A 105769-nucleotide genomic window follows, 5' to 3' on the forward strand; every position below is an offset into this window, starting at 1 on the left:
TAAGCCCTCCAGCGCCGATGGTACTGCACTCGGGAGGGTGTGGGAGAGTAGGACACCGCCGGACAACCATTCAATCAGGGCCACCCCTTTCAAGGGGTGGCCCTGATTGGTATATCCACCCCCGGAATCTGTCGCTGTTGGACCGGACTGCCCCGGATATGATCTCCGCATGGCCACATTCGACAGTGCTGACGGCACCCGGCTGGCGTACCACCGGGTCAGCGCGGGCGATCCGCTGATCTGTCTGCCCGGCGGTCCGATGCTGGCCTCGGCGTACCTCGGTGACCTGGGTGGACTGTCCGCGCATCGCTCGCTGGTCCGCCTCGACCTGCGGGGGACCGGGGAGTCGGCGGTGCCGGCGGACCCGGCGACCTACCGGTACGACCGGCTGGTCGACGACGTCGACGCGCTGCGCGTGCACCTGGGCCGGGACCGGATCGACCTGCTCGGGCACTCGGCCGGCGGCAGCCTCGCGGTGCTGTACGCTGCCCGCCACCCGGACCGGGTGGCCCGGCTCGCGCTGGTCAACCCGAGCCCCCGGCCGGTCGGTCTGGACATCACCGACCTGGATCGCCGTGAGGTCGCCGAGCTGCGCCGCGGAGAGCCCTGGTTCCCGGCGGCCTTTGCCGCCTTCGAACGGATCTGGTCGGGTGCGCCCACCGCCGAGGACTGGGCCGCGATCACCCCGTTCATGCACGGACGGTGGGATGCCGCCCGGCAGGCCCAGCTGGCCCGGGAGGAGGCCGGCAGGAGCCCGGAAGCGGCGGCCGGGTACTACGCCGCCGGCGGGCCCGACCCGGCTGCCACCAGGTCCGCCCTGACCCGCCTCGAGGCGCCGGTCCTCCTGCTCACCGGCGAGTACGACGTGGCGCTTCCCCCGAAGCGCGCCGCCGAGTACGCCGGCCTGTTCCCGCAGGGCGAACTGGCCGTGCAACCCGGCGGCGGACACTACCCCTGGCTCGACGACCCGGAGTCGTTCGGGCAGACCCTGGCCGCGTTCCTGCGCTGACGGATCACCGGCTCGGCGCCACCCGTGCCAACGGACGGTATCCGGCATCGGCGGCCCGAAGACAGGTGACGGCCACACCTCGGCACCGCGCGACATGTCGGCCCCGCTCATATCCAGTGAGGTCTATGTCACGTTAGCGTCTGCGCACGCCGACACCACCGCCGGCGCTCCCGGACAGGAGAGCGTTGTGAAGACATCGCTGAAGGCCACCACTACCGTCCTCGCCGCCGTCCTGCTGCTGGTCCTGACCACCGCCGCCCCCGCCCAGGCCACCACCCCGTCCACCAAGGCCCCGGTCTCCGGGTCGCTGCGGGCCTACAACGTCTCCGGCGTCTACGTCGCCGGCGTCTCCTCCGGTGGCTACCTGGCCACCCAGCTGCACGTCGCCTACTCGTCCCGGATCCGGGGCGCGGCGATCTTCGCCGCCGGGCCGTACTACTGCGCGCAGAACAACGTCTCCCAGGCGATCTACGGCTGCGGCGACAACCAGTACCCGACCAACCTGTCCGCCCTCCAGACGTACACCCGGACCTGGGCGTCCTACGGCTGGGTCGACCCGGTGAGCAACCTCTCCGGCGATCCCGTGTACGTCTTCCACGGCAACAACGACAACACGGTGAAGAAGTCGGTCACCGACGACCTGGTCCGCTTCTACCAGCACTTCGACGCCAGCGTGCAGTACGACAGCGCCTCGTCGGCCGGGCACGCCTGGGTGTCGCCGTACGGGACGGCTGCGTGCACCGCGACCGCGTCGCCGTTCCTCAACAACTGTGGGACCGACCCGCAGAACAGCCTGCTGCGCACGCTGCTGGGCAGCGTCTCCGCACCGAACACCGGCGCGCTCGGGGGCACGCTCATCCGGTTCAGCCAGAACACCCACGCGGTCAACGGCTGGGCTCCCGGCCTGAGCATGGACGACAACGGCTTCGCCTACGTGCCGTCGTCGTGCGCGGCCGGGCAGTCGTGCCGGCTGCTGGTCGCCCTGCACGGCTGTCTCCAGGGGTACGGCAAGGTCGGCACCGCGTTCGTGGACCGGGCCAACCTGAACCAGTACGCCGACACCAACAACCTGATCGTGCTCTACCCGCAGGCGAGCACCAGTTCCAGCAACCCGAACGGCTGTTGGGACTGGTGGGGCTACCTCGGCGCGACCAACTACCCGATCAAGGGTGGCGCGCAGGTGGAGACCATCATGAACATGGTCCGCCGCCTGGACGGCTGAGCCGCCGCGCCACCGACGGTGCCGCGGGTGCGCGCCGGACGGCACACCCTAGCCGCGGGCGCGCCGCCCGTCGAAGGGCGCCACCGGGTCGGCGACCTGGCCGAGTTCCGCCGGGAGCTGGGATACGACGTCGTCGTAGTCGCCGGGTGGGATGGTCTCGCGGAGGGTGTCGAACACCGCCCGCATGCCGATCTCGGCCAGTGCCGGCTTCACCTCGGCGCGTCCACTGACCCGTTGCACGAAGACGTCGAGCCCGAACCGCTCGCCGGTCTCGCTGGAGGCGAACGCGTACGCCTTGAGGTCCTCGGGAAGCTGGGTGGCGAGGTCACGGGCCTCGCCCCCGTCTATCCGTTCCGCCAAGGTCCGCAGCGTGGCCTGGGTGAGAGCGGTTGCTCGCGCCGACGACGTGTTCGCCCGCTTCGCCACCATGCCGATGAAGTCGTTGCTGTCCACGGTCGGAGCCCTCCTCTTGGCCGATGGCGGCATCTACCCGTGCACCACCACGGCAAACGGCGGTGCGCGCCCGGACACCCCCGGCGGGCCCGCGCCGCCCGGTCGCGAGGTGAGCTTCCGGACTCAGGCCGGCATATCGGTGGTTACCGGATGGCGACCCGGTTTCCTGGCTACCGTAGGTGCGGAGCCGGTCAGCGGCGAGCGGCCCGGTCGATCGGCCGGACGGCCCGGCACCGAGGGCTGGCCGAAGGGCCGATCGCTGGAGGCGATACCGGTGACGATGGAAGCAGAGCGGACTCTCGACGAGGAGCAGCTCACCCAACTGGGTGAGGTCGCCGCCCAGCTGCGGGTGGACTCGATCCGGTGCAGCACCAGGGCCGCGTCCGGGCATCCGACGTCGAGCCTCTCCGCCGCCGACCTGCTGGCGGTGCTGATCTCCCGGCACGTCCGCTACGACTGGGCGGAGCCGGGCAACCGCGCCAACGACCACCTGATCTTCTCCAAGGGCCACGCCTCGCCGCTGCTGTACGCGGTCTTCAAGGCGGTGGGTGCGATCAGCGACCAGGAGCTGGTCGACACCTACCGCCGGTTCGGGTCGCGTCTGCAGGGGCATCCCACCCCGGCGTTGCCCTGGGTCGACGTCGCCACCGGTTCGCTCGGTCAGGGACTGCCGGTCGGCGTCGGTATCGCGCTGGCCGGCCGGTACCTCGATCAGCTGCCGTACCACGTGTGGGTGCTCTGCGGCGACAGCGAGACGGCCGAGGGCTCCGTCTGGGAGGCGCTGGACAAGGCCGGCCACTACGGGCTGCGCAACCTCACCGTGCTGGTCGACGTGAACCGGTTGGGGCAGCGGGGGCCGACCGAGCTGGAGTGGGACCTCGACACCTACCGGCGGCGGGTCGAGGCGTTCGGCTGCCAGGCGATCGTCATCGACGGCCACGACCTGGCCGCGATCGACGACGCGCTCGGCCGGGCCCGGCAGGCGACCGGTCCCACCGTCGTGCTCGCCCGCACGGTGAAGGGCAAGGGCGTACCCGAGATCGAGAACAAGCCGGACTGGCACGGCAAGCCGCTGAAACCCGATCTTGCCGAGCGGGCCGTCGACGCTCTCGGCGGGGTACGCCAGATCCGGGTCACCGGGCCGCAGCCCGAGCCCGCCCCGCCCACCGGCGCCCCCGCAGCTCAGCCGCTTGAGTTGCCGCGGTACGACCGGGGCGCGAAGGTCGCCACCCGCAACGCGTACGGGGACGCGCTGCGCGCGGTGGGCGTCCGGCCGGACGTGGTCGTCCTCGACGGTGAGGTCAGCGACTCCACCCGCGCCGACCGGTTCACCGACGCCCACCCCGACCGCTACTTCGAGATGTTCATCTCGGAGCAGCAGATGGTCGCCGCGGCGGTCGGGCTGCAGGTGCGCGGGTACCGGCCCTTCGCCTCGACGTTCGCGGCGTTCTTCTCCCGCGCCTACGACTTCGTCCGGATGGCCGGCGTCTCCCGGGCCGACATCGCCCTGTCCGGGTCCCACGCGGGCGTGGAGATCGGGGCGGACGGTCCCTCCCAGATGGGGCTGGAGGACCTGGCCGCCATGCGCGCCGTCCAGGGGTCGACGGTGCTCTATCCCAGCGACGCCGTCTCCTGCGCCGCTCTCGTCGCCCAGATGGTCGACCGCAAGGGCGTCAACTACCTGCGCACCACCCGCGGCGGGCACCCTGTGCTCTACGACAACGACGAACCCTTCCCGGTGGGCGGCAGCAAGCTGCTGCGCGGCGGCGACGACGACCGGGTCGCGCTGATCGGGGCCGGGGTGACCGTGCACAACTGCCTGGCCGCCGCCGACGAGCTGGCCTCCGCCGGGATCAACGCCCGGGTCATCGACCTCTACTCGGTCAAGCCGCTGGACCGGGAGCGGTTGCTCGCCGCCGTCCGGGACACCGGCGGCCGGCTGGTGGTCGTCGAGGACCACTACCCCGAGGGTGGCCTGGGGTCGGCCGTTCTCGAATCGCTGGCCGACCTCGCCGAGCCGTTCCGGCTGACCCACCTGGCGGTACGCGGGCTGCCCACCTCCGGGACGCCCACCGAGCTGATGGACCAGGCGGGGATCGGGGTCAGCGCCATCGTGGCTGCGGCGCGCGCCTCGGTCTGAGCTTCCCGGCCCCGCATCACGGCGCTGCCAGGGGTGCGGCCTCCGCGCGGGACCGACCCCGTTTCGGCCATCCGCTCGCGGGTACCCGCACGGTCCGGTGCGAGAGGGGGTCCGAGTGAACCACGCGGAGTTCATCCAGGCGGTGGCGTCACGACCTGGGGTGTTGCCGTCGCAGGCCGAGCCCGTCACCCGTGCCACGCTGGAGGCGTTGGCGGAACGGATCAGTGGTGGTCAGGCCCGGGACCTCGCCGCGCAGCTTCCCGAGGAACTGCGGGTCTACATGTCCGCAGCCGACGAAGGTTCCGTACCGTTCGGGCTCGCCGAATTCTTCGAGCGGATCCAGGCCCGGGCCGCGGTCAATCTTCAGACGGCGACCGACGGTGCGCGCGCGGTGCTGGACACGCTGCGTGCGGCGGTCAGCGAGAAGGAGTACGGGGACTTCGTCGCCCAACTGCCGAAGGAGTTCTGGCAGCTCACCGGGCCGGCGGCCACCCGGCTCGAACCACGCCGGATCGGCACGTAGGCGCGGGTTCCGCCCCGCTTGCATCGCCTGGGCGAACGCCGGTCCGCCGCGATCCGTAAAGGACGCATGGGTGGGTGGCCCCGGGGGCACAGTGACCCGGTGGACGACGTACTGGACGAGACAGCGCCCCGGCCGGCGGACGTCGGGGAGCGGGCGACGGTCCGGGTCGTGGTGGTCGGGGAGCCCGGGCTGCTGCGTACCGCCGTGGCCGCGGTCCTCGCCGGCGCACCGGGTTTCGAGGTGGCGGGGGAGTGCGACCCGGCCGAGGGCGTCGCGGAGCCGGTCGCCGCCACGCGGCCCGACCTGGCCCTGGTCGACCTCGACGCGGTGCGCGATCCGTCGGCCCTGACCGGACGCCTGCACGCCCGGTTGCCGGAATGTGCCGTGGTCGTGCTGACCGCCCGGCGCACCGCGCGGGTGCTGCGCCGGGCGCTCGGTGCCCGGGTGCGCGGGGTCATCGCCAAGGACGTGCCGCCGGACGAACTGATCGACCAGCTCCGGGCGATCGCCGACGGGCAGCTGATGATCGATCCGTTGACCGCGCTGGCCGCGCTCGACGCGGCGGTGAACCCGCTCAGCGAGCGGGAACGGGAGGTCGCTGCCGCCGCCGCCCGGGGACTGCGCACGAAGGAGATCGCCGCCCGGCTCCATCTGGCCCCGGGCACCGTCCGGAACCACGTGTCGACCCTGTTGCGCAAGACGGGCGGGCGGAGCCGGTGGGACGCGATCCAGCGCGCCCAGGACGCCGGCTGGATCTGACGACACGCGGACCGGGGTGTCGCGCCGGAGCCGATTTCAATAGGATTCCTGACCGTGCGTCATCGCTCGCGCACGTGACGTCAACAACGGGGGTTGATGACGGGGAGTCTGCATGGTCCGCACTCTGCTCGCGCTCCAGGGCGCACTCGTCCGCGGCGCGCTCGCCCAGCTGCTCGACGCCGAGGACGACATCGACGTCGTCGGCGAGGCGGACACGCCGGACGAGCTGCGGTCCGCCCTGCGGGCCGAGCGTCCCGACGTCGCCGTCGTCGACGGGGACCGGGGCACGGTGGCGTCCGCAGCCACGACGGGGCCCCCGGGCGGATCGTCGAGGGCGTCCGGCAGCTCGCCGATGGTCAGGTGGTGCTCGATCCCGACCTGGTGGTCGCGGCGCTGGCGGTCGCCGGCAGCCCGCTGACCCCGCGCGAGCGGGAGGTGCTCGACGTGGCGGCCGAGGGCCATCCGGTGCGGGACATCGCGGAGCGCCTGGTCCTGTCCGCCGGGACGGTGCGCAACCACCTGTCCCGGATCATGGCGAAGACCGGCGCGCGTACCCGGCTGGAAGCGGTGCGGATCGCCCGGGAGTCGGGCTGGATCTGAGCAGGTCCGCCTCCCCGTAGCCGACCAGTTCCCGGTACGCGGTCGAGCGGTCCAGCAGGCCCCGGTGGCTGTCGAGCAGCGCGGCCCGCCCGTCGAGCAGCAGCACCCGGCGGGCGCGCAGCGCCGAGCTCACCCGGTGCGCGATCACCACCAGCGTGCCGGGCCGGTCGGCGAAGGCCTCCTCCAGCCGCGCCTCGGTCGCCGGGTCCAGGTGGCAGGTCGCCTCGTCGAGGATCATCAGGGGCGCGGGGGAGAGCCAGGCCCGCAGCAGGGCCAGCTGCTGACGTTCCCCGGCGGAGAGGTCCGCCGGGCGCAGCGTCGCGTCGTAGCCGCCGAGCCGGTCCACCAACCCGGTCAGCCCCAGCCGGGTCGCCGCCCGGGTGATCGCCGGATCCGGCAGGTCGGGCCGGAGGTACGTCAGGTTCTCCCGCAGGGTGCCGGTGAAGACGTACGCCTCCTGCGGGATCAGGACGCGCCGGCCGGCCAGTTCCGCCGGCGTGGCGCCGGCCACCGGCACCCCACCGACGCGCACCGTGCCGGCCTGCGGCGACAGCACCCCGGCCATCAGCCCGGCCAGGGTCGACTTGCCGATCCCGCTCGCGCCCACGATCACCAGGTGGTCCCCGGCCGGCACGTCGAGGTTGAGTCCGTCGAGCACCGGGTCGGCGTGCGGGCCGTACCGGAAGGTCACCCCGCGCAGGGACAGCGCCGGCGCGGTCTGCCGCGGGACCCGGGCGGTGGCCGGCGCCGGGGTGCGCACCGGGACGTCCGTGCGCAGCAGCCGGTCGAGGGTGACGGCGAAGCGCAGCCCGCCGGCGGCCACGCCCTGGACGAGGGTGTGCAGGGCGGGTTGCACGCCACCCACGACGTAGACCAGGGCGCCGAGCACCGCGCCCGGCCCGAGCCCCTGCCGGACCAGCCACGGGGTGGCCAGGAGCACCACCGGCACCGGCACCCAGCCGCCCACGGCCAGGGTCAACCCCCGGGTGGCGGCCATGGTGGCCAACCGTCGCTCCACCCGCGCCTGGTCGTCGACGTACCGGCCGACCCACCGGGTGGTCCGGTCCCGCGCGCCGCTGACCGTGACGTCGCGGTGGCCGGCCACGGCGGTGACGGCGACCCGGCCCAGCCGCTCGTCGGCCAGCACGTACTGCCGTTGCCGGGCGATCATCGCCGGCAGGGCCGCCGCGAACAGCCCCAGGCCGGCCAGCACCGGCACCGTGACCAGCAACGCGACCGGCGCTGACAGGGAGAACAGGCCGACGACGGCGGCGCCGGCGGCGAACAGGAAGCCGCGTACCACCATCAACAGCCCGGCGTAGGTGTCCCGCACCATCTCCACCTGGTGGGTCAGCCGGGCCACCGCCGCGTCGTCGCCGCGACCACCCGTCGCACCTTCCAGCGCGCCAGCGACCACCCGGCGCAGCAGGTCGTCGCGGAACGGCTCCACCACGTCCCCGAGCAGCGCGTACGCCCGGTTGGTGCCGACCGCGCCGATGAGCACGGCGGCCGCGAGCAGGCCCAACCAGAGCAGCCCGGTCGCCGGGCGCCCGGCCAGGAAGCCGTCGTCGACGGCCCGTGCGGTGAGCAGCCCGGCCAGCCCCGCCGGCAACGCCTCGGCCACCGACCAGCCCGCCAACCGGCACAGCTCGGCGCGGCGCGCCCGCAGCGCCGCCCGGGTCACCTCGCCGACCGCGCTCACGCCCGGAACACCGCTCGGTAGTCGGGGTCGTCCCACAGCACCCGGTGCGGGCCGACCGCGCGGAGCCGCCCACCGTCCACCCAGGCCACCAGGTCCGCCCGCGCGGCCATGCCGACTCGGTGGCTGACCACGATCCGGGTACGCCGGTCGCCCGGCCCGGTCAGCGTCCGGGTCACCCGGTACTCGGTGACGGTGTCCAGGCTGGACGTGGCGTCGTCGAGGACCAGCAGCCGTCCGGCGCGCAGCGCGCGGGCCAGCCCGAGCCGCTGCCGTTCCCCGCCCGACATGGCGACCTCGGCCAGCGGCGTGCGGTAGCGCCCGGGCAGCCGCTCGACGAAGTCGTGGATGGCCGCCGCCCTGCTCACCGGCACCGGGTCGGCGCCGCACCCGACCGCCTCGCCGACCGTGTCACCGACCAGCACCGGCCGTTCGAACCCGTAGCCCACCGCCGCGTGCAGCGCCGCCGGGGCCAGCTCGGGCAGCGGCACGCCGTTCAGGCGTACCTCGCCGGAGTCCGGGTCCCGCAGTCGTCCGGCGACGGCGGCGAGCAGCGACTTGCCCGCCCCGGACGGCCCGACGACGACTAGCAGCGTCCCGCCGGGGACCCGCAGGTCGACCCGGTCGAGCAGCAGCCGCCCGTCGTCGCCCCGCACGCTCACCTCCCGCAGCTCCAGCTCGCCCGGTCCGGGGGGCAGCGTCCGGGTGCCGTACCGGCGGACCGGCTCGCCCAGCACCTCGGCCGCGCGCCGGCAGCCGGCCCGGACCCGGACCGCCTTGTTCAGGGCGCCGACCACGGTGCCCAGGCCGGCGCCGAGCGCCGCGTACTGCAGGGCGGCCAGCAGCTCGCCGGGGGTCATCCGCCCGGCGGCCAGCGACAGCCCGCCGACGGCGACGACGGCCAGTTGCAGCAGCGGGTTGACCACCGCGCCGCGGGTCGCCGCGCCGGCCAGCACGGTCCACGTCCGCGCGCCGTGCGCGCGCAGCGCGGCGACCGGCGTCAGCACCCGCGCGACCTCCCGTTCGGCGGTGCCGGCGGCGGCGATGGTCCGCGCCCCGGCGAGCGCCTCCACCATCCGGCCGGCGAGTTCCCCCTGGGCCTGCTGGTAGCCGGCGACCGCGGTCGAGGCGTCGGCGACGAAGTTGCGCAGCAGCACGCCGAGCAGCAGGAGCCCCACCACGAAGGTGAGGCCGAGCCACGGGTCGATCAGGGTGAGCGCCACCAGACTGCCCAGCGGCGGCAGCAGCACCGTGCCGGCCAGTACGACGGTCGGGGCGGCCTGCCCGGCGTCGGCCACCTGGCCCACCAGCCGGCCCACCAGGTCGCCCACCGGACGGCGGGCCGCGATCCGTGGATCGAGGGCGAAGATGTGTCGGGCCAGCGTGTGCCGAAGCCCGGCCACCGAACGGGCGGTGGCCGCGCCCGTGCCGTAGTCCCGTACCGCGTCGGTGGCGACCAGCACGGCGATCAGCGCGACCACCGCGGCGAGCCAGTGGCCGGACGAGGCGCCCGGCGCCGTACCGACGGCGGCGTCGACGGCGCGGCCCAGGGTCACGGGCAACGCCAGTTCGGCCGCCACGCCGACCACCGCGACCACGGCCAGCACCGGGGTCCACCAGCCGGCGGACCCGACGGCGCGCAGCAGGAGCCGGTTGGCCGGGGTCATCACACCTCTTTCACGCCGCGGCCCCGGACCGGCGTGAACCGGCCCGGGGCCAGGCGAACTGATCGTCAGTGGCAGGTGGTGACGCTCAGCGAGCTGTCGCCGCAGAGCAGCAGGCTGGCCTGGCTGCCGCCACCGGTGCGCTCGGCGGCCGGCAGTTCCATTCCCTGGAGGTCGAGCAGAGCCATGTCGGTTCCTCTTTCTCTCGTGGTGCGGAGTTGGGCTTCTCGGGTGATCGTCGGATCGACGACCGCCACCTCAGTTGCAGGTGGTGACGCTCAGCGAGCTGTCGCCGCAGAGCAGCAGGCTGGCGCGGCTGCCGCCACCGGTACGCTCGGCGGCCGGCAGTTCCATCCCCTGGAGGTCGAGCAGAGCCATGTCGTTGCACCTCCTTCCACATGAGTCGGGTCGGTCGGCCCCGGGGTGACCCGGGGAGCTTCGGTGGCCGGTCAGCCGGCCGACCCCGCCGGCGTCGCGGCCGGCAGCGGCCTCAGGGCCGGACGCGGCCCCGCCTTTGACGGCGGATTCGCGTCCGACGGCGGCCTCGCGTTCGGCAGCGGCGTCAGGAACGGCAGCCGGGCTGCCGCCGGTCGGGTCGCGGCAAGGGCGGTGAGCACGCCGGCGGTGCCGGTGGCCAGGTCCATGGAGAGCCGCAGCAACTGGTCACCGGGGAAGGCGGTCAGCCCCCGGTACGGCAGGGCGTGCCAGCTCAGCAACCGGGCCTGCTGCCGTGCCGGGTCGTACTCGCCCCGCCCGGCCAGGTAGGTGACGATCCCCGCCCGGCCGGCGAAGAGGCCGGACTGGGCGTAGAACGGGGAGTCGGCGCAGCGCCGGATCGCCGCCGCCGCGGTGTCGAACCGCTGATCCGGGCGGTGGCGCAGGTACTGGTCGAGCACGAGGCCGATGCCGACGCTGCCCTCGGCGAGGTACGGCATGGTCCGCCAGCCCTCGTTGACCTCCAGGTGGCCGGCGTCGCGCTGCACGCATCGGCGCAGGTCCTGGCGCAGCGCGGTGGCGGCGTGGTCGAGCAGCACCGGGTCGCGGTCGAGCTCGTACCGGCGCAGCAGCATCAGCGCCACCCCGGCCCCGCCGCGGGTCAGTCCCGCGTACGGGTGCCGCCCGCCGCTGACCTCGGCCACCGAGTCGACGTCGCCCAGCCGCTCGACGACCAGGTCGACCGCCTGCCGGGCGGCGTCGGCGTACCGCCGCTCGCCGGTGACCCCGGCGAAGTGGGTCAGGTTCAGCGCGACGCCCGAGAGGCCGCCGATCAGGTCGTTGCCCAGGTCCGTCCACGGCTGGTCCAGGCAGAGGTCGAGCAGGCGCAGGGCCTCGTCGCGGTGCCCGAGCCGGTCCAGCACGTACGCGATGCCGTGCAGCCCGTCGTAGAGGCCGAGCCGGCTGCCGGAGGCGGGTTCGCGTACCCGGTCGATCAGCCACCGCTCGTGCTCCGCTTCGGTGGGCGCGCCGCTCGTGTGCAACGCCCAGAGCACCCCGGCCGCGCCGTGGGCGAGGTTCAGCCCGCCGTCGCTGCCCGCGAACTGCCGGATGTCGCCGGGGAAGAGCCGGTCGTCGCGGTGCGGGGTGGCGCTGGCGGCGATCGCGGCGGCGAGGCGGTCGCGCAGTCCCGGCCAGTCGTCCGGGTCCACCCGGACGGCGCCGCTGGTGTCCGCCGGCACCGCGGCCCGTTCGTCCGGCGTCCCACCGTGGCCGTCCGGCACCCCGGCCCGGCCGCCGATGATCACGGCGACCGTCTCGTCGAGCAGGTCCCGGGGCACGGGGAAGTTCTCGGCCACCACGTCGGCCAGGTGCGCCGCCTTCTCCGGGGCGAGCCGCAGCATGGCCGTCAGCGGCAGGAAGAGCGCCAGCCGCAGGCAGGCCAGGGCGTACCGGTCGACGTCGAAGCCGGTGCGGTCGCGCGGGGCGGCGAAGGCCTGGTTGCGCAGCGCCGGCCGGCCCGCCGCGTCGGCGCGCGCGGCGACCTCGAAGTCGACCAGCGTGGCGGTCCCGTCGTCGCCGACCAGGATGTTGAACATGTGCAGGTCGCCGTAGACGATCCCGTGGGCGTGGATGGCGTCCACCGCCTCGGTCACCTGCCCGTGCACGTCCAACGCCCAGCGGGTGTACGCGGCCCGGTCGGCGTCGGCGTGGACCAGCGGGTAGCGCTCCACCACCAGCTGGTTGAGCGGCCGGCCCTCGACGAACGCCAGGGCCAGGAACTCGTGCCCGCCGAAGCTGAACTCGTCGTGCACCCGCGCCAGGTGCGGCACGTCCGCGAGCTGCCGCAGCACCTCGGCCTCCCGCCGCAGCCGGGTCACCGCGTCCGCGCCGGTGGCGTCCAGTCCCGCGTACGGCCGGGCCTCCTTCAACACCACCCGGTCCCCGGTGCGGGTGTCCCGGGCCTCGTACAGGCCGCCGCCGTTGGAGAAGTGGATCACCTTCTCGATCCGGTACGGCAGCGCGGTGGTGCTCGCCGCGTTGCGGGCGGCCAGGTGCGGGGCGAGGAAGTCAGGCAGGGTGACCCACTCCGGCACGTGGAAGACCGGGTCGCGGCGGTCCGGCACCAGGCTGCCGCTCGCGTCCTCGATGGCCGGCACCACCTGCCCGTCGGGGGAGAGGCAGTACCGGGCGGCGAAGCCGCCGTAGCGCAGGTGGACCGGGCCGTCGCCGTAGCGCAGGTCGCTGAGGATGTACGGCCCCCGCTCGCCGTCGAGCAGCGCCGCCAGTTCCTTGGCGGTCAGCTCCAGCTCGGCGTCGTCGCGGGGGTAGACCGTGATGAACTTGCCGCTGGCGGCCCGGCGGGCGTACTTGCTGTTGCGCATGAGCAGCATCCGCGGCCCGCGCAGGTGCTTGAACGGGATGCCGCGCGGCTGGCAGTAGTCCATCACCCGGGTCAGCACCCGTTCGGCGTTGTCCAGCCGGGCCGACACGTGGATCTTCCAACCCTGCTGGGGGAGCGAGCCGTCGACCGGGCCGTGGATCAGCCAGTCGTCCTTGACCTCGCACTCCCAGCCGTCCGGCACCGGGCGGTCCGTCGCGTAGCCGGCGACCACGGTGCTCGCGCTGGCCAACGAGTCGTAGAAGAGCGGATCGACCGCGCAGTACGAGTCGTACCGTTCATCCATGTCGCCTGCCTCCGCCGCCTGGTCGGTTGGGGTCCATCCTGCGGACGGCCGAGAGGCGTGCGAAGTGCGATGAGTCATCGATCGGCGGTGAGTTTCCCACCCCGAAGTCGTGACAACGGCGGAGTTTGAACTCGCGAATACCGCGTGACCAGTGCGGAGGCGCGCCGGCACCGGTGGGCGGCCGGACTGCCGGCGGACATGGAACGGGGGCGGGCCGACCGGCCCGCCCCCGTCACCGTCCTACCGCTCAGTGCACCGGCACCTGCGCGGCCGCCTCCTCCTGGGCGCGTCGCTCGTCGCCGCTGAGGGTGTGCAGCGGCTTCTCCTTGATGAACAGCACGACGACCAGCGCGAGCGCCGCGACCGGCGCGGCGACCAGGAACAGGTCGGCGGTGGCGATGCCGTACACGTCCTGCACGATGCGCAGCACCGGCTCGGGCAGGGTGGACAGGTCCGGCACCTCCGCGGAGCCGCCGCCGGTCGCCGCGGCCGGGCCGAGCTTCTCGGTCATCAGCGAGGTCACCCGGTTGGCCAGGACGGCGCCGAGCGCGCTGACCCCGATGGCCCCGCCCATGCTGCGGAAGAAGGTCAGCACGGAGGTGGCGGCGCCGAGTTCGTGGGCCGGCACGTCGTTCTGGGCGGCGAGCACGAGGTTCTGCATGAGCATGCCGACGCCGATGCCCAGCACGGCCATGTAGGTCGACAGCACGACCACGCTGGTGCGGGCGTCGATGGTGCCCAGGAGCAGCATCCCGACGGTCATCACCGCGGCGCCGGCCACCAGGTAGGCCTTCCACCGGCCGAACTTCGTGATGAGCTGGCCGGCGATCGTCGACGAAACCAGCAGACCGAAGATCATCGGGAGGCTCATCAGGCCCGCGACGGTCGGCGACTTGCCCAGCGAGATCTGGAAGTACTGGGACAGGAAGACGGTGCCGCCGAACATCGCGACGCCCACCAGCACGCTGGCGACGGTGGCCAGCGAGACCGTGCGGTTGCGGAAGATGCCCAGCGGGACGATCGGCTCCGCCGCCCGCGACTCGACGAGGACCGCCAGCGCCAGCAGGACCACACCGGCGGTGACCATCGCGGCCGTCCAGCCCGAGGCCCAGGCGAACTTGTTGCCCGCCAGCGACGACCAGATCAGCAGCGTGGAGACGCCCGAGGTGATCAGCACCGCGCCCCACCAGTCGATCTTCACCGTGCGGCGGACGACCGGCAGGTGCAGGGTGCGCTGCAGCAGGACGATGGACAGGATGGTGAACGGCACCCCGATCAGGAAGCACCACCGCCAGCCCAGCCACGACGTGTCGACGAGGAGGCCGCCGATCAGCGGACCGGCGATGGTGCCGACACCGAAGACCGCGCCGAAGATGCCGGCGTAGCGGCCCAGCTCACGCGGCGGGATCATCGCCGCCATGACGATCGTGGCCAGCGCCGTCATGCCACCGGCGCCGATGCCCTGCACGACCCGGCTGACCAGCAGCACCTCCACGTTCGGCGTGAAGCCCGCGATCAGCGAACCCACCACGAACAGCCCCAGCGAGAGCTGGATCAGCAGCTTCTTGCTGTACAGGTCGGCCATCTTGCCCCACAGCGGCACGGTCGCCGTCATGGCGAGCAGTTCGCTGGTGACGATCCAGGTGTAGACGGTCTGGCTGCCCCGCAGATCGGCGATGATCCGCGGCAGCGCGTTCGCCACCACCGTGGAGGCGAGGATGGACACGAACATGCCCACCATCAGGCCGGAGAGGGCCTGGAGAACCTCCCGACGCGACATGCGCGTGCCGACGACCTCGGCCGGGTCGGCGGGCGGGACGGTTGTGGTCATTGACGCTCCCTTTCGGGGTGGATCCGGATTGGCTGGCCCCGGAACGGATGCGCCGGGGCGGAGGACTGGTGGATCAGGAGGTGGGCGAGGGATCCGGCAGGCCGGCGGCGATTGCCGCGAACGCCTCGTCCACGAAGTCGCGCAGTGTGCGGCCGTCGGTGTCGGCGGCCCAGCGCAGCATCGCGGTGCGGAATGCCGCGCCGGCCACCGCGGTGACCAGCGCCGGGTGGCCGTGGTCCGGATCGACAGCGAGGCGCGCGGCGATCGCCTGGATCATGGCCTGCTCGGTCTCGAGGTTGCCGGCCATCAGGCGGGGCAGCAGCGCGGGATTCTGGGCGATGACCGCCAGGCGCAGCCGCCACAGCTCGCGCTCGGACTCCATCGTGTCGATCGCCTCGTCGAGGGCGATCCGGACGGCCGACAGCGCCGGCACCTGCGGTGGGGCGGCCACCAGCCGGGCCACGACGCGGTCGCGGTCGACCGCCAGGTCGGCGATGAGCGCGTCGTCCTTGCAGGTGAAGTAGTTGAAGAAGGTGCGCGAGGAGACGTCCGCCGCCTCGCTGATCTCCTCCACCGTCACGTGCTCCAGGCCGCGTTCGGCGACCAGTCGCAGCGCGGCGGCGGTCAGCGCCGCCCGCGTCAGCCGCTTCTTGCGGTCCCGTCGCCCGCTGGCGGCCTGTTCGGTTACGGTCACTCCGGCGACGCTACGAGGAAACTTGCGGAGCCTGCAAGTTTTTATTCTGTGAAGTGATGTTCCCGACCGGCGCGCTACGCGCCCGAGATCGGAGCGAGGCATGGGCAGTTGTCGTCGGTCGCCGACGGTCGTCGTTCCATGACCGCCGTCGACGTGCTCGTGGTCGGGGCCGGGCCCACCGGGCTGGCCATGGCGGCGCAGCTGGCCGCCTTCGGGGTACCGGTCCGCGTGGTCGACCGCGCGGTCGACCGGGCCCACGAGTCGCGGGCCTTGGCGATTCAACCGCGCACCCTGGAGGTCCTCGCCGGCCTGGGGGTGACGGACGAGCTGCTGGCCGGCGGCAACCCCGCGGTCCGGCTGTGCCTGCACGCCCACGGCCGGGTGCGGGCGGTGCCGATGTTCGACCTGGGCCTGGGGGACACGGCGTACCCCCATCTGCTGTTCCTGTCCCAGGCGGAGACCGAACGCATCCTGGGCGAGCACCTGGCGGCGGCGGGGCTCGGCGTCGAGCGGGGCGTCGAGCTGGTGGGGATGAACCAGACCGGGGACGGCGTGGCGGTCACCCTGCGGCACGCCGCCGGCCGCGAGGAACCGGTGTCGGCACGGTACGTGGTGGGCTGCGACGGCGCGCACAGCACCGTGCGCCACCTCGCCGGGATCGGCTTCGAGGGCGGCGCGTACCCGCAGACGTTCGTCCTGGCCGACCTGGAGGCCGACGGCGTCGCCGGCGGCGCGGCGCACGCGTTCGTGTCCGGACAGGGGCCGTTGTTCCTCTTCCCGCTGGGGCACCCGGCCAGCTGGCGGCTGCTGGTGATGCGTCCGCCCGCCGACGCGCCCCCGCCCGAGTCGCCGGTCACCCTCGACGAGGTGCAGGCGCTCGCCGACACCTACACCGGCGCGACGGTGCGGCTGCACGACCCGGTCTGGATGACCAACTTCCGGTTGCACCACCGCGCCGCCACCCGCTACCGCGCCGGGCGGGTGTTCCTGGCCGGCGACGCGGCGCACATCCACAGCCCGGCCGGCGCGCAGGGCATGAACACCGGCATCCAGGACGCGGTCAACCTCGGGTGGAAACTCGCCCACGCACTGCACGGCGGCGCCGATCCGACCCTGCTGGACACCTATGACGCCGAGCGGGCGCCGGTCGGCCGGATGGTGCTGCGCTTCACCGACCGCGCCTTCACCGCGGCCACCTCCACCAGCCCGGTCGTCCGCTTCATCCGCGGCCGCCTCGCCCCGGCGCTGCTCCCCGCGGTGCTCGCCCCCCGGTTCGTGCGGGCCGCCGCCTTCCGCACGGTGTCGCAGCTGGGGATCGGCTACCGGCGGAGCCCGCTGTCGACCGACGGCCCCCGCCCGCCGCGCAAGGGTCCGCGGGCCGGGGACCGGTTGCCCGACGCGCCGGTTTCCGGCGCCGGCGGTGGCACGCTGCACCGGCTCACCGCGGCGCCCGGGTGGCACCTGCTGCTCTGCGGACCCCCGGCCGCCTGGCCGACGGGCGATCCGGCCGGACTGGCGCAGCGGTACCCGGGCCGGCTCACCGTGCACCGGCTGACCGAATCCGACAGCACGGGGGGAGCGGTACCCGCCGCCCGCGCGTTGCGCCGGCTCGGCCTCGCGCCCGGTGTCAGCGCTACGTACCTGGTCCGCCCCGACGGCCATGTCGGCTACCGGTCCGGCGGCACGGACCTGGCGGGGTTGACGGCCTACCTGGACCGCTGGCTTCCCTCGTGACGCCGCGGCGACGCCGGTGCCCGCTGAAAGGCCTGGCGCAGCCCACCCGCCGCGCCACTACGGACGCGGGCCCGCCCCGGCCAGCAGCTCCGCCAGCTGGCCCAGGTCATCGAGGCGAAGGTCACCGTCCAGCCCCTTCAGCGCGGCGGTCATCGCGCCGGCGGCCCGTCCGGCCCGCAGGCCGACGTCGGCATCCTCCACCACCAGGCACCGCGCCGGCGGGACGTCGAGCAGCTCGGCGGCGCGCAGGTAGCCCTGCGGGTCCGGCTTTCCCACCGTGACGTCCTCGACCGTGACCAGCACCGGTGCGTCGATTCCCGCCGCGCCGAGCCGGGCCTTCGCCAGCCGGCTGTCGGCGCTGGTCACCACCGCCCACGGCAGCCCGAGCCGCGCCAGCGTCTCCAGCAGCGCGGGCGCACCACGGGTGGCGGTCACGTCGGACAGATCGTCGTACTGCAACGCCAGCTGCCAGTCCGCTGCCGCGGCCACCGCGGCGTCGTCCAGGCCCGGCAGCAGTCGCCGCACCGTGCGGTCGGCGGGACTGCCGTGCGCGATCGCCAGCACCGCCTCCGGGTCGACGTCGTACTCTGCCGCCCACACCCGCCACGCCCGCTCCACCGCGGCGTCGGAGTCCACCAGAGTGCCGTCCATGTCCAACAGCACCGCACCGACCGACGACACGTCCATGATCACCTCCCGTAATATACTCGCACCGCGAGGATAAGGTGGTGAGACCCGCTCATGGCAAGTCCTTCCCGGCACCGCGCCGAGACGGCCCGGTGGCTCACCGCGTCGCAGGTGCTGGCCACGCTGCACCGGCGTCCGGGCATCACCCGCGCCGCCATGGCCGCCGAGTTGCAGCTGACCAGCGGCTTCGCCACCGAGATCACCGCCCGGCTGCGGGACCTGCGCCTGCTCACCGAGACACCCGCGCCGGCACGGGGGCGGGGCCGGCCCACGACCGTCCTGCGACCGCATCCCGAGGGGCCGGTGGTACTCGCCGTCGACCTGCGGCAGGAGGACTGGCGACACGCCGTCGCGACCATCGACGGGCAGTTGCACGAGGTGCGGGCCCGTTCCCACCGCACCCGTGAACCGGCCACCGTGCTGGCCGCCGTACGGCACAGCGTCGAGGCGACCCGCAACCGGTACGGCACGCGGCTTCGCGCGGTCTCGCTGGCGGTCGCCGGCACCATCCATGACGGCCACCTCGTACAGGCCGCCACCCTCGGCTGGCGCTCGGTCGACCTCACCACCATCACCGCCGGCACGGACCTGCCGCTGCTGCTCGGCAACGACGCGACCCTCGCCGGCGTCGCCGAGGCCCGCACCGGCGCCGCCGTCGCGGCCGGCACCGCCCTGCACCTGATCGTGGGGGTCGGCATCGGCGGCACGCTCACCATCGCCGGGGCGCCGGTGACGGGCGCGCACGGCGCCGCCGGCGAGTACGGCCACCTGCCCTTCGGCGACCGGGAACAGCGCTGCCCCTGTGGCGCCCGCGGCTGCTGGGACCTCGACGTCGACGGCCGTGGCCTGGCCCGCCACCTCGGCGAATCCCCACCCGCCGACCCGCGGCGCTACGCCGGGCAGGTCCTCGACCGTTGCGCTGTGGACCCGCGCGCCCGGCAGGCGGTCCGGGCCGTCGCGACCTCCCTCGGCATCGGCATCGCGGGTCTGGCCAACATCCACGACCCCGACCTGATCACGCTCGGCGGACTCGGCCCCGCCCTGCGGCACGCCGCCGCCGAAGCCTTCGACACCGCCTACACCGACGGTCTGATGACCCTGCACCGCGCCCGCCCACCGTCCGTCATGGACGCCGCACACGGGGACGAGGGTTCGCTGCGCGGCGCCGCCATCGTCGGGCTCGACCACGTCACCGGCCAGCGCGCCCTCGCCGAGTGGGTGCGCACCCTCGCCACACCACCCGGGGATGTGGCCCCGACGGTTTCCGGCTGATTCCCCGAGTACCACCACACTCTCCCGGCCTCGTTGAAAAGGCGATCCACCAGGCGTATGACGGAGTGGCCGGCCACGCCGGTCGATTTTCGTGTCGTACGGCTGCCGTTCAATCGGCCTGCACGCGGTCGGCCGGTTCCGCGGGTCTTCAGCACGGTGACGGTGCCGCACCGCGTCCCGGCGTGCGGCCCCGCTGGTCAGCTCCGCGCGGTGCGACAGGAGGCGCTGTCCGGAATGGGTGAGAGAGGGTTGAGATCATGAGTAGACGCACCACCGGCCCGGCCGTCGAGGCCGAGGGCCTGACCAAAGCGTTCGGGGAGACCCGGGCGCTCAACGGCATCGACCTCCAGGTCCCCGCCGGTACGGTCTACGGCCTGCTCGGCCCGAACGGTGCCGGCAAGACCACGGCGGTACGGGTGCTGGCGACGCTGCTGCGCCCCGATGGCGGCACGGCGAGGGTCTTCGGTCACGACGTGGTCGCCGACGCCGACGCGGTCCGCTCCCGGGTCAGCCTGACCGGGCAGTACGCCTCGGTGGACGAGGATCTGACCGGCACGGAGAACCTCGTGCTGCTCGGTCGCCTGCTGGGCCTGAAGAAGCCGGCGGCCCGCGAACGTGCCGAGAGCCTGCTCGCCGCGTTCGGCCTGACCGAGGCGGGCGACCGCCAGGTGAAGAAGTACTCGGGCGGCATGCGGCGGCGCATCGACATCGCGGCGAGCATCCTGAACACTCCCGACCTGCTGTTCCTGGACGAGCCGACGACCGGGCTGGACCCGCGCAGCCGCAACCAGGTCTGGGAGATCATCCGGGCCGTCGTGGCGCACGGCACGACGGTGCTGCTGACCACCCAGTACCTGGACGAGGCGGACCATCTCGCCGGCCGGATCGCGGTGATCGACCACGGCCGGGTGATCGCGGAGGGCACCCCGGGTGAGCTGAAGTCGTCGGTCGGCTCCGGCACCGTCCACCTGCGGCTGCGCGACCCGGGGCAGCGGCCCGAGGCCGAGAAGGTGCTGCAGGCGGCGCTGGGCGTGCCGGTGCAGCTCGACGCCGACCCGGTCGCGTTGACGGCCCGGGTCGGTGAGGGTGGCAGTGACCTCGACGCGAGCCGGCACGCGGCCCGCGCGCTCGGTGACCTGGCCAGCGCCGGCATCGTCGTGGACGACTTCTCCGTCGGCCAGCCGAGCCTGGACGAGGTCTTCCTGGCCCTGACCGACCATTCCGCCGCCACCGTGGACGAGCAGAACAACGAGCTGGAGGCAGCCCGATGAGCGAGACCGCCACCACGACCGGGCCCGCCCCGGCCGTCTACGTACCGTCCGCCGACGCGCTGGGCACCGTGCTCGCGCCGGGCGCGCGACCGCCCCGGCCGACGGCGCTGTCGGCGTCGCTCACGTTCGGCTGGCGCGCCATGTTGAAGATCAAGCACGTGCCGGAGCAGCTGTTCGACGTGACGGCGTTCCCGATCATCATGGTGCTGATGTTCACCTACCTGTTCGGCGGCGCCCTCGCCGACAGCCCGCGGGACTACCTGCAGTTCTTCCTGCCCGGGATCATGGTGACCAGCGTCGTGATGATCACCATGTACACCGGCGTCGGCCTCAACACCGACATCGAGAAGGGCGTCTTCGACCGCTTCCGTACGCTGCCCGTCTGGCGGCCGGCCGCGCTGGTCGGCATGATCTTCGGCGACGTGCTGCGCTACGTCCTGGCGGCCCTGGTCATCCTCGGTGTGGGGCTGGCGCTGGGGTTCCGGCCCGGCGGCGGGTTGCTCGGGGTGCTGGCCGGGATCGGCCTGCTGGTGGTCTTCTCGTTCGCGTTCTCCTGGGTGTGGACGTTCTTCGGCCTGATCCTGCGCAGCGAGAAGTCCGTGATGGGAGTCAGCATGATGGTGCTGTTCCCGCTGACGTTCCTGAGCAACGTCTTCGTCGAGCCGGCCACGATGCCCGGCTGGCTTCAGGCGTTCGTCAAGGTCAACCCGGTCACGCAGCTGGTGGCCTCGGTGCGTGCGGCGATGTCGGGGTCCTCCGACGCGTCGAGCATGATGTGGACGCTGCTGTGGAGCGCCGGGTTCGTCGTGGTGTTCGGCACCCTGACCATGTACCGGTACAACCGCCGCTGATCCTGACGCGACGACCGACCCCGCGCCGGGCCCAACCCGGTGAAGGTTTCTTTCATGCATCGTGATTAACAGGAAGGCTATTGACAGCGGCCGTTTCCCGGGGCGAGGGTGAGCGTGCAGTGGCCCCCGCCCCACCTGGAGGTTCGATGCGCCCCATCGCCGTGCCACGCAGACGTGTCCTGCTGGCTGCCGCCGTCGCCGCAGCCACCGCCCTGCTCACCACCGGGCCGGTCGCCGCCGATCCGCTCCCCGCGGGGACCTCCGCAGCCGACGACCGGCAGCAGCAGTACGCCGCCGCGGCCGCCGAGTACGGCGTGCCGGAGAGCGTGCTGCTCGCCGTGTCCTACCTGGAGTCCCGTTGGGACACCCACGCCGGGCAGCCGAGCACCAGCGGCGGCTACGGGCCGATGCACCTGACCGACGCCGCGCAGGTCGCGTCGACGCCCGCCAGCGGTCACGTCGACGAGGACGAGGACCCCCGGGGCGACGAGTCCCGCCCGCTGGCCGTCGACCCGGCGCTGGGGGCCGCGCCCAGCGGCGACACCCTGCCGCAGGCGTCCCTGCAGACGCTCGACGCGGCGGCCGCCCTCACCGGCGTACCCGAGGAGGTGCTGCGCACCGACGCCGCCGCCAACATCCGTGGTGGCGCGGCGCTGCTGGCGTCGTACCAGCAGGAGCTCGGCGGGCCCGACGGTGCCGGCAGCGACCCGGCGGCCTGGTACGGCGCGGTGGCCCGGTACTCCGGCGCGGACACCGCGGACGCGGCGGCGGCCTTCGCCGACGAGGTGTACGACCAGCTCGGCCTCGGCGCCAGCCGGACGACCGACGACGGCCACCGGGTGACCCTCGCCGCCCGGGCGGTGACGCCGGACGAGTCCGGGCTGCACCGGCTCGGGCTGCGCCGCGCCGAGCGGCCGGACGGCCTGGAGTGCCCGGTCCGCCTCGCCTGCGAGTGGCTCCCCGCCCCCTACGAGAAGTACGGCCCGAACCCGGGCGACTACGGCAACCACGACCTCGGTGACCGGCCGGCCCAGCAGAAGATCGAGTACATCGTCATCCACGACACCGAGGGCTACTTCGGCCCGAGCGTGAAGCTGGTCCAGACGAAGACCTACCTGGGCTGGCACTACACGCTGCGTTCGGTGGACGGCTACGTCGCCCAGCACATCAAGGCCGAGAACGTCGGCTGGCACGCGGGTAACTGGTACGTCAACGCCAAGTCCATCGGCGTCGAGCACGAGGGCTTCGCCGGCCACGGCACCTGGTACACCGAGGCGATGTACCGGACCTCGGCCAAGCTGGTGCGGCACCTGGCGCTGCGGTTCGGCATCCCGCTGGACCGCCAGCACATCCTGGGCCACGACAACGTCCCCGGCACCACCGCCGGGACCGTGGCCGGGATGCACTGGGATCCGGGCCCCTACTGGGACTGGTCGCACTACTTCGAGCTGATGAAGGCGCCGTTCCAGGCCACCGGCACCCCGCACACCGGCCTGGTCACCATCGACCCGGACTACGCCACCAACCAGCCGGCCTTCCTCGGCTGCAACCGGCAGCCGCCGGGCGTGCCGACGCCGGTGCCGCCGGCCGTGCCGTGCCCGCTGCGCGGGTCCTCCTCGGTCATCCTGCGCACCGCGCCCAGCCTCGACGCGCCGCTGGTCAACGACCGAGGACTGCGACCGAACGGCACGCCGGACACGATGTACATCTCCGACCACGGCGCCCGCGCCTCGGCCGGCCAGACCTACGCCCTCGCCGGCGTCCAGGGCGACTGGACCGCCATCTGGTACCTCGGCCAGAAGGCGTGGTTCCTCAACCCGCCGTCGGCGCCCACGGCGAAGTGGGCGGCGGGCTTCGTGGTGACGCCCCGACCGGGCCGGGCCACCATCCCGGTGTACGGGCGGGCCTACCCCGAGCGGGCGGCCTACCCGGCCACCATCCCGTACCAGCCGATCTCGCCGTTGCAGTACACCTTAGCGGCGGGCCAGCGGTACGCCCTCGGCGGGGTCCTGCCGGGCGAGTACTACCGCGCCGTCTCCTTCGACGGCTCGGCGCCGGGCGACCGGACGGTGGTCCGCGGCGCGAACAGGTACGTGCAGATCCAGTTCGGCCACCGGGTGATGTACGCGAACCTGGACGACGTCCTCGTCCTGCCCGCCGCGGTGGGCGCGTCCGGGTAGCCGTTCCCGGCGCACTTCGCGATCAGGGCCGTTACCCGCGCGGATGCGGGTAACGGCCCTGATCTGGTGGGGTATCCGGACCGACCTACCCGAGCTACGGGACAGGTGCTCCGGTGCTCGCGAGGCCGAGCCGGGCGACCGCCGCCGTGACGAGCTCGTCCGGAGGCAGCGAGACGTCGAGGACCACGCCGGACTCGTCCGGGCGCAGCGGCTCCAGGATCGCCGTCTGGGAATCCAGCAGGCTCGCCGGCATGTAGTGCCCGGCACGCCGGGACATCCGGTCCCGGATCACCTGCGCCGGCCCGTCCAGGTGGACGAAGTCCAGGTCCGGCGGCCCCTGCCGCAGCAGATCCCGGTAGGACCGCTTCAGCGCGGAGCAGGCCAGCACCGTCGACACGCCTTCGGCGTGGCGGGCGGCCATCCACGCGGCGAGGTCGCGCAGCCAGGGCCAGCGGGCCGCATCGTCCAGCGGTACGCCCGAGCGCATCCGCGCCACGTTGGCCTCGGAGTGGAACTCGTCCGCCTCGGCGAACGTCAGCCCGGTCAGCTCGCTGATTCCCCTGGCCACGGTCGTCTTGCCGGCACCGGACACGCCCATCACGACGACGTGCCGGGTCGGCCGCGGGTCACCGTGGGCGCGACGCCCGTCACCAGTCATGGACGGTGCCGTCCTTGAGCCGGTTGAACGGCAGGTACGCCGCCGTGTACGGGAACCGTGCGGCGGCCTGCTCGTCGAGTTCCACGCCGAGACCCGGCTGTTCCCCGGGGTGGAGGTAGCCGTCGGCGAAGGTGAACGACTGCCGGAACACCTCGTTGGTCAGCGGTCCGTGCTGCATGTACTCCTGGATGCCGAAGTTGTGGATGGCGAGGTCGAGGTGGAGCGCGGCCGCCATGCCGACCGGTGAGATGTCCGTCGGACCGTGGATACCGGACTTGATCTGGTACTGCGCGGCGAAGTCGAGGAGCTTGCGCATGGCCGTGATGCCCCCGGTGTGGGTGACGGCGGACCGTACGTAGTCGATGAGCTGTTCCCGGATGAGCGTCTGGTAGTCCCAGACCGTGTTGAAGACCTCGCCGATGGCCAGCGGCGTGACGGTGTGCTGGCGGACCAGCCGCAGCGCCTCCTGGTTCTCCGCCGGGGTGCAGTCCTCCAGCCAGAACAGGTCGTACGGTTCGAGGTCCTTGCCGAGCCGGGCGGCCTGGATCGGGGTCATCCGGTGATGGCCGTCGTGCAGCAGCGGCAGTTCGGGGCCGAACTCGTTGCGTACCGCCTCGAAGACGCCGGGGAGGTGGCGCAGGTAGGACCGGGTGTCCCAGTCCTCCTCGGCCGGCAGCGGGGTGCGCTGCGCCGGTTCGTAGTCGTAGCGCTTGCCGTCGGGGCCGGGCTGCGCGGCGACCCCGTAGACGGCGTTGATCCCCGGCACGGAGGTCTGCACCCGGATCGACCGGTAGCCGAGCTCGAGGTGGTTGCGGATCGAGTCGAACAGCTCGGGGAGGTCCCGCCCGGAGGCGTGCCCGTACGCCATGACGCCGGTCCGCGACGCGCCGCCGAGCAACTGGTAGAGGGGCATTCCGGCGGCCTTCGCCTTGATGTCCCAGAGCGCGACGTCGACGGCCGCGATCGCCGCCATGGTCACCGGTCCGCGCCGCCAGTACGCCGAGCGGTACAGGAACTGCCAGGTGTCCTCGATGCGGTGCGGGTCCCGCCCGATCAGCAGCGGGACGACGTGGTCGGCCAGGTACGAGGCGACCGCCAGTTCCCGCCCGTTGAGGGTGGCGTCGCCCAGGCCGGTGAGCCCGTCGGCTGTGGTGATCTTCAGGGTGACGAAGTTGCGGTCGGGGCTGGTGACGATGACGTCCGCTGCGACAATCTTCACGGGGTGCCTTTCTCAGGTGGTGCTCAGCGAAGGGTGTTTCCGGTTTCGTGGCCGTCGAGAAGGGACAGTTCGTCGCGGCGGGGCAGCCCCTCCCAGTCGCCGTGACCGGCGACCGCGAAGGCGCCGAGGGTCACCGCGCGGCGCAGGCGGCCGGCCAGGTCGAGTCCGTCGAGGTGCCCGGAGAGGTAGCCGGCGGTGAACGCGTCGCCCGCGCCGACGGTGTCCACCGCGGTCACGCGCACCGCCGCGACCTGCCGCACGCCGTCGCGGGTGTACGCCCGGGCGCCGTCGGCGCCCAGCTTGACCAGTACGGTCTGCACTCCGCGCGCCAGTAGGCCCGCCACCACCGTGGACTCGTCCCACCCCGGTTCGCCGACGAGGTCCAGCTCGTCGGTGGAGGCGATGACGACCGACGCGTGGGCGGCCAGCGGGGCCAGCGCGGCGCGGGCCGCTTCCCGCGTCCAGAGCCGGCTCCGGTGGTTGACGTCGAGGCTGACGAGCATTCCGGACCGGGAGCCGGTCTCGGCCGCCCACCGGGTGGCCTCGCGGGCGCTGTCGGACAGGGCCGGGGTGATCCCGGTCAGGTGCAGCACCCGGGCGCCGTCGGCGATCGGCTTGCGCAGGTCCGCCACGCGCAGGGCCGATCCGGCCGAGCCCGCCCGGTGGTACCGCACCCGGGTCAGGTCGGCGGTACGCCGTTCCAGGAACAGCAGACCGGCGGGCCGGTCGGCATCCCTGGTCACGTCGTCCACGCCGACGCCCTCGGCGCGCAACTGCCGCAGCAGGTACTCGCCCAGCTCGTCGTCGCTGACCCGGCCCACCCAGGCGACCCGGTGCCCGAGCCGGGCCAGACCGATCGCGACGTTGGACTCCGCCCCGGCCAGGTGCATGGTCAGCGCGTCCCCGGCCGCCAGCGGGCCGGGCGCCCGCAGCGACACCAGCGCCTCGCCGAAGGTGAGCAGGTCGACCGCGGTCATGAGGCCGGCGGGCGGGCAGCCGCCGCCAGGTAGGCCCGCGCCCGGTGGCGCAGCCCGTCGAGGTCACCGCCGGAGGCGGCGTCCCCGACCAGCGGGCCGCCGACGCCGACGGCGATCGCCCCGGCGCTCAGATAGGCGGGCAGCTCGGCCAGGCCCACCCCGCCGACCGCGACGAAGGGAATGTCCGGGAACGGGTCGCGCAGCGCCTTCAGGTACGCCGGGCCGCCGAGGGCCGCCGGGAAGAGCTTCACGGCGGACGCCCCCATCCGCACGGCCGTGTACGCCTCGGTCGCGGTGAGCGCCCCGGCGGCGACCGGGAGTCCGCGGCGCACCGCCTCGGGGATAGACTCGACGACGGCCGGGGTGACGACGAACTGCGCGCCGGCGGCGAGCACGTCGGCGACGTCGCCGACGGTCAGCACCGTTCCCGCGCCGACCAGCGCTCCGGCGGGCGCGGCCGATCGGATGGCCTCGATGGCGTGCAGTGCGCCGGGCGTCGTGAGGGCCACCTCGAGGACGCGGACGCCCTCTGCCAGCAGGGCGATGCCGGTGGCGACCGCGGCGGCGGTGTCGGTGCCGCGGATGACCGCCAGGATGCGGGCCGCGGCGAGTTCGGTGGTCAGGTCGAGGGTCATGGTCACCATTCCGCGTAGGAGCCGTCGCGGTGCCGCCACATCGGGCTGCGCCAGGCGTGGCCGCGCTTGTCGGCCGCGCGTACCGCCTGCTCGTCGATCTCGATGCCCAGCCCCGGCGCGGTGAGCCGCTCGACGTGCCCGTCGACGAAGGTCAGCGGCGTCCTGTCCAGGCAGTAGTCGAGCACCTCGGCGCCGAGGTTGTAGTGGATGCCGATGCTCTGTTCCTGGATCAGGTAGTTGGGCGTGGCGAAGCCGACCTGCAGGCAGGCCGCCAGGGCGATCGGCCCGAGCGGGCAGTGCGGGGCGAGCTGCACGTCGTAGACCTCGGCGAGCGCGGCGATCTTGCGTACCTCGGTGATGCCGCCGGCGTGCGAGAGGTCCGGCTGGGCGACCGCGATGCCGGCCTGGAGGACGGGCAGGAACTCCTGCCGGCTGTAGAGCCGCTCGCCGGTCGACACCGGGGTGGTGGTGGACCGGACGAAGTCGCCGATGAGGTGGGAGTTCTCCGGCACGACCGGCTCCTCGAGGAACAGCGGCCGGTACGGCTCCAGCAGCGGTGCGAGGCGGCGGGCGTTGGCGAGGGTGAACCGGCCGTGGAAGTCGACGGCGACGTCACGCTCGTCGCCGAGCACCTCGCGGGCGGCGGCCACCCGCTGGACCACCGCGTCCAGTTCGGCGACCGACGCGATCGGGCTCATCCGCCCGGAGGCGTTCATCTTGACGGCGGTCAGGCCCGCCGCCACCTGCGCGGCGATGTGGTCGCGGACCTCGTTCGGCTCGTCGCCGCCGACCCAGCCGTAGACCCGGATCCGATCGCGGACGGGCCCACCGAGCAGTTGGTGCACCGGTGCCCCGTACCGCTTGCCCGCGATGTCCCAGAGCGCCTGGTCGAGGCCGGCCACGGCGCTGGCCAGGATCGGGCCGCCCCGGTAGAACGAGCCCTTGGTCATGACCTGCCAGTGGTCCTCGATCCGCAGCGCGTCCCGGCCGATCAGGAGTTCGCCGAGCTGCTCGACGGCGGTCCGGACGGTTTCGGAGCGCCCCTCGCAGGTCGCCTCGCCCCAGCCGACGATCCCGGATTCGGTCTCGACGCGGACGAAGAGCCAGCGGGGGGCGACGAGGAACGTCTCGATGCGGGCGATTGTCGTCATGGTGTCCTCAGCCCTTCGTCGCGCCGGCGGTGAGCCCGGAGACGACGTACTTCTGCACGAACAGGGCGATCAGCATGATCGGCAGGGTGACGACGGTGGCCGCCGCCATCAGGCCGCCCCAGTCGATGCTGGCGTAGCCGACGAAGTCGAAGATCGCGACGGGCAGGGTCTTGGTGTCGGCGCCGGAGAGCACCAGGGCGAACATGAAGTTGTTCCAGGAGAAGATGAAGGACAGGATGCCGGCGGTGGCCACGCCGGGCACCGAGAGCGGCAGCGTGATCCGGCGGAACGCGCCGATGTGGGTCAGCCCGTCCACGAGCGCCGCCTCCTCGAGTTCGAGGGGGAGGCCGTCGAAGTAGCCCATCATGATGTAGACCACCAGCGGCAGCGACACGAACATGTGGCTGAGGACGAGCACGCCGAACCCGCCGACCATCTGCAGGTTGGAGAAGACGTAGTACCAGGGCACCAGGAGCGAGACACCGGGGATGACCCGCGCCATGAGCACCACCAGCGCCGACTTGCGCATGTTGAAGCGGCTCATCGAGTAGGCCGCCGGCACGCCGAGCAGCAGGGAGAGCGCGGTGGCCGCGAAGGCCACCCAGAGGCTGTTGCCGATGAACTGGACGTAGTTCGCCTGCTTCAGGACGTTGGCGTAGTTGTCCACGGTGGGCGAGAAGACGACCGCCTTGCCCGTGTCGTAGATGTCGACGTTGGTCTTGAACGACGCGGCGATCATCCAGAACAGCGGTGCGAGCAGCGCGATCACCACGACGGCGAGCGCCACGAAGCGGAAGATCCGGTAGGCGGAGCGGGCCTTCATCGCTGCGCCTCCTTCCTGCGGGACGTCAGGGCCCACATCGACCCGATGATGATCAGGAAGAAGATGATGAGGACCGTCGATGAGATGCCGTACTCGTTGTAGTCGAAGCTCAGGCCGTAGGCGTACACGTTGAGCGTCTCGACCTCGTGGAACGAGCCGCCGCCGCGGCCCTTGGTGGCGTAGAGGATGTCGAAGGTCTTCAGCGCGTCGATGCCGCGCAGCAGGATCGCGACGATCACGGTGGGCATCACCAGCGGCAGGGTGACGTGCCGGAACCGCTGCCAGCTGCTGGCGCCGTCGATCCGCGCCGCCTCCTGGGGCTCGTCGGAGAGCGAGGTCAGGCCCGCGAGCAGGATCAGCACGACCATCGGCGTCCACTGCCACACGTCGATGAAGATCGTCGTGGGCAGCGCCGAGTGCTGGCCGGCGAGCCACGGCTGGGGTCCGATGCCGAACCAGCCGAGCAGCTGGTTGGCCATACCGATGTTCGGGTCGAAGATGAGCCGCCACATCATGCCGACCGCGACCGGGGTGGCGACCAGCGGCATCAGGATGGCGACCCGGACCCACTTCTGACCCCGGAACGGACGCCACAGCAGCAGCGCGACGGCCATGCCGAGGACGACCTCGAACAGCAGCGCGACGACGGTGAACGCGGCGGTCCGCCCGACGGCGGGCCAGAACCGGTCGGTGTCCGAGAGCACCTCGACGTAGTTCTGGAAGCCCACGAACTCCGACTCGGCCCGCACCGAACCCTCGGCGTCGGTCAGGCTCAGATAGCCGGTCCAGGCCAGCGGGAAGACGATCAGCGCGGCGACGAACACCATGGCGGGCGCCGCGAAGAGCCACTTGCGATGCTCGTTGGCCCAGCGGGCCCAGCCGGGCGTGTCGGGTGTGACGGAGGCGTCGTGGGGTCTGGTGCGGGTGGTGACTGTTGCCATGAGATCTCCGGGGTGGGCGGGCCGGACGGGGGAGTGGGGGTGGGGGTGGCGGAGCCTGACGGCGCCGCCACCCCCCGCTCGGCTTACTTGGCCTCGTCGTCCAGGAACTTCTGGAACGCCGTGTTGGCGGTCTCGGCCGCGGCCGCCGCGTCCTTGCCGGCGATGGCGTCGACGATCGGCTGGCCGACGATCTCCCGGGCCTGGGCGACCTTGTTGACCAGCGGGCGGTCGTGACCGATGCCGTCCTTGGTGCTGGCCGCGATGGCCTCGACGAGGTCCTTCGGGTAGGACGCGGTGCCCTCCGGGTTGGCCCAGACCGAGGTACGCGCGCTCGGCACGCCGGCCTTCTGCTGCGCGAGCGTCTGCTCCTTGCCGGTCGCCCACTCGACGAACTTCCAGGCGTTGCTCTGGTTCTTCGAGCTTTCGTTGACGCCCAGCGCCCAGGAGGGGATGTTGTAGGGCTTCGAACCGGCCGGGCCGGCCGGGAACGGCGCGAAGCCGACGGTGTCGGCGACCTTCGACTTGGTCGGGTCGGTGGCGTTCTTGTAGAGCGAGTTGGCCTCGGTGTAGAAGGCGGCCTTGCCCTGGGTGAAGATGGCCATCGCCTCCGGCCAGCTCATGTCGGTGCTGACGTTCGCCGGGCCCTGGTCCTTGATGAGCCCGCCGTAGTACGCGTACGCCTGCTTGGCCTGCTCGGTGTTGACGGTGGCCTTGCCGCTGCTGTCGACGAAGTCACCGCCGAAGCTGTAGAGGAAGCTGGAGAACTGGGTGACCGCCGGCGACTTGCCGGTACGGGCGACGAAGCCGGCGACGCTCGGATCGGCCGCCTTGATCTTCGTGGCCGCCGCCTTGAGCTCGTCGAGCGTCTTCGGCGGGGCGGTCAGCCCGGCCTTGGCCAGCAGGTCCTTGCGGTAGTACAGGACCTCCTGCTCGGTGATGATCGGAACGCCGACCGCCTTGCCCTCGTACGAGGTGGCCTGCACCGGGCCGGCCTGGAAGTCGCTGAAGTCCCAGTCCTTGTTGGACTTGACCTCGTCGGACAGGTCGGCGAGGTACTTGTTCTTGGCGAACAGCTTCCCCTCCTGCAGGGGGCGGTACATCATCACGTCGATGTCGCTGGAGCCCGCGTTCAGCTTGACGTTGTACTGGTCGGAGAGCTGGTCCTCGCCGAGCTGGGTGAGCTCGACCTTGAGCCCGGTCTGCTTCTCGAACTCGGGCAGGGCCTTCTTGATGTTCTCCGTCCACACGTGGTTGGCCAGCGTCACGCGGACGGTCTTGGAGGCGCCGCTGTCCTCACCGCCACCGCCGCACGCGCTGAGGCCCATGGCGGCAACCACGGCCAGAGAAGTTCCGATTATCGATCGACGCCGCACGTCCATCTCTCCTTCTGTCGTGGCCGCCGCCCGGGGGGAGGAGCGCCACATCGTTGTAACGTCCGCTTAACGACCGGATGCTAGGCCGAAAAAGCTGACTTATTCAAGAGGTGATCTCCAACTGATATGCTCCGAACCGTGGATCAGTCCTCCCCAGGGGTCGCACCCGTCCAGCACGCCCCTGCCGACGCCGGGCTGCACGCCCGGGTTCTCGACCACCTCGGCACCGCCATCTGCGGCGGCGAGGTGGCCGCCGGATCCGTCCTCAACATCGACGACCTCGTCGAGCGGTACGCCGTGTCCCGCTCGGTGATCCGCGAGGTCCTGCGGGTGCTCGCGTCCATGGGATTCGTCGAGACCCGGCGCCGGGTCGGGGTCATGATCCGACCGGCCGAGGCGTGGAACGTCTTCGATCCGCAGGTGATCCGCTGGCGGCTCGCCTCGGCCGGCCGCATGGCGCAGATGCGCTCGATCACCGAACTGCGGACCGCCGTCGAGCCACACGCCGCGTGGCTGGCCGCCGGCCGCGTCGACCACGACGAGGCGAGCGACCTGGTCGGGCTCGCCGCCAAGATGTGGGCCGCCGGGAAGGCCGGCGACGAGGGGCGCTTCCTCAGCCTGGACATCGAGTTCCACCGGCGGGTGCTGGTCGCCTCCGGCAACGAGATGTTCGTGAAGCTCCAGGAACTGGTCGCCGAGGTGCTCACCGGCCGGCACCACTACCACCTGATGCCGCACTACCCGGACGAGCAGGCGCTGCAACTGCACGCCGACGTCGCCCAGGCGATCCAGCGACGCGACGGCGAACGGGCCCGGGACGCCATGGTGCGGATCATGGAGCAGGCGTTCGACGAGATGAAGTCGATGTGGGAGCAGACGGGCGAGCCCGGCCAGGGCTGACTCCGCTGAGCCGTGGCGTCCATATCGCCGGGGGTATGACCCAGCGGATAGGGTAGGCCGATCGACTCACATCAATATGATGGCCGCATCCCTGAATCAGGTGCGCTCCTCACGAGGCGTGCCGGTCGGAATGCGGAGGACCACATGCTTCGTTGGCGCACCCTCACCGGCCTGCTGGCCGCCGCGTTGGCCGCGGTGACCGCGGGCAGCCTCACCCTCGCCGCGCCCGCCGCCGCGGCCGAGCCCACGCCGACCCCGTACGTCGTCGGCGGCACCCGTGCCGCCCAGGGGGAGTTCCCGTTCATGGTGCGGCTCTCGATGGGCTGCGGCGGGGCCCTGTACAGCCCGCGACTGGTGCTCACGGCCGCGCACTGCGTGGGCGGCACGGGCACCAACACCAGCATCACCGCGACGTTGGGCGTGGTCGACCTGCGGTCGTCCAGCCGGATCACCGTCCGGTCGAACTACGTCTACCGCGCGCCCGGCTACAACGGCAACGGCAAGGACTGGGCACTGATCCGGTTGGCCACCCCGGTCACCGGGCTGAGCACCCTGCCGATCGCCAGGACGACCGCCTACGACAACGGCACGTTCACCGTCGCCGGCTGGGGCGCGGCCCGAGAGGGCGGCTCCCAGCAGCGGTACCTGCTCAAGGCGACCGTGCCGTTCGTGAGCGACTCCACCTGCGACGCCAACTACGGCGGCCAGGTCATCGTCGCCGAGGAGATCTGCGCCGGGTACGCCAGCGGCGGCACGGACACCTGCCAGGGCGACTCGGGCGGCCCGATGTTCCGCCGCGACGCCACCAACGCCTGGATCCAGGTCGGCATCGTCAGCTGGGGCAACGGCTGCGCCCGGCCCAACTACCCCGGCGTCTACACCCAGGTGAGCTACTTCTCGTCGTCCATCGCCTCGGCCGCCGCCAGTCTCGGCGGCTGACCGTACGCCGCCGGTCCCGGCGGCTGACCGTACGACCCCGCGCGGCCCGGCTGACGACCAGCCGGGCCGCCGGCGTGCCTGCGTAGGTGTCACCGGGCTGTCACAGGAAACGCACAGATTCTGGCGCGCGGTGACGCTGGGGTGACGCCGAATGCGCAGACTTTCAGCTGAGGCGAGCGATCCACGGGCCACCCGAGGCCCCCTTCACCGGTCCAGCCGGCGGTCGGTCGGCTCCGACACAGCCTTCGTCGCCCATGGTCCCCCGGTGCAGGGAGTCGATCGTGAACTGTGACAAGAACACCCGGTTGTCCGCGGCAGGGGGCAGCACACCACAGCCGGTGTCCGACGCCGAGCCGACGGTCCGCCTCCTGCTGCTCGGCGGCTTCCGGCTGCTGCACGGCAGGCGGCCGATGGTGGTGCCGCGCGGCCTGCAACGCACCATCGCGCTGATCGGCCTGCGCCCGGGCGCGACCCGCGCCCAACTGGCCGGCCCGCTCTGGCCGGAGGTGCCGGAGGAGCGCGCCCTGTCCTCGTTGCGGACCGCGCTGTGGCGGCTGCGCCGGGACCCGTCCTGCCCGGTGATCACCGACGGCGACACGGTCCGGCTGCACCCGACGGTCGACGTGGACGTCGACGAGCTGGCCCGGGCCGACGCCCGGGTGAGCCAGGGCGGCGATCCCCGGCCGGCGGCGGCGGTCCTCGCCGCCGGGCGCCACGACCTGCTGCCCGGCTGGTACGACGACTGGGTCCTGCTGGAGCGGGAACGGCTCAGACAGTTGCGGCTGCACCTGCTCGACGAGATGGCCCGGGCCCACCTGCGCGCCGGCGAGCACGGGGAGGCGTTGCAGGCCGCGCTCGAGGCGATGGCGGCCGAACCGTTGCGGGAGACCCCGCACCGGCTGGTGGTCCAGACGCACCTGGCGGAGGGCAACGCGTACGAGGCGCTGCACGCCTACTTCGTCTACCGCGACCTGCTGCGCCGCGAGTTGCAGCTGGAACCGTCCGCGGCGATGCGCGCGCTGATCAGCGAGGTGCTCGCGTCGCACGACCGGCCGAGGCAGGCCCCCGCCCAGCCGGCGCGCGGTGTCCCGCGACTCGTCCCCGGCCCGGCCGGCGACCGCGCCAGCGTGCGCGCCAACCCCGGCCCGGCGAACCGCCTCCCCGCGCCCACGGCGGGCCACCCGCCGGCGTGGGCGCCACTGCTCCGCGGGCCCGTCCCCGCGCCGTCAACGCGGCCGGACCCGGCGACGGTCAACGGTGACGGCGGGGTGACGCGAGGTCCGGCAAGGTCGCAGGACGACGGCGTCGCGGTCCGGGCGCCGCTGGCCGGGACCTGCCACCCGGCCCAGCCGGGAGTGCCGCCGTTCGGTCCGGGCGACCGGTCGAGAAAGGACGGACGCCGGCCGTCGTCCCGACCGTGAGGCCGGCGGACCGGTCGAGGAACCACCTCCGCGGGGCCCAGGAAGGAATCCGTGATGATCCGCAGAACGCTCACCGCTCGCGACTCCCGCCCGGCAACGGCCGACGTGCGCCGTCGAAGAAGGTGCCACCGCCGCACCATCGCGCGCAGGCCGTCGAAGGAGCTTCCATGATCAGAACCATGTGCCGCATACGCGCGCGGCCGGGCTGCGAGGACGCCGTGGCAGCCGCGTGGCGAGCGGTCGCCGGGCAGGTCGGAGAACTGCCCGGCAACCTCCTGCAGGCCCTGCTCCTCGACCCCGACGATCCGCGCTCGTTCGTCGTCGTCACCGAGTGGACCGACGAGTCCGCGCTGCGCGGCTACGAGAACGGCCCCGTCGCCGCGCGCTTCTCCGCCGCCGTCCGCCCGCTGCGGGAGCCGCCCTCGGCCGACAGCTACCAGGTGATGCGCGACCCCGGCGGGCCGGGGCGGAGCATCTTCGTGGACGTCGAGGTCACCGTGCCGGCCGCCCGGCTCGCCGAGTTCACCCGCGGCTACGCCGAGGTGAAGGCACGGATGGCGGGAGTGCCCGGCTACCTGCGCGAGGACCTGCTGCGCGAGCCCGACTCGGACGTCCACCACATCTTCGCCGAATGGCGCAGCGAAGCGGAGTTCTTCCGCTGGATCGGCAACCCCGCACACGCACAGGAGGAGGCCGGGCCGATCGCGCCGTTCCTCCTCGACTTCCGGCGCCGCCTGTTCCACAGCGCGGCTCATTCCGACACCAGGCGAGAACCGAGTACGGGCAAGGAGATCGACGTGCACACGACAACGGACGTACTCATCGTCGGAGCGGGGCCCACCGGGCTGACCGCCGCCGTCGAGCTGGCTAGGCGCGGCATCGAGTGCCGGGTGGTCGAGAAGCGGGCGACCCCGCCGGGGCAGGCCGACAAGGCGATCGGCGTGCACTGTCGCACGATGGAGATCTGGGAGAGCCAGGGCATCGTGCGCGACGCGATGGACGCCGGGATCTGGTTGACCGGCAACATGGTGTTCGTCAACGGGGTGCAGACCCACCAGATGAGCTGGGAGCTGCCCGAGCTGCCCTACGCGCACCTCGGCCTGCCCCAGTACGAGACCGAGCGCATCCTCACCGAACGGCTGGCCACCCTCGGCGTCCGCCCGCAGCGCGGTGCCGAGCTGGTCGCGTTCACCCAGGACGACGACGGCGTGCTGGCCACGCTCGCGACCGCCACCGGCGAGGAGACGGTACGCGCGAAGTACCTCGTCGGCTGCGACGGCGCGCACAGCAAGGTCCGCGAGCTGCTCGGGTTGACGTTCTCCGGCGGGCTGGGCCGGTTCCCGCAGCTGTTCATGCTCTGCGACGTGGACGTGGACTGGGACATGCCGGAGGGCCACCTGCTCCGGTTCATGCACGAGACCGACGGCCAGATGGACGGGATGCTGGTCTGCGTGCCGCTGCGCGGCGAGTCCCGGTACCGGATCGCCACCCTCGCGCCGCCCCGGTTCTTCGCGCAGACCGGCGGGCAGGACGCCCCGCCGGGATTCAGCGAGGAACTCGCCGAACCCACCCTCGCCGACCTCCAGGTAGCGCTGGACCGGCTGGCCCCGCCAAGCACCCGCGCGTCGAACCTGCGCTGGTCGTCGGTGTTCCGGATCAGCCACGGGATCGTGGACCGGTACGGCGACGGCCGGGTGTTCGTGGCCGGCGACGCGGCCCACCTGCACCCGCCCGCGGGCGGCCAGGGCATGAACACCGGCATCCAGGACGCCTGGAACCTGGCGTGGAAACTGGCCCTGGCGGTACGCGGGATCGCCGCACCCGGGCTGCTCGACAGCTACGAGACCGAACGGCGCCCGGAGGGCGAGGAGATCGTCGGGCGGGCGGTGCGGATGGCCTTCACCGACGAGCTGGACCGCGACGACCTCAAGCGGCAGTTCCTCCAGGAGATGTCCATGTTGCTCAGCTACGCGGACAGCCCGCTGGTCGGCGAGTCGCTGTCCGCTCCCGACGCCCTGCGCGCCGGCCCCGGGCCCGGCGACCGCGCTCCCGACGTCGGCGGCCTGCACCGGCGGGGCGTCGGGCACCCGCTGCGCCTGCACGAGCTGACCCACGGCACCCGGCACACGCTGCTGCTCTACGCCGACAAATTCGCCGACCCGGCGGCGTCGACCGCCCTGGGGAAGCTGTGCGCCGACGTCCGCCGGCAGACCTCCGGGCAGGTCGACAGCTACCTGCTGCTCAGCCCGGACGCCCCGGTGCCGGCGCTGCTCGATCCGCCGGTGGTGCACGACGCCGAAGGCGCCTTCCGCGCCACCTACGGCGTCGACGGCAGCGGCCTCTACCTGATCCGCCCGGACGGGCACGTCGGGTTCCGCAGCCAGCCGATCGACGCCGACGCGCTCGGCAAGCACCTGCAACTGGTCTTCGGGGGCGCGCGATGACGACGGTACGCACCGTGCTCGCCATGCGTACCAAGGAGGGCTGCGAGGAACGGTTCGAGGCGGAGTGGCGCTCGGCGGCGGAGGAGATCCGCGCGCTGGACGGCTGCCTGAACCAGGACCTGGTCCGCGACGCCGACGACCCGCGCAGCTACCTGATCATCAGCGACTGGGCGGACCGCGAACGGCTGGACGCCTTCGGCCGCAGCGAGCACCGGGACCGGCTGTTGCAGATGATCCGCGAGCTTCGCGAATCCGCGCAGCGGCACACCTACCAGGTTCTGCACAGCGTACGCAGCGAGCCCGAGGAGTCGCGATGACCGAGGATGCCGTACCCGCGTCGGAGCTTTACACCCCCGAGTTCGCCGCCAATCCCTATCCCGCCTTTGCCCGGCTGCGGGCGGAGAAACCGGTGTGCCCGATCAGCTCACCGCGGTTCGACTCGTACCTGATCACCCGGTTCGACGACGCCAAGGCCGCGCTGATCGACCCCCGGCTGTCCAAGGACCTCTACGGCCCGGGCCAGGAGTACCTGCGGATCTTCGGGCCGAACTCCGAGGCATTGAACAAGAACATGCTCAACGCGGACCCGCCCGAGCACACCCGGCTGCGCCGCATCGTGTCCCAGGCGTTCGCGCCGCGTCGGGTCGAGGCCCTGCGGCCCCGGGTGGCGGAGATCGTGGACAACCTGCTCGACAAGATCATCCCTCAGGGCCAGGCCGAGCTGATGCACGACTTCGCGATCCCGCTGCCGATGATGGTGATCAGCCACCTGCTCGGCATCCCGGAGACCGACCACGAGCGGGTCCTCGACTGGACCCAGGTGATCAGGACGTCCGGGTCGTCCGGCCGCAGTCCCGCGGAGGACCGGGCGGCCGTGCAGGAGGCCCAACTCCGGCTGCACCACTATCTCGCCGACCTGGTCCAGGCCAAACGCGCGCACCCCGGCGACGACATGATCAGCGCGCTGATCGACGCCTGCGAACACGGCCGACAGCTGTCCGAACCCGAACTGGTCACCACCACGTTCCTGCTGCTGTTCGCCGGGCACCAGACCACCGCGGACTTCCTCGGCAACGCCACCGTGGCGCTGCTGACCAATCCCGACCAGCTCGACCTGCTGCGCGCCAAGCCGGAACTGCTGCCCTCGGCGATCGAGGAACTGCTGAGGTTCGACGGCCCGCTGCCGGTCGCCAGTCCCCGGATCGCCACCGAGGACGTCGAGTACCAGGGCGTCCGCATCCCGCGCGGGTCGATCGTCGGCGTGGTGATCAACGCGGCGAACCACGACCCGGCCCACTTCGCCGACCCGGACCGGCTGGACCTGCGCCGGGTGCGGGGACCGCACATCGGCTTCGGCCACGGCGTCCACTACTGCCTCGGTGTCTCGCTGGCCCGGATGGAGGCACAGATCGCCATCGAGGCGCTGCTGCGCCGGCTACCGGACCTGCGGCTCGGGGTGCCGGTCTCCCAACTGCGCCGGCTGCCGGCGGGGTCACCGTTCCGTGGCCTGCTGGAGCTTCCGGTCGAGTTCACCGCCGGGGGCGAAGGGGCGCCGCCCCCGATCGACGGGGGCGCGGGAGCACCGCCCCCGATCGGCAGCCAGAGATCACCGTCCACGCAAGCACCCGTCCACACACCCGAGGAGCGGTAATGGTCTTCCGAAACGTGATCGTCTGCCACATGGTTCCGGGCAGTGACGACATCGTCGGTAATGTCTTCGGCTACTACGACAAGTCGACCCGCCCGCAGGACCTCGGCGTGATCGGGCGCCGGCTGCTGTCCTTCCACGACCTCTACATCCACGTGATCGAACGCAGGGAGGACCCGCGGATCTCCGGCCAGACCCGGGGACTGCCGGCGTTCCAGAAGATCGCCGAGGCCATCGCCCCGTACGTGACGCCATACCCGAAATACTGGAAGAACCCCTCCGACTCCGTCGCCAAGGAGTTCTACAGCTGGGTCCCCGACGAGGACCCGGCGCCGGAGTCGGCCGGCCGGAACCTCACCGTCATCATCGGACGGATCAAGCCCGGCGCGGAGCCCGATGTCGCGCGCATCTTCGGTGAGTCCGACGCCGGGTCGCTGCCGGTCCAGCTCGGCGTCACCGGGCGCTGGCTGTACTCGATCGACGACGTCTACGTGCACCTGTTGGAACGCACCGACGCGGCGGTGGCCGAGGCTGCGGGGCAGGACCATGAGCAGCCGGTGTTCGCCAAGATCATGGCGGAGTTGAGCCCGTACATCAGCCCGTACAACCCGGAGACCTGGCGTGGGCCGGAGGACTCGGTGGCCAAGGAGTTCTACCGCTGGCAGGCCGAGGACTGACCCTCTCGGTGGCGGTCGCCGTGGCGTCACGGCGACCGCCACCGGGCCGGGGGGTTGCTCAGCCCCGGTGCGGATTGATTGACCCAACTTTCCAGGTCGTAGAAGGCCTCATCCACCCCGCGATTCCTTCCGCAGGCGGGCTGCGCACAGTTATGATCTCCGATCGTTAGCCATGCGTGCCTCGTCGAGGACGCATACCGCCAAATTGGCGCAATCCTGAGGGGGGTTCCGAGCGTGCGGCGTGGCGCGGTGGCGTTGTTACTGGTCGCGATGGTGGCGGGGTGCGACTCAGCCAAGCCCGAAGACGCACCGTCGTGGCACGCCCCAGGTATCTCGCCCCCCGCCGCCTCGGCCCCGGCAGCCGACGGGTCGCCGGACAGAGCAGCCTCCGTTCCGTCCGGCCTCCTGACCACGAGCGTGGGCACCGATCCCCAAATGACTACCACGAAACTGACCGTCCATGACATCAGGACTGGCCGGCCCACATTCACCGCAATCATGCCGGGCTGGCCCCTTCGCACGCGCCTGGGCAGGCGGTCCTTCAGCCCCGACTGGTCCACCCTGGTGTGGGACAACAACTGTGAAGTCCGATTGGCGAAGCGGGCAGGCGACGGCACTTACCGGCAGGTAGGTGCCTGGCAGCCGCCCGGCTGGACTTCGCGCGGCGATGGGCCGCTCTGCTACTGGGCGCCCACGTTCTCAGGTGGACGGGTCTGGCTGGTCGTCGGCCCCACCGGCGGCGGAGCTGGCAAGGTTGCGTCCTTCGACCCTGCCGCCCTGGGATCCCAGCCGCGCGAGGAACAAGCCGAGGCGGTCACGTTGGACGCCGAAGGGCACGGCGCCACCCGCATCGACGTTGTCCTCAACGGCAGGGAAGGGGAAGGCTCCAGTGGCACGCTTGTGGCGAGCGAGCATGCTTTGGTTAGCGCCGAGGTCCGACTCACTACGGACACGAATGCCACGTCCGTCCTCTACGACTGCCGCGAGCGCGTGGATCACCGGACCCTACTGTGCTTCGCACTGGGCAGTGGACAGGTATACGGGGCAGTGGCGCTGCTGACCGCAGACCGAGGCGCGAGAACCATCGCGCTACGGCAGGGCGTTCCCAACGTCAAGGGCGGGCTTCGGGGCGCGTACCTTGCGCCGGACCACAAGAGGGTTGCCCTCCACACCGACGACGGGTGGTACCTCGCGGACCTCGGCACTGGTCGGCAGCCGCGAAAGGCCTTTCCCCAACTGGACACCGAGGGTGCAGAAGTACTGTTCTGGGCTTGAGAACGGGCCCCACAACCACCGCGGCGGTGCCGGCGAAGAAGGCGGACGCCGAGATCCTGAACCTCGGCTAAGGCCGAGCGGCCGACCGGGCCACCGAGTCACCCAATCGCGGGCGAGGTAGGGCGTGCTGCAGCGGCGACCGCCTCGCTGTCGGCGGCATGACCGGATGTTCAATGCCGACCTTGGACTGCATCCTCGCGCCGAGCGGGTCGGCGCCGCGCAGCAGCTGATCGGCGGCCGCCAGGCAGCGGCGGGGCGTCGGCGCGCTCACGCCAGCACCTTCGCCAGGGCGCGGGCGTCCGTGACCAGGCCGGGCAGGTCCGCCAGGTACGCCCCGTGCACGCCCTCCCGGCAGGCCCGGTACGCGCCGACCGCCCAGCCGCCGTGGCGCCCCAGCCAGCCGAGCACGTCGCCACCACGGTCCGCGTCGTCGAAGACGGCCAACGCGACGATCGTGGTCAGCCGGCGGGACGCGTCAACGATCGCCGCCTCGACCTCGTCATGCGGCACGCCCCGGGTCACCCGGACCCGCCACACCCGCAGGTGGCAGGCCGCCTCGACCGCCGACCGGCACAGCTCCGCCACCACCGGCCCGCGTACGTCGGCGGGCAGCTCGTCGTTGCGGGCCAGGGCCCGCGCGTCGTCCAGGTAACGAGTGACCGGGTCGGAGCCGGGCCGCAGGGTCACCACGGACCGCTCGGCGCGCTGCACCTCCACAATCCGCGCACGCCCCAGGTCGAGCCGGCCCACGGCGTCGGGCAGCCGGGTGTCGTGGGTGAAGACCACCACCTGCCGGTCCTCGGCCAGCTCGGCGAGCACCCGGGCCAGCCCGTCCACCTTCGACGGGTCCATGCTCTGCACCGGGTCGTCGACGACGATGAACCGGAACGGGCTCTCCGGGGCGCAACTGCGCGGCAGGAACGTCGCCAGCCCGAGGGCCTGCATCTCACCCTGACTCATCACGCCCAGCGCGGTGCCGTTGTCGGCGCCGTCCACGCTCACCGGGAAGACCACCCGCCGCCGGGTGTTCGTCCCGGCCAGGGTCATCGCGCCCAACTCGACGTTGCTCTCCTGCCGCAGCTGCTCCCAGATCCGCTGCGAGTGCGCGGCGAACGGCGCGATCCGCTCGTCGCGAACCGCCGCGCCGGTCTCCTTCAACCAGGCCCGCGCGGCCTTCACCCGGGCCAGCGTCGCCTCCCGCGCCGCCAACCCGCCCACGGCGGCAACCCAGTCGCGCAACTCGGCCGCCGCCGCCCGCCACCCGGTGTCGCGCTGCCGCAGGAAGCCTTCGGCGTACGCGCGGGCCGCGTCCGCCGCGGCCACCACCGCCGGGTACCGCGCGGCCAGGTGGTCGGCCAGGTCGGCCGGTTCCCCGGGTACGCCCCGCAGCACGGCCACGGCCTCCCGCAGCGCCCCGAGCAGCGCCTCCGCTCCGTCGCCTTCGCGCAGCATCGCCACTCCGTCACCCTCGCTCGGTGCCGCCATGCCGGCGTTTCCGGTGAGGGCTCCCGCTCCGGCGTTTCCACTCAGGGCTGCCCCGCCGGCGTCTCCGCTCGGTGCACCCATGCCGGCGCGTCCGTTCACGGCTTCCGCGCCAGCGTTCCCGCTCGACGCCCCCGTGGCGACGCCCTCGGGGAGGACCTTCGCGCTGACCCCTTGGCGCGGCATTGTTGTGCCGACGCTCCTGACCGGCGACCCAGTCGGCGGCTGCGATGCGGGCCCACCGGGCACGGTCAGGTCGTCGATCAGGTGGTGCGTCTGGCGCAGCAGCGCGGTGAGCCGGGTCGCTGCGGTCTGGGCGGCGACGCTGCGCTGCCGCAACTCGGTCAGGGTCACGGCGGCGGAGGCCCGCCACCCACCGTCGAGGGCGCCGCTGGCGCAGACGGGACAGGGCCCGTCGCCCCGATCATCGTGGTGTTCGATCGCGAGACGCAGGAGTTCGGCGCTGCGCAGCGCCGCCCGGGACCGACCGCCGTCGTACCGGAGGGTCTCGGTCGCCGCCTCCCGCAGCTGCCCGGCCAGCCGCGTCACCTCGTCCACCGGCGGCGGGTCGAGGGCGGTGAGCTCCCGGCAGAGCAGCACGGCCTCGTCGGCGGTCACCTCGTCCGGCTCGTCGAGGATCGCCGTCAACGCCGGCAGGTCGACCGCGCCCCGTCCGCGCAGCATTACGGCGGCCCGCCGGGCCCGATCGTCGGCGACCCCGGCGAGCAGGTCGGCCAGGGCGGCGCGCTGTGCGCGTACCTCCTTGACGGCCGTGCCGTGCGGCCGGGCGGCGCGCATCAGACGCTGGTCGGCGTCGGTCAGCGCGTCCAGGCCGAGGATGGCGAAGAGCGCGTCGAAGAGCTGGCTCTGGGTGCCGGCGGCGAGCCGGCCCAGCTCGGCGGCGGTGAGGAACGGCCGGTACAGCTCCAGCGGGCGGGCCAGGCCCAGCTCGGCGAGGCCGTCGCGCCGCCCCCGCGCGCTGGTCACGGTCACCTTCGCGTCGGCCAGCTCACCGCCGGCGGGCCAGGCCCGCGCCACCCGGGTCGGTGTGGCCTCGCCGTCGACCCGCAGCTCCACACCGATCCGGCACGGATCCGGGGCGTGCAGGTTGCGCCACCCGGTACGCCACACACTGGTCTTGTCGGCCCAGCGGGCGCTGTCGCCGGTGAGGGCGAGTTCGACGGCCTCGGCGAAGCTCGACTTGCCGGAGCCGTTGCGGCCGACGACCAGGGTGAGGCCCGGCCCGGGCGCGATGTCGAGGGTGCGCTCCGGGCCGACGCCGCGGAACCCGGCGACGGTCACCGACTTCAGCCAGATTCGCTCCGACGGCTCGTCATTCGCGGGGGAGCGCGGGTCGAGCCGGGTGGGGCTGCCGGCGAGGGCGGCGGTCAGGTCGTCGTCGCCGGTGAGCACGGCGAGGACCAGCTCGGCGGTGTCGGTCGGTACGTCGTCGGCGGTCAGCCGGTCGAAGATCAGCTCGATCAGCGGCGCGGTGGCCTGTTCGGGGAGGGTCATGGTGGTCTCCAGGCGCGTGGTGTCCGCGGACCGACGGGTCGTCGGCCCGCCCGGGCTGAGCGGTGGAAGTGGGAGGCTGCTGTCGGCCCGGCTGGGGCGAGCAGTGGAGTCGGGAGGCGGTGGTGGCCATCGGGCGCTGTGGAGCTGATGTCGCAAACGAATCAGCGGCTCAACGTCGGCCGCCTCCGCTTCGGGCGCTGTGGACGAGCGGTCAGAGCGTGGCGTTCGCGTGCCAGTCGCGCAGGAACGCGTCGACCAGGGCGTGCGCCCGAGGACGCAGGTCGAAGAACTCCTCCCGCCGGCGGCGAGCCATGTGCGACAGGCCGTCGGCGGCCTCGTTGAGGGCGTGGCCGCTGTGCCCCTTGACGTGCGCGAACGTCAGGTCGGGGCGGCGGGCCACCTGCTCGGCGAGCCGGACCAGGGTCGGCTGATCCGACCAGCGGCGCTCCCGCAGGCTGTAGCCGGCCGGCATCGCATTGGTCTCGCCGGCCTGCCAGCGGTGCAGGTAGCGCAAGGCGGCGAGGCAGTCCAGCAGCACCGTCATGCCCACCGGTGCCTCGTCGTACCCGGTCAGCAGGTAGTCGACCGCGCGCAGCTCGTTGATCAGCACCCGGGAGGCGCCGGTCGGGTCGAGCCGGCCGGTGCCCCGGCCGAGCAGGCCGTAGTGGCCGTCGCTGACGACGTACCCGATGCCGCCGACGCGGCCCTTCCAGCTGGCGTCGGTCGCGGCGACCAGCGGCGCGGACGTCGCCGCCCAGCGGGCGACCCGGCCGCGGCCGCGTTGCTGGTCGTCGCCGGACCGGCGGTGGATGCCGTGCTCGGCGGCCAGCCGCTCGGCGGTGCCGAGCAGCTCGCCGGCGGAGGCCAGCTCGTCGTAGTGGGCGGCGGTGAGGGCCAGGCGGACGGCGTCGCCGATGCGCTGGCAGTCGTCGCAGCGGGTGGGGCGGGTGAAGGCACGCAGGGTGAGGGCGCGGTCGTGCAGGGGAGGGGGGAGCAGGGCCAGGGTGCGGAGGAACTCATCGGGACGCACGACGCCTCCTGACGTCTTGTGATGGGGACGCGCTCATTGAGTTCTCACAGCTCCGACACGTCGGTCACGACGGCGGTCAGCTTGTCGCCGGAGCGCTTGGTACTGGCCATCTCCTCCTGCTGAACAGAGGCGGAGTCTCCGGTCACCTCGAACGTGTTGATGATCGGATCCTCGGCGCCCTTGACCTGGTAGGTCACCTCGTACGTCTTGGACGGGTCGAGCCCATGACCGGTGTAGGTGACGTTGATCCGGTAGGTGATGTTGCAGCCGGCGCTGCCGAAGCACTTCTTGCTCAGGACCTTGACCTTGAGCTTGAAGTCGTTCTTGGTCGGGGTTTCGTAGGTGGGGAGAGGCGGTTCGGTCGTGACCGGCGCAGCGGCGGCGGTGGTCGGGGCCGAGGTGGTCACCGACGACGTCGGAGCAGTCGAAGCAGCGGCCTTGCCCTGGTGGGACTTGTCCCCGCTGTTGGTGGTGGCCAGCAGCGCGCCGCAGCCGCCGAAGCAGAGGAGCAGCACCAGGACCACCCCGCCGACGATCCACCCGACCAAGGGCTTCCTCTTACGAGCGACGGGCTGCGGGCTGCCGGTGTCAGGTGTGCCGGGCTGGGGCTGGGGGTCCGACTCCGGCTGGAACTCGGGCTGGGCCATGGTTCTCTCTCCTCTGTGGTGAGCGGTCAGGGGTGATCGGCCCAGCAACCAGTGGCGCAGCCGGGCGGCTTGGGTTCGGACGGCTCTGAATTGGCGGGGCGGGAGTGGAGCTGCTGTCGTTAGACGGGTCAGGTGGACGGGATGCCGATGACCTCAACCTCGACGCCCTCGTTGCGAAGAGACTTCATCGCTCGGTAGAGCGCGACCTGGGCGAAGGTGAAGAGTGAGTCGACGGTGAGGGTCTTGCCGGAGCCGAGGGCAATCGCGTAGATGACCTTGCTCGGGCGGAAGTCCAGGCCGATGGCGTGGGCCGAGCCGTGCTGGCGGGCCATCTTGACCAGCGCGGACCGCGCGTCGGCCTCGTACCGCAGCGCGTCGACCGACACCTCGCCCTGAGCAAAGAGGTGGCTCAGCGGCGAGCTGCCCTTCGCCCTTTTCACGTGGATCAGCTCGCCGTCCGGCCCGAGCAGGTCGCAGGCCTCGATGCCGCGGTGGTGCTGGCCTGTCCGCAGCAGGCGCCGATCCAGCAGCGTCAGGCCACAAACCGTGGCGGCGTGGGCGTTGTAGTCCGCCTCGTCCGGCAGGTCGGCGGTCCACGCCGGCAGAGCGATGCTCGCCGGTCCAGCCAGGATCTGCTCGATCTCGTGCCGGAGGAACTCGCGGTGCCTGTCGCCGATCTCGTACCAGCCGCCCTCGTGCAGCAGAAGCTGGCTCGAGCCGTGCGCGAGCTGGGCGGTGATCCATCGCGACGCGGCCGTCGAACCGATCTCCTCCGCGCCGGCCGTGTCGGAGCAGAGGGTGATCCGCCCGTTGCAAAGGGAAGCCCACCGCTCGGCGTCGGGCACGCCACTGGTCTGCGTGAGGATGTCGGCCAGCGCCAGCTCCGACAGGCGTGCCGCGGGAAGGCCGGACTTGGGCACCCGCAGCTTGTACGACTGGATCCGCTCGACTTCGTTGAGAACCCGGCCCGGCACGGCCAAACCGATCTCGTCCGGGCCGGGTGAGGCGAGCAGTCGGTCCAGTTGCTCCTCCAACTCCGACAGCCGCGGGTCTCGGGCGGGCACGGGACGGATCTGGGTGATGAACTCCAGGTCCTCGAAGGGAGCTTCCTGCTTGCAGACGCGGTTGATTTCCCGCAGGTCGGCGAGCAGATTCTCCGGCTCGACGCCGAGGTGGATGCGCAGGGCATCGCTGCCTTCGACCGGGGTGGCCTTGCTGGTGGACCGGCAGACCGTCAGGTTCCGGTTGAACGCTCGACCGCAGACCTGCCCGACGATCTCGCCCCACTTGTCGATCCCGTACATCCGGATGTGCTGACCGCCCGGCACCAGGTTGCGATCGACCCGGCCGGTCGTGCCGAACACCCGCCGGCGAACCTGCTTGATCTCGTCTGGCGCGAGCGAACGCACCGCGAAGCCGATCCCGAAGCCTGCGTTGGCCAGGTCGAGGTCGATCATGTGGCGACCGACGGTGCCGTAGGCGAGCGCATAGATGTGGTCGTCGACCGCGACAAGCAGGGCTGCGCCGCCACTGCTGAACCCGAGGTCGATCGTCTGCCCGGTCAGCGACGCCAGCACGTCGCACCAGTCGGCGCGCTCGCGCGGCACCGTTCCGTGCACCAGCAGGGCCGGTGCGCCGGCGACCATGCGCTCCTCGACCGTGAAGTCGTGCTTGCGCAGGTAGCGGTGGTCCAGCGCGTCGTGGAGCCCCTCGACCGTCGGCGGCACCCGCTCCAACTGGTAGAGCGAGGTCGGGTAGGTGCCGGACGGTGGCTCGGGCAGGTCCAGGTCGAAGAGGGTCGGCGGATCGTTCGGCGGCCGGGTGGCGTCCTTGCGAGCGGCACGGCGTCTGGCCGGTCTGGGCGTGGTCGGCTGGTTCGCACGGCGCATGTCGATCTCCTCGCGGCGAGAATCGGGATGGCGGTTGTGCGGGGGAGGGGTGAGCCGGGGGCGGGCTTCGCGGGACCCGCCCCTGGCGCGAGAGGTCAGCTGAGGGCGACGTCGACGCCGCCGGAGAAGGCGGAGTCGTGCAGCTCGAGCTTGGTGAGCTTGACGTTCTTCGGGATGTCGAAGACCAGGACGCCGGTCACCTGGTTGCCGGGGTTGATCTCGTTGAAGAAGGTGCTCTGCTCCTGGTTGGCGTAGAGGCCCGCCTCGGTGTCGGTGGAGTACTCGGTGCCGTCGGCGGTGTAGGCCTTCTGGCTGCTGCCGTCGAGCAACTGCGCCTCCTTGCCGATGTTCTTCACGTTGACCGTGATCAGGCAGAACTGGCCCTGGGCCTTGTCGCCGAGCATCGAGCTGCCGACCTTGGCCACGCCGCACTTCGACGACTTGACCGTGAACTCGAACTTCCCGTCCCGGGCGGGCTGGCCGACCTTCGCGGTCTTGGCGGGCTTGTCGTCGCCCTTGGCGCCTTCACCGCCGCCGGAGCTGCCGGCGTTGTCGGTGTTGCCGGAGCCGCAACCCAACGCGACGAGGCCGGTGGCGATCAGGGCGAGGGTAGTGGTCTTGCGCATGCTGTTCTCCTTGACGGGTCTGATGGCGTCGGCCGAGGCTGGCGCTGGTGGCCACTCTGGTGCCGCATCTCATAAGAGCGGCAGGCGAGCAGACAGGCGACAACGCGTCGTGAGAACCCTGGCTATCAACGCCGTAGGTGCAAAGTCAGATAACCCCCCTTATCACCGAGCGCAGCTTGCTCTGGTTCGTCCTCTGTCGGTAGTGTCGCGGCGCGGACAACCGGACGGGTGGGAGGAGGTGGGGACAAATGTCGCCGACCGTCACGCTGGGGCAGATCGCCAGGTTTGCCCAGGTGCGCCGCCCTAGCGTCAGCAACTGGAGGCGCCGGCATCCTGACTTTCCTGACCCGGTGGGTGGTTCACCTGGGCAGCCACTCTTTGATTCGGATGAAGTAGCCCGGTGGCTGGACCATCGGCCGGTGCCGACTCCGCGTGAGGGTGGCTCAGCGGCCAGCACCTACGGAGACAGATTCCGGGCAAGCATGGACCGTGGTGGCAGTCTCGGTGAGACCCAGCTCGATCCCGACACATTTGCCGACGTCGCGCTCGAGTTGACCGCGCTGCGAGTGGCCCATCAACGCCCACTGCCCGCCGACCTCGCCGCTCTCGCGGAGCTGTGCGATAAAGCCGAGGCTGAGCACCCCGATCTCGTCGGCCTGCTCAGCCATGTCGGCGCTCGAAGCCGGACCGCGTTGTCGATGCTTGATGATGTCGAGCATCTGGTGTCAGAGCTTGGTGCGGCGGCCGCGGCCGAGGAGGTGCTCTCCGCAGCTGGTCGTCGTGGCTGGTCCGGTGGCCCGGTTGAGACGCCCGCCGAGATCTGCGACCTGATCCTGCGCTTGGCGAACGAGATGCTGGGAGACCTCACCGAGCTTGCCGTAGCTGATCTCGCGGCCGGCCCAGGGAAGATGCTCACCGCCATGATGGCCGCCGGTCGCCCACGCGAGATCCGGTGCGCCGAGGCAGACCCGGTGGCGGCAAGGTGGCTGCGTCTGAGGTCCTTCTGCCACGGCCACCAGATGGTCACGGTCCTCACCGACGGACAGGACACGGGCAGTCTCTCGGGCTCGGACCTTGTCTTTGTCGACCCGCCATTCCAACCCGGCGAGCGGGAACACCATGAGGAACACCCGCTGTCCTGGGCCTCTCGAGTGGTGGAGTGCCTCAATGACGAGGGCATTGGGTTCGCCGTCGTGCCGGAATGGACACTGACGCGCACGGGGACGTCGCGTCGGCTTCCGGTGACGTGGGTACGCGAGCAACTCGTGCGTCGAGGCTGCGTCCGCGCGATCATCCAACTGCCCCGCCACATTCACCGCTTCATCGGCGGCACGGACCTCGTGCTGCTGGTGCTGGCCCCCGACGAGGGCGACACGACCGGAGACGTCATTGTCTGCGACGCCGACCAGATCCGGTCCCGGTACGGCGGGTCATGGATCGAACAGACAACGCGGCTCGTGTGCGGGTCGCGGGAGTCGCGCGACGCTGAGCCATGCACGGCGATTCCCGTGGCCGAGCTAATGGGCAGGCGGTCGCTCCTGCCGTCACATCTGTTGGCACCCAAGGCGGCACCTGAGGACCATGTGGTGGAGGCGGTGCGGGCACGTGAGTCCGCGGCGGCAACCTTCAAAATGGGCGCGGATGACGCGCTCACCACGCTGGGACGCATCGGGGTGACCACCCGCACGCAGGGCGTCGCCTACCGCACGGTCGGCGAGCTGCTACGCGGCCGGCAGCTCATCCGACTGCCGGGCCATCGCATACCCGATGCTGATCTGGGTCGCAGCGGACAACGGGTTCTGGGTCGCGAAGAGCTGCTCGGAGAGGTGCGAGTCGGCGAGCGTCGCATCGACGTTCTGACACTCGGGCAGTACGCCGCAGCCGCGATCACCGAACCGGGCGATGTGGTCGTCATGGCCGGCGACCAGCTTCGCGTCATGGTGGACGCTATCGGCGGCAGCGTCCTGCTCACCCCCGTACAGGGCTTGCGTATCCCCGGCTACGTCAAACACTCGTCGCTGTACCGCGACGAGCCTCAGCAGGCATGGATCGGGCCGTACGCGCTGGCGGCCCTGCTCGGCGCGGCGCGTAACGCGGCACGCACCGGTCCACGCGTGCGCAGCGTGACCCTGCACCAGCTGGAGATCCCCGTGCTGGCCGCCGTCGATTACGGCCACCTCGATCAGGCGTCCATGATGCTCAACGACCTGGCAGAGCAAGCCCGCAACCAGGCCGCGGCGTTGGATCTGGTCCGTCAGCGGATCGCCGCCGGCGTCGCCGACGGGGCGATGAACCTGCGCTTCAAGCCCAACACGTCGAACACGAATATCTGAGGAGACGAGATAGTGCCCCCACGCGCGCGCAAGCCGGTAGAGCCGCAATCGGCCGACCTGAAAGACACCCTGTGGAAGTCGGCCGACAAGCTGCGCGGCAGCATGGACGCTGCCGAGTACAAGCACTTCGTCCTCGGTCTCATCTTCCTCAAGTACACCTCCGACGCGTTCGACGAGCGGCGGGCGCAAATCGAAGCCGAGCTGGAGGCAGAGGGCATCCCCGAGGAGAACCGGCCCGCACTGCTAGAGGACCAGGACGAGTACGCGGGCCGGGGCGTCTTCTGGGTGCCGCAGGCCGCCCGATGGGAGTCCCTGGCGCACCGGGCCAAGACCGCCGCTGGCCAGACCAGCATCGGCCAGCTCCTCGACGGCGCGATGAAGGCCGTCGGCGACGCCAACCCCGACCTCAAAGGTGCCCTGCCGCAGGGCCTCTACAACGGCCGAGGTGTTGACGAGCGGCGCCTAGGCGAACTCGTCGACCTGATCCACAAGCTCCGCTTCCGCGACCAGTTCGACGCCGACGGCCAGCGCCGCAGCGCGCGCGATGTCCTCGGTGAGGTCTACGAATACTGCCTGGAGAAGTTCGCGCTGGCCGAGGGCCGACGCGGTGGCGAATACTTCACCCCGAAGAGCATCGTCAAGCTCATTGTCGAGATCCTCGAACCGCAACCAGGTGAACGGGTCTACGACCCGGCGTGCGGCTCCGGCGGCATGTTCGTCCAAGCCGAGAAGTTCATCGAAACCCACGGCGGCAAGGCGTTCGACATCTCGGTGTTCGGCCAGGAGCTCAATCAAAACACCTGGCGGCTAGCGAAGATGAACCTCGCCATCCACGGCATCGAAGCCAACCTCAGCACCAGGTGGGCCGACAGCTTCCACGAAGACCAGCACCCCGATTTGCGCGCTGACGTCGTCATGGCCAACCCACCGTTCAACATCTCCGACTGGGGCGGCGACCGGCTTGTCATGGACCCCCGCTGGGAGTACGGCATCCCGCCGGTCGGCAACGCCAACTACGCATGGTTGCAGCACATGGCCCACAAGCTCTCGCCGAAGGGGCGAGCGGGCATCGTGCTCGCCAACGGTTCCATGTCGAGCAAGCAGTCTGGCGAGGGCGACATTCGCCGAGCCATGGTCGAAGGCGACCTCGTCGCCTGCATGGTGGCCCTGCCTGGCCAACTCTTCCGCTCCACCCAAATCCCGGCCTGCCTCTGGTTCCTATCTCGAGACAAGAGCCCACAGGGATCGAAGCGGCTCGCCAACCGTACCAACGAGGTCCTCTTCATCGACGCCCGCAACATGGGCGTAATGGTGAACCGCACGGAGCGCGAACTCACCGGCGACGACCTTCGCCGTGTCGCGGGCACCTATCACGCCTGGCGCGGAACCGACAAAGCCCTTGAGTACGTCGATGTGCCGGGCTTCTGCAGGTCAGCGACGCTGGACGAAATCCGGGAACACGACTTCATCCTTACGCCCGGCCGGTACGTCGGCGCAGCCGAAGTCGACACCAGTGGCGACGAACCGATCGAGGAGAAGATCGCCCGATTGACGAAGGAACTTTTCGCCCACTTCGACGAATCGGCTCGCCTCGAGGCTGTCGTCCGCGACGAGCTCGGGAGGATTTGATGGCAAGGGTCGCAACCGCAACCGGTGGACGCCCTGCTACCACCGGCGTAATTCCCGGACGTTGGGCACTAAGCGTCGGGAACCCTGGAACGCCGACGGCTCCGGGATTCGAATGGGTGCGCCTATCTGATCTTGCTCGATTGGAAAGTGGCCACACTCCGAGTCGCAATAAGCCGGAGTATTGGGACGGCGAGATCCCCTGGGTGGGAATTCGCGATGCCACAGCTAACCATGGACGGACGATCCACTCAACAAAACAAGCGATCAGCGAATTGGGGCTCGCCAACTCGTCGGCCCGCCTTCTTCCCGCCGGCACCGTTTGCCTGTCACGAACTGCTTCCGTTGGCTACGTCGTCACCATGGGAGTTCCTATGGCGACAAGTCAGGACTTCGTGAACTGGATCTGTGGGCCGGAATTGTCACCGCGACTCCTGCACTACATCCTGATGTGTGAGCAGGAGAGCGTTCGACGATTTGCTCATGGCACGACGCATCAGACGGTCTACTATCCAGAGGCCAAGGCGTTCCACGTCTGTATCCCGGGCCGTCCGGAACAGGACGCGATTGCCGCGTTGCTCGGGGCGCTAGACGAGAAGATCGTGGTCAACGAACGGATCGCAACCGCAGCAGATGAGCTCCGGATGATCCAGATGGAGGCCGCAGCCCGAGAAGATCCCGCGCTCGTTCCTCTTTCCAGCTTGGCGAGCTTCGTCAACGGTCGGAACTTCACAAAGGATGCATCGGGTTCGGGGCGCATGGTGATCCGAATTGCGGAAGTTGGCTCAGGCCCGGGAGCGTCCACTGTCTACAACGACGTCGAAACCTCCGAGCAACATCTGGCGAGGCCGGGTGACGTTCTGTTTTCATGGTCTGGGACGCTCAAGGTGGCGCGATGGTGTCGACCTGAAGCGTTGATTAATCAGCATATCTTCAAGGTTGTCCCGAATGGCGGAGTGCCAGCATGGATGATGTTCGACCTTATCGCAGGCGAGCTCCCAGCCTTCCGCGCGATCGCAGCGGACAAGGCCACCACAATGGGACACATCCAACGGAAGCATCTTGACAAATCGGTCGCTGTGCCAAAACGCGAGCTCTGGGGGTCACTGGACCGCTCACTCGGGGTTCTTTGGAATCGGGCGCTGGTGGCTGATCGGGAGGCGCTCGCTCTTGCGGATCTGCGCGACACGCTGTTGCCGAAGCTGATTTCCGGTGAGTTGCGGGTTAAGGACGCGGAGCGGTTGGTGTCCGGCGCGGTCTGACACTCGATCCGAATTGCACTGAAGAACTTCGTCGCGTCGCACCCGCTCTTTTGGAGAAGGCATGCCACTGTCAGACGATCCGGCTTTCCCGCACGACGAGTCCGAGGCCGAGTGGGAGCACCACGTCAAGGATCAGCTTGGCGAGTGGTGGCAGCCCATGACCGGCGCCGAGTTGGCCCCGTCGCGCAAGGGTGATGGCGCGCGGAAGTCTTGGGGCGACCTGATCCTGCACGGCCGTCTTCGCGAGGCGGTGGCGCGGATCAACCCGCAGTTGCCCCTGGACGCCGTGGACGAGGTAGTGGTTGAGTTCGAGAAGCGGACTTCGGCGGATGCGTTCACGGAGCGGCACCGCCTCCACGCACTGCTCACGCGCGGAGTCAAGGTCGGTTACGTCGATCCGGCGTCGGGGGAGAACCGCACCGACACCGCTTGGGTGATCGACTTTCTCGACCCATACAGCAATGATTTGATCGCGGCCAACCAGGTGACGATCAAGGATGCTCGCCGCAAGCGCCGGCTGGATGTGGTGGCCTATGTGAACGGTTTGCCGCTGGCGATGTTCGAGCTCAAAAAGGCCGGCGCGACCGACGGCACGCGCGAGGCGTACGACCAGCTCATGACTTATCGGCGTGAGTTCGGTGCGTCCGCCCTCGCAGTGCCGGTCTTCGCGGTAGCTAGTGACGGCATCACCGCGCGAATCGGGACGTTGTTTACCCCATGGGAGCACATGGCTCCGTGGGACGTCGACGGACGGGGCGAGCCGGTCGACGTCAGCGACGGCCGAGCACTGGAGACTCTGATCGGTGGAGCATTTGACCCCAAAGTCTTCCTCGACCTGCTGGTCAACTTCACCGCCTTCTCGCGAGAGCGGGGTGGTGCGATCGACACGGTACGTCTGGCGAAAGCCCACCAGATGTTCGCGGTTAATACCGCAGTCGACAAGACGATCACTGCGGTGGGTGGCGACGGCAAGATCGGGGTCGTGTGGCACACCCAAGGCTCCGGCAAGAGCATGGAGATGGCGTACTACACCGCGAAGGTGATGAAGGAGCCGGCGCTACGAAACCCGACGATCGTGGTGCTCACCGATCGGATCGACCTGGACAGCCAGCTCTTCCTCACCTTCGCGGCCAGTGACCTGCTGCCGGAGACGCCCGTGCAGGCGGACACGAAAGAGCAGTTGATGCGCCTGCTGGATCGGCCGTCCGGCGGGATCATCTTCACCACCCTGCAGAAGTTCAACCGCTCCAAGGCGGACAAGGAAGCGAACATTGACTTCCCGCTGCTGTCGAAGCGGCGCAACGTGCTCGTGGTCGTGGACGAGGCGCACCGAAGCCACTACGACTTCCTCGACGGCTATGCCAAGAACCTGCACGACGCGCTTCCCAACGCGGCGTTCATCGCCTTCACCGGCACGCCGATCTCCAGAGCCGAGGCGAACACCCGGGCGGTCTTCGGCGACTACATCGACGTGTACGACCTGACCCGCGCCGTCCGCGACGGCGCCACGGTGAGGGTCTACTACGAGAACCGACACATCCCGGTGCACCTCCCCGAGGGCGTGAACCCAGTGGAGTTGGACGAGGAGGCCGAGGACCTGACGGTCGACCTCGACGAAGAGGAGATCAAGCGCGTCCGGCGGGCGTTCGCGCAGTATGAGGATGTCGTAGGCCACGCCGACCGGGTACGGACGCTCGCCGTGGACATCGTCGAGCACTGGGAACAGCGCCGGACCGAGATGGTCAAGCTGACCGGCAAACCCGGCAAGAGCATGATCGTCTGTTACTCCCGGAAGGTCGCAGCTGACCTTTACAAGGAGATCACCGCGATCCGCTCGGAGTGGCACCACGAAGACGACGACGAAGGCCTGATCAAGGCGGTATACACCGGCAGCGCCAAGGACCAGGAGCCGATTGCCACCCATGTCCGCTCGACCGGCGCGATCAAGAAGATCCAGCGCCGGGCCACGGATGCTGACGACCCGCTGGAGCTGGTGATCGTCCAGTCGCTGTGGCTGACTGGGTTCGATTCGCCGCCGCTGCACACGATGTACCTCGACAAGCCGATGCGCGGGGCGGCGTTGATGCAGGCCCTCGCCCGAGTCAACCGTCGATGGGGCGAGAAGCCCAGCGGTCTGGTGGTGGATTTCCTTGGCATCGCCGACGACCTCACCAAGGCGCTCGCCGAGTACACCCGAACCGACATCGATGAGAAGCCGATCGGAAAGGACATCAGCGCGGCCGTCGACATGGTGGTTGAGCTGCACGGCGTAATCGGCAGCCAGCTTCACGGCATCAACTGGAAAGCCAAGCGCGACTCGGGCAGGCCGCGTGCCTTCTACCACGCTGCGCTCGATGTCGTGGATTACCTCCGCAGCCCGGAACCAGATCTGGAGGAGGGCAAGCCCACCCTCGCCGATCGCTACGCCGACACCGCTCGCAAGATCGCCCGCGCCTACAGCAACTGCCCGCGTGAGGACAAGCTTCGGCCACTGCGGACGGACCTGGAGTTCATCGAAGCTGTACGTCTGTATCTGGCCAAGTTGAAGGCCGAGGAGCGGGCGGAGCGGGGGCTCGCCACAGCGGCGGACGTAGAACTGGCGATCCGGCAACTTACGGCGAGCGCGATCGCGGTGGACGAGGTGGTCGACATCTATGAGGCGGCTGGCATCCAGCGGCCCGACCTGTCGCACTTGGACGAGGACTTCATGCGCCGCCTGCGCGAGAGCCAGCGCCCCAACCTCGCCATCGAGGCGCTGCGTCGTGCGATCGAGCGCGAGGTCCGGTCGGCCCACCCCCACAACGTTGTCGCGCAGGAAGGGTTCACCGCGAAACTGCTGAAGACGATGCAGCGCTACACCTCGGGCGGACTGACAGCTGCCGAGATCATCGCGGAGCTGGTAGCGCTGGCCAAGGAGGTCTCGGCCGACCGCGGCAAGGCTGCCGAGATGGGCCTGACCGAGGACGAGTACGCCTTCTACACCGCGGTCGCGCAGAACGAGTCGGCAACGGAGCTGCTCGGCGACGTCGTACTTGGACAGATCGCCAAGGATCTCGTCCGCGAGCTTCAGGACCTTCCGGTCGACTGGTGGATCCGGGAGCAGGCCCAAGCCTTGGTGCGCAGCAAGGTCAAGCGTCTGCTGGCCCGGTACGGCTACCCACCGGACGCCCGTCCTGAGGCCGTCGAGCTGGTACTCAAGCAGACCCGTACGTATGTAGAAGATCAGGCGTAGCGGTCATGAAAGATCGTGCTACAGGCTGTGTACCCGTTGGTGCACCGGGAGATACGGTCGGCGGCATGCTCGCCCGAACCTGTCGTGATGAGGTGCTCGAGGCCGCCCATGAACTGGCTGCTCGAAGCGTCGACGGCAGCTTCACGGCTGAGGAAGTCGTACGCCTGCTGATCGGCCGAGGAAGCACCTTCGTAGAAAGCACGATACGGACTCACGTCGTCTCGCGTATGTGCGTGGATGCTCCAGCCCACCACGCTGTCCGCTACCCTGACCTGACCCGCGACGGCGGCGGGCGTTACCGCCTTGTCGACGCGGCTCAGCGGATTGGGACGTCAGTGGCCCCGCTCACTGTGGGAACCAGTGACACCTCTCGTGGTGACGAAGAGTTACTCCCGGAGGTTCCCGCCGGAAGCAGCACGGTGCAGCGGCAGGCAGAGACGGCGATCCTGGACGGGCTCGCCGATCTGTTGGGCTACGAGGTCATCCCGACGCGACTTCACCTCGCTGGTGGCGAATACGTGGACGTAGATGGCGTCAACCATGCCCCACCGACTCTTGTGGAGGCATGGGCGCACCAGGGGCCACCCAAGGGCGGGCAGAAGCAGAAGGTCCTGGCGGACGCGCTCAAGCTCATTCACGTCGGTAGGGAGTTGGGCGGCCATCACCGATTGATTCTCTGCTTCAGTGATGAGCAGGCGGCACGGTCCTTCCGGCCCGAGGCGCGGACCTGGTACGCGGCTGCGCTAAAGGCTCACCACGTTGACGTTCTAGTCGTCGATCTATCGGCCGAATGGCGCGAGCGGATCCGAATCGCCCAGCAGCGGCAGTTCCGGTAGCGCGGGGAGGACCGGAGTGGTTGACCGCAGGTTGACCGGAGCGAGTGGCGAGCACTACGTCTGCTATGCCTTGGCTCGTCAGGGCTGGGTCGCAACCCTCACCCGGGAAGGGCTTGAGCGCACGGACATCCTCGCCGTGAGTACCGTCTCCCGCCGTATGGTCGAACTTCAAGTAAAGGCTGCCGCGCCTGCCGGCAAGGTGTCGTGGATGCCTGGAGCGAAGGCCTTCACGCCAGCATTCGACCACGAGTGGTACGTCTTCATCGCTCTCACGCGCGACTTGACGCACGCCCCCACCTGCTACATAGTTCCGCGGTTCCACGTGGCAGCAGCAACGTGGATTGTTCACCGCAACTGGCTTACCCATCCAAACGCGCAGCCCGGGACCCGAAACACGACGCTTGCGCAGGCCCGGATCACCGCAGACGTCTGGAGCGGCTACGAGGGCCGTTGGGATCTGCTGGAACACTCAACCAACTCCGTTCCGGTGCTACTTCCCCATTGGGTCCGGGAGCGTGCAGGAGAGCCTCGGGTCGGTTTGCCGCCAGGCCATCCCTGGGCCTCGGCGCTGCCTCCGGACTGGGAAGGGCCGTAGCTTGGGCAACTTCCAGTGGTTCCTCTTGTCGTCTCGCGTCGGCCGTAGCCGGCGTATCCCCTGATTACGGAGGTTTCCATGGCACTGACGCCACAATCGCAGCTTCGCCTTTGGCTCATCCAAACGCTAGGCGATCTGGGTGGATCGGCGGAGCGGCGATCGGCTTTGCGAGCGATGGCGAAGGCGTTTCAAGGCCAGTTCAGCGACGACGACTGGCGCTCGCCGCCCAAGCGACCTTTCGAGGCCAACTGGGAAAACCGCACGTCGTTCGAGCGCGGCGAGATGGTTCGGGAGGGGTTACTGCTGCCGATGCAGAAGGCGGGACGGGGACGGTGGGCCCTCACTGAGCGAGGTTGGACGCTGCACCGGCAGCTTTCTCGGTAGTGGCGATGCCTGAGACGCAGAGCTACTCGTAGGGCATTCGTCGATCAGGGTGTGACAATGCGGATCTTGACGGCTGAGACAAAGGCGGCCCAAGCCGGCGGGGGGAAGGCCAGCGTCGGACCCGTGGGGTCCTTGCTGTCGCGCACGCCGACTACACCCATGAGGTTGTCGGCGACCTCGACGCAGTTGCCGCCGTTGCCGCCGCTGCGGGTGCTCTTGCGCCAGACGGCGCCGGTCAGGTCAGTCATACCGCAGCTCCCCGATGATCGTCTTGATCATGTCGGTCGATTGTGCCTCATCGAGCGCGAGCGCATCCAGGCTCTTCCAGGCGGCCCGGTACGCGGCCAGCTCGTCGGGCTTGTCGAGGTACAGCGCCCCGGTCAGAGATTCGCTGTAGGCAACCGGTGGCTCAGGCGCTGCCCGGCCGCCCTTTGTCGCCGGGAAGTCGAGGATCACGAAGGAGCCGGCGACCGCGCCGGAGTGTGGACCGGTGGCGAAGGGCAGCACCCGCACGGCGACGTTGGGCAGCTCGGCAGCCTCCAGTAGTCGAGTGAGCTGCCCGATCATCACGCCTCGGCCACCGACACTACGTCGGAGTACCGCCTCCGACAGGATCGCGTCGAGCTGCGGCGGCTGGGGGAGCCGTCGAGTGAGCAGCCCTTGGCGTTGCAGCCGCACCGCGACCGCCCGCTCGCGCTCGTCCTCGCTCACCGAGGGACGGTCGAGTCGGGCAAGCCCGAGTGCGTACTGGCGAGTCTGGAGCAGCCCGGGGATCAGGGACTCCTCGTATTGGCGGAGATGCGCGGCGGCGGATTCCAGGCCGACGTACAGCTCGAACCAGTTCGGCACCGCGTCCCCGTACGCGTGCCACCACCCCTTCGACTTCGTCTCCGCCGCCAGCCCCCGCATCGCCTCGGTCATCTCTGGCGACACGTGGTACAGCTCGCACATCGCCTTCACGTCGAGCACCCGCACCGGCCCCAGGCCGCTCTCGATGCGCCAGATCTTCTGCCGGCTGTACTCAAGCGCTTCCGCGGCGGCGTCCAGGGTCACCCCGGCCTCGGTGCGGAACTGGCGCAGCAGCCGCCCGAGCTGCCGACGCGGCACGGTCGATCCGACGTCCTCTGTCACCCGAACACTCCCTGATTCCACTCCGCAACAGTGTGTAACGCGACCACGTAACTCATATCGGTTGCAGTAAAAGAAGTCAATGCTTGAGCCAAAAATTCTGCTGTGGAACGTTGCGCCTCCACTGCGCACTGTCACACGATGACTACAAGGCCCTGGTGCCGTACCGCTGATCGCAAGCTGCGGCGGCAGGGCGGGGTGGGTCCGCGCGTGCGGGGAGGACGAGTGGCCCCACCCCTTCCATCCGACACGAGAGGCAGGCAGCAGATGAGCGTCCGCAATCAACGGTCGAGCTACGGCGCGATGCCGTACACCCCGCTGCTGCCGTGGCAGGTGCGCGAGCGCCGATTCAAGGTGGTCGGTCTCGGACGCCGCGGCCTTGAGCCCGACCACGTGTACGCCTTCCTCGATCGGGTCGCCGTGGACATGGCCGCGGTCTACGCGGCGCTGGCCGCGAGCCGGCGGGAAGCCGCCTGTGCCATGGACGCGCTGCGTCGCCAGCAGAGCGACCACCCCGATCGGGGATCCGAGGCATGACCCAGCGGTACGTCATCCACCTGCCGGTGGCCGCCGCCGACCTGCCCGCCGCGCAGCGCCTGGCGCGGGTGATCGGCCGGTGGCTACTGGTACTGCCGCAGACCGACCCGGGGGAGACCACCGTCTCCGCCGAGGACCACCAGAACGTACGCCATCGGGTCTTCTGTGACCTGCTGATGCCCGGCGGCCGGCGCTGCCTGCTCCGCGCCGACCACGACGGCGCCTGCTCCCGCCGCTTGCGCCGCTGAGCAAGGGCGGCTCAGCCGAGCGGGCGCGGGCGGAGTCGTGGACGCGTGGGGAGTTCCTCGCCGCGTGTCTGCACACCGAGGTAGCCGCCGATCAGCGGGTTTCCCGTGGACCAAACCGCGCGAGTTTGGTCGGGTTGAGGGTGATCAGCACTCGGGTGATCCCCTCGGTAGAGGCATCGATCGCGCACAGTGCGACGACGGATCCTGCCCGGCGGACGAGGACGGCTTCCTGCCCGTTGGACTCGACGAGGTCCAGCGAGACGACCGCGCCGAACTTTCTCATGAGGCCGGCGATGTAGCGGGCGACGTCGGCCCGGCCGGTGACCGGTACCCGCGCCGCGCTGACCATGCCGCCGCCGTCGGCGTAGGAGACGACGTCGTTCGCGAGCAGTTCTTCCAGCTGACCGAGATCACCGGAGCGTGCGGCGGCGAGGAAGGCGTGGAGCAGCCGGCCGTGCTCGGCGGGGGCGACCGGCGCGTGCCGTTCTTCGGCGAGGTGCGTGCGCGCCCGGCGCCCGAGCTGCCGCGCGTTCGCCTCGGTGATGTCGAGGACCTCGGCGATCTGCCGGAAGGGGTAGTCGAAGGCCTCGTGCAGCACGTACACGGCGCGCTCGTGCGGAGTCAGTCGTTGCAGGAGGAGGAGCAACGCAAGTCCGAGAGCTTCGCCCTGCTCGGCTCGGGTTGCCGGGTCGACCGACGTCTGGACCGGCTCGGGCAGCCATGGGCCGACGTAGGTCTCTCGCCGGGCGCGTGCCGATGTCGCCGCGTTCAGGGCGAGCCTGGTCGTTGCGGTGACGAGGAATGCTGTCGGGTCCCGTACCGCGCTGCGGTCCGTGCGCTGCCACCGTAGCCACGTGTCCTGGACGATGTCCTCGGCGTCGTGAATGCTGCCCAGCATCCGGTAGGCGATGCCGAACAGCCGGGGCCGTACCGCGTCGAAGGTCCGCACGGCATCCATCGGGACCTCGCGGTGGGACATGCCGTCTCTTTCCTCCCGTTGGTAGCCGCCTGTCGCTGTTGCCGAGGTCTTTGTCCCCCTGATTTCAGCTTGCCGGTTGCCGCGTCTGGTGCCGGCATACCCGTTCCGTGATTCGAATCGCTGACCGGGCCAGCGCGGGCGCCCGGCCGCGCACGGCCCGGGCGAGGCGGGTCACGGCCTCAGCCTGCCGGTTCAGTGCGGTCGTAGGTCGGCCCCCTACCGGGCGAGGGCAGCCGGAGAGACGACGGGGCGCTGGTCGCGGGTCGGTTGTCACGAATCCCTGCCTCACCTGGTCCTTGGTGGTGAATCGGCGAGGCGGCTCGCCGACGAAACCGGAAGGCGCGGGACGAAGCATCCGTTCCGTGCCGATTCCTCGAGGTGTGGTGAAACGGAGGGTGTCGTGAGTTCATCGTTCAGCCGGTTCGCCGTCTCGCGGGCGCCTGACTCGCCGAGCGAGCCGCCGAGGAGATGCTGCCGGCACTGACTGCATTCGCTGGTAGCTGCGGCCGGAGCATCCCCGGCAGGCAGCTTTCCTGTCTCACCGTGTCGACCTCCCGCCCTGCGGACGAGAGGTCCGGAACCGTCGGAAGGCGGCCACCATGACTGACATCGGGCGAAACAACCCAAGCGCACTCGACCAGATCCCGGACCGCGATCCCGAGGAGACCGCCGAGTGGGCGGCCTCTCTCGACGCCGTCACCGCCGCGGCCGGGCCGCAGCGCGCCTCGTACCTCCTGCGCCGCACTCTCGAACACGCTGAGGGCGTCGGCCTTGCGCTGCCGAAGCTGCTCGAGACCGAATACCTCAACACCATCCCGACCGCCGCCGAGCCGGAGTTCCCCGGTGATGAGGAGATGGAACGGCGCATCACGGCGTGGAACCGCTGGAACGCCGCGGCGATGGTGACCCGCGGCAGCCGCTATGGCCTGGGCGGTCACATCGCTACCTACGCCTCCGCCGCCTGGCTCTACGAGACCGGCTTCCAGCACTTCTTCCGCGGTAAGGAGGCCGACGGCTCCGGCGACCAGCTCTACCTCCAGGGCCATGCCGCCCCCGGCATCTACGCCCGCGCCTTCCTCGACGGTCGGCTCACCGAGGGCCACCTCGATCGGTTCCGGCAGGAGGCGGGCGGCGACGGCCTGCCCTCCTACCCGCACCCGCGCCGGCTGCCGTGGCTGTGGGAGTTCCCCACCGTGTCGATGGGCCTGGGCCCGCTGTCGGCGATCTACCAGGCGCGGTTCAACCGCTACCTGCAGCACCGTGGCATCAAGGACACCTCAGCCTCGCGGGTGTGGGCGTTCCTCGGCGACGGCGAGATGGACGAGCCCGAGTCGACCGCCGCGCTCGCTCTTGCCGGTCGCGAAGGCCTCGACAATCTCACCTTCGTGGTCAACTGCAACCTGCAGCGGCTCGACGGGCCGGTGCGCTCCAACTTCAAGATCGTTCAGGAGTTGGAGGCGCGGTTCCGCGCGGCGGGCTGGAACGTCGTCAAGTCGCTCTGGGGCTCGGCCTGGGACGACCTGTTCGCGCTCGACACCACCGGCGCGCTCGTCCGCCGGCTGCGCGAGGTCCCCGACGGGCAGTTCCAGACGTACGCGGCCCGGGATGTCGGCTACATCCGCGAGCACTTCTTCGGCGCCGACCCGGCGCTCGTCGAGATGGCGAAGGTGCTGACCGACGCGACGATCGCCGAGTGCTTCCACGCCTCGCGGGCGGGCCACGAACCCCGCAAGGTGTACGCCGCCTATCGGGCCGCCGTCGCGCACCGGGGCGCGCCGACCGTGATCCTCGCCCAGACGGTCAAGGGCTACACGCTCGGCCCCGCCTTCGAGTCGCGCAATGCCAACCACCAGATGAAGAAGCTGACCGGCGACGAGTTTCGCGCGCTGCGCGACCTCCTCGACCTTCCCATCCCCGACAGCAAGCTCACCGGTGAGGTGGTGCCGTACGTCCACCCCGGCGCCGATTCGCCGGAGGTCCGTTACCTCCACGAGCGCCGGGCCGCGCTGGGCGGGCTCGCCCCGGCTCGCCGGGTCTACCCGGTGGTGCTGCCCGCGCCGTCCGCCAAGCCCTTCGAAGCGTTGGCCAAGGGGTCCGGTAGTCAGGAGATCGCGACGACCATGGCCTTCGTCCGCCTGGTCAAGGACCTGATGCGGGACCCGGAGACCGGCCGGCGTTGGGTGCCGATCGTTCCGGACGAGGCGCGTACCTTCGGCATGGAGTCGCTCTTCCCCACCGCCGGGATCTACTCGCCGCACGGCCAGACCTACGACCCGGTCGACCGCGACACGCTCCTGTACTACAAGGAGGCCACGAACGGCCAGATCCTCAACGAGGGCATCACCGAGGCCGGTTCGATGGCCGACTTCACGGCCGCCGCAACGTCGTACGCCACGCACGGCGAGCCGATGATCCCCTTCTACATCTTCTACTCGATGTTCGGCTGGCAGCGGACGGCCGACCAGATGTGGGCGCTCGCCGACCAGCTCGGCCGTGGCTTCCTCATCGGTGCCACCGCCGGCCGTACGACGATGACCGGCGAGGGCCTGCAACACGCGGACGGCCACTCCCACCTGATCGCCTCGACCAACCCGGCGGCGATCGCCTACGACCCGGCCTTCGCGTACGAGGTCGCCGTGATCGTCCGCGACGGGCTGCGCCGGATGTACGGCCCGGACGCCGAGGACGTCTTCTACTACCTCACGGTCTACAACGAGGCGAAGGTCCAGCCGCCCATGCCGTCCGGCGCGGACGTCGAGGAGGGCATCCGCAAGGGCCTCTACCGGTACCAGGAAGCCCATGCCGTGGAGTTGGCGGCGGATGCCCCGCGCCTGCAGCTTCTCGCCTCCGGCACCGCGATTCACTGGGCCCTGGAGGCCCAGCGGCTCCTCGCCGGCGACTGGGGTGTGGCGGCCGACGTGTGGTCGGCCACCTCCTGGAGCGAGCTGCGCCGCGACGCTCTGGACTGTGACGCGGCGCGCCTCGAGGGTGAGGACCGGATCCCTTACGTGACCCGGGTGCTGAACGGCGCTCCCGGCCCGGTGCTCGCCGTCAGCGACTGGATGCGGGCGGTTCCGGACCAGATCAGCCAGTGGGTGCCGCAGGACTGGCACTCGATCGGCACGGACGGCTTCGGCCTCTCCGACACCCGTGCGGCCGTCCGTCGCCACTTCGGGGTCGACGCGCAGTCGGTCGTGGTCGCGGCGCTGGCAGCCCTGGCCCGGCGCGGCGAGGTCAAGCCCGAGACCGTTCAGGAGGCCCGCAAGCGCTACGGGATCGCCTGAAGGCACTCCTGCCCTGTCGGGTTCTGTGGCGACTGGGATGCAGCGGCCGGTGCCGTCGGGCACCGGCCGCTGCACCAGCAGGCAAGGCTGACCTCTGAGTGGTCGCCCGGCTGCATGGTCCTGGTCCCGCTCAGTGCCGGTCGCTGATCTGCGCGCGCGGCGACGGTGCGCCCTCGCTGGTCTTCACCAGCGACTTCACGCTGAGCAGGTACGAGGCCCACCTGCTGCTGCAGTGCTAGTACGGCAGCCGCCGTTCGAGATTCCGCTGGTGGTAGTGGGTAGAAGTGGCGCAGCTACCGCGTGCTCGTCTGTACGTTGTGGACGATACTTCACACCTGGCGGTGGCCGCGTGCCACAGCGCGGCCTGGTTGACTGCGATCCAGGTGGGCGCTGTTCGAACCGCCCACGCCGCAGACGTCTCAATCAACGAACTCGCCGGCCAGTACGGCGTCCACCGTTCAGACGATCTGGCGCAAGATCCGCTCGCCTGGTCGAATGGGAGACTCAGCTTGGGCGTGACGAACGAAGGAGTTCAACGCATGGCAACAGGTGCCCACGACGGACCGGTTCCGGAAGCAGCCGTACGTGGGCAGCGAGTCCTCGACCTCCTGGATAAGGCAATCGCCATCCAGACCCCACTGGTGCGCAAGAACATCGCCCGGGCCCGCCAGCGGAACCCAGAGGCGACACCAGCACAGGTAATCCGCAATCTGGAGCGGATGTACGTCAGCGCCTTGACCGGGACGGGTGCTGCAGTTGGAGGAGCTGCAGCGGCGCCCGGCGTCGGCACGGGCATCGCACTGGCACTGTCGGCCGGCGAGGCTCTCTCATCTCTTGAGCTGAGCGCCCTCTTCGCGCTCTCGATCGCCGAAGTCCACGGAGTCCGCATCGACGAGATCGAGCGCCGCCGAACGATCGTGATGGGAATCATGCTCGGCGGGTCCGGCTCCGCCACCATTACCAAGGTCGCCGAGCGTACGGGGCAACACTGGGGACGTCAGGTTGTCGCCAAGGTGCCTGCCGAGACGTTGCGTCAGATCAACGGGATCTTGGGGAAACACTTCGTCACGAAGTACGGGACCAAGCAGGGAATCATCGTTCTCGGTCGAGTGGCACCGTTCGGTATCGGCGCTGTGATTGGTGGTGGTGCCAACGCTGCCCTCGCCACTCTGGCTGTGAGAGCCGGTCGTCGCGCATTTGGCCCACCCCCGACGTCGTGGCCATGACTGACGCGCAGCACCCCGCCAATCCGAGAACTCGCATGGCTGACCCTCGGTGCACTGAAGGGCGTCCAGCACCCCGCCTACGCCACCGGAGTCGACTACGGCTGCTGCATGCCGGTAACGGCAAAAGCACGGGAGTCCTTGGCATCCGATCGCCGGCGCCACGGGTGCCAGGCGTTCCCGCTCGCGGTCGGTCATAGGTCGTATCAACGGCCTCCATGCAGTCGCTCGCTGATGATCAGATGGCATCCCAACCTCCCTTCCGGTCGTCCATCACCGAGTGCGCTCTCCACGGCGACGATGGCCAGGAGGAGGAACGCGTCACGGGCCCTGTGGGGTGGGACGCGACTATGAACGCTCGACTCTCAGAGAAGATCAAGTCGTTCTGACACGACCCGCTCACGGCGTGGGCAGTTCCTCACCGAGCCGAAGGACCATGCCGTCGAGACCCGGCGCTACCTCCGGGACCTGAACGGCCACCTGATCGAGCTTGGTCAGGCCACCGGGATCTTCGCTGAGGTGGGTCGAGCAGCCTCCGCCTGAGCCTGACGGTCCGCGCCGCCGGCAGCCCTGGTCATGGCCAGACCAGCCATCGTGATCGGGCCCATGGTGATCAGGCGGCGGGTACGGTGAACGTCGTGGAGGATCTCGGCGCGAAGGTCTCGTATCTCGCGCTCCCCGTCGGCACCCGGGTCTACGACGTCGACTCGGCACCCGTCGGCGTGGTCGAGCACGTGCTGACCGACGAACCGAAGGACATCTTCCACGGCATCATCGTGGCAGCGCCGGGGCCGGATCAGTCCCACCGCTTCGCCCACCGGGAGCAGATCGCCGACCTGTACGAGCGGGGGGTCGTGCTGTCGGTACCCGGTGCCGAGATGCACGAGCCGGGCGAGGACCCGCCGGCTGGAGTTGTCGAGGAAGCGGCTCACAAACCGGTGCAGGCGGACCTGCGCCGCGCCTGGCAGCGGCTGAGTCGACCCCGCTGAACCCGCCGGCAGGCCCGATGCCAGGGGACCAGATCGGCGCTGCTCAGTGGCAGTCGAGGCCGGCATCCCGTAGCGCGCCCTGGTGATTCGCCCGATGGGGATGAGGCAGGGTCACCCCCCGTCCCAGGAGGCTGTCGAGGTACCAGGTCGCTCGCCACCCCGAGAGGTGAAGTGTGCGATCGCGGCGCATTGAGGTCAGGGGCTCGTAACGGGCGGTTCGACGGCGATCGGGCCGGAGAGGAGAACCAGGTGGAATACCAGGATTTCATCAACGCAGTGGCCACGCGGGCAAAGGTGTCGACCGATCAGGCGGCGACACTCACCAGCGCGACGTTGGAGACATTGGCAGATCGGATCAGCGCCGGCCAGGCCGAGGACCTTGCCTATCAGCTTCCGGAAGGCCTTGACGATCACCTGCGCAAACCCCCACCGCTCAGCGGGAGAGGGGAACATGCCAAGTCGTTCGGGCTCGAAGAGTTCGTGCGGCGGGTGGCGGACCGCCCGGCCGTCGACCGTGCGCTCGCCGGTGCCGGGGTCAGCGCGGTGCTCACCACGCTCCGTGAGGCTGTTTCCCGTGACGAGTTCGACAACGCGGTGGCTCAGCTTCCGAACGAGTTCCGGCAGGTGATCGAACCGGTGGGTGCCGGTGGCCGGCAGCGCCGCGGCTCGTAGCACGCGCGGTTGAGGCAGGAGCAGGTGCGCCCGCAGCCGGTCGGGGCGCGCGCCGGCGCGGAACGGCGCCCGCAGGTGGACGCACGAGACAGGACCACTCTCGACGCCGGTCACGGACGCCGCGACGCACCCCGACTGGTCCGGAAGGAGTACGCGTGAACTACGCCGAGTTTCTCGAAGCGGTGGGGAAGCGGGCCGGAATGCCGGCGGCGGAGGCGACGAACGTCGTCGGAGCCACCCTGACGACACTGGCGGAACGGGTCAGTGGCGGCGAGGCGCGGCACCTGGCCACCCGGCTCCCCGAGGAGTTGCGCGGGTACCTGCACAAGAACGTGGACTTCGCCGAACAGCTCGACCTCGTGGAGTTCCTCAACGAGGTGGGGGTCCGCGCGGGAACGGATGGCGACCGGTCCGCTGAGGTTGCCCGCGCCGTGTTGACGACCCTGCGCGAGGCGGTGAACGCCGAAGACCTCAAGGGCCTGGAATCCGAGCTGCCGAAGGACATCCGGCGGCTGCTTCATCCGTTGGACCGCGGCATCGGGGGCTGAACCGAGCCACGTCCTGGCCCGATCCGGGTACGGTGCGCGGGTGGAGGTTGGATTCGCCCCGCCCGTCTCCGGCTCGTGGGCCACACCGGAGAACATGGTCCACGTCGCCCGCCGCGCCGAGCAGCTCGGATACCACTCGCTCTGGACGTTCCAGCGGCTCCTGGTCCCCGCCGACCTCGGCTGGAGCGAGACCTACCACAGCGTCCAGGACCCGCTGACCACGCTGGCGTTCCTGGCGGCCCACACCACGCGGGTCCGGCTCGGCGTGGCGGTGCTCAACATGCCGTTCATCTCTCCGGTGCTGCTGGCCAAGCAGACCGCGACTCTCGACATCCTCGCCGGCGGACGGCTCGACGTGGGACTCGGCCTCGGCTGGGCGGACGAGGAGTACCAGGCGACGGGGGTGAGCAAGCATCGGCGGGGCCACCGGGCCGAGGAGTTCCTCGCCGTTCTCCGTACCCTCTGGCAGGACGACGTCGCCGCGCATCGCGGCGAGTTCTACCAGGTCCCGCCGACGCGTCTGGAGCCGAAGCCGGTGCAGCGGCCACACCCGCCGATTCTGCTCGGCGGCCAGGCGCCCGCCGCGCTGCGCCGGGCCGGCCGACTCGCCGACGGCTGGGTCAGTGGCAGCCAGGCGGATTTGACGGGCATCGGCGCGGCGGTCGCGACCGTCCAGGGCGCCGCTGCGGAGGCCGGCCGCGATCCCCACGCACTGCGATTCGTCTGCCGCGGCGCGGTCCGGGTACGCCCGACGGGCCCGTCCGAGCGCGAGCCGCTCACCGGCACGCTCGAGCAGATCCGCTCGGATCTCGGCAGACTCGCCGAAGCCGGCATCACCGAACTGTTCGTCGACCTCAACTTCGATCCGGAGATCGGCTCGCCCCGCGCCGACGCGCAGGCGTCGCTGCGCCGGGCCGACGAGGTGCTCGACGCCCTCGCACCGGCCGGCTGACACCCCGACCGGCGCTCACCCGGCCGGGTCGGCTGCCGCGTCCGTCGCGGACCACGCCGACCAGCCGGTCACCGCTACCGCGATCACCGGCCCGGCTGGTGGCCGCTGGACGTACTGCGGGTACTTGTCGGCCAGCGCCGCGCGGGCCGCGGCCTCCTCCGCGCGGTCCTCCACCAGCCGGCCGTGCCCGTCCAGCCGGACCCACCACAGCCGGGACCAGTCCTCGTCGTACTCGTCGACCAGCAGGCAGGCATGCCCCGTCGCCTGAATGTTCTCCAGCCGGCGCAGCCGCCGGTGGCGCTTGGGCTTCTCGTCCACCGCGTGGTAGACGACGTCGTCGAGCAGCACGAAGCACACGGGTATCAGGTGGGGACGCCCATCCGCGCGGACGGTGGTCAGCCGGGCCACCCGGGCCGACCCGACCCGATGCCGGAGTTCGTCGGCGGGCACGGGCCCGACGCTAACAGCCGACACCGGTCGTGGGACGACGACAAGCCGGGTGTACAGGCGCAGGCGCCGCCGGATCTTCAACCGCCACCGGACCGGCCTGGCGGGGGCGGGTTCTCAGGCTGATCGGGCAGTGTCGGTGATGTGCGCGAGTACGGCCGAGTAGTCCCGGTCGCCGAGGCCGGCTTCCTGGGCCGCCACGACCCACTGCCGGGCGGCCGCCGCGACCGGCAGATCGACACCTGCCGACTCGGCGGCCGACACGACCAGCTCGGTGTCCTTACGGGCGAGTGACAGCGCGAACCGGAGCGGGAGCTGACCCGACTCGATCGCTGGTCGGCGCCGATCCGCTTGCGAGCCGACGGGAGTCGCGGACAGGACCTCGAACGCGATGTCACGCGGCAGGCCAAGCCCGTCCGCGAGAGCGAGTGCCTCACCGAGAACAGCGAGCACCCCGAAGAGGGCCGAATTGGCGACCAGCTTGGCGGCCGCGCCGGCACCGAGGGGCCCGACATGCATCGGCGAGCCAAGCGCGCCCAACACCGGCATCCACCGTTGGACAAGCGGCTCGGGCCCTCCGACGAATATCCGTAGCGACCCCGACTCGGCCTCCGAGACGCTGCCCAGCACCGGCGCATCGAGGAGGTCAACGCCATCCGGCAGCATCCCTGCGAACCGTCGTACGGCAGCTGGCCCGACCGTGGACATCTCAGCGAGCGTCGTCGACGCGGTGGCGCCGGCGAGGATGCCCCGCGGGCCCTCGGCCACCGATTGGAGCGCCGCCGGGTCGGACAACATGGTGATGACCAGGTCGGCCTGGCGGGCAGCATCTGCCGGGCTGTCGGCAGCGACCGCGCCACGCGCCACAAGGTCGCTGGCCCGGTGTGGTGTGCGGTTCCAGACAACGAGGTCATGGCCGGCATCGAGCAGCCGCCCCGCAATCCGGCTGCCCATCCCACCCAGACCGATCACAGCGACCGTGGCCATGGCCCCATCCTGCCAACTTCCCCTAACGGTTGGCGCGGTTCAACCGAGTTGTCACCAACCGCGTCCCCGGTCCGCTGGCCGGGTAGCTGCCCGGCTCTGGCGTCATCAGCCGTGTGCCGGTCTTGTCGTACCCGGTGGCGACAGGGCAGACGCGCTTCGTCGACAGCTGGCTGTGGGATCGTTCGTCACGTCAGTTCCAGCGAATCTGGATCTGTGATCGCCACTGGTCGACGACGTCGGATCGGCCCTCCGTTGTGATCTCGTCCGCCCGGTTCCAGAGGCTCAGGTAGACCTGCACTGCGGTGCCGGAAAACACCACGTCCGCCCGCTTGGCCTCGATTGGGGTCGTCACGATTGGGCCTTCGCTGATCCGTACCGTCCAGGCATGACCGGTGTCGTCGGTCCTCACCATCACGGTGTACGGCTCGACCGAGTGGAGCCGGCCCTTCCCTCGAGTGATGAAGCCTGTCAGAAGCTCATCGATCCCGTCGGCAGCCAGCACCGGATCGAGGTCGACGTCCGACGCTGTCGGCCACCGTCCACGGACGGCCGAGATCGCGTCTACGCTGTGAATGGTCGTCTCGTGGGCCTGGCGCCGCGCCCAGAATCGGCGCGGCGGTGGGGCGTCCTTGAGGAACACCGGTGCATGGGCGTCCTCCGCTGTCGCGTGCAAGGTATCGACCAGCGCGGAGAGGCCGTCCGAGTACCAGCGGAGCACATCGGCGGCGCTTCTGCCCTCGGCCTGTGCCGCTGAGGTGTCGTGGTCGGTCTCGCCGCGCAGGTTCGCCGCCGCCCATCTGTGCACCATGCTCTGATGGGTCACGAGTTCGGTGACGTCCCAGCCGGGACACGTGGGTACCGTTGCGTCAAACCCGGCCGCGGCAGCCGCCTCGCGCAGTGCGGCGCCGTTGCGGACAAGAGCCTCGAGGTGATCTTCCAAGCTCAGGTGTGTCGGCATGGCGGCATGTTAGAGCCGATGTACCCCGAGTTCCACGGTCGCGCAGGTGCGGCCGGCAGGGCTGTCGCTGCACGCGGCCGAGCCCCGGGTCGCGTAGCGGCCTCGTCGACCTGCTTCCCACGAACCAGTGCTGGGCGCCGATGGCTGGCTGGCGGCCCATGAGCGGCGGCCGCGGTCACTGCTGTCGCAGTCTCGGCCTGGTCACCGTGCGGCGGAATGGCGGCGCCCGTACGACCGCACGCTCCGGCAGCCGTGGAGCCCCGCGCCGCCGGCGCTGTCTGCTGACCGCGACGGCCCGCGCCCGCCGCCTGTGCCGCCGGCCCGGCCTCGCGGCGCCCTCAGCATCTCGGCAGGTATGCCGGTGCCGCAAGCGGGTACGCGCCCTGCCGATCGGGACCCGGGGAGGCGTGAATGACGATCGAGGCGCCGGACTACTTCCAGCCCGAGACTGGGCTGGTGCTGACGCACCTTTTGATCGTGCGGGATGTGGACCGTTCCCGGGAGTTCTACCAGCGGGTGCTGGGAGCGACGGTGGTGCGGGAACGCCAGCCGGCGATCCTGCGGTTCCACAACAGCTACATCGTGATCAACAGCGAGGGTGGTCCGACCGACGACAAGCCGGATGTGCAGGCGAAGGCGCCGGCGGATTCGCGGACGCTCAGCAGCGCGATGAACGTCCGGGTCACCGACGTCCGGGCGGTCTACGAGCAGTGGCGGTCACGGGGTGGGGAGTTCCTGACCGAGCCCAAGGATCATGGCGTCGAGATCCGGTGCTACCTGCGCGACCCGGACGGCTATCTGATCGAGCTCGGTCAGGGCACCGGAATCCTCGCCGAGATGGGTCGCGCCACCGCCTGAGCGACCGACACCCCGCATGCGGGGAACCCAGCCCGGGGCAGCCACGTCGTAGGGGGCATGACGGGTAGCAGCACCCACGTACCCCAGCCAACGGCCGCCACCGGCGTCCCCCGAGTCATGACTCCGGCTCGCGTCATGGGACTGGCCCTGGTCGCCGGCCTGGCGCTGGTCACCGGCTGTACGGCGGAGCCGGCCCCCGTGCCGCCACGGGACCGGGGAGTGCCGGCCGGCGGGTTCCAGCTCGTCGCGTTCGACTCCTGCCCGGAGGCGCTGCGGCAGCTGAAGACGGCTGCCAGGGCGTACGTCGGGCCCTGGGGGTTCGGGTCGAACGGGGACATCCGTACCTTCGGCCGCGCCGAACAGGCTGAGGCGCCCGCTGCGGCGGGACGGGCGGACGCGGCGGCCAAGGCTGCCTCCCCCGGCTACTCGGGCACCAATACGCACGAGGCCGGCGCCGATGAACCGGACCTGGTCAAGACCGACGGCAAGCGGATTGTCACCGTGAGCCGCGGCAAGCTGTACGTGGTCGACCCGGCCACCCGCCGGCTGACCGGCGAGCTGGACCTGGCACCGGGTGCCGATGGGTACGGCGGGGGCGAAGACGGCCTGCTGCTGCAGGGCGACCGGGCGCTGGTGCTGCGCCGCGACGGGTGGGCCGGGATGGCGAAACCGGCCGTCCCCGGGGGAGGCGCGCCGGCCGACTCCCCGATGCCCGACGGGATCGTCGGGCCCCAGCTGATCATGGTCGACCTGTCCGGCGCGCCGAAGATCATCGGCGAGTACCGGATCGACGGCAATCTGGTGGACGCCCGCCAGGTGGGCACGACGGTCCGGGTCGTGGTCCGCTCCGCGCCCCGGCTGAACTTCCCGTACCGGGAACGGGCCACCGACGAGCAGCGCACCGCCGCCAACCGCGAGATCATCGACAACGCCACCGCCGACGACTGGCTGCCCCGGTACGAGGTCACCTCCGGCGGGCGAACCAGCGTGGGACGGGTCGGCTGCGAACGGGTGAGCCGGCCGGCCGCCTACTCCGGCACGTCGCTGGTGACCGTGCTCAGCTTCGACCTCGGTGCGGCCACGCTCGGCGCCGGCGACCCGGTCACCGTGATCGCCGACGGCGACACCGTCTACAGCAACGGACCCCGGCTGTACGTCGCCAACGACCAGCGCTGGCGGGTGCTGCCGATGCTGACCGCGCGGAACATCGCCCCCGATCCCAAAGACGAGACCACCGAGATCTACCAGTTCGACATCTCAGGCGCGGGTGCCCCGCGGTACGTCGCCGCCGCGTCCGTACCGGGCTGGCTCATCAACCAGTACGCCATGTCGGAGTGGGACGGGCAGCTGAGAGTGGCCACCACCAGTGGCCGCACCTGGGGCGACAAGCCGAACTCGACGTCCGGCGTATACGTCCTGCGCGCCGACGGCACGGCGCTGACCCAGGTCGGCAAGGTCACCGGACTAGGCAAGGGGGAACGGATCTACGCGGTACGGTTCGTCGGCGGCACCGGGTACGTCGTCACCTTCCGGCAGACCGACCCGCTCTACACCGTCGATCTGCGTGATCCGGGGGCGCCGAAGGTGAGCGGCGAGCTGAAGATCAACGGGTATTCGGCGTACCTGCACCCGGCCGGCGACGGACGGCTGCTCGGGGTCGGGCAGGAGGCGTCCGACCAGGGCCGGGTCCAGGGCACCCAGCTCTCGCTCTTCGACGTCGCCGATCCGGCCGAGCCGACCCGGATCGCCCAGTATCACGTCAAGCAGGGGCACTCCGAGGCGGAGTTCGACCCGCACGCGTTCCTCTACTGGCCGGCCGAACGCCTGGTCGTGGTCCCACTGACCGTCCACGGCACGGGCCTGCCGACCAACGTGGCGCTGGCTCTGCGAGTTGGCGACGGCGGGTTCACCGAGGCCGGCACGGTCGACCACACGCTGGGCACGCGCCGTCCCGACGATCTGACGCCGATCCGCCGGTCACTGGTCGTCGACGGAGTCCTCTGGACCGTTTCCGACGCCGGCCTCAAGGCGACCAGCCTCGCCACCATGAAGACCCTCGGCTGGCTGCGTACGGCGTGACCGGCATGGCGGGTCCGTTTCCCGCCCGGCCTGCGCAAGAAGGCACGGCCCGCACGACGCGCCAGGTTTGTTCGTCCTGATTCGGGTCATTCGTGGGCAACATCAGGTCGGGGAGACGGTGAGGTGACTGGTGGTGAGCCTCTTGCGCAGGAAGTCCGTCGAGCAGTCGATGCGCGACACGGAGCAGCCGGAGCACCGGCTGCGCAAGGACCTGTCCGGCCTGGATCTCACCGTGTTCGGCATCGGGGTCATCATCGGTACGGGTATCTTCGTGCTGACCGGGGTGGCCGCGAACCAGACAGCCGGGCCGGCGGTCGCGCTGTCCTTCGTCGTGGCCGGTGTCGCCTGCGCGCTGGCGGCGCTGTGCTACGCGGAGTTCGCGTCCACCGTGCCGGTCGCCGGCAGCGCCTACACCTATTCGTACGCGGCGCTCGGCGAGCTGATCGCGTGGATCATCGGCTGGGACCTCATCCTGGAGTTCGTCCTCGCCGCCGCGGTGGTGGCCGTGGGCTGGTCGCAGTACTTCGCGGTGCTCCTGGAGACGCTCGGGGTGACGCTGCCGTCCGCCATTACCGGGGGCGAGGGCGGCGCGTTCAACCTGCCCGCCGCGTTGATCGTGTTGATCCTCACCGCGGTCCTGGTCGCCGGCATCAAGATCTCGTCGCGGCTGAACGCCGTGGTGGTCACCATCAAGGTGGCGGTGGTCCTCTTCGTGATCGTCGCCGGACTGTTCTTCGTCAAGCGCGACAACTACACGCCGTTCGTCCCGCCGGCCGAGCCGGCGGCGGGCGGGGCCGGCGCCGAGGCGACCCTGCTGGAGGCCGTCTTCGGGCAGGCCCCCGCCAACTTCGGGATCAGCGGCATCTTCGCCGCGGGTGCGCTGGTGTTCTTCGCGTTCATCGGCTTCGACATCGTGGCCACCGCGGCCGAGGAGACCCGGGTGCCGCATCGCGACGTGCCGCGCGGGATCCTCGGTTCGCTGGCTGTCTGCACCACGCTCTACGTCGCCGTCTCACTGGTGGTGGTGGGCATGCAGAACTACGCCGAGCTGGACACGGCGGCACCGCTGGCTGCGGCGTTCCAGGCCGTCGGGCAGCCGTTCATCGCCAACCTGATCACCGTCGGCGCTCTCGCCGGGCTGACCACCGTGGTCATGATCCTGATGCTGGGGCAGAGCCGGGTCGCGTTCGCCATGAGTCGTGACGGGTTGCTGCCGCGCTGGTTGGCGCGGGTGCATCCGCGCTTCCGCACCCCGCACCGCATCACCCTCATCGTGGGCGTGGTGGTGGCCGTGCTCGCCGGGTTCATCCCGCTGGAGGAACTCGCGGAACTGGTCAACATCGGCACCCTGTTCGCGTTCGTCCTCGTCGCGGCGGCGGTCATCCTGTTGCGCCGTACCCGGCCGGACCTGCCTCGCGGCTTCCGCGTCCCCTGGGGACCGGTGATTCCGACTCTCGCGATGGTGGCCTGCGCCGTGCTGATGCTGTTCCTCACCGTCGAGACCTGGCTGCGGTTCTTCGCCTGGATGGCGCTGGGGATCGTCGTCTACTTCCTCTACGGCCGTCGTCGCAGTCGCCTCGCCCACGACGGGCAGGAAGGCCCACCGATGCCTGGCCAGCCGGACCTCGACACCGGTTTCGGCTCCTCGTCGCCCCCGCCGCGCTGACCGGCTGATCGTCCCGGCCGAGGACTCCCGGCCCGTACGCAATCGGCGGCACGGCCGGCGGGTCAGACCTGCGTGATCACGTTCTTGCCGTACGAGGAGAGGGTCTTCTCCTTGTCGTCGTGCATGAGGTAGAGGGCGAAGTTGTGCACCCCGATCTCCTTGAGCTCCTGCAGCCGGTCGACATGGGCTGACTCGGGGCCGACGAGGCAGAACCGGTCGACGATCTCATCGGGCACGAAGTCGGTGGACGGATTGCCGGCGCGGCCGTGGTGTGCGTAGTCGTAGCCCTCGCGGCCCCTGATGTAGTCGGTGAGCGCCTTCGGCACGACCCCGGAGTCACCGTAGCGGGCGACCAGGTCGGCCACGTGGTTGCCGACCATGCCGCCGAACCAGCGCAGCTGATCCCGTTGGTGCGCCAGGTTCGTGCCCACATAGGCCGGCGCGGCCACGCACATCGTGATCGAGTCAGGATCTCGACCTGCTGCGGTGGCCGCATCGCGTACCGAGCCGATCGTCCAGCGGGCGATGTCGGGATCGGCCGTCTGCAGGATGAAGCCGTCGGCCTGCTCGCCGACCAGCCGCAGCGCCTTCGGGCCGTAGGCGGCCATCCAGATCTCCAGCCGGCCGTCCCGCACCCACGGGATGCGCACCGGCGTGCCGTGGTGTTCGACCAAGTTGCCTTCGGCCAGCTCCTTGATCACGCGCATCGCTGCCTTCAGCGTGGCCAGGCTCGCCGGCGGCTGGCCGATGACCCGCCGGGCCGAGTCGCCGCGGCCGATCCCGCACACCGTGCGATTGCCGAACATGTCGTTGAGCGTGGCGAAGAGCGACGCGGTGACCGACCAGTCGCGGGTGCTCGGGTTGGTCACCATCGGCCCGACGATCAGGTGCTTGGTGGCGGCGAGGACCTGCGAGTAGATGACGAACGGCTCCTGCCACAGCACGCAGGAGTCGAACGTCCACCCGTAGCGGAACCCGTTGTCCTCGGCGGCGGTGAGGCCGGCCACGACGTCGCGAGCCGGCGGGTCGGTCTGCAGTACGACACCGAAGTCCACGGCTTCTCCTTTTCAAACCAGGTATTGACTGAGATCGCGCTTCAGGAACCTGCCGTGCCCGGCCGCGCCGTGGAAGGCGTTGTCGTCGACCACGACCCGACCACGGGACAGCACGGTCGAGACCTTGCCGGTCAGCTCCATCCCCTCGTACGCGGAATAGTCCACGTTCATGTGGTGCGTGCTGGCCGAGATGGTCTGCCGGGCCGTGGGGTCGTACAGCGTGATGTCCGCGTCGGCGCCCGGCGCGATGACGCCCTTGCGCGGGTAGAGGCCGAACATCCGGGCCGGCGTGGTCGAGCTGATCTCCACCCAGCGCGCCAGGGTGATCTCGCCTTTGACGACGCCCTGATAGAGCAGGTCCATCCGGTGCTCGACGCCGGGCATCCCGTTCGGGATCTTGGAGAAGTCTCCCCGGCCCAGCTCCTTCTGGTCCTTGAAGCAGAAGGGGCAGTGGTCGGTGGAGACCAGCGACAGGTCGTTGGTGCGCAGGCCCCGCCAGAGTTCCGCCTGGTGCTCCCTGGGGCGCAGCGGGGGAGAGGCGACGTACTTCGCGCCCTCGAAGTCGGGCCTGCCCAGATCCTCCAGCGACAGGAACAGGTACTGCGGGCAGGTCTCGGCGAACACGTTCTGCCCGGTGTCGCGGGCCTGGGTGACCGCGTCCAGGGCGTGCGCGGCGGACAGGTGCACGATGTACAGCGGCGCGCCGGTGACCTTGGCCAGCGCGATCGCCCGCGAGGTGGCCTCGCCCTCCAGCTCGGGCGGCCGGGTCAGGCCGTGCTGCACCGGGTCCGTCTGACCGTTGGCCAGCGCCTGAAGGACGAGCTGGTCGATCGCGATGCCGTTCTCCGCGTGCATCATGATCATCGACCCGGTGTCCCGGGCCTTCTGCATCGCCCGCAGGATCTCTCCGTCCGTGGCGTAGAAGACCCCCGGATAGGCCATGAACATCTTGAACGTGTTGACGCCCGCGTCTATGCAGGCCTCCATCTCCTTCAGCGACGTGTCGTTGACGTCCGAGACGATCATGTGGAACCCGTAGTCGATCGCGCAGTTGCCGTCGGCCTTGCTGTGCCACTTGTCCAGCGCGGACAGCACGGACGTGCCCTTGCCCTGTACGGCGAAGTCGACGATGGTCGTCGTGCCGCCCCAGGCCGCCGCGATCGTCCCGGTCTCGAAATTGTCCGCCGAGAACGTGCCGCCGAACGGCATCTCCATGTGGGTGTGGCCGTCGATGCCGCCCGGCACCACGTACTTCCCGGCGGCGTCGATCACGCGCTCGGCACCAGCCGCCCACTGCTCGGCCAGACCCGAGTCGGGCGCGGCGAGCGCCGCGATCCGCTCGCCCTCGACCAGCACGTCCGCCGGGTACGCCCCGGTGGCGTTGACGATTGTTCCGTTGCGGATGACGATGCTCACGGCTTCACCAGCGATTCGTACGTGTCGGGACGGCGGTCGCGGTAGAAGGCCCACAGGTCGCGGACCTCGGCCAGCTTGTCCATGTCGAGGTCGCGGACGACGACCTCCTCCTCGGTGTCCGAGGCGGCGTCGCCGACCAACTGGCCGCGCGGGTCGACGAAGTAGGACTGGCCGTAGAAGTCGTTGTCGCCCAGCGGCTCCACCCCGACCCGGTTGATGGCGCCGACGTAGTACTCGTTCGCCACCGCCGCCGCCGGCTGCTCCAGCCGCCACAGGTACTGCGACAGGCCGCGGCTGGTCGCCGACGGGTTGAAAACGATCTTCGCGCCGGCCAGGCCGAGTGCCCGCCAGCCCTCCGGGAAGTGCCGCTCGTAGCAGATGTAGACGCCGATGCGCCCCACGGCGGTGTCGAACACCGGATAGCCGAGGTTTCCCGGCCGGAAGTAGAACTTCTCCCAGAACCCCTTCACCTGCGGAATGTGGTTCTTCCGGTGCTTGCCGAGGTAGGTGCCGTCGGCGTCGATCACCGCGGCGGTGTTGTAGTAGACACCGGGCTGCTCCTGCTCGTACATCGGCACGATCAGCACCACGCCGTGCTGCTCGGCGACCTCGCGCATCAGCGCGGTCGTCGGCCCGTCCGGGATGGCCTCCGTGTACGAGTAGTAGTCCGCGTCCTGGATCTGGCAGAAGTACGGGCCGTAGAACAACTCCTGCAGGCAGACCACCTGTGCGCCCTGCGAGGCGGCGCTGCGGATGGCCTCGACCGCGTTGGCGATCATCGACTCCTTGTCGCCGGTCCACTTCTGCTGCACCAGCCCGGCTCGGATGATGGTGCTCATATCTCCCCCTTCGCGTGCGCGGTGCGCGGCATCGAGAGCGCCAGGTAGACGAGGAACCCGGCGACCAGCCCGACCACCCAGCTGTAGTCGTAGAGCGGCTTGAGCAACGGGATGAGCCCGTCGGACGGGAACGGCCCCTTGCCGGGTGCGGAGTAGGCGCCACCCACCGCGAGGACCGCGCCGACGACGGTGGCGACGATGGCGGCCCAGTTCCACCCGCCGGAGAACCAGTACCTGCCCTCGGGGCGGTAGAGGGCCGGCAGTTGGAGGCTGGTGCGGTAGCGGACCCAGTAACCGGCGATGAGTACGCCGGCGACCGCGCCGAGCAGGCCGCCGTAGAACCCGAGCCAGACGAAGATGTAGATGTTGGGGTCCTGCACCAGGCGCCACGGCTGGATCAGGATGCCGAGCACGCCGGTGATCAGGCCCCCGGTCCGGAAGCTCACCAGTCGGGGCGCGGCGTTGGAGAAGTCGTACGCCGGGCTGACCGTGTTCGCCGCGACGTTCACCGACAGCGTGGCGACCACGACGGTGAACAGGCCGAGCGCGACGACCAGTGGGTTCTCGAACTTGGCCGCGAGCTGGATGGGGTCCCAGATCGCCTCGCCGTAGATCACGGCCGTGCCCGAGGTGATCAGGATCGACAGGATGGCGAAGAACGACATCGTGGTCGGCAGGCCGAGGATCTGGCCGTACGCCTGCTGCCGCTGACTGCCGCCGAACCGGGTGAAGTCGGGGATGTTCAGCGACAGCGTCGCCCAGAAGGCGATCATCCCCATCAGTGACGGCGCGAACAGCTTCCAGAAGTCGGCGCCCCAGCCCAGCTTCGACGGCTCGGACAGGATCGGGCCGAGCCCGCCCGCCTCGACCAGCACCCAGATCAGCAGGGCGACGGCGACCACGATGACGAACGGGGCGGCCCAGTTCTCGAAGCGCCGCAGGGTGTCCATGCCCCGCCAGATGATCGCCATCTCGATCGCCCAGAACAGGAAGAACGAGGCCCACAGCGTCCACGGGTAGTCCATCACCGTCGCCGCGTCGACCCACCAGGAGCCGAGCAGCTTGCCGGCGATCGCGTAGATCGCCTCGCCGCCGATCCAGGTCTGGATGCCGAACCAGCCGCACGCGATGAAGGCGCGGAGCAGGGCCGGGAGGTTCGCGCCGCGGACCCCGTAGAACGCGCGGGCGAAGACCGGGAACGGGATCCCGTACTTCGTGCCCGCGTGGCTGTTCAACAGCATCGGGATCAGGACGAGCAGGTTGCCCAGCGTGATCGTGAGAAATGCCTGCACCCAGTTCATGCCGAGCTGGATGAGCCCGGCGGCGAGCAGATAGGTGGGGATGTTGTGCGCCATGCCGATCCACAGCGCCGCGAAGTTGTACGTGTTCCAGGTGCGCTTCTCGATGGGGACCGGGGCGAGTTCCTCGTTGAAGTAGCGGCTGTCGGCGATCGTCGAGAAGTCACGCAACTCGACTCGGCCATCCGGATGGGTGATCTGTGTGCCCGGCTCGGCCGCGGTGGTTTCGGCCTGGGGCAGGGGTTCAACGGCCATCGGTCACCTCCCTGTCACGCTGCCGCAACGACGGCCGGCCAACCGGCGCGTGCTGCGGGTGGGGGCGGATCAGCACGATCTTTATCTCGGAATGGTGGGTGCCCCGGACCCGCCACGGGCAGCGGCAAAGTGTCCACGCTTGCCATGATCGGGGCACACTCTGTCCACGGGCATGCCCGCACGGAGCTGTCAATCGCCGCGGTGGATGGATTCGGGCCTCCTGCCGGACCCTTGACCCGTCACGCGTCGTCGAGTTCGTGCACCAGCAGGGCCACGTACAACGACAACATCGACTCCGGGTCCTCCAGCGACACCCCGAGCACCTGTGCGATCCGCGACAACTGCTGGTAGTAGGCCGTCCGGGACAGGTGCGCGACGCCGGCCGCCGCCGACTTGTTCCCGCCCTGCTCACAGAAGCAGCGCAGCAGCTCCACCAGCCGGCTGCCCTGGCTGTCATCGCGCGCCAACAGGGGCCCCAGCTCCCGGTGGGCGAAGGCCCGGACCCGCTCGTCCTCGCGCAGCAGGTGCAGCAGGCCGCGCAGTCGCACGTCATCCAGGCGGTGGTAGAGCTGGGTGCCGGGGGAGCGCAGCGCGGCACCGGCGACGTGCGCAGCCTCCCCCAGACTGCGCCGCACGTCCGACACGTGCGACACCGTCGTCCCGACGGCCACCACCACCGCACCGGCGGCCGAGCGGTGCACCTCTCGGGCCAGGCGGCGCAGGACCGCGTCGACCGCCGCCTGCGCGGGCAACGACAACAACGCGCGCACGCTCGTCTCGTCCACGACGCCCACCAACGCCGGCACGCTCACCCGCCGCGCGGCCAACGCGGTGGCCTCCGCGAGGTCCCGCAACACCTCCTGCGTGGCCAGTGCGGGGGCGCGCGGCGTCATGCTCCCCGGCCGGATCGCCACCCCGACCAGTTGCCGCCGCTCCAGCGCGACGCCCAACGCGGCCGCCCGTGCCGCCAGGTCAGGAGGAGGCAGGGCCTGGCCGAGCAACTGCGCGAGCAACATCCGGTGCGTCTGCCGCTCCAGGCTCTCCCGGTCCCGCGCCACGAGCCGGTGCACCGCCAGTGCCGACGCGGCCCGCTCCGCGACCACCACGTGGCGGTGCGGGGGAGGGGCCGGCGAGAGCAGCACCAGTCGTCCCCAGTCGGCGCCCTGCGCGCCGACGGCGGTGATCAGCCAGCCGGCTTCCTCGTCGTAGGCGGTCCGTTGGGACACCGCCACGGACCGGGATCGCTGCCCCCAGTCGGTCAGCAGCTCGATCGGGTCCTGCCCGGCCGCGTCGTACGCCAGCACGTCGTGCCCCAGCGTCTCCAGGACGACCGGCAGCCCGGAGATCCTCGCGACCTCGCGCAACACCTCGGCCGGCTCCGCCCCGGCGACCGTGAGCGCGGTGAACGTCTCGTGCACCTGCTCAGCCGCCCGCAGCTCGGCGAGCTGCGCGTCCACGATCAACGCCACGACCGCCTCCGTGACGGACACGAACTGCGTCTCCCGCCCCAGCGTGATCAACGGCAACCGGTGTCGTTCCGCAGCCGCCACCAGCGCGTCCGGCACGTGGTCGCTCCAGCGCCGGACCAGCTCCACCACGAGCCCCGCCGCGCCGACCGCGGCCAGGTCGTCCACGTACGTCGTCAGCGCCGTCTCCTCGTCCGGCAGCGCGATGCCGGTGGTCAGCACGAGCTCGCCGCCGCGCAGCAGATGGGCGATGTCGGCGACCTCCGCCGCATGGACCCAGCGCACGGGCCCCGGCAAGCCGGCGGACCCGGCGACGACGTGGGGCCGGGCGCGCCGGATCACGGGCAGCGCCAGGGCTTCGGCGACCGTGGGGTACATGCGGCCTCCCGTGCGAGGGATGCACACAACGTAGTGCCATCGACGCCGACCCGTACAGGTTGTCGGTGGCGGCGAGCACCGAAGTCTCGCGACACTCGGCTCAGTCACGAGATACGGAGGACGCGATGGCGCATCGGGAGCTGCTGCATCGACACCGGTCCGTGCTGCCGAAGTGGCTGGCCCTCTACTACGAGGAGCCGATCGAGATCGCCAGCGCGCACGGTCGCCGGGTGACCGATCGCGAGGGCCGCACGTACCTCGACTTCTTCGGCGGCATTCTCACCAACTCGGTCGGCTACGACGTGGCCGAGATCAGCGACGCGGTCCGCGCGCAGATCGACACCGGCGTGCTGCACTCCTCGACGCTGTACCTGATCGAGTCGCAGGTCGCGCTCGCCGAGAAGATCGCGCACCGCTCCGGGATCCCGGACGCGAAGGTGTTCTTCACGAACTCGGGTACGGAGGCCAACGAGACCGCGTTGATGCTCGCCACGCAGTACCGCCGCAGCGGGCAGGTGCTCGCGCTGCGCAACTCGTACCACGGGCGCGCGTTCGCCACCGTCGCGATCACCGGCATCCGCGGCTGGTCGGCCAGCGAGCTCAGCCCGATCAGGGTGAGCTGGGTGCACGGCGGCTACCGGTACCGCAGCCCCTTCAAGGACCTGTCGGACGCCGATTACGTCAAGGCGTGCGTCGCCGACCTGCGCGAGGTGATCGAGACCGGGACCGCCGGCGACGTGGCGTGCATGATCGTCGAGCCGATCCAGGGCGTGGGCGGGTTCGCCTCCCCGCCCGACGGCCTGTTCCGCGAGTTCAAGAAGGTGCTCGACGAGTACGGCATCCTGCTCGTCTCCGACGAGGTCCAGACCGGCTGGGGCCGGACCGGCGAGCACTTCTGGGGCATCCAGGCGCACGACGTCGTGCCGGACGCGATGACCTTCGCCAAAGGACTCGGCAATGGCCTGGCGATCGGCGGTGTCGTCGCGCGCGCGGAACTCATGGACTGCCTGCGGGCCAACTCGATCTCCACCTTCGGTGGCAACCCGATCTCCACCGCGGGGGCCCTCGCCACCCTCGACTACCTCCTCGACCACGACCTGCAGGCGAACGCCGCAAAGCTGGGAAACCGCCTGATCCAGGGTCTTCGCTCGGTCGCCGCGACGCATCCGGTGGTCGGCGACGTACGCGGCAAGGGTCTGATGCTCGCCCTCGAACTCGTCGGCCCGGCCGGCGAACCCCACCCCGCGGCCGCGACCGCCCTGTTGGAGGAGGCGCGCGGTCGCGGACTGCTGGTCGGCAAGGGCGGCCTGCACGGCAACGTGATCCGGCTGGCGCCGCCGATGACGCTCACCGAGGACGAGGCGGACGAGGCGCTGGGCATCCTCGCCGAGGCGATCGAGGCGGTGTCGGCATGAGGATCACCCACTGGATCGGCGGCAAGGCATGGACCGGCATCGCCCAGCGCACGGGTGACGTGTACGACCCCGCGACGGGTCAGGTCGGCGGGCAGGTCGACTTCGCCAGCGCCTCGGACGTCGACGAGGCGGTCACCGCCGCCCGCGAAGCCTTCTCCCGGTGGCGCCACGCCTCCCTGACCCAACGCGCGAACGTGATGTTCGCGTTCCGCGAACTGCTCAACGCCCGGAAGTCCGACCTCGCCGAGATCATCACCGCCGAGCACGGCAAGGTGCTCTCCGACGCGGCGGGCGAGATACAGCGTGCGCTGGAGGCGGTGGAGTTCGCCTGCGGCATCCCGCAGCTGCTCAAGGGCGGGTTCAGCGAGAACGCCTCGACCAAGGTGGACGTGTACTCGATCCAGCAGCCGCTCGGCGTGGTCGGGGTGATCTCCCCGTTCAACTTCCCGGCGATGGTGCCGCTGTGGTTCGTGCCCAACGCCATCGCCTGCGGCAACACCGTGGTGCTGAAGCCGAGCGAGAAGGACCCCTCCGCGGCGAACTTCCTGGCGGAGCTCTTCGCCGAGGCCGGGCTGCCGGATGGCGTGTTCAACGTCGTGCACGGCGACAAGGAGGCGGTCGACCGGATCCTCGAGCATCCGGAGGTCAAGGCGGTCTCGTTCGTCGGGTCGACGCCGATCGCCCGGTACGTCTACGAGACCGGAACGCGGAACGGCAAGCGGGTGCAGGCGCTCGGCGGCGCGAAGAACCACATGGTCGTGCTGCCCGACGCCGACCTCGACCTCGCCGCGGACGCCGCCGTCTCGGCCGGTTTCGGCTCGGCCGGTGAGCGCTGCATGGCGATCTCCGTCGTCGTGGCGGTGGATCCGGTGGGCGACGAACTGGTCGGCAAGATCAGCGAGCGGATCGCCGGACTGCATGTCGGCGACGGTCGCCGCCCGGGCTGCGAGATGGGACCGTTGGTCACCGGGGCGCACCGCGACCGGGTGCGGTCATATCTGGACGCCGGCCGGTCCGCGGGCGCGAAGCTGGTGGTCGACGGACGCGGTCATTCGATCGACGGTGACGACGCCGGCTTCTGGCTGGGGCCGACCCTCTTCGACCACGTCGACGTGGACATGTCCATCTACACGGACGAGATCTTCGGTCCGGTGCTCTCGGTGGTCCGGGTCCCCAGCTACGACGCGGCGGTCGACGTGGTGAACGCCAACCCGTACGGGAACGGCACCGCCATCTTCACCAACGACGGCGGCGCCGCGCGGCGGTACCAGAACGAGATCGAGGTCGGCATGGTCGGCGTCAACGTGGCGATCCCGGTTCCGGTCGCGTACTACTCGTTCGGGGGTTGGAAGGACTCCCTGTTCGGTGACTCGCACGCGTACGGGCCGCACGGCGTGCACTTCTTCACCAGGGCCAAGGTGGTCACCAGCAGGTGGCTCGACCCGTCCCACGGCGGCGTGAACCTCGGCTTCCCACAGAACACCTGAGCAGCTCGACAGCCCCGCCGGGCCTCCTACCGGAGGCTCGACGCCGGCGGTGAGTCGGCGAGTTCCGCGATCACCTCGGCGTGACAGCGCTCCGGCACACACCAGCAGCCGAGCCGGCGCCCGCGCAGTTCCGGGAGGAGGGCGAGCAGTTCGGGGCTGTCGAGCAGGTACGCGCGGTACTTCTCGACGACCTCGTCCCGGGTGCCGTCCGGGCCGGGGCGGTACGGGCTGGACAACGCGGAGCGGGGGAGCTGCCAGCCGCCGCGATACATGGCGCGCCCGACGTAGACCACGTCGGCGTACGCCGGGTCGTCGCGGTGGCCCTTCAGGTTGACGACTGTGGTTGCCCGCATGGCTCGACTCCTCGCTTCTCCCCCGGCGAAACGGTAGTGGGCCGATCCCCGCCCGGCCAGCTTGCCGGTAGGCCAGACTGCACGGGTGAGAGTCACCGCGCTCACCATCAGGTGGACGCCGTGGCGGTTCGTGACCGCCTTCGGTGTGGTCAGCCTGCTGTCGGACGTGGTGTACGAGGGCGCCCGGTCGGTCATCGGCCCCTATCTGGCCACCTTCGGCGCCTCCGCGACCGTCGTCGGGCTGGTCACCGGCGCCGGCGAGGCGACCGCCCTGGCCGGGCGGCTGGCCACCGGGCCCCTCGCGGACCGGACCCGCGCCTACTGGCCGCTCGTCCTGGTCGGCTATGCCGTGACCATGGTCGCCGTGCCCACTCTCGGGCTGACCACGGCGCTGTGGCTGGCTGCGGCGCTGTTCGTCGCGGAGCGCGCCGGCAAGGCGATCCGCGGCCCGGCGAGGGATGTGATGCTCTCGAACGCCGCTGCGGCGGTCGGCCGCGGCAAGGGCTTCGCCGTCCATGAGGCGCTCGACCAGGCCGGCGGCGTGGCGGGGCCGCTGCTGGTCGCCGCCGTACTGGCCGCCACCGCCCACAACTACCGGCCCGCGTTCCTCGCCCTGGCCGTACCCGCCGTGGCGGCGATGCTCCTGCTGCTGTGGCTGCGCGCCGGCGTGCCCGACCCGCGCCGCTTCGAACCGGGCCCTCGACCCGGCGCGGCGCCCGCTGCGCCGGGCGGCCGGCTGCCCCGCGTGTTCTGGACCTATCTGGCGTTCACGGCGGCGACCACGGCCGGCTTCGCCACCTTCGGGGTGCTCAGCTTCCACCTCGCCACGCGGCACGTCGTACCCGTGGCGGTGGTCCCGGTCGTGTACGCCGCCGCGATGGGCGTCGACGCGCTCGCCGCGCTGGCCTCCGGGTGGCTGTACGACCGGGCCGGCGTCCGGGTGCTGGCCGCGGTGCCTGTGCTGACCGCCCTGATCCCGCTGGCTGCCTTCACCACGACCCCGGCGATCGCGGTCGCCGGTGTCCTGGCCTGGGGCGCGGTGCTCGGGATCCAGGAATCCACCATGCGCGCGACCATCGCCGACATCGTCCCCGCCGCGCGGCGGGGCACCGCCTACGGCATCTTCGCCGCCGGGTTGGGCGCGGCGACGCTGGTCGGTGGGCTGCTCACCGGCGCCCTCTACGACTACTCGATCACCGCAGTGATCGTCACCGTGGCCGGCATCCAGGCCGTCGCCCTGGCCCTGTTCCTCGCCATCGTTCGACCGGCGACCTGACGAGGAACCTCCGGTCAGCTCACCTTCGGGGTGGCGCGGGAGATGATCGCGGCGAAGTCGACGCCGGTCGGCAGGGTGCCGTACGCCAGGCCGTGATCGCCGCCGAGCCGGGACGCGCAGAAGGCGTCGGCGACGGCGGGGTGGCCGTGCCGCACCAGCAGCGAGCCCTGCAGCACCAGGGCGAGCCGCTCGACGACGCGCCGGGCCCGCAGTTCGAGGTCGTCGACATTCGACAGGTCGGCCTGCACCTGGCGGACGGCGGCGTCGAGCCGTGCGTCGGTGCCGGCAGCGGCGCTCACCTCGGCCTGGAACGCCTCCATGACCTGCTGTTCCTTGACGAGAGCGCGCAGTACGTCCAGTGCGGCGACGTTGCCGGAGCCCTCCCAGATCGAGTTCAGCGGCGACTCGCGGAACAGCCGCGGCATGCCTGACTCCTCGACGTAGCCGTTGCCGCCCAGGCACTCGAGGGCCTCGGCGGCGTGGGCCGGCCAGCGCTTGCAGACCCAGTACTTGCCGACCGCGAGGGCGAGCCGCTTGAACGCGGTCTCGCCGGCGTCGCCGCGCGCGGATCGGTCGGTCGCTCCGGCGAGGCGCATCATCAGGATGGTGGCGGCCTCGGACTCGATCGCGAGGTCCGCCAGCACGTTGCGCATCAGTGGCTGGTCAACGAGGTACCGGCCGAAGGCCTGCCGGTGGGTGACGTGATGGGCGGCGGTGATCACCCCCTGGCGCATCCCGGCCGCCGCGCCGATGACGCAGTCGAGGCGGGTCAGGTTGACCATGTCGATGATTGTGCGCACGCCACGCCCCTCGTCGCCGACGCGCCAGGCGACCGCGTGCTCGTATTCGACCTCGGACGAGGCGTTGGATCGGTTGCCGAGCTTGTCCTTCAGGCGCATCAGGCGCATCGGGTTGCGGGTGCCGTCCGGCAGGACGCGGGGGACCAGGAAGCAGGTGAGCCCGCCCGGCGCCTGGGCGAGGGTGAGGAAGACGTCGCACATCGGTGCGGAGGTGAACCACTTGTGCCCGATGAGCCGGTAGCTGCCGTCCGGCGCCGGGCGGGCGGTGGTGGTGTTGGCGCGTACGTCCGAGCCGCCCTGCTTCTCCGTCATCGACATGCCTGCCAGCAGCCCGCGCTTCGTCAGCGGCGAGCGCAGCCCGAAGTCGTACGTCGTGGCGGTGAGCAGCGGCTCGTACTGCGCGGCCAGCTCCGGGTTGTGCCGCAGCGCCGGCACGGCCGCGTAGGTCATCGAGATCGGGCAGCCGTGGCCGGCGTCGGGGCGCCACGTGTAGAACTTGGCGGCCCGGGCCACGTGTGCCCCGGGCCGGTCGTCCGCCCACGGCGCGGCGTGCAGGCCGTGCGTGACCGCGGTGCGCATCAGCTCGTGCCAGGCGGGGTGGAACTCGACCTCGTCGATCCGGTGGCCGGAGCGGTCGTGGGTGCGCAGGGTCGGCGGATGCTCGTTGGCCAGCCGCCCGTACTCGATGGCCTGCTCGCTGCCGCCCAGCCGGCCGAGCTCGTGCAGCTCGACGGCGGCCCAGCCGGCGCCCTCCCGCTCGAGCCCGTCGAGCAGTGCCGGGTCGTCCGCCGCGTCGTAGCCGGCCAGCGGTGGAACCTGGTTGAACACCTCGTGTGTCGTCACGGCGATACTCCCAGCGCGCGGTGGATGAAGGCGATCAGGGCGGGGATGGTGTCCGGGCCGGCGACCCCGGCGGCCAGCGGACCGACCATGGCTTCGGCCAGGGCGCCGACCAGCGCGGTCGCGGTCAGGTCGGGGTTCTGTGGGGGCAGCTCACCGTTCGCCACACCGGCCGCGACGTGGCCGGCGATCAGTTCGGCGTACGCCCGACGGAAGACGAGCCGCTCGGCGTCGACCGCCGGGTCGACCGGCTCGGCGAGCAGGGCGTACGCCAGCCGCGGGGACTGCAGCGCGCGCCCGGCGAACGTCTCCACGACGGCGGACATCTGCTCGGCGGCGGTGGCCTCCAGCGCCGCGGCGCGCGCGACCGCGTCGACCTCACGCTGCGAGGCGGTGCGGAACACCTCGGCGAACAGGTCGGCCTTGGTCGGGAAGTGGCGGTAGACGCTGCCCGTCGCCAGGCCGGCCCGCTCGGCGACGGCGGCGACGGAGCAGCCGGCATACCCGTGCTCGGCCATGATGCCCAGGGCCGCGGCGATGATCCGCTCCCGGGAAGCGTTCAGCCGAGCCTTCACGCGGTCGGTGCTGCGGTAGGCCACGCAAGGATTGAACCACCATTCAATCCTTGACGGCAAGGTGGCAACCAAGTGACGGGTATGCATAGTCAGCCGCGAGTGCGGGTAGAAGGACGTCACCGCATTGCCGCGGATCAGGGGCGGCGCTGCCCCGAGCGGTTTCACGCGTCGATCCGCGCCGGCTGGTACCCCGGCCCCTCGACGAATGCCGCTGAGGTGCCGCCTGACCCCGTCGGCGGTGCGAGATGACCCCATCATCGCGTTCCAAGGAAGGCGGCCCACCATGTCGTTCCAGAATGGATCCGTTCGTCGATCGCAGCCGCTGGCCGGTTTTCGCACGTGGCGCGGACGTGTCGTCCGCCGGGTCGGGTGATCGCCGTGTCCACTGTGTCCGTGCCCCGGCCGGTGCGCACCGCCCTGTCGGTGCCTCGCGGTTACGTGGAGTACCTGCAGGCCAAGCTGCTGGAGGCCGAAGCCAGCCTGACCGCGATGAGCGAGAAGTACGACCGGACGAAGGCCCGCTTCGATCGCTGCTACGCCCGCCACGGCATCACCCCTGAGGAAGACATCGTCAACTACATCAACGCGAAGGGGATGAACCCGGAGCTGAAGTTCTGGTACGCCAAGGTCGAGCACTTCCAGCGGGAGGTGACCGCCTACGGGGCGGCGCTGACCGGACTCGACGCCGCGCGCCGGATGCTCGGCGACGACGGTCACCGCGTCCCCGAGCACGGGCGCGCGCGCAACAACAGGCGCTCCTTGAACCGCGCCGGCTGACGACCGGACGACGTGCGCTGAGTCGGACCGGACCGGGTGACCACACCTACATCCGCACTGTCAGAGGTGTCCGGCCAGACCGCGCACGCCGACGAGGCGGGGGACGACGACGCGACCCAGTTCGGTGCCGGTGCCGGGATCGTGCCAGCTCACCCCATCGTTCTGGCCCACGTAGAGGCGCCTGCCGTCGCGGCTCAGCACGAGGCCGCACACGGGTTCGCGGACCCGCCAGTCAGCCGCGCGGCCGGGGCGGGTGAGATCCGTCGTCCGTACCACCGTGCCGGCGCCGATGAACAGGCGGTCGCGGTCGGCGGCGGCGTGGGCGGTCCCGACGCCCCTGGGCTGCGTGCCTGTCCGGCGTACGCGCAGCTCCTCGGTGTCGATCTCGGCGATGGTGCCCGACGTGACGTCGGCGACGAAGAGCCGACGGCCGTCGGGGCTGATCGTCATGGCGTGGCCGGTCGCGGCCGCCGCACCGAACGGATGTGGCAGGTCGATGCAGTACGCCCATCGCTCGTAAAGGTGCAGCGTGTGGACGAACGCGTGCACGTTGCCCGGCCGCCCGCTGACGAGGTCGCGGGTGTGCTGGTGGTCGGGCTGGTGGGTGTAGAGCGTGTAGAGGGTGGTGCGATCCGGCGAGAGCACCGCCTGGCGTCCGTCGCCGCGCATCTCCTCCTCGGCGCCGGGCGGCACCGGCGCCTTGGCACGGGTGTGCAGCGGACCGGGTGTCCCGGTGGCGAGATCGACGACGCGGACCCGGTAGCGGTCCGGCGCCGTCGCCGGGAGCCACTCGAGGACGAAGAGCCCGGCGAGATCCGCGGTGAACGTCTCCGGTACGAAGTTGCCCCGCAACTCCAGCCGGTGTCGGACGCCGGTGACGTCGGCGATCAGCACGGGGGTCACGTCCCGCCCCTCCGGGCGCCCCTTGGTGGCACTCACCTCGTTCGACGTGAGCGCCACCGTACCGTTGGCCGAGACGGCCTGCGGCACCCAGCGTCCGGGCAGCTCGACCCGAGTGGAGGTGCCGCCCGTGGCGGTGTCGACCCGCCACAGGGCGGTGTCGGCGCCCTCGGGTGCGGTCGCGTAGACCGCCCGCCCGTCGGCGGTGGCGAGAGAACGCGGGAACGTCCGCCGGTCCGCACCACGCAGTAGGCCGAGCCCGTCGTCGACCTCGACGAGCAGTGGATCAGGGATCGTGACGGCACGGGCCTGACTCGGGTGCCGCGCTCGATCGCAGCCGACCAACGCCGTGGTGCCCGCACCGGCGAGCACGGTCAGCAGTGTGCGACGCGAGATCCTTGTCGTTGCCAGCATGCTCCGGTGACACCGCCACACCCGCCGAGGTTCCACCTCCGTCCCTGGAACCCATCCGGTGCGGACGGTGTCATGAGTGTGATCCAACTGGAGGTTTCCACTGGACGACGAAGAGCTCGTCACCGGCGCTCGGGCAGGTGACCTGGGGGCGTACGACCTCCTGGTCGCCCGGCACACCGCGTCCGCCTACCGGACGGCGGTGCTGCTCGGCGCGGGTTCGGACGCGGAGGACGTCATCCAGGAGGCGTTCGTGAAGGCATACCGCAAGCTGTCCCGCTATCGGGGAGAGTCGTCCTTTCGCGTCTGGCTGCTCGCGATCGTCGCCAACGAGACCCGCAACCTGCACCGCTCACGCAGCCGGCGGGACGGCCTCATCCTGCGGGCCGCCGCGGCGAACCCGGAGTCGCAGATCGCCGAGGACGGCGCGGTGGGCGGCGTCCTCGCCGCCGAGCGCCGGGCCACGCTGGTGCGGGCCCTGCGGCTGCTGCCGGTGAAGGACCGTGAGGTGATCGTGTGCCGGTTCCTCCTTGATCTCAGCGAGGAGGAGACCGTGACGATGCTGGGCTGGCCCAGAGGCACGGTGAAGTCGCGGACGTCCCGAGCGCTGGCGAAGCTCCGCGCCCTGCTCGACCGCGAGGAGGTGCGCCGTGGATGACCTCGAACACCAGTTGCGTGACCTCGCCGAGTGGCTGGACACACCCGCCGCGCCCGACGTGGCCGACCGCGTACGTGCCCGACTGGCCGCGCCCGCGCGGAGGCGACGCCGGTGGCGCTACTGCCTCGCCGTGGCGCTCGTCGCCCTGCTCGTCGCGGTGCTGCCGCCGGGGCGGGCCGCCCTCGCCGACGCCGTGGCGGGGCTGCTGCGCTTCTCCGGAATCATCATCGACACGTCGTCGGCGCCGATCTCGCCCACCGGCAGTCCGTCGCCGCTGCCGTCGCAGCGGCCCGCCTCCCTGCACGAGGCGCAGGGGAAGCTCCGCTTCCCGATCCGCCTGCCGACGAAGCTGGGTCCGCCCGAGCAGGTGCTGGTCGCCGACGTCGACGGCACCGGCTCCTACCGGGTGGTCACCCTGCTCTACCGCGGGGGTGCGTTGCGCGTCGACGCCTTCGACGGTCGCCTCGACCCGGTCTTCCAGAAGCAGGCCGCCGGGCCGGGAGTGGACTGGGTCCAGGTCGACGCAGGCTTCGCGGTCTGGGTCGGCGGCCCACACGCGCTGGCCTACGTGGACCGTGCGGGCACGGTCCATCTGGAGAGCGCGCGGCTCGCCGCCTCGACCCTGATCTGGGAGCAGGCCGGCGTGAGCTACCGGCTCGAAGGCGACCTGACCAAGGGCGAGGCGACCGAGATCGCCAACTCGCTGAATTGAGGGAGGGACGGCGGTGACAGCCGAGCCGGCTGATCGGGTGGGGAACCCCGAGGGCCCCAGCGGTGTCCTGAGTGGTGCCAGGCACGAACGGGGTCAGCGGGTACGACGGAGGGCGCGAGATGGGTTCCTGGGGCAGGGTGTTGCTGGGGTCGGCGGTCCTGCTGGCGGCATGCACGACCACGGGGCGGTCCGCCACGCCGGTCGGCGCTCCGGCCACCACGGCCCCGGCGAATCCCCCGCCGAGCGCCGCGTCAGGCTGCGGCTCACGGGTCGAGACGGGTGTCCTGCCGGACTGGGCGGACGCCGGGTTCAGTGGGGAGGCCCGGATCCCGCACGTCTTCGGCGCGCAGGGCGAGATCGTCGCGGTGCTGTTCGGTCACCCGCTGGCGCTGGGCCGGGACGAGGGGCCCGCCAACAAGATCCTCTGGGTCGCCAAGCCGGCGGCGACGTCGCCCGACCCGGCGTCGCCCGCCACCCTGGCGATCACCGCGACGCTGGACGGAACCGGCACGCGGGTGACCCGGGAGGTTGCCGGCGGCCCCGGCCCGTCGATCATCGACCTGCCGCGGGCCGGTTGCTGGCACCTCGAACTGCACTGGTCGGGACACGCCGACACCATGGACCTCGTCTACGCCGAAGGCTAGCGTCAGGCCCAGCACCGTTGTCGACGGCGTGGCGAGACGTGGAGAGCCTACGGCGGTGATCGATGATGCTGGCGACCCGTGGGCGTCGGACGCCCGGACTTCGGCTACCCGAGATCGACCGGCCGGTCGACCAGGGCGGCCAGCCGCTTCGGCGCCAGAACGCAGTAGCTCTCCGTGAGCAGCTCGGCCACCTCGGCCCAGTCGACCCCGTCGTCGAGCACCATCCCGACGACGTCGGCGGCCCAGTCCGGCTTGAAGAACGGGTGGCCGACGGCGATCAGCCCGGCGATCTCGTCGCCGGGCGACCGGAACGTCAGCACGCAGATCGGCTGGTCGGTCGCGGCAGCTCGGGCGTAGGCCGCCTGGTGGTCGGGGTCGACCGTGAGCACGTGGGCGAACGTGCGCTTGCGGATCCGCCAGCGCGTGCCCACCCACGCCGGCTCCTCGTAGGTTTCCGGCAGCCCGAGGCAGACGGGCCGGAGCCGGTCGAGGATCTGGGGTGGGACGTCGCCAGGGCCAGTCATGTGCGCGACGCTAGCCGGCCCCACCGACAGGCCGACGCCGGCGATTCGTCATAGCCGGGGAGTACGACTGACGACAGACCGATGATTTTCGGCTCGGTGGACGGTCTACCCAAGGGAACCGAGTGGGAAGGATGAGGATATGAGCGGCGTACGAGTGTTGGTGGGCACGCGCAAGGGCGCGTTCACGTTGACGTCGGACGGCAGGCGCGGCGACTGGACGGTCGACGGACCCCATTTCGGCGGCTGGGAGATCTACCACCTGAACGGGTCGCCGGTCGACCCGGACCGGCTCTACGCGTCCCAGTCCGGCGGCTGGTTCGGACAGCTGATCCAGCGCTCCGACGACGGCGGCAGGACCTGGAACCCGGTCGGCAACGACTTCGCCTACTCCGGCGAGGTCGGAGAGCACCTGTGGTACGACGGCACCCCGCGCCCGTGGGAGTTCAAGCGCATCTGGCACCTCGAGCCGTCCCGCCATGACCCCGACACGGTGTACGCCGGTGCGGAGGACGCCGCCCTCTACGTCTCCACCGACGGCGGCCTGAAGTGGAAGGAGCTCACCGCCCTTCGTACCCACCCGACCGGGCCGACCTGGCAGCCCGGTGCCGGCGGCATGTGCCTGCACACGATCATCCTGGACCCGGCGAACGAGGACCGGATCTACGTCGCCATCTCGGCGGCGGGCGCGTTCCGCAGCGACGACGCCGGCGCCAGTTGGCTGCCGATCAACAAGGGTCTGCGGTCCGGGGAGATCCCCGACCAGGACGCCGAGGTCGGCCACTGCGTGCACCACATCACCCAGCACCCGACCCGGCCGGACACCCTGTTCATGCAGAAGCACTGGGACGTCATGCGCAGCGACGACGCGGGCGCGAACTGGCGCGAGATCAGCGGAAACCTGCCGTCGGACTTCGGGTTCCCGATCGCGGTGCACGCGCACGAGCCGGAGACCATCTACGTCGTGCCGATCAAGAGCGACTCCGAGCACTTCCCGCCGGAGGGCAGGCTGCGCGTCTACCGCAGCCGCACCGGTGGCAACGACTGGGAGCCGTTGACCAGGGGACTGCCCCAGTCCGACTGCTACGTCAACGTGTACCGCGACGCGATGGCGGTCGACACGCTCGAACCGTGCGGGATCTACTTCGGCACCACCGGAGGTCAGGTCTACCACTCGGCGGACGGCGGCGACAGCTGGGCGCCGATCGTCCGGGACCTGCCGGCCGTGCTCTCCGTGGAAGCCCAGGTGCTGCCGTGATCCGGGTCGTCCTCCCGGCCCACCTGAAGAACCTGGCTCACGTCACCGGCGAGGTACGTCTCGAGGTGCCCGGTCCGGGTGCCGGCCGGGTCACCCAGCGCCTGGTGCTGGACACCCTCGAGGCGCAGTACCCCATGCTGCTCGGCACCATCCGCGACCGCCACAGCGGCAAGCGCCGCGCGTTCGTCCGCTTCTACGCCTGCGAGGAGGACCTCTCCAACGACCCGCCCGACGCGCCGCTGCCGGAGCGGGTCATCGCCGGCGAGGAACCGTTCATCATCCTCGGCGCGATGGCCGGGGGATAGCCCGGACCACGGCGAGGGCGGGTTCGCGGACATCCGGCTGCCGGGCCGGCTCGCCCGTTCCTCGCCGGTGGTTTCGGGTACCCGGGGCGGATGGCGGAGCTGCTCGAGGACGGCGACATCTACTTCCTCTACCGTCCCCGGGTCGAGGAGGAGCACGTCGACTCCCTGGAGGAGGTGCAGCGGCTGCTGGTGGTGATGCACCCGTGGCGGGGGCGGCACCTGCGACTGCTGGTGGTGGGGCGTAAACGCCTGCCCGATATCGAGAAGCACGACCGGTTCTGGGCGTTCGTCGACGCGGTGGTGGACCGGCCGGAGCAGCTGCACGAGGCGCTGCAGGCGCGGACGTACCGGACGAGGACCCGCGGCGAGCGGGAGCAGCCGCCGGCCCGCCCCGTGGCGGAGGGCGCGTACGTGATCGCCCGGCACGACGACCACACCCATCTCGCGTACGAACTCGAACTCCCGCTGCGGCTCGGCGAGGCGCAGCATGAGCTGAGCATCGAGCCGGAGCCGAGCTACATCGTCACGGTGAAGAACCCGCAGGCGCCCTCCCCGCCCGGGGTCGGACTCCGCGGCTCCCGGAAGGTCACGCTGCCCGCTGCGCTGCAGAAGAAGTTCCACGGTCGTCGGTTCGCCCCGCTCGACCCACCCGGCTTCCTCGATCACCCCGGGACCGAACTCGTGCTCATCGGCGCCGCCCACGACGCGTCCGAGGAGCTGCAGATCGACCTGGACGCGGAGGTCGAGCGCGCGGCCCGGAGCACCATCTTCGGGGATCTGCGGATCGGACGGCGGGAGCGTCCGGTCGCTCCGCTGTTCACCGGCGAATGGGCCTGAGCCCGAACTCAGCGGTCCGGGCTGTCCGCCGGTGCCATCACCCGCAACGCGTTCGCGTCCACCCCGACCCGGATCGGCGTCGTACCGCACAACTCGCCGTCCACCTCGACCCGCGCCGGCCGGTCGGTCTCCAGCCACAGCTCGCGCACCGCGAGGAAGGGCTCGTCGCGCAGCGTCCGCCGGTGCCCGGTGGCGGCGTTGCGGACGGTGGCGCGGATCAGCCCGCGCCGCGTCGCCCCGCCGACCGGGTACGCCACCAGCAGCCGGTCGTCGGCGTCGGCGTCCGCGGTGATCGGCCGGCCGGCGTGGAAGCCGCCGTTGGCCACGTAGAGCTGGTGGGTGACGAGTTCGTGGGTGGTGTCGCCGGCGCGGACGGTGGCGCGCAGTGGCCGGTGCCGGCCGAGCAACGCCAGGGCGGTCAGCGGGTACGCGAGCCGACCGGAGACCCGCTTCAGGCGCGGCGGCGTCCGGAGCATGATGTCGGCGGAGAGGCCCACGCCGACGTGGTTGGTGAACCGCCTTTCGCCGGCGATTCCCAGGTCGACGTCGATGACCTTGCCCTGGGTGAGGACCGCGACGGCGTCGTCCAGGTCCAGCGGAACGCTGACGGTGCGGGCGAAGTTGTTGGTGGTGCCCAGCGGCAGCAGGCCGAGCGCGATGTCCCGGTGGGCGAGCAACCGCCCGGCGGTGCTGAGCGTACCGTCGCCGCCGCCCACGACCAGGACGTCCGGCTTCAGGTCGGCGGCCGCGGCGACGCTCTCCTCCAGCTGCCCGGGCCGGTCGGTCCGGTACGTGCCGAGCAGGTCGAACCCGGCGGCGACCAACCTGGCCCGGGCCCGCTCGCAGTGTTCCCGGCCGCGGCGGGAGCCCGCGTTGATGACCAGCGCCGCCCTCCGGTCCCGCCGGATGGCCGCGGTCAGCTCCTGCTTCGTCCGCATGAACCCCGACCCTATATCCCGCCGGACCGTCGTCCGCTCCGTTGGCAAGCGTCGACTGCGCGATGGTGCCGAAGCCGAGCGAGGGAGGGTGCAAGCAGACTCGTCAGGCGTCGCAGGCGATGCCGTCTCCGTCGCGGTCGAGGTCGTAGATGTCCCGGCCGACCACCCGCAGCGGTCCGTCGACGTACGCGGGACCGTTGCCGCTGCCACCGGCACAGTCAACATCACTGGCGATGGGCACGCAGGCGCCGCTGTAGTTCGGGTCGCACGTCCGAGCCTCCTTGGTGCCGACCCTGACGACCTGTGTGACCGGCGCCTTCGTGATCTCCGACTTGACCAGCTTCTTTGCCGTCTGAACGCCGTCCGCGAGGGTGACCTGGTAGGTGAGGGTCCTGACGCCCGGAACCCCACGGGTGGTCACCTTCCTGGTGCCCTTCGCCAGCGAGGAGTCGTAGACCGTCCGGGTCTGGTACCCCACCTTCTGCGTCTCGGTGACAGTGCGCGTCTGCACCACCGGTGTCGCGGGGGCCGTCGGTGTCGCTGCCGGCGTACTCGGGGCCTGCGTCGGTGCCGCCTCGGCCGCGCTCGGGGAGGGGTCGTCCGCGGCCTGGACAGTCGGGATGGACTCAGCGGCCGGATCCTTCGCCCCCTGTGAACTGGGCGGCGGCGGAGAGACGATCGCCGCGATGGTGACTCCTCCGCAGCACAGCAGCACGAGCGTGACGGCGCTGATCGCCACGATCTTCAAGGTGCTGTTGGACTTCCGTGGCTGTTGACTCCAGCCACCGGCCGCTGCGGGAAACTGAGCGGTCGGATACGGCGGCGTTCTCCAGTCGTGACCGGCCGGTGGCACAGCAGGGGGAGGCGGCGGAGGTGGTGGCTGCTCGTGCCACGGGTCCTGCGGAGGCTGGTACGTCACACCCTGAGTGTGCTGAGCAGGGCCGATGTGCAGCACCCGCCGGTCGGTCACCCGTATCGGTCTTTTGAGGACACCTCACCATACGATCATCCGGCCAGGCGCGTTCGCCAAAGATCAAGTTCGGTGGAAGTCGTCGCCGCGGGGTGCAGAGCGGCGGTTCGGCGTCCCCGGTGGTGAGCGTGAGAGGTGCCCACCTGGGGGAGCGGGCTTCGGATGACAGGTTGACGGCCGGTCGAGTTGCCGGGGTCTACGGTCGGGTATGGGCTTCTCGATCAAGCTGGCGCCCGGCGTGCGCATCCGCGCATCGTCGCGAGGCATCCGGACCAGCCTCGGTCCGCGCGCCGCCCGAGTGCACGTCGGCGCCGGGCGCGCAGGGTTCTCCAGCGGCGTCGGACCCGTCGGTTTCTACACCTCCCTGGGTGGTGGTCGGGGCGGCAGCCGTTCCGGTCGCCGTCCGTCGGCAGCGGCGTACCAGCGGCAGGTGGCCAGCCAGCAGCGGAAGGCCGTGCAGGCACAGCGGGCCGAGGAGGCGCGACACCTGGCGCAGGCATTCCTAGGCATCCTCGCCCTGCACCGGGTCGACTTCCCCGTCGCCACCCGACCGGTCGCGCCGCAACCGGCGGCCCCCGATCGCGACAGCATCTACCAGCACTACGAGCAGCACGCCCTGGCCGGCATCGGCTTGTTCGAACGCGCCAGACGAGCCCAGGCCAAGCAGCAGGCCGTGCGGTGGGCAGAGGCCGAGGTGCAACGGCAGTGGGCCACCCGCTGCGAGCAGCAGGCCGCCTGGCAGCAGTACCTCGACCAGCGCTGGCACCAGCTGTGCACCAATGACGCCGAGGTGGTCCTGGAAACGTTGGAGGAAGCGTTCGAGGACAACGAGGCCCCGAGCGCCGCTGTCGGCGTCGCCGACGGGGAGGTCTCCCTCGCCGTGCTGGTGCCGAGCATCGATCAGGTCGTGCCCGAGCGCATGCCCACCACCACCCAGGCCGGCAACCTGTCGCTGCGCAAGCTGGCCCAGCGCGATCGCGCCGCCTATTACCAACTGTTCGCGTGCGGGCAGGTCCTCGTCACGATCCGGGAAGCCTTCGCCGTTGCACCCGGCCTCCGCTCTGCCCGGGTCGCGGTGCTCCGGCACGACGGCATGGACAGCTACGGGCGGCCTCGGATGTCGTGCCTGCTCGCTGCCAAGATCGACCGTCAGGCGCTGGAAGGTGTGCGCTGGGATGCGGTGGACGCAGCTACCGTCGTCACCGACACCAGCAGTGAACTGCTGCTGAACCAGCGGCCCCGCACCGGGGAACTGCAACCCCTCAACCTCGACGCCGAGCCCGCACTCGCCGGACTCGTCGGCGCCGTCGACCTCGCCGAACTCACCGGAGCCGAGTAGGTACGCGGGCGGCCCTCAGCGGTCCCGGCCCGGCAGATGATCACCCCGCGATCGCCCGGCGTGTTCCGTCAGGTCCGCTGCCACCCGGACCTGCCGGCGCTGTGCCGGGCGGCGCAGGCCCCGTCACCTGGGGGACGTGCGCGCTGGCTCCGGGCTGCGGGACGGCTTGGGGCTGTGGGACGGCTCCGGGCTCCGCGACGGGCTCGACCTGGGCGATTGAGTCGGCGTCGGCGTCGGCTTCGCGGTCGGGCTGGCGCTCACGGTCGGCGTCGGCTGCGCCGAGGTCGGCTTCGGCGTCGCCGGGGCGGTGGGCGACGGGGTGTCGTCCGGGAACGTCGGCTCCTGGAACCGGTACTTGTCCGGGTCGAGTTTCAATGCGGCCGTGGCCTGTTCCATGAACTGCCGCCAGATCGGCCCCGGGCCGGTGGACCCGTAGACCTCGTAGCTGCCGTCGGAGGTCTTCAGCGGCTTGCCGTCGACGGTGCCGAGCCAGACCGCGGCGGCCAGCGCGCCCGTGTAGCCGACCATCCAGGTGTGCACGTTCTGGGTGGTGCTCGTCCCGGCCTGCCAGGTGCCGGTCTTGCCGGCGGAGTCCCAGCCGTTGTCGAGCTTGGCCGCCTTCACCCGGCTCAGCGTCCAGTTGAGCTGGTTGACCGCCTCCCGGTCGAGCCCGATGTCGGTCTGCACCAGCTGTTCGTCGAGGATCTTCTCGTCGCCCTTGGTCACCGCGCGGACGAAGTGCGCGTCGGCCCGCTTCCCGCCGGCGGCGAAGGTCGCCATGCCGTTGGCGTGGTCCTGCACGGTGATGCCGTACTGGCCGATGCCGACCTCGGTGGAGAAGTGCCGCGCCAGCTCCTCACCCGAGTGGCCGCGCAGTTCGATCCGCTTCGGCCGCGGGTTGCCCTTCTCGTTGGCCCACATCGAGTCGACGCCGGCCTTGGTGGCCATGTCGATCACTCTGGCGGTGCCGAGCTGCTCGGTGAGTGCGAAGTAGGTGACGTTGAGCGAGGCGACGGTGGCCTCCCACAGCGCGCAGTCCGGCTGGCACGGGGCCCGCTCGGCGTTGCGGATCGGGCCGGCCGGGCTGCCCTTCGTCCGGCCGGAGGCGGGGAACTCCTTGGTTTCCGGCGAGTCGAAGTGCTGCTTCACCGAGATCTTCTCCTGCACCGCCGTGGCCAGGTCGTACACCTTGAACGACGACCCCGGCGGGTGCTGGCCGAAGCCGCGGGCCTCGCCGTTCTCGTCCTGGTACCAGCCGGCGTAGTCGGCGCCGGAGCCGTCGCTGCCGCCGTGGTAGCCGAGCACCCGGCCGGTGCCGGGCTCCACCGCCACGAGGGCGGCCTGCCAGTTCTTCGGCTGGCCGCGGACCGCCTCGGGGGCGGTGTCGCGCCGGAGGTCGGCGGCCGCGTCGGCGGCGTCCTGGACCCGCTTGTCGATGGTGGTGACGATCTTGAAGCCGCCGTTGCGGATGTAGTCGGCGGGTTTGCCCTGGAACGGCTCGGTCTGCCGCAGCTCGCTGAGCACGTGGTTGACCACCAGGCCGGTCGGCCGGTCGAGGTTGGATCGGCCGGCGGCGGGATCGAGCGGCTTCACCGTGTCCGGGTACGCCAGGTTGGCCGCCTCGTCCGCCGACAGGTAGCCCAGCTTCACCATGCCGTCGCGGATGTAGTTCCACCGGTCGATCGAGTTCTGCCGGGCCAGGGGACTGCGCCGCGGATCGTAGCCGGGCTGGCCCTCGGGGTCGTCCGGGTCGGCCTCCGGCTGCTTCACCATGGCGCAGAGCACCATCGCCTCCGCCGTGGTCAGCTGGTTCGCCGCCGGCGCGTCGCGGCGCACCGTCTTGCCGAAGTACGCCTGCGCGGCCGCCTCGATGCCGTACGAGCCCCGCCCGAACGGCACGGTGTTCAGGTAGAAGCCGAGGATCTCCTCCTTGCTGTACTTGTCGTCGAGCTTCCACGCGATGACCGCCTCGCGGAGCTTGCGCGAGTAGGAGACGCCCTTGAGGTCGGCGGCCACCCGGGCGTACTGCTGGGTGATCGTCGACGCGCCCTGGCGCTGGCCGCCGGTGACGTTCGACCAGGCGGCGCGCAGCACCCCGCTGAAGTCGATGCCCTCGTTGGTCCAGAACGTGCGATCCTCCGTCGCCACGATCGCCTGCTTGGCGGCGTCGTTCATCTCCGGGTAGGGCACGATCGTGCGGTTCTCGGTGCCGAGTTTCGCCATCGGCGTGCGACCGTCGGCGAAGTAGACCGTGGTCGACTCCGGCAGTTCCAGGTCGCTGGGCGTGGGCACGCTGTCGACGTAGTACGCCCCTGCGGTGAGACCGGTGCCCGCCAGCAGCGCCAGCACGGCGAGGATGATCAGCAGGCGCCGACGCCGCCGTTTCCGCGCCGTCGGAGCGGCGGTCGATCCGGATACGGTGCCAGCGCTGTCGTTGTTACCGGTAGGAGACACCCGCACCCGGTACCCCGCGGCCGGCCCGCCGAATCTTGACCGGCCCGCTGTCGCGAGTTCTCCCGTTCCGGGCCGCTTGATCTGCCGGTCAGGTCATGATGACCGGGTGCCCCGCTGGCGGTGGTGCGGTGAACGGGGGAGCGGTCGTGCAGGACGTAACGGTCGAGCCGGTGGTCACCGGCGCACAGGTGCCCGGCCTGGCCGAGATGGTGTGGGACAACGCCCGACAGGCGCCCGACGTGGTGCAGTTCGTCCGTCCGGATCCGATTTCCCGGTCGTGGCCGGCCCGCCGGTCCGTGCAGGGCCGGGCGCTGCCGGTGACGTGCGAGCAGTTCCGCGACGACGTGCTCACCCTCGCCCGCGGGTTCATCGCCGCCGGTGTCGGGCACGGCGACCGGGTCGGTCTGATGAGCCGCACCCGCTACGAGTGGAGCCTCGTCGACTACGCCCTGTGGTCCGTCGGCGCGGTCACCGTTCCGATCTACGAGACCTCCAGCGCTGACCAGTTGGGGTGGATCCTGGCGGACTCGGGTGCGGTGGGGTGTGTGGTGGAGACCGCCGCGCACGACGCGATGCTGGCCGGCTTGCGCGACGACCTGCCGGCGCTGCGCCAGACGTGGCAGATCGAGGGCGGCGGGCTGATCGCCCTGGCGGGGCAGGGCCGCACCGTCGACGACGGGCAGGTCGAGGCGCGGCGGCGGGCGGTGTCGGGCGGGGACCTGGCCACGATCGTCTACACCAGCGGCACGACCGGCCGGCCGAAGGGCTGCGCGCTGACCCACCGCAACATCTACTGCGACGTCACCAACGCGACCTCGGTGCTGCCGGAGCTGTTGCATTCGGGCGCGTCGACGGTGCTGTTCCTGCCGCTGGCGCACGCGTTCGCCCGACTGATCCAGGTGGGTGTGGTGCGCGCCCGCGCGACGATGGTGCACAGCGCCGACCCGGGCAGGGTCTTCGAGCAGCTGCGGAAGTGCCGCCCGACGTTCATCCTCGCGGTGCCGCGGGTGTTCGAGAAGATGTACGCCAGGGCCCGACGGCGCGCCGAGGACAGCCACCGGGGACGGCTGTTCGCCGTCGCGGATGCCGTCGCCGTGCGGTACAGCCGCGCCCTGGACACCGAGCGAGGTCCGAACATCCTGCTGCGGCTGGCGCGCGCCGGGTGCGACGTGCTGGCGTACCGGACGTTGCGCGCCGCCCTCGGCGGACGGTGCCGGCTGGCGATGGCCGGCGGTGCGCCGCTGGAACAGCGGCTGGCGCACTTCTTCCGCGGCGCCGGCATCACCGTCCTGGAGGGGTATGGGCTGACCGAGACCTCTCCGGCGGTGACGGCGAACGTGCCCTCGGCGATGCGGATCGGCACCGTCGGCCGCCCGCTGCCCGGCGTGGAGATCCGCATCGCCGACGGCGGGGAGGTTCTCGTCCGCGGCGAGATGGTCTTCTCCGGTTACTGGAACAACCCCGACGCCACCCGGGCGACCCTCACCGACGACGGCTGGCTGCGCACCGGTGACCTCGGCAGTCTCGACCCCGACGGCTACCTGCGCATCACCGGTCGCATCAAGGAGATCATCGTGACGGCGGCGGGGAAGAACCTCGCCCCCGCTCCGATCGAGGAGCAGGTCCGCGCGCACCCCCTGGTCGGCCAGTGCATGCTCGTCGGCAACGGCCGCCCCTACGTGACCGCCCTGGTCACCATCGATCCACCGGCCTGGCAACGGTGGCGGGTCGCCCACGGCCACCCGGACGCGGACGTGGCCGACCTGCGGGACGACCCCGAGTTGCGCCAGGAGATCCAGGCCGCGGTCGACCAGGCCAACCAGGCGGTGTCCAAGGCGGAACAGGTCAAGCAGTTCCGGATCCTGCCCCGCGACCTCACCGAAGCCGACGGGGAGCTCACCCCCACCTTGAAGATCAAACGCGAGGCGGTCCAGGCCCGCTACGCCGCCGACATCGAGGCGCTCTACCGCGGCCACTGACCTGTCCGACCGCCGGTCGCCACCCGGCCGGCTACGGCGACGTCGGCGCGCCGAACGCGGCGAGTGCCGCGCAGATCCGGGGGAGTGCCGTGCCGATCGGTTCGCGGATCACCTCGACGGCGAGGTCGTCGTACGGGGTCGGATCGCGGTTGACGACGACGAGGCGGTTACCCGCGTTCACCGCCACCGCGCACAGCGAGGCGACCGGCTCGACCTGGAGTGAACTGCCGACCGCGAGCATGAGCTGGCTGTGCGCGGCGATCCGCTCGGCGTGGCCGATCGTCGCCGCGTCGAGGTGCTGGCCGAAGAGCACCACGGCCAGCTTGAGGATGGCGCCGCAGTCGAGGCACCGGGGGTCCCCGTCGCCAGCCGCCACCCGGGCCAGGGTTCGCTCGCTGGGCGTGCGCGTGCCGCAGCCGGTGCAGACCACCTCGTGCATCGTGCCGTGCAGTTCGAGCGCCTTTCGCGGGCCGGAGCCAGCCTTCTGGTGCAGTCCGTCGACGTTCTGGGTCAGGATGCGTACCGCCACCCCGGCCCGCTCCAGCTCGGCGAGCGCGCGGTGCGCCGGGTTGGGCTCGGCCTGCCACGCGGCATGCCCGAGATAGGTCCGCCAGAACCTCGCCCGCACGGCCGGGTCGGCCAGGAACGAGCGGTGGGTGAACGCGTCGGCCAGGGCCGGGTCGCGCGTCCAGACGCCGGACGGGCCCCGGTAGTCGGGGATGCCGGAGTCGGTCGAGATGCCGGCCCCGGTGAGCACGGCCACCCGGGTCACGCCGTCCGCCCAGCTCATGTCGTTCATGACCGCCGATGGTAGGGGCGGGGCCCGGTACCGGCGAACGGGATTCCGCGTCGACCCGCCCGGTCCGGCCGGATCGGGAACGCCGAGTCGGCGCGTGATCGCGCTCGTCCCACCCGGAGGACGGGCGCGCTTCAGAGCCAGGGCAGCGGGTCGACCGGACGGCCGCCGAGACGAACCTCGAAGTGCAGGTGCGGGCCGGTGGAGGCGCCGGTCGACCCGACCAGTCCGATCACCTGGCCGGCGCGGACCCGCTGGCCGGGCGACACCAGCAGCCGGGACTGATGGCCGTAGCAGGTGGACAGCCGCTGCCCGTCCGCCCGGCCGTGTGCGATGCAGGTGTAGTTGCCGTAGCCGCCGTACCAGCCGACCCGCGCGACGCGGCCGTCGGCGGCCGCCAGGATGGGGGTGCCGGTCGGGGCGGCGAGATCCACCCCGGCGTGCAACTGCCAGACCCGGTAGTACGGGTCGAACCGGGTGCCGAACCGGCTGGTGAGTCGGCCCGCCAGTGGTCGGCCGAGCCGGCCGTGACCCACCGTGGCGACGGTGCGGGCCGGTGCCGCCACGGCGGGCGCGGCGCGTACCCGACGGTCGATCTCCTGCCGGAGCCGCGTCTCCTCCTGCCGGCGGCGGACGAGTTCGGCCTGGCCGGCGGTGATCGCGCCGGAGAGCGCGACGGCGCGGCCGGTGGGGGTGTCCGCGACGTCCGCGGCGTCCGCCACGGTCAACGGCGAGGCCGCGTCCGCGTCCCCGCCGGCGGTCAGGGTGGTCAGCAGGTGCAGCACCGGATCCGGTCCGCGCCGCACCGTGGCGAGGTCGGCGCGGGTCCGGGCGAGGGTGTTCTCCAGGTACTGGATCCGGTGCTGGACGTCGCCGAGCGCGGCGACCTGGCGGGCCGGTGGCGTGCCGGCCGGGTCCACCGGCGGCTGCGGGTAGAGGTCAGCTCCGGGGTCGCCGGCGGGGTGCGCGGGCGCCGATGCGGGGTCCGCCCTCGACCCGCCGCTGCCGGGGGG

91 protein-coding genes and 1 pseudogene are annotated in these 105769 nt (G+C 71.0%); 49 read left to right on the forward strand and 43 right to left on the reverse strand.

Annotated elements, in window-relative coordinates; all coding sequences use genetic code 11:
- The first annotated feature begins 169 nt into the window (after positions 1 to 169).
- Both KBX37_RS04365 and KBX37_RS35180 read left to right on the forward strand, forming a co-directional pair.
- The gene (locus KBX37_RS04365; protein ID WP_210774630.1) at positions 170 to 1009 is read left to right on the forward strand and encodes an alpha/beta fold hydrolase; all 840 of its coding nucleotides are present in this window, start codon (positions 170 to 172) and stop codon (positions 1007 to 1009) included.
- Between the two features lie 187 nt (positions 1010 to 1196).
- Positions 1197 to 2231 (forward strand): PHB depolymerase family esterase, encoded by a 1035-nt coding sequence (locus KBX37_RS35180; RefSeq protein ID WP_307848941.1) that lies wholly within the window; start codon positions 1197 to 1199, stop codon positions 2229 to 2231.
- A 48-nt stretch (positions 2232 to 2279) separates the two neighbouring features.
- Here the strand turns inward: KBX37_RS35180 and KBX37_RS04375 are convergent, their stop codons facing one another.
- A complete protein-coding gene (locus tag KBX37_RS04375) occupies positions 2280 to 2684 on the reverse strand; it encodes a DUF2267 domain-containing protein (RefSeq protein ID WP_210774632.1) in 405 nt (134 codons plus the stop codon).
- Positions 2685 to 2964: 280 nt separating this feature from the next.
- Here KBX37_RS04375 and KBX37_RS04380 point away from each other — a divergent pair, with 280 nt between their 5' ends.
- The 5 genes from KBX37_RS04380 (at position 2965) to KBX37_RS35415 (ending at position 6706) form a co-directional block, all read left to right on the forward strand.
- Positions 2965 to 4824 carry a transketolase gene (locus tag KBX37_RS04380; protein WP_247657038.1) on the forward strand — a complete coding sequence of 620 codons (1860 nt, stop codon included), beginning with the start codon at positions 2965 to 2967 and terminating at the stop codon, positions 4822 to 4824.
- A 115-nt stretch (positions 4825 to 4939) separates the two neighbouring features.
- On the forward strand, positions 4940 to 5347 hold the full coding sequence (locus tag KBX37_RS04385) for a DUF2267 domain-containing protein (protein ID WP_210774634.1): 408 nt from the start codon (positions 4940 to 4942) through the stop codon (positions 5345 to 5347).
- 99 nt (positions 5348 to 5446) lie between these two features.
- Positions 5447 to 6106 (forward strand): response regulator transcription factor, encoded by a 660-nt coding sequence (locus KBX37_RS04390; RefSeq protein WP_210774635.1) that lies wholly within the window; start codon positions 5447 to 5449, stop codon positions 6104 to 6106.
- Positions 6107 to 6218: 112 nt separating this feature from the next.
- On the forward strand, positions 6219 to 6524 hold the full coding sequence (locus tag KBX37_RS35410) for a response regulator transcription factor (protein ID WP_305798088.1): 306 nt from the start codon (positions 6219 to 6221) through the stop codon (positions 6522 to 6524).
- Positions 6470 to 6706, forward strand: coding sequence for a helix-turn-helix transcriptional regulator (locus KBX37_RS35415; protein WP_307848942.1), 237 nt, complete (start codon positions 6470 to 6472; stop codon positions 6704 to 6706). Before KBX37_RS35410 ends, KBX37_RS35415 begins: the two co-directional genes overlap by 55 nt.
- On the opposite strand, the gene KBX37_RS04400 is transcribed toward KBX37_RS35415, so the two are convergent.
- The 7 genes from KBX37_RS04400 to KBX37_RS04430 form a co-directional block, all read right to left on the reverse strand.
- Entirely contained in the window at positions 6636 to 8408 is a 1773-nt protein-coding gene (locus tag KBX37_RS04400; protein ID WP_210774636.1) for an ABC transporter ATP-binding protein, read from the reverse strand. The two genes, KBX37_RS35415 and KBX37_RS04400, sit on opposite strands and share 71 nt — an antisense overlap.
- Entirely contained in the window at positions 8405 to 10072 is a 1668-nt protein-coding gene (locus KBX37_RS04405) for an ABC transporter ATP-binding protein (RefSeq protein WP_210774637.1), read from the reverse strand. The genes KBX37_RS04400 and KBX37_RS04405 overlap by 4 nt, the downstream gene beginning before the upstream one ends.
- A gap of 65 nt (positions 10073 to 10137) precedes the next feature.
- Positions 10138 to 10257: a SapB/AmfS family lanthipeptide gene (locus KBX37_RS04410; protein WP_091302793.1), complete on the reverse strand. Its 120-nt coding sequence runs from the start codon at positions 10255 to 10257 to the stop codon at positions 10138 to 10140.
- 70 nt (positions 10258 to 10327) lie between these two features.
- Complete coding sequence (locus KBX37_RS04415) at positions 10328 to 10447, reverse strand: SapB/AmfS family lanthipeptide (RefSeq protein ID WP_088647629.1); 120 nt, start codon at positions 10445 to 10447, stop codon at positions 10328 to 10330.
- Positions 10448 to 10518: 71 nt separating this feature from the next.
- Positions 10519 to 13191 carry a class III lanthionine synthetase LanKC gene (gene lanKC / locus KBX37_RS04420; protein WP_210774638.1) on the reverse strand — a complete coding sequence of 891 codons (2673 nt, stop codon included), beginning with the start codon at positions 13189 to 13191 and terminating at the stop codon, positions 10519 to 10521.
- 247 nt (positions 13192 to 13438) lie between these two features.
- Positions 13439 to 15022, reverse strand: coding sequence for an MDR family MFS transporter (locus tag KBX37_RS04425; protein ID WP_210774639.1), 1584 nt, complete (start codon positions 15020 to 15022; stop codon positions 13439 to 13441).
- A gap of 73 nt (positions 15023 to 15095) precedes the next feature.
- Entirely contained in the window at positions 15096 to 15716 is a 621-nt protein-coding gene (locus KBX37_RS04430; protein ID WP_307848943.1) for a TetR family transcriptional regulator, read from the reverse strand.
- Positions 15717 to 15854: 138 nt separating this feature from the next.
- Here KBX37_RS04430 and KBX37_RS04435 point away from each other — a divergent pair, with 138 nt between their 5' ends.
- On the forward strand, positions 15855 to 17450 hold the full coding sequence (locus KBX37_RS04435; RefSeq protein ID WP_210774641.1) for an FAD-dependent monooxygenase: 1596 nt from the start codon (positions 15855 to 15857) through the stop codon (positions 17448 to 17450).
- Positions 17451 to 17507: 57 nt separating this feature from the next.
- Here KBX37_RS04435 and KBX37_RS04440 read toward each other — a convergent pair whose 3' ends face one another.
- Positions 17508 to 18137, reverse strand: coding sequence for an HAD-IA family hydrolase (locus KBX37_RS04440; protein WP_210774707.1), 630 nt, complete (start codon positions 18135 to 18137; stop codon positions 17508 to 17510).
- 54 nt (positions 18138 to 18191) lie between these two features.
- Here KBX37_RS04440 and KBX37_RS04445 point away from each other — a divergent pair, with 54 nt between their 5' ends.
- The 4 genes from KBX37_RS04445 to KBX37_RS04460 all read left to right on the forward strand — a co-directional run bounded on the left by KBX37_RS04445 (position 18192) and on the right by KBX37_RS04460 (position 23711).
- Positions 18192 to 19409: an ROK family transcriptional regulator gene (locus KBX37_RS04445; RefSeq protein ID WP_210774642.1), complete on the forward strand. Its 1218-nt coding sequence runs from the start codon at positions 18192 to 18194 to the stop codon at positions 19407 to 19409.
- Positions 19410 to 19666: 257 nt separating this feature from the next.
- The gene (locus KBX37_RS04450; RefSeq protein ID WP_210774643.1) at positions 19667 to 20680 is read left to right on the forward strand and encodes an ATP-binding cassette domain-containing protein; all 1014 of its coding nucleotides are present in this window, start codon (positions 19667 to 19669) and stop codon (positions 20678 to 20680) included.
- Entirely contained in the window at positions 20677 to 21531 is an 855-nt protein-coding gene (locus KBX37_RS04455; protein WP_210774644.1) for an ABC transporter permease, read from the forward strand. The genes KBX37_RS04450 and KBX37_RS04455 overlap by 4 nt, the downstream gene beginning before the upstream one ends.
- 146 nt (positions 21532 to 21677) lie before the next feature.
- Positions 21678 to 23711, forward strand: a complete 2034-nt coding sequence (locus tag KBX37_RS04460; protein ID WP_210774645.1) for an N-acetylmuramoyl-L-alanine amidase — start codon at positions 21678 to 21680, stop codon at positions 23709 to 23711.
- A gap of 94 nt (positions 23712 to 23805) precedes the next feature.
- Here KBX37_RS04460 and KBX37_RS04465 read toward each other — a convergent pair whose 3' ends face one another.
- From KBX37_RS04465 to KBX37_RS04500, 8 genes are all read right to left on the reverse strand, one after another.
- A complete protein-coding gene (locus tag KBX37_RS04465) occupies positions 23806 to 24369 on the reverse strand; it encodes a gluconokinase (protein WP_210774646.1) in 564 nt (187 codons plus the stop codon).
- On the reverse strand, positions 24359 to 25588 hold the full coding sequence (manD, locus tag KBX37_RS04470) for a D-mannonate dehydratase ManD (protein ID WP_210774647.1): 1230 nt from the start codon (positions 25586 to 25588) through the stop codon (positions 24359 to 24361). The genes KBX37_RS04465 and manD overlap by 11 nt, the downstream gene beginning before the upstream one ends.
- A 23-nt stretch (positions 25589 to 25611) precedes the next feature.
- Positions 25612 to 26565, reverse strand: a complete 954-nt coding sequence (locus tag KBX37_RS04475; protein ID WP_210774648.1) for a sugar kinase — start codon at positions 26563 to 26565, stop codon at positions 25612 to 25614.
- Positions 26562 to 27200: a bifunctional 4-hydroxy-2-oxoglutarate aldolase/2-dehydro-3-deoxy-phosphogluconate aldolase gene (locus KBX37_RS04480; protein WP_247657028.1), complete on the reverse strand. Its 639-nt coding sequence runs from the start codon at positions 27198 to 27200 to the stop codon at positions 26562 to 26564. The genes KBX37_RS04475 and KBX37_RS04480 overlap by 4 nt, the downstream gene beginning before the upstream one ends.
- 2 nt (positions 27201 to 27202) lie before the next feature.
- Positions 27203 to 28351, reverse strand: a complete 1149-nt coding sequence (gene dgoD / locus KBX37_RS04485; RefSeq protein WP_210774650.1) for a galactonate dehydratase — start codon at positions 28349 to 28351, stop codon at positions 27203 to 27205.
- A 7-nt stretch (positions 28352 to 28358) separates the two neighbouring features.
- Entirely contained in the window at positions 28359 to 29174 is an 816-nt protein-coding gene (locus KBX37_RS04490; RefSeq protein WP_210774651.1) for a carbohydrate ABC transporter permease, read from the reverse strand.
- Positions 29171 to 30115, reverse strand: a complete 945-nt coding sequence (locus KBX37_RS04495) for a carbohydrate ABC transporter permease (protein WP_210774652.1) — start codon at positions 30113 to 30115, stop codon at positions 29171 to 29173. Before KBX37_RS04495 ends, KBX37_RS04490 begins: the two co-directional genes overlap by 4 nt.
- Before the next feature lie 83 nt (positions 30116 to 30198).
- A complete protein-coding gene (locus KBX37_RS04500) occupies positions 30199 to 31440 on the reverse strand; it encodes a sugar ABC transporter substrate-binding protein (protein ID WP_247657029.1) in 1242 nt (413 codons plus the stop codon).
- A 186-nt stretch (positions 31441 to 31626) separates the two neighbouring features.
- Between KBX37_RS04500 and KBX37_RS04505 the strand changes: the two genes are divergently transcribed.
- The 8 genes and pseudogenes from KBX37_RS04505 to KBX37_RS04540 all read left to right on the forward strand — a co-directional run bounded on the left by KBX37_RS04505 (position 31627) and on the right by KBX37_RS04540 (position 40792).
- Complete coding sequence (locus KBX37_RS04505) at positions 31627 to 32388, forward strand: FCD domain-containing protein (RefSeq protein ID WP_307848944.1); 762 nt, start codon at positions 31627 to 31629, stop codon at positions 32386 to 32388.
- A gap of 144 nt (positions 32389 to 32532) precedes the next feature.
- Positions 32533 to 33327: a trypsin-like serine protease gene (locus KBX37_RS04510; RefSeq protein WP_210774655.1), complete on the forward strand. Its 795-nt coding sequence runs from the start codon at positions 32533 to 32535 to the stop codon at positions 33325 to 33327.
- A 254-nt stretch (positions 33328 to 33581) separates the two neighbouring features.
- Positions 33582 to 34424 (forward strand): annotated as a pseudogene (locus tag KBX37_RS04515) (BTAD domain-containing putative transcriptional regulator); the annotation flags it as partial.
- A gap of 491 nt (positions 34425 to 34915) precedes the next feature.
- Positions 34916 to 37192 carry an FAD-dependent oxidoreductase gene (locus KBX37_RS04520; RefSeq protein ID WP_210774657.1) on the forward strand — a complete coding sequence of 759 codons (2277 nt, stop codon included), beginning with the start codon at positions 34916 to 34918 and terminating at the stop codon, positions 37190 to 37192.
- Positions 37189 to 37509 (forward strand): putative quinol monooxygenase, encoded by a 321-nt coding sequence (locus KBX37_RS04525; protein WP_210774658.1) that lies wholly within the window; start codon positions 37189 to 37191, stop codon positions 37507 to 37509. The genes KBX37_RS04520 and KBX37_RS04525 overlap by 4 nt, the downstream gene beginning before the upstream one ends.
- The gene (locus KBX37_RS04530) at positions 37506 to 38843 is read left to right on the forward strand and encodes a cytochrome P450 (RefSeq protein WP_210774659.1); all 1338 of its coding nucleotides are present in this window, start codon (positions 37506 to 37508) and stop codon (positions 38841 to 38843) included. The genes KBX37_RS04525 and KBX37_RS04530 overlap by 4 nt, the downstream gene beginning before the upstream one ends.
- Positions 38843 to 39517, forward strand: a complete 675-nt coding sequence (locus KBX37_RS04535; protein WP_210774660.1) for a TcmI family type II polyketide cyclase — start codon at positions 38843 to 38845, stop codon at positions 39515 to 39517. The genes KBX37_RS04530 and KBX37_RS04535 overlap by 1 nt, the downstream gene beginning before the upstream one ends.
- Before the next feature lie 435 nt (positions 39518 to 39952).
- On the forward strand, positions 39953 to 40792 hold the full coding sequence (locus KBX37_RS04540; protein WP_210774661.1) for a hypothetical protein: 840 nt from the start codon (positions 39953 to 39955) through the stop codon (positions 40790 to 40792).
- Positions 40793 to 41059: 267 nt separating this feature from the next.
- Here the strand turns inward: KBX37_RS04540 and KBX37_RS04545 are convergent, their stop codons facing one another.
- From KBX37_RS04545 to KBX37_RS04565, 5 genes are all read right to left on the reverse strand, one after another.
- Entirely contained in the window at positions 41060 to 43789 is a 2730-nt protein-coding gene (locus KBX37_RS04545) for an AAA family ATPase (RefSeq protein ID WP_210774662.1), read from the reverse strand.
- Between the two features lie 211 nt (positions 43790 to 44000).
- Positions 44001 to 44819, reverse strand: coding sequence for a ribonuclease HI (locus KBX37_RS35535; protein WP_210774663.1), 819 nt, complete (start codon positions 44817 to 44819; stop codon positions 44001 to 44003).
- Positions 44820 to 44863: 44 nt separating this feature from the next.
- Entirely contained in the window at positions 44864 to 45466 is a 603-nt protein-coding gene (locus KBX37_RS04555) for a hypothetical protein (RefSeq protein WP_210774664.1), read from the reverse strand.
- A 128-nt stretch (positions 45467 to 45594) separates the two neighbouring features.
- Positions 45595 to 47355: a DUF6119 family protein gene (locus KBX37_RS04560; RefSeq protein WP_210774665.1), complete on the reverse strand. Its 1761-nt coding sequence runs from the start codon at positions 47353 to 47355 to the stop codon at positions 45595 to 45597.
- A gap of 95 nt (positions 47356 to 47450) precedes the next feature.
- Positions 47451 to 47981 carry a DUF4352 domain-containing protein gene (locus tag KBX37_RS04565; protein ID WP_210774666.1) on the reverse strand — a complete coding sequence of 177 codons (531 nt, stop codon included), beginning with the start codon at positions 47979 to 47981 and terminating at the stop codon, positions 47451 to 47453.
- A gap of 482 nt (positions 47982 to 48463) precedes the next feature.
- Between KBX37_RS04565 and KBX37_RS04570 the strand changes: the two genes are divergently transcribed.
- The 6 genes from KBX37_RS04570 (at position 48464) to KBX37_RS04595 (ending at position 58249) form a co-directional block, all read left to right on the forward strand.
- The gene (locus KBX37_RS04570) at positions 48464 to 50314 is read left to right on the forward strand and encodes a hypothetical protein (protein WP_210774667.1); all 1851 of its coding nucleotides are present in this window, start codon (positions 48464 to 48466) and stop codon (positions 50312 to 50314) included.
- Positions 50315 to 50326: 12 nt separating this feature from the next.
- Positions 50327 to 51943 carry a class I SAM-dependent DNA methyltransferase gene (locus tag KBX37_RS04575; RefSeq protein ID WP_210774668.1) on the forward strand — a complete coding sequence of 539 codons (1617 nt, stop codon included), beginning with the start codon at positions 50327 to 50329 and terminating at the stop codon, positions 51941 to 51943.
- Positions 51943 to 53202, forward strand: coding sequence for a restriction endonuclease subunit S (locus tag KBX37_RS04580; protein WP_247657030.1), 1260 nt, complete (start codon positions 51943 to 51945; stop codon positions 53200 to 53202). Before KBX37_RS04575 ends, KBX37_RS04580 begins: the two co-directional genes overlap by 1 nt.
- A 61-nt stretch (positions 53203 to 53263) precedes the next feature.
- Positions 53264 to 56434: a type I restriction endonuclease subunit R gene (locus KBX37_RS04585; protein ID WP_210774670.1), complete on the forward strand. Its 3171-nt coding sequence runs from the start codon at positions 53264 to 53266 to the stop codon at positions 56432 to 56434.
- Between the two features lie 65 nt (positions 56435 to 56499).
- On the forward strand, positions 56500 to 57270 hold the full coding sequence (locus tag KBX37_RS04590; RefSeq protein ID WP_210774671.1) for a hypothetical protein: 771 nt from the start codon (positions 56500 to 56502) through the stop codon (positions 57268 to 57270).
- Positions 57271 to 57943: 673 nt separating this feature from the next.
- On the forward strand, positions 57944 to 58249 hold the full coding sequence (locus KBX37_RS04595; protein ID WP_210774672.1) for a winged helix-turn-helix domain-containing protein: 306 nt from the start codon (positions 57944 to 57946) through the stop codon (positions 58247 to 58249).
- A gap of 44 nt (positions 58250 to 58293) precedes the next feature.
- Here the strand turns inward: KBX37_RS04595 and KBX37_RS04600 are convergent, their stop codons facing one another.
- Both KBX37_RS04600 and KBX37_RS04605 read right to left on the reverse strand, forming a co-directional pair.
- Positions 58294 to 58497: a DUF397 domain-containing protein gene (locus tag KBX37_RS04600; RefSeq protein WP_210774673.1), complete on the reverse strand. Its 204-nt coding sequence runs from the start codon at positions 58495 to 58497 to the stop codon at positions 58294 to 58296.
- Positions 58490 to 59380: a helix-turn-helix transcriptional regulator gene (locus KBX37_RS04605; RefSeq protein WP_210774674.1), complete on the reverse strand. Its 891-nt coding sequence runs from the start codon at positions 59378 to 59380 to the stop codon at positions 58490 to 58492. Before KBX37_RS04605 ends, KBX37_RS04600 begins: the two co-directional genes overlap by 8 nt.
- Before the next feature lie 264 nt (positions 59381 to 59644).
- Here KBX37_RS04605 and KBX37_RS04610 point away from each other — a divergent pair, with 264 nt between their 5' ends.
- Both KBX37_RS04610 and KBX37_RS04615 read left to right on the forward strand, forming a co-directional pair.
- Complete coding sequence (locus KBX37_RS04610) at positions 59645 to 59914, forward strand: DivIVA domain-containing protein (RefSeq protein ID WP_210774675.1); 270 nt, start codon at positions 59645 to 59647, stop codon at positions 59912 to 59914.
- A complete protein-coding gene (locus tag KBX37_RS04615) occupies positions 59911 to 60162 on the forward strand; it encodes a hypothetical protein (protein WP_210774676.1) in 252 nt (83 codons plus the stop codon). The genes KBX37_RS04610 and KBX37_RS04615 overlap by 4 nt, the downstream gene beginning before the upstream one ends.
- 91 nt (positions 60163 to 60253) lie before the next feature.
- Here KBX37_RS04615 and KBX37_RS04620 read toward each other — a convergent pair whose 3' ends face one another.
- Entirely contained in the window at positions 60254 to 61141 is an 888-nt protein-coding gene (locus KBX37_RS04620; protein WP_247657031.1) for an RNA polymerase sigma-70 factor, read from the reverse strand.
- A gap of 599 nt (positions 61142 to 61740) precedes the next feature.
- On the opposite strand from KBX37_RS04620, the gene aceE reads away from it, so the two are divergent.
- From aceE to KBX37_RS04650, 6 genes are all read left to right on the forward strand, one after another.
- Positions 61741 to 64425, forward strand: a complete 2685-nt coding sequence (gene aceE / locus KBX37_RS04625; protein WP_210774677.1) for a pyruvate dehydrogenase (acetyl-transferring), homodimeric type — start codon at positions 61741 to 61743, stop codon at positions 64423 to 64425.
- A 368-nt stretch (positions 64426 to 64793) separates the two neighbouring features.
- Positions 64794 to 65651: a hypothetical protein gene (locus KBX37_RS04630; RefSeq protein ID WP_210774678.1), complete on the forward strand. Its 858-nt coding sequence runs from the start codon at positions 64794 to 64796 to the stop codon at positions 65649 to 65651.
- Positions 65652 to 66286: 635 nt separating this feature from the next.
- Positions 66287 to 66637 carry a hypothetical protein gene (locus KBX37_RS04635; protein ID WP_247657032.1) on the forward strand — a complete coding sequence of 117 codons (351 nt, stop codon included), beginning with the start codon at positions 66287 to 66289 and terminating at the stop codon, positions 66635 to 66637.
- Between the two features lie 249 nt (positions 66638 to 66886).
- A complete protein-coding gene (locus KBX37_RS04640) occupies positions 66887 to 67309 on the forward strand; it encodes a DUF2267 domain-containing protein (RefSeq protein ID WP_210774680.1) in 423 nt (140 codons plus the stop codon).
- Between the two features lie 155 nt (positions 67310 to 67464).
- Positions 67465 to 67857 (forward strand): DUF2267 domain-containing protein, encoded by a 393-nt coding sequence (locus KBX37_RS04645; protein ID WP_210774681.1) that lies wholly within the window; start codon positions 67465 to 67467, stop codon positions 67855 to 67857.
- Positions 67858 to 67897: 40 nt separating this feature from the next.
- A complete protein-coding gene (locus KBX37_RS04650; RefSeq protein ID WP_307848945.1) occupies positions 67898 to 68809 on the forward strand; it encodes a TIGR03619 family F420-dependent LLM class oxidoreductase in 912 nt (303 codons plus the stop codon).
- 15 nt (positions 68810 to 68824) lie between these two features.
- Here KBX37_RS04650 and KBX37_RS04655 read toward each other — a convergent pair whose 3' ends face one another.
- The 3 genes from KBX37_RS04655 to KBX37_RS04665 all read right to left on the reverse strand — a co-directional run bounded on the left by KBX37_RS04655 (position 68825) and on the right by KBX37_RS04665 (position 71201).
- Positions 68825 to 69259, reverse strand: a complete 435-nt coding sequence (locus tag KBX37_RS04655; protein ID WP_210774682.1) for a TIGR03668 family PPOX class F420-dependent oxidoreductase — start codon at positions 69257 to 69259, stop codon at positions 68825 to 68827.
- Between the two features lie 114 nt (positions 69260 to 69373).
- Positions 69374 to 70243, reverse strand: coding sequence for an NAD(P)-dependent oxidoreductase (locus tag KBX37_RS04660; protein ID WP_210774683.1), 870 nt, complete (start codon positions 70241 to 70243; stop codon positions 69374 to 69376).
- A 190-nt stretch (positions 70244 to 70433) separates the two neighbouring features.
- Positions 70434 to 71201, reverse strand: a complete 768-nt coding sequence (locus tag KBX37_RS04665) for a maleylpyruvate isomerase family mycothiol-dependent enzyme (RefSeq protein WP_210774684.1) — start codon at positions 71199 to 71201, stop codon at positions 70434 to 70436.
- Positions 71202 to 71612: 411 nt separating this feature from the next.
- Between KBX37_RS04665 and KBX37_RS04670 the strand changes: the two genes are divergently transcribed.
- The 3 genes from KBX37_RS04670 (at position 71613) to KBX37_RS04680 (ending at position 75804) form a co-directional block, all read left to right on the forward strand.
- On the forward strand, positions 71613 to 72059 hold the full coding sequence (locus tag KBX37_RS04670; protein ID WP_210774685.1) for a VOC family protein: 447 nt from the start codon (positions 71613 to 71615) through the stop codon (positions 72057 to 72059).
- 135 nt (positions 72060 to 72194) lie between these two features.
- Positions 72195 to 74138: a beta-propeller domain-containing protein gene (locus tag KBX37_RS04675; RefSeq protein ID WP_247657033.1), complete on the forward strand. Its 1944-nt coding sequence runs from the start codon at positions 72195 to 72197 to the stop codon at positions 74136 to 74138.
- A 133-nt stretch (positions 74139 to 74271) separates the two neighbouring features.
- The gene (locus KBX37_RS04680) at positions 74272 to 75804 is read left to right on the forward strand and encodes an amino acid permease (RefSeq protein ID WP_307848946.1); all 1533 of its coding nucleotides are present in this window, start codon (positions 74272 to 74274) and stop codon (positions 75802 to 75804) included.
- Between the two features lie 62 nt (positions 75805 to 75866).
- Here the strand turns inward: KBX37_RS04680 and KBX37_RS04685 are convergent, their stop codons facing one another.
- The 5 genes from KBX37_RS04685 to KBX37_RS04705 form a co-directional block, all read right to left on the reverse strand.
- On the reverse strand, positions 75867 to 76859 hold the full coding sequence (locus KBX37_RS04685) for a TIGR03842 family LLM class F420-dependent oxidoreductase (RefSeq protein WP_210774686.1): 993 nt from the start codon (positions 76857 to 76859) through the stop codon (positions 75867 to 75869).
- 12 nt (positions 76860 to 76871) lie between these two features.
- Positions 76872 to 78275: a dihydropyrimidinase gene (gene hydA / locus KBX37_RS04690; RefSeq protein ID WP_210774687.1), complete on the reverse strand. Its 1404-nt coding sequence runs from the start codon at positions 78273 to 78275 to the stop codon at positions 76872 to 76874.
- Positions 78272 to 79114 carry a nitrilase-related carbon-nitrogen hydrolase gene (locus KBX37_RS04695; RefSeq protein WP_210774688.1) on the reverse strand — a complete coding sequence of 281 codons (843 nt, stop codon included), beginning with the start codon at positions 79112 to 79114 and terminating at the stop codon, positions 78272 to 78274. Before KBX37_RS04695 ends, hydA begins: the two co-directional genes overlap by 4 nt.
- A complete protein-coding gene (locus tag KBX37_RS04700) occupies positions 79111 to 80667 on the reverse strand; it encodes an NCS1 family nucleobase:cation symporter-1 (protein ID WP_210774689.1) in 1557 nt (518 codons plus the stop codon). The genes KBX37_RS04695 and KBX37_RS04700 overlap by 4 nt, the downstream gene beginning before the upstream one ends.
- 239 nt (positions 80668 to 80906) lie before the next feature.
- The gene (locus KBX37_RS04705) at positions 80907 to 82511 is read right to left on the reverse strand and encodes a PucR family transcriptional regulator (protein WP_210774690.1); all 1605 of its coding nucleotides are present in this window, start codon (positions 82509 to 82511) and stop codon (positions 80907 to 80909) included.
- A 125-nt stretch (positions 82512 to 82636) separates the two neighbouring features.
- On the opposite strand from KBX37_RS04705, the gene KBX37_RS04710 reads away from it, so the two are divergent.
- Positions 82637 to 83926 (forward strand): aspartate aminotransferase family protein, encoded by a 1290-nt coding sequence (locus KBX37_RS04710; protein ID WP_210774691.1) that lies wholly within the window; start codon positions 82637 to 82639, stop codon positions 83924 to 83926.
- Positions 83923 to 85413 carry a CoA-acylating methylmalonate-semialdehyde dehydrogenase gene (locus KBX37_RS04715; protein ID WP_210774692.1) on the forward strand — a complete coding sequence of 497 codons (1491 nt, stop codon included), beginning with the start codon at positions 83923 to 83925 and terminating at the stop codon, positions 85411 to 85413. The genes KBX37_RS04710 and KBX37_RS04715 overlap by 4 nt, the downstream gene beginning before the upstream one ends.
- 26 nt (positions 85414 to 85439) lie before the next feature.
- Here the strand turns inward: KBX37_RS04715 and KBX37_RS04720 are convergent, their stop codons facing one another.
- On the reverse strand, positions 85440 to 85766 hold the full coding sequence (locus KBX37_RS04720; protein ID WP_210774693.1) for a DUF4326 domain-containing protein: 327 nt from the start codon (positions 85764 to 85766) through the stop codon (positions 85440 to 85442).
- Positions 85767 to 85851: 85 nt separating this feature from the next.
- On the opposite strand from KBX37_RS04720, the gene KBX37_RS04725 reads away from it, so the two are divergent.
- Positions 85852 to 87042 (forward strand): MFS transporter, encoded by a 1191-nt coding sequence (locus KBX37_RS04725; RefSeq protein WP_307848947.1) that lies wholly within the window; start codon positions 85852 to 85854, stop codon positions 87040 to 87042.
- 14 nt (positions 87043 to 87056) lie between these two features.
- Here KBX37_RS04725 and KBX37_RS04730 read toward each other — a convergent pair whose 3' ends face one another.
- Both KBX37_RS04730 and KBX37_RS04735 read right to left on the reverse strand, forming a co-directional pair.
- Positions 87057 to 88685 (reverse strand): isovaleryl-CoA dehydrogenase, encoded by a 1629-nt coding sequence (locus KBX37_RS04730; RefSeq protein WP_210774694.1) that lies wholly within the window; start codon positions 88683 to 88685, stop codon positions 87057 to 87059.
- Positions 88682 to 89281, reverse strand: coding sequence for a TetR/AcrR family transcriptional regulator (locus KBX37_RS04735; protein WP_210774695.1), 600 nt, complete (start codon positions 89279 to 89281; stop codon positions 88682 to 88684). The genes KBX37_RS04730 and KBX37_RS04735 overlap by 4 nt, the downstream gene beginning before the upstream one ends.
- A gap of 354 nt (positions 89282 to 89635) precedes the next feature.
- Between KBX37_RS04735 and KBX37_RS04740 the strand changes: the two genes are divergently transcribed.
- Entirely contained in the window at positions 89636 to 90034 is a 399-nt protein-coding gene (locus KBX37_RS04740) for a hypothetical protein (RefSeq protein ID WP_210774696.1), read from the forward strand.
- Between the two features lie 60 nt (positions 90035 to 90094).
- On the opposite strand, the gene KBX37_RS04745 is transcribed toward KBX37_RS04740, so the two are convergent.
- Positions 90095 to 91306 (reverse strand): hypothetical protein, encoded by a 1212-nt coding sequence (locus tag KBX37_RS04745; RefSeq protein ID WP_307848948.1) that lies wholly within the window; start codon positions 91304 to 91306, stop codon positions 90095 to 90097.
- A 241-nt stretch (positions 91307 to 91547) separates the two neighbouring features.
- Between KBX37_RS04745 and KBX37_RS04750 the strand changes: the two genes are divergently transcribed.
- The 3 genes from KBX37_RS04750 (at position 91548) to KBX37_RS04760 (ending at position 93359) form a co-directional block, all read left to right on the forward strand.
- Entirely contained in the window at positions 91548 to 92003 is a 456-nt protein-coding gene (locus KBX37_RS04750) for an RNA polymerase sigma factor (RefSeq protein ID WP_307848949.1), read from the forward strand.
- Complete coding sequence (locus KBX37_RS04755) at positions 91996 to 92715, forward strand: hypothetical protein (RefSeq protein ID WP_210774698.1); 720 nt, start codon at positions 91996 to 91998, stop codon at positions 92713 to 92715. The genes KBX37_RS04750 and KBX37_RS04755 overlap by 8 nt, the downstream gene beginning before the upstream one ends.
- Positions 92716 to 92834: 119 nt before the next feature.
- Positions 92835 to 93359 carry a hypothetical protein gene (locus KBX37_RS04760; RefSeq protein WP_210774699.1) on the forward strand — a complete coding sequence of 175 codons (525 nt, stop codon included), beginning with the start codon at positions 92835 to 92837 and terminating at the stop codon, positions 93357 to 93359.
- Positions 93360 to 93463: 104 nt separating this feature from the next.
- Here the strand turns inward: KBX37_RS04760 and KBX37_RS04765 are convergent, their stop codons facing one another.
- Positions 93464 to 93883, reverse strand: a complete 420-nt coding sequence (locus tag KBX37_RS04765) for an MmcQ/YjbR family DNA-binding protein (RefSeq protein WP_210774700.1) — start codon at positions 93881 to 93883, stop codon at positions 93464 to 93466.
- A gap of 139 nt (positions 93884 to 94022) precedes the next feature.
- Between KBX37_RS04765 and KBX37_RS04770 the strand changes: the two genes are divergently transcribed.
- The 3 genes from KBX37_RS04770 (at position 94023) to KBX37_RS04780 (ending at position 96280) form a co-directional block, all read left to right on the forward strand.
- Complete coding sequence (locus KBX37_RS04770; protein WP_210774701.1) at positions 94023 to 95138, forward strand: sialidase family protein; 1116 nt, start codon at positions 94023 to 94025, stop codon at positions 95136 to 95138.
- A complete protein-coding gene (locus KBX37_RS04775) occupies positions 95135 to 95443 on the forward strand; it encodes a MoaD/ThiS family protein (RefSeq protein WP_210774702.1) in 309 nt (102 codons plus the stop codon). The genes KBX37_RS04770 and KBX37_RS04775 overlap by 4 nt, the downstream gene beginning before the upstream one ends.
- Before the next feature lie 90 nt (positions 95444 to 95533).
- A complete protein-coding gene (locus KBX37_RS04780) occupies positions 95534 to 96280 on the forward strand; it encodes a hypothetical protein (RefSeq protein ID WP_210774703.1) in 747 nt (248 codons plus the stop codon).
- Between the two features lie 8 nt (positions 96281 to 96288).
- Here KBX37_RS04780 and KBX37_RS04785 read toward each other — a convergent pair whose 3' ends face one another.
- Positions 96289 to 97218 (reverse strand): diacylglycerol kinase family protein, encoded by a 930-nt coding sequence (locus tag KBX37_RS04785; protein WP_210774704.1) that lies wholly within the window; start codon positions 97216 to 97218, stop codon positions 96289 to 96291.
- A gap of 103 nt (positions 97219 to 97321) precedes the next feature.
- Positions 97322 to 97729, reverse strand: coding sequence for a G5 domain-containing protein (locus KBX37_RS04790; RefSeq protein ID WP_307848951.1), 408 nt, complete (start codon positions 97727 to 97729; stop codon positions 97322 to 97324).
- A gap of 667 nt (positions 97730 to 98396) precedes the next feature.
- Between KBX37_RS04790 and KBX37_RS04795 the strand changes: the two genes are divergently transcribed.
- Positions 98397 to 99527 (forward strand): DUF4236 domain-containing protein, encoded by a 1131-nt coding sequence (locus tag KBX37_RS04795; protein WP_210774705.1) that lies wholly within the window; start codon positions 98397 to 98399, stop codon positions 99525 to 99527.
- A 123-nt stretch (positions 99528 to 99650) separates the two neighbouring features.
- Here KBX37_RS04795 and KBX37_RS04800 read toward each other — a convergent pair whose 3' ends face one another.
- Positions 99651 to 101876, reverse strand: coding sequence for a transglycosylase domain-containing protein (locus KBX37_RS04800; protein WP_307848952.1), 2226 nt, complete (start codon positions 101874 to 101876; stop codon positions 99651 to 99653).
- 251 nt (positions 101877 to 102127) lie between these two features.
- Here KBX37_RS04800 and KBX37_RS04805 point away from each other — a divergent pair, with 251 nt between their 5' ends.
- Positions 102128 to 103960 carry an AMP-dependent synthetase/ligase gene (locus KBX37_RS04805; protein ID WP_307848953.1) on the forward strand — a complete coding sequence of 611 codons (1833 nt, stop codon included), beginning with the start codon at positions 102128 to 102130 and terminating at the stop codon, positions 103958 to 103960.
- A gap of 31 nt (positions 103961 to 103991) precedes the next feature.
- Here the strand turns inward: KBX37_RS04805 and KBX37_RS04810 are convergent, their stop codons facing one another.
- Together KBX37_RS04810 and KBX37_RS04815 are read right to left on the reverse strand one after the other, a co-directional pair.
- On the reverse strand, positions 103992 to 104759 hold the full coding sequence (locus tag KBX37_RS04810) for a Sir2 family NAD-dependent protein deacetylase (protein WP_247657034.1): 768 nt from the start codon (positions 104757 to 104759) through the stop codon (positions 103992 to 103994).
- Between the two features lie 131 nt (positions 104760 to 104890).
- Positions 104891 to 105769, reverse strand: an 879-nt coding sequence (locus KBX37_RS04815; RefSeq protein WP_247657035.1) for a M23 family metallopeptidase, incomplete at its 5' end; no start/stop codon positions are given.

The sequence above is a fragment of the Micromonospora sp. U56 genome (assembly GCF_018070095.1).
Lineage (GTDB): Bacteria > Actinomycetota > Actinomycetes > Mycobacteriales > Micromonosporaceae > Micromonospora > Micromonospora purpureochromogenes.

Coding starts and splice junctions, on each gene's coding strand:
- KBX37_RS04365 (WP_210774630.1), top strand. CDS start 170: ATGGCCACATTCGACAGTGCTGACGGCACCCGGCTGGCGTACCACCGG.
- KBX37_RS04380 (WP_247657038.1), top strand. CDS start 2,965: ATGGAAGCAGAGCGGACTCTCGACGAGGAGCAGCTCACCCAACTGGGT.
- KBX37_RS35410 (WP_305798088.1), top strand. CDS start 6,219: ATGGTCCGCACTCTGCTCGCGCTCCAGGGCGCACTCGTCCGCGGCGCG.
- KBX37_RS04405 (WP_210774637.1), bottom strand. CDS start 10,072: ATGACCCCGGCCAACCGGCTCCTGCTGCGCGCCGTCGGGTCCGCCGGC.
- KBX37_RS04410 (WP_091302793.1), bottom strand. CDS start 10,257: ATGGCTCTGCTCGACCTCCAGGGAATGGAACTGCCGGCCGCCGAGCGC.
- KBX37_RS04415 (WP_088647629.1), bottom strand. CDS start 10,447: ATGGCTCTGCTCGACCTCCAGGGGATGGAACTGCCGGCCGCCGAGCGT.
- lanKC (WP_210774638.1), bottom strand. CDS start 13,191: ATGGATGAACGGTACGACTCGTACTGCGCGGTCGATCCGCTCTTCTAC.
- KBX37_RS04425 (WP_210774639.1), bottom strand. CDS start 15,022: ATGACCACAACCGTCCCGCCCGCCGACCCGGCCGAGGTCGTCGGCACG.
- KBX37_RS04435 (WP_210774641.1), top strand. CDS start 15,855: ATGACCGCCGTCGACGTGCTCGTGGTCGGGGCCGGGCCCACCGGGCTG.
- KBX37_RS04440 (WP_210774707.1), bottom strand. CDS start 18,137: ATGGACGTGTCGTCGGTCGGTGCGGTGCTGTTGGACATGGACGGCACT.
- KBX37_RS04445 (WP_210774642.1), top strand. CDS start 18,192: ATGGCAAGTCCTTCCCGGCACCGCGCCGAGACGGCCCGGTGGCTCACC.
- KBX37_RS04450 (WP_210774643.1), top strand. CDS start 19,667: ATGAGTAGACGCACCACCGGCCCGGCCGTCGAGGCCGAGGGCCTGACC.
- KBX37_RS04455 (WP_210774644.1), top strand. CDS start 20,677: ATGAGCGAGACCGCCACCACGACCGGGCCCGCCCCGGCCGTCTACGTA.
- KBX37_RS04460 (WP_210774645.1), top strand. CDS start 21,678: ATGCGCCCCATCGCCGTGCCACGCAGACGTGTCCTGCTGGCTGCCGCC.
- KBX37_RS04465 (WP_210774646.1), bottom strand. CDS start 24,369: ATGACTGGTGACGGGCGTCGCGCCCACGGTGACCCGCGGCCGACCCGG.
- KBX37_RS04475 (WP_210774648.1), bottom strand. CDS start 26,565: ATGACCGCGGTCGACCTGCTCACCTTCGGCGAGGCGCTGGTGTCGCTG.
- KBX37_RS04480 (WP_247657028.1), bottom strand. CDS start 27,200: ATGACCCTCGACCTGACCACCGAACTCGCCGCGGCCCGCATCCTGGCG.
- dgoD (WP_210774650.1), bottom strand. CDS start 28,351: ATGACGACAATCGCCCGCATCGAGACGTTCCTCGTCGCCCCCCGCTGG.
- KBX37_RS04490 (WP_210774651.1), bottom strand. CDS start 29,174: ATGAAGGCCCGCTCCGCCTACCGGATCTTCCGCTTCGTGGCGCTCGCC.
- KBX37_RS04495 (WP_210774652.1), bottom strand. CDS start 30,115: ATGGCAACAGTCACCACCCGCACCAGACCCCACGACGCCTCCGTCACA.
- KBX37_RS04500 (WP_247657029.1), bottom strand. CDS start 31,440: ATGGGCCTCAGCGCGTGCGGCGGTGGCGGTGAGGACAGCGGCGCCTCC.
- KBX37_RS04510 (WP_210774655.1), top strand. CDS start 32,533: ATGCTTCGTTGGCGCACCCTCACCGGCCTGCTGGCCGCCGCGTTGGCC.
- KBX37_RS04520 (WP_210774657.1), top strand. CDS start 34,916: ATGATCAGAACCATGTGCCGCATACGCGCGCGGCCGGGCTGCGAGGAC.
- KBX37_RS04525 (WP_210774658.1), top strand. CDS start 37,189: ATGACGACGGTACGCACCGTGCTCGCCATGCGTACCAAGGAGGGCTGC.
- KBX37_RS04530 (WP_210774659.1), top strand. CDS start 37,506: ATGACCGAGGATGCCGTACCCGCGTCGGAGCTTTACACCCCCGAGTTC.
- KBX37_RS04535 (WP_210774660.1), top strand. CDS start 38,843: ATGGTCTTCCGAAACGTGATCGTCTGCCACATGGTTCCGGGCAGTGAC.
- KBX37_RS04540 (WP_210774661.1), top strand. CDS start 39,953: ATGACTACCACGAAACTGACCGTCCATGACATCAGGACTGGCCGGCCC.
- KBX37_RS04545 (WP_210774662.1), bottom strand. CDS start 43,789: ATGACCCTCCCCGAACAGGCCACCGCGCCGCTGATCGAGCTGATCTTC.
- KBX37_RS04555 (WP_210774664.1), bottom strand. CDS start 45,466: ATGGCCCAGCCCGAGTTCCAGCCGGAGTCGGACCCCCAGCCCCAGCCC.
- KBX37_RS04560 (WP_210774665.1), bottom strand. CDS start 47,355: ATGCGCCGTGCGAACCAGCCGACCACGCCCAGACCGGCCAGACGCCGT.
- KBX37_RS04565 (WP_210774666.1), bottom strand. CDS start 47,981: ATGCGCAAGACCACTACCCTCGCCCTGATCGCCACCGGCCTCGTCGCG.
- KBX37_RS04570 (WP_210774667.1), top strand. CDS start 48,464: ATGGACCGTGGTGGCAGTCTCGGTGAGACCCAGCTCGATCCCGACACA.
- KBX37_RS04580 (WP_247657030.1), top strand. CDS start 51,943: ATGGCAAGGGTCGCAACCGCAACCGGTGGACGCCCTGCTACCACCGGC.
- KBX37_RS04585 (WP_210774670.1), top strand. CDS start 53,264: ATGCCACTGTCAGACGATCCGGCTTTCCCGCACGACGAGTCCGAGGCC.
- KBX37_RS04590 (WP_210774671.1), top strand. CDS start 56,500: ATGCTCGCCCGAACCTGTCGTGATGAGGTGCTCGAGGCCGCCCATGAA.
- KBX37_RS04595 (WP_210774672.1), top strand. CDS start 57,944: ATGGCACTGACGCCACAATCGCAGCTTCGCCTTTGGCTCATCCAAACG.
- KBX37_RS04600 (WP_210774673.1), bottom strand. CDS start 58,497: ATGACTGACCTGACCGGCGCCGTCTGGCGCAAGAGCACCCGCAGCGGC.
- KBX37_RS04610 (WP_210774675.1), top strand. CDS start 59,645: ATGAGCGTCCGCAATCAACGGTCGAGCTACGGCGCGATGCCGTACACC.
- KBX37_RS04615 (WP_210774676.1), top strand. CDS start 59,911: ATGACCCAGCGGTACGTCATCCACCTGCCGGTGGCCGCCGCCGACCTG.
- KBX37_RS04620 (WP_247657031.1), bottom strand. CDS start 61,141: ATGTCCCACCGCGAGGTCCCGATGGATGCCGTGCGGACCTTCGACGCG.
- aceE (WP_210774677.1), top strand. CDS start 61,741: ATGACTGACATCGGGCGAAACAACCCAAGCGCACTCGACCAGATCCCG.
- KBX37_RS04660 (WP_210774683.1), bottom strand. CDS start 70,243: ATGGCCACGGTCGCTGTGATCGGTCTGGGTGGGATGGGCAGCCGGATT.
- KBX37_RS04665 (WP_210774684.1), bottom strand. CDS start 71,201: ATGCCGACACACCTGAGCTTGGAAGATCACCTCGAGGCTCTTGTCCGC.
- KBX37_RS04670 (WP_210774685.1), top strand. CDS start 71,613: ATGACGATCGAGGCGCCGGACTACTTCCAGCCCGAGACTGGGCTGGTG.
- KBX37_RS04675 (WP_247657033.1), top strand. CDS start 72,195: ATGGGACTGGCCCTGGTCGCCGGCCTGGCGCTGGTCACCGGCTGTACG.
- KBX37_RS04695 (WP_210774688.1), bottom strand. CDS start 79,114: ATGAGCACCATCATCCGAGCCGGGCTGGTGCAGCAGAAGTGGACCGGC.
- KBX37_RS04700 (WP_210774689.1), bottom strand. CDS start 80,667: ATGGCCGTTGAACCCCTGCCCCAGGCCGAAACCACCGCGGCCGAGCCG.
- KBX37_RS04705 (WP_210774690.1), bottom strand. CDS start 82,511: ATGTACCCCACGGTCGCCGAAGCCCTGGCGCTGCCCGTGATCCGGCGC.
- KBX37_RS04710 (WP_210774691.1), top strand. CDS start 82,637: ATGGCGCATCGGGAGCTGCTGCATCGACACCGGTCCGTGCTGCCGAAG.
- KBX37_RS04715 (WP_210774692.1), top strand. CDS start 83,923: ATGAGGATCACCCACTGGATCGGCGGCAAGGCATGGACCGGCATCGCC.
- KBX37_RS04720 (WP_210774693.1), bottom strand. CDS start 85,766: ATGCGGGCAACCACAGTCGTCAACCTGAAGGGCCACCGCGACGACCCG.
- KBX37_RS04760 (WP_210774699.1), top strand. CDS start 92,835: ATGGGTTCCTGGGGCAGGGTGTTGCTGGGGTCGGCGGTCCTGCTGGCG.
- KBX37_RS04765 (WP_210774700.1), bottom strand. CDS start 93,883: ATGACTGGCCCTGGCGACGTCCCACCCCAGATCCTCGACCGGCTCCGG.
- KBX37_RS04770 (WP_210774701.1), top strand. CDS start 94,023: ATGAGCGGCGTACGAGTGTTGGTGGGCACGCGCAAGGGCGCGTTCACG.
- KBX37_RS04780 (WP_210774703.1), top strand. CDS start 95,534: ATGGCGGAGCTGCTCGAGGACGGCGACATCTACTTCCTCTACCGTCCC.
- KBX37_RS04785 (WP_210774704.1), bottom strand. CDS start 97,218: ATGCGGACGAAGCAGGAGCTGACCGCGGCCATCCGGCGGGACCGGAGG.
- KBX37_RS04795 (WP_210774705.1), top strand. CDS start 98,397: ATGGGCTTCTCGATCAAGCTGGCGCCCGGCGTGCGCATCCGCGCATCG.
- KBX37_RS04810 (WP_247657034.1), bottom strand. CDS start 104,759: ATGAACGACATGAGCTGGGCGGACGGCGTGACCCGGGTGGCCGTGCTC.